Origin of the sequence: Sphingopyxis sp. J-6 (assembly GCF_046603995.1) — a bacterium.
In the GTDB taxonomy this organism is placed as follows: domain Bacteria; phylum Pseudomonadota; class Alphaproteobacteria; order Sphingomonadales; family Sphingomonadaceae; genus Sphingopyxis.
In genome coordinates, this window is record NZ_CP145810.1 from 4,184,036 (window position 1) to 4,294,143 (window position 110,108).

Here is a 110,108-nt window from a genome sequence, read left to right on the forward strand (position 1 = left end):
GCCTGTCGCGACATGCGGCTGATCCATCTGCCTCGGTCCTTCCCCGCTCTTTCCGCCCCGCTTTGCCATCGTGGCTTTTCCGCACCAGTGGCAAGCAAAAAACGCGCGATCGACATTCCAAGTTGAAACTTGGTTCATGTTTCATTATTGGCTGGCGCACGGCTTGGCAAGACCGGGCTCGATAAAAGCAAAGGGTGACGAGGGGTCACCCCGCACATGGGAGAGTTTTCATGCGTCCTTTCGCCCGCGGCCTGCGCAGCGCCATCCTCGCCACGAGCGCGCTTTCGATGCTCGCCTTTGCCCCGGCCGCCTTCGCGCAGGACGCCGCCGATGACGGCACGAATGCCTCCGGCGGCGGCGAAGAGATCGTCGTGACCGCCCGCCGCACCGAGGAACGGCTCGAAACCGTTCCCGTTTCGGTATCCGCCTTCTCCGAACGCGCGCTCGACCGCATCCAGGCGTCGGACACCACCGGGCTGCAGGGCGCCGTCCCCAACCTCAACGTCGTGCAGGGCCGCGGCTCGTCGAACGCGACCAACATCTATATCCGCGGCATCGGCCAGCCCGACGCGCTGCAGACCTTCGACCCCGCCGTCGGCGTTTATGTCGACGATGTCTATTACAGCCGCATTCGCGGCACCCAGCTCGACCTGCTCGACCTCGAACGCGTCGAGGTGCTGCGCGGGCCGCAGGGCACGCTCTACGGCAAGAACACCATCGGCGGCGCGCTGAAAGTCGTCACCCGCAAGCCCGGCCAGACCTTCCGTGGCGGCGTCTCCGCCGCTTACGGCTCCTACGACCAGTTCGAGATCAAGGCGTCGGCTTCGGGGCCCGTTTCGGACACGCTCGCGGCCGGCTTCGCGGTGATGCGGGCGAAGCGCGACGGCTATGTCGAGGATGCGGTGCTCGACCGCGATTATAACGACAAGGACACCGTCGCGGCGCGGGCCGCGCTGGCCTTTACCCCCAGCGCCGATTTCCGCCTCGACGTCTCGCTCGACTATACGCGCGACGACGCGTCGCTGACCGTCGGCCAGCCGCTCAATTCGCTGACCTATCTTATCGGCGGCGGTACCGCGCTTGCGCTGCCGACCAACCCCGATCCCAAGGATTATGACTTCACCGGCCGCACGACGCCCAGCCTGCCCAATTCGACCAAGCTGCGGCACTGGGGCACCAGCGCGGCCGCCGCATGGAACGTGACCGACGATCTCGAACTGAAGTCGATCACCGCTTATCGCCGGCTCGTCACCAAGGATTATGTCGATATCGACGCCACCGAGCTCGAAATGGGCGACGTGTTCGTCGGCGTGTGGCAGAAGCAATTCAGCCAGGAACTGCAGCTCAACTATACCGGCGAGCGGCTACAGGCGGTCGGCGGGCTCTATTATCTGAAAGAAGATATCGCGTCGCATCAGGAAGCCTATGCCGACGACCTGATCGGGCCGCTGCTCGGCAACCCGACCTTCCTGCGGACGATCGACGATACGCTGACGACAAAAAGCTACGCCGCCTATGCCAATGCCAGCTTCGCGGTCACCGATGCGCTGCGCATCTCGGCGGGGATCCGCTATACTGACGAGAAGAAGGATTACTGGCGCACGACCTCGACCTTCTCGACCAGCCCGTTGCTGACCAGCGTCGCGCCCTATGTGTTCGCGCGCAAGCAGAGCTGGGACGACTGGTCGCCGATGGCGTCGATCGACTATCGCTTCACCGACAATCTGATGTTCTATGCGCGCGCCGCCAAGGGCTTCAAATCGGGCGGCTTCAACGGCCGCGCGAACAGCGCCGCCGAATCGACCGCCTATGCGCCCGAAAAAGTCTGGTCGTACGAGGCCGGGTTCAAGGGATCGGTCGCCGATATCGCGCGCTTCAGCATCGCGGTGTTCCACAACGACTACAAGGATTTCCAGGCGCGCGTGTCGGGCATCGACACCGACCCGAACACCGGCCTGCCGGTGCCGGTGCTGAGCGTGCTCAACGCGGGCAAGCTGCAGATCCGCGGCGCCGAACTCGAACTCGCGCTCACCCCGGCGACCGGGCTGCTGCTCGACACGCAGATCGGCTATCTCGACGCCGAATATAAGGAATTCGACGACGCGCGCTTCCCCGACGGCAGCCGCGCTTTCCAGCGCCCCGCCTTCGCGCCGAAATGGACGATGCGCTTTGGCGCCCAATATGAGGCTGATCTCGGCGGGTCGGGTTTCCTGACGGTGGGCGGCCAGACGCGCTATCGCTCGACCACGGCGCTCGCGGTCGACAACACCTATATCGTCGGCACCGTCGGCACGACGACCGAGATCGAGGGGCTGTTCCAGCGCGGCTACTGGCTCCACGACGCCCGCATCGTCTGGGAAGACGAGGCGCGCAAGTTCAGCCTCGGCCTCTACGGCCAGAATCTGTCGGACAAGCGCTACAAGACCGACGGGCAGGACTTCTCCAGCATCGGCAGCATCAGAACCGTCTATTACGGCGCGCCGCGCACCTTCACCGTGCGCGCCGGCGTCAAATTCTGATCAGCCGGAAAAGGGAACGGAAAAAAGGGGGAAGGGGCGTCCGCTTGGGCGCCCCTTTTTATATGCCCAGCCGCGGCGCGCCGGTGGCCGCGACCATCCGCTCGCCGTCGATGACGATCGGGCTCGCGACGCCGTCGATCGACGCGCCTTCGGGACGGAAGCGCAGACCGCGCGCGACGACCTGCGGGTCGGCGAAGACCCCCGCCATGTCGTTGATCGGTCCCGACGGCACGCCTTCGGCCTCGAGCGCCAGCGACAGCGGCTGCGCGTCCCACGTGGCAATCTTTGCCGCGAGCAGCGGGATCAGCGCGGCGCGATTGGCGAGCCGTGCGGCATTGTTCGCAAAACGCGGATCGTCGCCCCATTCGGGCATACCGAGGATCGCGCAGAGCTTGCGATACTGGCTGTCGTTGCCGACCGCGATGACGAGCTGGCCGTCGGCGGTCGCAAACACCTGATAGGGCACGACATTGACATGGCCGTTGCCCATCCGTTTGGGCACCACGCCGCTCGCCAGATAATTGGCGGCCTGGTTCGCGAGTACCGCGACCTGGCTGTCGAGCAGCGCCATATCGACATGCGCGCCGCCACCGTCTTTGGCATCCGTGACGTCACGGCGTCGCAACGCGGCGAGGATCGCGACCGTCGCATACATGCCGGTGAAGATGTCGGCATAGGCGATACCCGCCTTTTGCGGCGCACCGTCGGGTTCGCCGGTCAGCGACATGAAGCCGCTCATCGCCTGGACGATATAGTCGTAACCGGCACGATGCGCATAAGGGCCGGTCTGTCCGAAGCCGGTGATCGAGCAGATAATCAGCCGCGGAAAATCGGCGCGCAGCCGCGCCGGGTCGAGGCCGTATTTGATGAGCCCGCCGACCTTGTAATTCTCGATCACGAGATCGGCATCGGCGAGCAGAGCGCGCACCTCGGCCTGCCCTTGCGCGCTGGCGATGTCGATCGCGACGCTCCGCTTGCCGCGATTGCAGCTATGATAATAGGCCGCGCCGAGCGCTTCGCCGTCCGGTCCGGTCACGAAGGGCGGGCCCCATTCGCGCGTATCGTCGCCGGCGCCCGGCCGCTCGACCTTGATCACCTCGGCGCCGAGGTCGGCGAGCAACTGCCCGCACCACGGCCCGGCGAGCACGCGCGCCAGTTCGACAACGCGGATGCCTTCAAGCGGTTTAGGCAAAGGCGGCGATGCCGGTGATCGCGCGGCCGAGAATCAGCGCATGGACGTCGTGGGTGCCCTCATAGGTATTCACCGTCTCGAGGTTCACCGCGTGGCGGATGACGTGATAATCGGCCGAAATGCCGTTGCCGCCGTGCATATCGCGCGCGACGCGCGCGATATCGAGCGCCTTGCCGCAATTGTTGCGCTTCAAGAGGCTGATCGCGTCGGGGACGAGCCGGCCGTCGTCGATCAAGCGGCCGACGCGCAGCGCCGCCTGCAGCCCGAGCGAGATTTCGGTGAGCATATTGGCCAGCTTGAGCTGGACGATCTGGTTCGCCGCGAGCGGTCGCCCGAACTGCTTGCGCTCAAGCGTGTAATTGCGCGCCGCTTCATAGCAGAATTCGGCGGCACCCATCGCGCCCCAGCCGATGCCGTAGCGCGCACGGTTGAGACAGCCGAAGGGACCCTTGAGACCCGAGACATGCGGCAACAGCGCGTCCTCGCCGACCTCGACCCCGTCCATCACGATCTCGCCGGTGATCGAGGCGCGCAGGCTCACCTTGCCCTCGATCTTCGGCGCCGACAGACCCTTCATGCCCTTTTCGAGGACGAAGCCGCGGATCGCACCGTCATGCGCTTCCGACTTCGCCCAGACGACGAAGACGTCGGCGATCGGCGAATTGGTGATCCACATCTTCGCGCCCTTGAGGCGATAGCCGCCTTCGATCTTCTCGGCGCGGGTGCGCATGCTGCCGGGGTCGCTGCCTGCGTCGGGCTCGGTCAGACCGAAGCAGCCGACGAGCTCGCCCGAGGTCAGCCCGGGCAGATATTTCCGCTTCTGTTCCTCGCTGCCATAGGCATTGATCGGGTGGATGACGAGCGAGCTCTGCACCGAGCAGGCCGAGCGATAGCCCGAATCGACGCGTTCGACTTCGCGGGCGATCAGGCCGTAGCTGACATAATTCAGCCCCGCGCCGCCATATTCGGGGTCGATCGTCGCGCCGAGCAGGCCGAGCGCGCCCATTTCGGACATGATCTCGCGGTCGAACCGCTCGTCGAGGAAGGCCGAGGTGACGCGCGGCAGCAATTCGCCTTCGGCATAGGCGCGCGCGGCGTCGCGGATCATCCGCTCCTCTTCGCTCAGCTGGTCGTCGAGCTGGAGCGGGTCGAACGGGTCGAGCGCCTCGATGCGCTGCGGATCAGCCAAGGCCATGGTCACGGGCTTTCTTCAGAAAGCGAGCCGCCCTGCCGGGCGACGCACTAGGGGGTTTCGGTCGGTGCCGGTTTGCGCCCGGCCATCGCGGCAGCCGGGCTGTCGCGCGGCTCCAATATCGCCGCGGTCTCGATGAGGTCAAGCGCGCGGCGCGCCTCGTGATAGCGGCGCGCGTCGATCAGCCATTCGCCCGCGGCCTCGGCCCCCGGCATCGCCTCGACCTCGGCGATCGCCTTGTCGACCTGCCCGGCCGCCAGATAGCGGCGCGCGCGATCGAGCCGTTCCGACGCGCGCGTCGATTGCGTTCCCGCCGGCCGCACGGTGAACAACTCGCTGATCTCGCGGCGGAACCCGGTCCACAGGCTGCCGTCGCCGTCGCTCCGTCCGACAAGCTGCGGCGCGAGTGTGTCGAGATCGCTGCGCAATTGTTCGAGCGTCACCGGCTCGCGCGAGGTGTCGATGATCGTCTTGACCGCATTGGGCTGATCGTCGCCGAAGCGCAGGCGGAGCTGCGCGTCGAGATAGCCCAGCGACAGACCGCGATCGAGCGCGCGGCGAACGGCAAAAGCGACGAGCAGCCCTTCGGCGCGCGACGCATTGCCCGACGCCGATTCGGCTTCGAGTGTGATCCGCGACAATCGCTGTTCGAGTTCGGCAACCCGCGCCGCCAGGGCATTCGCGCCATCGACCGGCGCCACCACCATCGCCGGCTGCCCGGCCGCCGCTTCGGCCTCGGCCTGCTCGGCAAGCCCCAACGCGCCGGCCACCGCCGGCGTGTCGATCACCTTGGTCAGCGGCGTTTTGCCCTTGCCGTCAGCGAGCAGGCGATTCATCGCCCAGCCGCCGCCGACCACACCGATCAGGAGCAGGATGAACGCGCCGATGGCGAGCGTGCGGAACGATAGCCTTCTCACCGGAGCCTCGCCGCCGATCGGCGAGGACGTGTCGATGCTGTCGATTGCCATGTGTCTCTTTCGAACGACCCTATTTGTCGCCCTTGTGGCACAAAGCATGCGCCTCTGCCAACATCGCGGCGTCATTGGGGCGCCCGGCAACGGCAATTTCTGCCCAACCGCCGCCCGCCGCCGCCGCCGCCTTCGCGCTGATCGCAACGAGTTTCAAATGCTTACGTGCCGCGCCGGCCAGATCGGCGATCCGCGCCGCGCCGCGCGCCGAATGGGCAAGCAGCACCGCCGGCGCCGCAATCAGTCCGGCCCATTCACGCGGCGGCGGCACCGGATCGACGGCATAGCAAGGGATCGCGACCAGCCGCGCGCCGCGCGCATCGAACGCCGAACGGTCGCGGCCGCACAGCCACAATATGGACCCGATGCCCTGCGACGCCATCGCGCCCAGCAAATGCTGCGCGTCGCTGTCGCCCGCCGCCGCGACCGTCAGCCCCGCGGCTTCCGCCGCCTGCGCGGTCGCGGCGCCGACGGCATGGACGGGCAACGCTGCAAGGCGGACGAGTTCGGGACCGGAAAGCCGCACCGCCTGCGCGCTCGTCACCAGCATGGCATCGAAATCCGCCGGGTCGGGCGCGGTCCAGGGCAACGCATGCGCCTCGAACAGCGGCATAGGCCGCGCATCGAGTCCCAGCGCCCGCGCCCGTTCCACCGTCGCCGCGCCGCCCGGATCGGGCCGCGTAACAAGCAGCGGCAGGCCCGCCGTCATGCCGCGAACAGGCTCCGCACCGCCTCGGGCGCTTCGCCGAGCAGGCGATGCGCCAGATCCACGGCGGCTGCGGCATCGCTCATCAGCGCATGTCCCGCGACATGCTCGGCGCCGTCTTCCGAATAAATCTCGGCATCGAGCCGCAGCGTGCCGTCGTCCCGCCAATGCGCGTGCGCCGCCACCGGCGAGCGGCAATCGCCGCCGAGCGCGGCGAGAAACGCCCGCTCGGCCGCAACCGCGGCGTGCGTCGCCGCATGGTCGACCGCCACAAGCAGCGCGCGGGTCGCGGCATCGTCGGCGCGGCATTCGATGCCGATCGCGCCCTGCGACGCCGCGGGCAGCAAGAGGTCGATCGGTATCACCTTGCCGACTTCGTACATCCTCAGCCGGTCGAGCCCCGCCGCCGCGAGCAAGGTCGCATCGACATCGCCCGCCGCCAGCTTGCCGAGCCGCGTCGCGACATTTCCGCGCAGCAGCGTCGTTTCAATATCCGGGCGCAGCCGCCGGACCTGCGCGGCACGGCGCGGGCTGCTCGTCCCCAGCCGCGCACCCTGCGGCAGTCCGGCGATCGCCGCCGCGTCGATTCCCTCACGCACGACCAGCCGGTCGCGCGGATCGGCACGTTCGAGCATCGCGACGAGGGCAAAGCGGGGATCGCGCAGCGTCTCGACATCCTTCAGCGAGTGCACCGCGATGTCGATTTCGCCCGCGTCGAGCGCGGCGTCGAGTTCGCGCGTCCACAGCGCTTTGCCCCCGACCTCGGCGAGCGCGCGGTCCTGAATCCGGTCGCCGGTCGCGGTCATCGGCACGATTTCGAGCGCCGCGAGGTCGAGGCCGTGCGCGGCGACCAGCGCGGCGGCGGCCATATTCGCCTGCGCCAGCGCGAGCGGCGAGGCGCGCGTGCCGATACGCAGCGGGCGGGCGGGGGTGGGAAGCGGGATCGAAGCCATATCCCCCGCTAGAGCATTTCCCGAAAAAGTGGGAACCGGTTTTTGGGCAGGAAATGCTCCGGAGGCTTCACTTGCCCTCGCGACAAAGGGGCGGGTAAAGGGACGCGCAACAATATGACCCTGATCCTCGGCCTCGAATCGAGCTGCGACGAAACCGCGGCAGCGCTCGTCGACAGCGACCGGCGCATCCTAGCGCATCGTGTCGCGGGGCAGGAAGCCGATCACGCGCCCTATGGCGGCGTCGTTCCCGAGATTGCGGCGCGCGCCCATGTCGACCGGCTCGCGCCGATCGTCGCCGGGGTGCTGGCGGACGCCGGCGTCACGCTCGCCGACATCGACGCGGTCGCCGCGACCGCGGGGCCGGGGCTGATCGGCGGGGTGATGGTCGGGCTCGTCACCGGCAAGGCGCTCGCGCACGCGGCGAACAAGCCGCTGATCGCGGTCAACCATCTCGAAGGTCATGCGCTGAGCCCGCGCCTCGCCGATCCGGCGCTCGAATTTCCCTATCTGCTCCTCCTCGTCTCGGGCGGCCATTGCCAACTCCTGCTCGTCAAAGGCGTCGGCGATTACCGCCGCCTCGCGACGACGATCGACGACGCGGCGGGCGAGGCGTTCGACAAGACCGCCAAGCTGCTCGGCCTCGGCTACCCCGGCGGCCCCGCGGTCGAGCGCGTCGCAAGGAATGGCAACCCGCACGCGGTGCCGCTGCCGCGTCCGCTCGTCGGCAGCGCCGAGCCGCATTTCTCCTTCGCCGGCCTCAAGAGCGCGGTCGCGCGCGCCTCCGCGAGCGGAATCCATAGCGTCCCCGACCTCGCCGCCTCCTTCCAGCAGGCGGTCGTCGATTGCCTTCTCGACCGCAGCCGCATCGCGCTGGCCGCCTGCCCCGAAGCGCGTGCCTTCGTCGTCGCCGGCGGCGTCGCCGCAAACGGGGCGATCCGCGATGCGCTGACCGATCTCGCCGCGCACTTCGGCAAGCCCTTCGTCGCGCCACCGCTCTGGCTTTGCACCGACAATGGCGCGATGATCGCCTGGGCCGGTGCCGAGCGTTTCGCCGCCGGGCTCACCGACGACCTCGGTGTCGCGGCGCGCCCGCGCTGGCCGCTCGATCCCGAAGCCGAAGCGGTGCGCGGAGCGGGAGTGAAAGCATGACGTCATATTCGAACTTCGGCGTGGTCGGCGGCGGTGCTTGGGGTACCGCACTCGCGCAACTGCTCGCCGCCGAAGGCGCGCCGGTCCGGCTCTGGGCGCGCGAGGCCGACGTCGTCGCAGCGATAAACGCCGATCATCGCAACCCGCCGTTCCTTCCCGATGCCGCGCTGTCGCCATCGCTGACCGCAACGGGCGACCTCGCCGACCTCGCCGCCTGCGACGCGCTGCTCGTCGTCGTGCCGGTGCCGTTCCTCCGCGCCGTGCTCGCCGAACTTCCCGCCAGCGACGCGCCGCTGATCCTCTGCAGCAAGGGGATGGAGGCGGGCAGCTTCGCCTTTCCGATCGACATGGCGCGCGAACTTGCGCCCGGCCGGCCGCACGCGGTGCTGTCGGGGCCGACCTTCGCGCATGAGGTCGCCGCAGGCCTGCCGACCGCGATCACGCTGGCGGCCGACGATGCTGCGCTCGCCGCCGGCATCTCGCAGGCGCTCGCCCGGCCGCACTTCCGCCCCTATGCCAGCACCGACGTAATCGGCGCCGAAATCGGCGGCGCGATCAAGAATATCCTCGCAATCGCCTGCGGCATTGTCGATGGCGCCGGGCTCGGGCTCAACGCGCGCGCGGCGCTGATCAGCCGCGGTTTCGCCGAAATGACGCGCTTCGGTCTGGTGCGCGGCGCGGCGGCCGAAACGCTCGCCGGGCTCGCCGGGCTCGGCGACCTCGTCCTTACCTGCACCTCGGCCAATTCGCGCAACTTCGCGCTCGGACAGGGGCTCGGTCGCGGCGAAGCCGCCGCGACCTTGATGGCCGACCGCCGCACCGTCGCGGAAGGCGCGTTCAGCGCCCCGGTCGTCGCGGCGGCCGCGCGTGCCGACGGCATTGAGATGCCGATCACCGACGCCGTCGCGCGGCTGGTCGCCGGCGAAACCCGCGTCGCCGAGGCCGTTCAGGCATTGCTCAGCCGCCCGCTGCGAACCGAGGGCCGGTGACTCCCTACATTCAATTGCCTGCCCTTCCCCGCCGCGCTAGAACGAGGCGCGGGACGCAGCAGAAGGGGCGCGAGGCTTGAGCCAGACGGACAGCGCAGCCGCGCCCGATTCGGCCGACACACCGCGCGACGCCGATACCGCCGCGCTCGCCAAGGGCGGGCGCACCAATTTGCTCGGTTTCATCATTCGCCTCGTCGCGCGCCTCCCCTTCCTCTACGTCGCGGGCCGCTGGTACGGACCCGAAGCGGTCGGCCGCTTCGCCTTCGCGGTGCTCGTCATCGAACTCGTCGCGCAGCTTGCGACGCTGGGGCTCAAGCGCGGCCTCGCCGAGCAGCTCAGCGCGCCCGGCGCCGATCACCGCATCGTCGTGTGGGATGGCATGTTCGTCGCCTTCCTCGCCTCGGCCGCCGGCTCGGCGCTGCTCTTCCTCCTGCCGCAACTGATGTTCCCGGCGGGCGACCTCGACGGCACCGACCGCTGGATGGCGCTGCTCGTTTTTGCGATCGCCGGCACCGATATCGCGCTCGCCGCCTGCGCCTACCGCTTCGATATCGGCGCAACGGTGCGCGCGCGCGCGATCGTCGAACCGTGGGTGATCAGCGCTGCCGCGGCGGGATTCTGGTTCGTGTCGGTCCGCGACGGGCTGATGCTGTCCTATGCCGCCGCGATGGTCGGCGCTTTCCTGACCGCGCTGATCCCGATGATCCGCCATTATGGCGGCCCCGGCGTCTGGCGCCCGCATCCGGCGCATCTGATCACAGTTGCGCGGCGCAACGCCCCGCTCGCCGCCGCCGATGCGATCGAATGGGGCACCCGCCGCCTCGACCTGTTCATCCTCGGCCAGTTCACCTCGCCGACGATCTACGGCATCTACTATATGGCGCAGCAGGTCGCCTCGCTGCCGCAGAAGCTGAAGACCAGCTTCGAACCGATCCTCGGCCCCGTCATCACGCGCAATCTCGCGGAAAATCGCCTTGCCGCCGTGGCGGCGCAGGTCAGCCAGGTCGGCTTCTGGATCATCGCCGCGCAGGCCGGCGTCGCGCTCGCGCTCGGCATTCCGGGCGAGGCGGTGATGGGCCTCGTCGGACCGCAATTCGTCAGCGGCACCGGCGCGCTCGCCTTCCTGCTCGCCGCCGAGGTTGTCGCCGCAACCGCGGTCGTCAGCGAAGCGGCGCTCGTCTATGTCGCCCGCCACCGCAACCTCGCGATCAGCCTCGCGACACTGGCGCTGCAGGCCGTCCTCAGCGTCGCCCTCATCCTGATCGCCCAATCGATGGGGTTGCACCCCATTTATTATGCCGTCGCGGTCGCCGCCGCGCTGATGCTCGCCCTCGGTTTCGCGTCGGTCGTCAAGGCGCGCCTGCTCGCGCATATCCTGAAGGCGCCGGTCAACAGCCTGCGCTGGGCGCTCGTCTGGGCGACGGCAGGGGCCGCCGTGCTCGGCTGGGGCGCAACCCAGCTCCCCGAATGGGCGGAGCTCTTGATCGGCGTGCCCTTCATCCTCGGCATCTATGCCTGGCTGATCTGGACCCGCGGCTTCGGCCCCGCCGACCGGGCGCTGTTCAAGAAGCACCCGGAAGCGGCAGAAACGCCGGCAAGCTGATTATTTCACCGCTTCCTGCGCCGCGTCGCCGACATTCTCGGCGGCATCGCCGACCTTTTGCGCCGCCTCGGTGATCGCGCCGCTCTGCGCCTTGTCGTTAGCGAGGAACTGGAAGGCAAAGAATCCCGCGATCACGATCGCCACAAGCAGGATCAGGCCAAGCCCCATCCCGCCGCCGCGCCGTGGCTCGCGATCGATGACGGTGGTGGTGTGCGTCGTCCCGTCGGGATCGCGCGTCGTGTGGATTTCATCGGCCATAAGAATTCTCCTATGCTGGATGGCGCATAGGACGCTTCAATGCCGGTGAAGGTTCCTATGCCAGCCGCGCCGCGACCTTCGCCTTGAGGTCGGTCTGCGCCCGCGGGCCGACCTGCGCGATGATCTCGCGCGCACAGACGGCGCCCATCGTCAGGCAATCCTTGAGCGAACGCCCTTCGGCAAGACCCGACAGGAAACCGGCCGCAAACAGGTCGCCCGCGCCTGTCGTGTCGACGACCGTTTCGATCGGTTCGGCCCCGACTGCGGTGCGTTCGCCGTCCTGCAGCGCGATTGCCCCGTCCGAGCCGCGCGTCACCACCAGCAGCGGCACCTGCGGCGCGATCTTGGCGACCGCAGCTTCGAAATCCTGGGTTTCGGCGAGCGCGCAGATCTCGACCTCGTTCGCGAACAGGATGTCGAACAGCCCTTCGGCGATCAGTTTCCGAAAATCGGCGCCGTGGCGGTCGATGATGAAGGCGTCCGAAAGCGTGAAGGCAACCTTGCGCCCCGCCCCGCGCGATACGTCGATCGCCCGCCGCATCGCCGCGCGCGACAGCTCGGGATCCCACAGATAGCCTTCGAGATAGAGGATTTCGGCATCGGCGATCCACTCCTCGTCGATCATCGCCTGTTCGAGCAGGTGGCTGGCGCCGAGGAAGGTGTTCATCGTCCGCTGGCCGTCGGGCGTCACGAGGATCAGGCAGCGCGCGGTCGGCGCGCCTTCCGTCAGCGGCGGCGTTTCATAGGCGACACCGAGCGCGCGGAGATCGTGCGTGAAGACATGGCCAAGCTGATCGTCGGCGACCTGCCCAATGAAGGCGCAGCGTTCGCCCAGCACCGCCATGCCCGCAAGCGTGTTCGCCGCGCTGCCGCCCGACACCTCGACCGCCGGTCCCATCGCCGCATAGAGGCGCTCGGCCTCTGCGGCGTCGATCAGCCGCATCGATCCCTTGGTCAGTCCCTCCGCCTCGATCAGGCTGTCGTCGGCGCGGGCGAGAACGTCGACGATCGCATTGCCGATGGCGACGACGTCGAAACGGGCGGTGGAGGCCATGAAATTTCCTGTCCGGGAGAGAAAAGCTGCGCGGGCCTTTACGGGTGGCGGCGTGGCAGCGCAAGCGTGCGCGCTTGACGCAGCGCCCGTCCGCGCGCCATTCACGCCCATGACCCGCGCCGTCCACGCCCTGCTTCTGGCGCTTCGCGACTTGCCGCAACCGCGCGTGCTCCGCATTCTCGCACTCAGCCTCGCGCTGACGCTGCTCATCTTCGCGGCCGCCGGTACGGGGCTTTTCATCGCCGCCCGCTGGGGACTAGCCCACTGGCAATGGCTCGGCGAGGACGGCGCCGACATGGCCGGGATAGCAATCATCCTGCTGCTCATTGCCGGAAGCTGGCTGCTGTTCCGCGCCGTCGCGATCGTCGTCGTCGGGCTGTTCGCCGACAGCATCGTCGCCGATGTCGAGGGGCGCCATTATCCCGCTGCGGCCGCAGAGGCCGTCGATGTCGGCTGGCGGCAGAATATCGCACTCGCGCTCGCCTCGCTCGTGCGGCTGATCGCCGGCAATCTGCTCGCGCTGCCGCTCTACATCCTCTTGCTCGTCACCGGCGTCGGGACCGTCCTGCTCGCGCTGGCCGTCAACGCGCTGCTCCTCGGCCGCGACCTCGAGGCGATGGTGCTGGCGCGCCATCCCGGCCGACCGCGCTTCGACCGCGGTGCGCGCTGGTCGCTCGGCCTGCTGTCCGCCGCAAGCTTCATGGTGCCCGTCGCCAATTTGTTTGCGCCGATATTGAGCGCCGCTATGGCCGTGCACATGCTGCACCTGCGGAACGGGGACCGACTGACATGATCCAAAGCCACCGCTTGGCCGCCATCGCCGGGCTCGCCCTGACTCTCGGTGCCTGTGCGGGCCCCGCTATTCCGCGGCCCTCGACGCCGCCCGCCGTCGTCGCGCCCCCGCCGACGGTGGTCAGGCCGGTGCAGAACAATGCGCTGATCGGCAACAGCGCCGATGCGATCGGCCGCATGTTCGGCAAGCCACGGCTCGACGTGACCGAAGGTGCCGGCCGCAAGCTGCAATTCGCCGGCACGGCGTGCGTCCTCGACATTTATTTCTACGCGGCGCGCGCCGGTGCCGACCCGGTCGCGACGCATGTCGATGCGCGGACGCCCGACGGGCGCAACGCCGAAGTGAACAGTTGCGCACAGGCGCTGCAACAGCGTTAGGATCGCGCCGCCGTCATGACGCCAGCTCGGCAAGCGCCCAGGCTGCGGCATCGGCAACCATCGGCGATTCGTCCGAAGTAAGCTGCTGCAGTATCCCGCGAAACCCCCGATCGCCGCTGTTGCCGGCAGCGATTGCGGCGTTGCGCACCATCCGGTTGCGACCGATTCGCTTGATCGGCGATCCCGCAAACACCTGCCGGAACCCCGCGTCGTCGAGCGCGAGCAGGTCGGCAAGCGCCGGTGCGACGAGCTCGGCGCGCGGCAGGAAAGCGCGGTGCGCATGCGCGGTTTCGGCGAATTTGTTCCACGGACAGGCGGCCAGGCAATCGTCGCAGCCATAGATGCGGTTGCCGATCCCGCGCCGCAGCTCCTCGGGGATCGGCCCGTCATGCTCGATCGTCAGATAGGAAACGCAGCGGCGGGCATCGAGTCGGTAGGGGGCGGGAAAGGCGTCGGTCGGGCACGCATCCTGACACGCCGAACAGCTCCCGCAGGTGTCGCGCCCGGGACTCGCCGACGCGAGGTCGAGCGTGGTGTAGATCGCGCCGAGGAACAGCCAGCTTCCATGGTCGCGGCTGACGAGGTTGGTATGCTTGCCCTGCCAGCCGAGGCCCGCCGCAGCCGACAGCGGTTTTTCCATCACCGGCGCGGTATCGACGAACACCTTGACCTCGGCGTCCTTCACCTCGGCGACGAGCCAGCGCGCGACGGCTTTCAGCGCCTTTTTGACGACGTCATGATAGTCGCCGCCCTGCGCATAGACCGAAATGCGCCCGCGGTCGGGCACGCCCTCCAGCGCCAGCGGATCATGCGCGGGGGCATAGCTCATGCCGAGCGCGATCACCGACCGGACCTCGGGCCATAGTCCGATCGGTGATCCGCGCTGCGCCGCGCGGCTTTCCATCCAGATCATGCCGCCGTGGCACCCGTCGGCGAGCCACTCGTTCAGCCGCGCCGCCGTCTGCGGCGCCGCATCGGCGCGCGCGATGCCGAAAGCGACGAAACCGTGCGCCCGCGCGACATCGGCGAGTCTTTGCTCCAGTGAAGGCAAGGCTTCCGCAACCATTGGCGCTCTATACGCGAGGCGCCTTGCCGTGCCATAGCTTGCAGGTGAGAAGATCGGGGACCCGGGTTTGAACGATTACAGCGTCGAGGCGGACGGCCTCACCAAATATTTCGGCAATTTCAAGGCGGTCGATCATGTCAGCCTCGCGGTGCCGACGGGCAGCATTTACGGCGTGCTCGGCCCCAATGGCGCGGGCAAGACGACCAGCCTCAGGATGACGCTCGGCATCATCGACCCCGACGAAGGGACGAGCCGTATCTTCGGCACGCACCGGCCGCAATCGGTGCGCCACCGCATCGGCTATCTTCCCGAAGAGCGCGGCCTCTATCCCGGCATGAAGGCGCGCGAGGCAATCGCCTTCATGGGCGCGCTGCGCGGGCTCGACTGGTCCGAGGGGCGCCGCCGCGCCGCCGCCTTCATGACCGAACTCGGGCTCGAGCGGGTGGTCGACGAAAAGATCCGCAAGATGTCGAAGGGTATGGCGCAGATGGTCCAGCTCATCGGATCGATCGTCCACGCGCCCGACCTGATCGTGCTCGACGAGCCTTTCTCGGGGCTCGACCCGGTCAACCAGGAACGGCTCGAAATGCTCGTGAAGCGCGAACGCGACCGCGGCGCGACGATCCTTTTTTCGACCCATGTCATGGCGCACGCCGAACGCCTCTGCGACCGGATCGCGATCATCGCGCGATCGCAGCGGCGTTTCGAGGGCACGGTCGACGAAGCCCGCGCGCTGCTGCCGATGCAGGTCCGCTACACGCCGCGCACCGACGGCGACGCGGCGGCCGCGCTGCTCCCCGCCGGCGCCGAGCGCAAGGGCGAGGCGTGGCATTTTGCGATCGAGGAGGCCGACGTCGAGCCGCTGCTGGCGCGGATCACCGCGAGCGGGCACGGCGTCGCGGGCCTGTCGATCGCGCGGCCCGGCCTGCACGACGCCTTTGTGCACATCGTCCGTCAGGTCGACGCCGGCTTCGACGCGACCCCCGAAAAAGACGCCATCGAGGAGGCGGCCGCATGAACGCCTTCCTCAAGAATATGTTCGTCATCGCGCGCCGCGATTTTCTGGCGATCGTCGCGACGCCGACCTTCCTCCTCTTCCTGCTTGCCCCGCTCTTCATGATCGGCATGGGGGCGGTGGGCGGCATCGGCGCCTCACAGCTCGCCGACAGCGCGCGCGGCAAGGGCCGCATCGTCGCGATCGTCGCCGCGGGCGATGTCGAGGATCTGCGCGCCGCCGACGACCGTCTGCGCGAAGCGTTGCCGCGCGGCGAACGGCCGGTGACGCTCGAGATCCGCGTTGCCGGCGCCACGCCGGCCGATCCTTTCGCGATCGCACAGGAGAAGGGCGCCGACACCTACGCCGTGCTGTCGGGGCCGCTGGGCAAGCCGCAGATCGTCGAGCGCGAGGCGGGGAGCAGCGCCGGGCGCTATCTTGCGCTGCTCGCAAGCGATGTGCTGCGCGACCGCGCCGCGGGGTCGGTCGCGCCCGCCGCGCCGCAATTCCAGAGCATCCGGAGCGGCGGCACGAGCATCGCGGCGCAGCAGTCGATGGGCTTTGCCGCGGTCTTCGTCATCTTCCTCATTACGCTGCTTCTCGCTGGCCAGACGGTCGGCTCGCTCGCCGAGGAAAAAGGCAACAAGGTCATCGAAATCCTCGCCGCCGCGGTGCCGCTCGAAAGCGTCTTCCTCGGCAAGCTGCTCGGCATGCTCGGCGTCGCGATCCTGTTCCTCAGCTTCTGGGGTGTCGTTGCCGTCGCCGGCGGGTTCGTCGCGACGGTGCAGATGGACCCCGCCGCGCTCGCCGCCGCCAGCAAGCCGGCCGCCGCCCTCGCCGCGGCGCCCGCGAGCGGCTGGGGCTTTTTCCTCGGCATCGGGGTCGCCTATTTCATCATGGCCTTCCTGCTCCTCGGCTCGGTCTTCCTCGGCGTCGGCGCGCAGGCGAGTACGGTGCGCGAAATCCAGATGCTCAGCCTCCCGATCACCATCTTCCAGGTCGGCATGTTCAGCCTGTCCGCTGCCGCGGCGAGCGCGCCGGGCACCGGCCTCGCGCATTTCGCCCAGATTTTTCCCTTCTCCTCGCCCTTCGCGATGGCGGCGCGCGCCGCGACCGACGGCGACAAGGCGATCCACCTGCTGGCGCTCGGCTGGCAGGCGATCTGGGTTGCGCTCGTCGTCTGGCTGTCGGTGCGCCTGTTCCGCGCCGGGGTATTGAGCAGCGGCGCGAGCTGGAAATTCTGGCGGCGGACGCGGCGTGCAGCGGCAACGACGATGCCGGACGCGCTCGATTGACAAAGCTGTAAATAGTGGCATTCTGAAACGGAATCGGCCGCGCCAGACGGCCTTTCGACAGAGGAGCGCCCCATGGCTACCGTCATCCGCGAAACCCCCGCCGACCTTCATCCCCTCGACCTGTCGCGCGCCGACCTGTGGCGCGAGGATCAATGGCAGGAACCGATGCGCCAGCTGCGCGCCGAATCGCCGATCTATTTTTGCGAGGATTCGAAATTCGGCCCCTATTGGTCGGTGACCACCTACAAGCCGATCCAGCATATCGAGGCGCTGCCCAAGATCTTCTCCTCGTCGTGGGAATATGGCGGCATCACCGTTGCCGGCGACGGCGTCGAACATCTGAAAGAGGGCGAAATCCCGATGCCGATGTTCATCGCGATGGACCCCCCGCAGCACACCGCGCAGCGCCGCACCGTCGCCCCCGCCTTCGGTCCTTCCGAAATCGAGCGCATGCGCGCCGACACCCAGGCACGCACCGCAGCGCTGATCGACACGCTGCCGGTCGGCGAGGCGTTCGACTGGGTCGAGCGGCTGTCGATCGAACTCACGACCGACATGCTTGCGATCCTGTTCGATTTCCCGTGGGAAAACCGTCATAATCTGACCCGCTGGTCCGACGCACTGGGCGACATCGAAAGCTTCAACACGCTCGAGGAACGCCAGCAGCGCCTCGCCACCGCCTTCGAAATGGGCGCCGCGTTCAAGGAATTATGGGATCACAAGGCGAAGAATCCCGGCAAGCACGACCTCATCTCGATCATGCTCCAGTCCGACGCGATGAATCACATGAGCCATGAGGAATTCATGGGCAATCTCATCCTGCTCATCGTCGGCGGCAACGACACGACGCGCAATTCGATGTCAGCCTATGCCTATGGCCTTCATTGCTTCCCCGAAGAGCGCGCGAAGCTCGAGGCGAACCACGACCCCGACCTCGCGGTCAACGCGATGCACGAGATCATCCGCTGGCAGACCCCGCTCGCGCATATGCGTCGCACCGCGCTCGAAGACACCGAATTGTTCGGCCACCAGATCAGGGCGCGCGACAAGATCGCGCTCTGGTACGCCTCGGCGAACCGCGACGAGAGCATCTTTCCCGACGGCGACCGGATCATCGTCGATCGCGAGAATGCCCGCCGCCACCTCGCCTTCGGTTACGGCATCCACCGCTGCGTCGGCGCGCGCGTCGCCGAATTGCAGCTCACCACCTTGATCTCCGAAATGCAGAAGCGCCGTCTGCGCGTGAATGTCCTGGCGGAGCCCGAGCGCGTCAACGCCAGCTTCGTCCATGGCTATCGCCACATGCAGGTCGAACTAGAGCGCTATTGACGGCGGTCACAGCCGGGCCCACCTCAGCCCGGTAACAGGGGGCATGAGGAGCCCTTCTATGATCGAACGCCGCTATCTGCTTTCCGGTCTCGCGCTTGGCGGTGCGCTCGTCGCCGCGCCTTTGCTGTTCGCCAAGCCCGGCAAACGCCCGCTCGCCGAACCCGGCTGGCGGCTTTCCGACGCTGAATGGCAAAAGCGCCTGTCGCCGCTGGCGTATCGCGTGCTGCGCGAGGCGGCGACCGAGCGCCCCTTCACCAGCCCGCTCGACAAGGAAAAGCGCAGCGGCACCTTTGTCTGCAGAGGCTGCGCACTGCCGCTCTATTCGAGCAAGACCAAGTTCGACAGCGGCACCGGCTGGCCGAGCTTCTGGGCGCCGCTGAAAGGCGGAATCGCCACGTCGACCGACCATGAGCTCGGCTATCCGCGCACCGAGGTGCATTGCAAACGCTGCGGCGGCCACCTCGGCCATGTCTTCAACGACGGGCCGAAACCGACCGGAAAGCGTTATTGCATGAACGGCGCAGCACTCGCTTTCCGCCCGGCCTGACGCGGCACATTGACGGGATAATATACGAAGCATATACGCTTCATATATTCACTCTCCTGAAGGGCTTGCGATGGGCATCGTGAAAATCGACGAAGCGTTGCACGAGGATGCACGCCGCGCCAGCACCGTGATGTGCCGCTCGATCAATGCGCAGGCCGAATATTGGATGAAGATCGGCATGCTGGCCGAGGCCCATCCGACGCTGTCGTTCAACCAGATCGTCGCGATGCAACTGGGCGCAGCGCAGGGCAGCTCAAGCGAACTCGCCGCCGCCTGACATGGTCAAGACGCCCGACGAGCTGGCGCTGATGCGCATATCGGGCAAGCTGCTCGCGTCGGTGTTCGAAATGCTCGACGGGATCGATCTCGCCGGCCGGTCGACGATGGAGGTCAACGACCTTGTCGAGGATTTCATCACCGTCGACCTCGCCGCGCGGCCCGCGAGCAAGGGTCAGTACGGCTTCAAATATGTCCTGAACTGCTCGATCAACCACGTCGTCTGCCACGGCGTGCCCGACGCACGCGCGATCATCCGCGGCGGCGACATCATCAACCTCGACATCACGCTCGAAAAAAACGGCTTCATCGCCGATTCGAGCAAGACCTATATCGTCGGCGATGTCCCGCCCGCGACGCGCCGGCTGGTCCGCGTCGCGCAGGAAGCAATGTGGCAGGGCATCGCGCAAGTACGCCCCGGCGCGCATCTGGGCGACATCGGCTTTGCCATCGAACGCCATGCGAAAAAGCACGGTTACTCGGTTGTCCGCGACTATTGCGGGCACGGCATCGGCCGCGAAATGCACGAAGAGCCGTCGGTGCTCAATTTTGGGCGCCGCGGAACCGGGCTGAAGCTGCGCGAAGGCATGGTCTTCACGATCGAACCGATGATCAACCAGGGCACGCGCAAGGTCTCGACCGAAAAGGACGGCTGGACGGTGGTGACGAACGACCGCAAGCTGTCGGCCCAGTTCGAACATACGGTCGCGGTGACCGGCGACGGCGTCGAGGTACTGACCCTGCGCAGCGGCGAAAAGGCGATGGCGGCGTAGGGACCCAAAGCGGATCTATCTAACATCGTCACCCCGGACTTGATCCGGGGCCTGCCTTGTCTTTGCATCTAAGCCTGGAAGAAAGGCGGGTCCCGGGTCAAGCCCGGGATGACGAGAATGGATGAAACAACGTCCGCTCCAACCCCGTCCCGACGCGCCGGACGCACAAATAAATAGGGCGGCCTCGTTATGAGTGCCGCCCCAGTTTGGGAGCCCGTCGGGGAGAGGGAGAGGACGGGCCGGAGATTGGTACGTCTGGCTTATATCGTTCAGCGCGACGCGACCTGGCTGTCGCCTTCGAGTTCGGCGACGCCGGCGATCTTCAGCGCGGCGCGGAACTGCTTGGCGGCGGCGCGTTCGTTGCCCGCTTCGCAAAGCTTCTTGCCGGTCGAGACGAAGCGCTTGGCGCTGGCCTTCTGGCCGGCGCTCGCGCCTTCGGCCGCGGTCGAAGCCTGCTCGGCGAGGCCGGTGCAGCGATAGTCACCCGACTGCGCATAAGCCGGCGAAGTCGAAGCGATCAGGCCACCGAAAGCAAGCGCCGAACCGGCGACGATCGCGAAAGCGGAGGGGAAGCGGCGGAAAGAGGAGAGCTGATAGGCCATGGGAGAGGTTCCTTTCGTTTCGTTGTGCAACCTTTTTAGCTGCGGTTGCGCAAATAGATAATCCTCTATAATCTGCAAGTGCCTTGAAGCAGGATTTAACAATCCCCCATGGGGCGCTCGACGGGATCGAAGCTTTCCTGCGTGTCGCGGAAAGGCGGAGCTTTTCCGCCGCAGCCGCCGATCTCGGCGTTTCCCCTTCGGCGATCAGCCAGACGATCAAGGCGCTGGAGGCGCGCGTCGGCGCACCATTGTTCATGCGCACGACGCGCAGCGTCGGCCTGACGCAGGCGGGCGAAATGTTCCTCGAACGCGCCGCCCCCGCCTATTCGGGCCTAGCCGACGCCTATGAAGCGGCGCGCAATCTCGGTAATCGCCCCGCCGGCCGGCTGCGCATCAACCTGATGCGCGGTGCGGTCCAGCCCTTGTTCGAGCCGATCATCGCGGGCTTTTGCGAATCCTACCCCGAGATCGAGCTCGAAATCTATGCCGAGGACGCGCTCGCCGATCTTAGCGCGGGCGGTTTCGACGCCGGGGTGCGCATGGGCGAATCGCTCGACGCCGACGTGATCGCGGTCCGCCTGACCGGGCCGTTCCGTTTCGTCGCCGTCGCAACCCCGGGCTATCTCGACAGGCACGGCCGCCCGGAGAGCCCCGACGAACTGCGCAACCACCGCTGCGTGCGCATGCGCATGGGGAGCGGCGCGTTGATGCCATGGACGTTCGAGAAGGGGAATCGCGAGATCGAGGTCGGGGTGACCGGGCCGGTGATCGTCAACGACTTCACCGCGATGATGGTCGCGGTGCGCGCCGGGGTCGCGATGGGGATGACTGCCGAGCCGGTGGTCAAGGCGATGATCGCCGCGGGCGAACTCGAACTCGTGCTCGGCGACCACGCCTGCTCGACCTCGGGCCTGTTCCTCTATTATCCCAGCCGCAAACAGGTGATGCCCAAATTGCGGGCGTTCATCGATTATGTGCGCGATTACCTGCCCGATGACGTTACGGGATAGCGCGGCAGGCCGCCTCGTTCCGACGTGGAAACAAATCCCTTTGCCGCCCGCAGAAAAATTGCGCTGGCGAATCCTCCAAAAAGGCGGCAGCGAGTTGTCAACTAAACGGGTTGGGATGACATCATGCTAGATTTTGCGGCCATCGACGTTTCCGCGCTGCTGCCCTTCATCCTTATCGGCTTTGCCGCCCAGCTCGTCGACGGCGCGCTCGGCATGGCCTTCGGCGTCATCTGCAACACGTTGCTCGTCGCGGTACTCGGCGTACCCCCGGCGGTCGCTTCGGCGCGCATCCATGTCGTCGAGGTGTTTACGACCGGCGTGTCGGGGATCAGCCATCTGCTCCATCGCAACATCGAATGGTCGCTGTTCTGGAAACTGCTCATTCCCGGGGTCATCGGCGGGGTGCTCGGCGCTTATGTCCTCACCTCGTTGCACGCCGATATCGTCAAGCCCTTCGTGCTCGCCTATCTGGTCGCGATCGGCATCTGGCTGCTCGTCCGCGGCCTGCTCTATCCGCCCAAGATCCAGAAGCCGACCGTCATCGCCCCGCTCGGCCTCGTCGGCGGCTTCCTCGACGCTGCCGGCGGCGGCGGCTGGGGACCGGTCGTCACCTCGAACCTGCTCGTCCAGGGCGCCGAACCGCGCAAGGTCGTCGGCACGGTCAACAGCGTCGAATTCTTCCTGACCCTCGCGGTCTCGGCGACCTTCATCTGGAACCTCGGTATCGCCGACATCGCCGGCGCGACGCTCGGCCTGTTGATCGGCGGCGTCCTCGCTGCACCGCTCGGCGCCTTCATGGCGAAGCGCTTCTCGGTCAAGCTGATGCTCACCCTCGTCGGCGTCGTGCTGACCGCGACCAGCGCCTTCGGCCTCTATCGCGCGCTGATGTGATGCGGGGTAACGGCGGCTGCCTTAACGGCCGCCCCCTGTCGCTTCCGGCGGCCCGCGCGCACTGGTCCCGCCGTCCGGCACTGCTTCACCCTGTGCCGTAGCCTCGCGCCGCACCGGCTTCAGCGTCAGCGTTCCCAGCCGCACCCGCGGGCCAGCCTTGCCCGGTACCGCGCTCAATGCAAAGCCGGGATCGAGCCGCAACGCCGCCGCCGATGCTTTCGCCAGCCGGACCGTATAGCGCCCGTAAGCGACGCTTTCGAAAAGAAAATATCCGTCGAACTCGGTGAGTGTCGTTGCGCGCACGCGCCCTTCGGCGTCGACAAGCTCCAGGCCCAGCCCCTCGATCGCATTGCCGCCGTCGCGCATCGCGACACCCTCGATCTCGCCCGCCGCGGTCATCGGCAAAGCGACGCGCGTCGCAACGCCGGGGCGCGGCGTGACGACGACACCGGGCAGCGCCGGCTGGACATAGGGATCGGGCAGGCTCCCGGCATCGATGCCGATCATCACCGGGCGAAACGGTTCGAGCCCGTCAATCGCCGCACGCCCGTCCTTGCCGGTCGCCGCATCGACAAAGGCGGTACCCGCGGTCAGCGGTACGTCGGCCAAGGCGGCTTCGCCCGGCTGGCGGATGCCGTCGCCATTGTCGTCCATCCACACATCGGCGATCACCTGACCGCGACCGCCGAGTTTCTCGCTCGACATCCGCCAGCCGCCACCGCTCGCTCTCGGCCCGAAGCTGAAGGCAAGCGACAGCGACGCCGCGACCGAGCCGTCGCTGGCCACTTCGCCAAATCCGGTAAGCTGCAACGCCTTGAAACGGCGCGTATAGCCGATCCCGGCGCGCGCGCGCTCGAGGCCGCGATCATAGCCCAGTTCGGCGCGCCATTCGGCATCGCCCTTCTCCGCCCATTCGGCGATCATCGTCATCCGCGAATCGGCGTTGGCGCCCGACAGCGCAAAGCGCGCCTCGCCACGCAGGCGGACGCGCCCGATGCGGGCATTGGCGAGCAGGCTGGCAGTCAGATTGTCGGGCGGGTCGGGCCCGACCGGCACCTTGGTCCGCGTCCAGTCGAGCTGGCCGGTAAAGGTCAGCGCCCGAAAGCTCGCCGATGCACGTGCCGACGCTTCGAGGCTCGAAATCCCCGAACGCCGGTCGGTCTTCGCGAGGTCGAAATGCAGCGGCAGCACGGTGCGCCCCAGCTTCACCGACTGGTCGACCGATATCTGATACAGGCCATTGATATTGTTGATGAAACGATCCGACACGAAACCGCCCCAACCGCGCATCGCGTCGGCGCGAACATAGGTTTCGCCGAACCCCGCCAGCCAGCTTGCCCGGACGGCGCTGCCACCATCGTCGGCATAGCTGCCCGCGACCTCGAGCAAGGTCGGGCCGATCGACCGGCGCAGCGCGACCTCGCCATAGTTGCGGCGGATGTTTTCGATCATCAGGCTGTGGAAATAACCGGCGACCGAGGTGCGCGTGTCGAGACCGCGCTCGATCCCCAGCGTGCCGCGCCAGCCACGCTGCCAGGTCTGTCGCCGGTTCCCGAATTCGATCAGATCGGCATTTTCCTGCGCGACGCCGGCCCAATACCAAGTCTCGCGCGGCGGGATCGAATCCATGCCCACCTGCACCTGCCGGATTTCACGCCTGACCTGCCCCTGCGGACCGTAGAGTACGATCTCGAAGCGGTTCGCGCCATATTGCAGCGGCACGTCGAGAAATTCGTAGCGGCCGTCGCCATCGGGGCTGGTGAAGGCCAGCAATTGCCCGTTGCGGTATAGTTCGGCGTCCCAGCCTGCCGGCAGATCGCCGCGAAAGCTCGTCTTGTCGAAACTGTCGGGGCGCTCGACCGGGCGGTTGGTCAGCACCGCGCCGCGTCCCGGCGCCGACTGCGCGACCAGCCCCGTCGACAGCAGGCTGACATCGCCGACAGCATAATGGGTGGCTTTGAGTGGCCCGAGCAATTGCCCCGCCGGATCGGTGCGATAAAGCCGCATCCGCAGGCTGTCGGGCACCCCCTGATCATCCGACGACAGCCGCGCGTCGAAGCTCTGCCCCAGCACCTCGCCTGCCGCGAAAATCTCGTATCGCGCCTGGACATGGTTGCCGCCGCGTTTGTCCGCGACGACGCCGGCCGACGCGACGACATCGACCGAGGGCGTCGCCCACATCTGATACGGCCGCGTCGCCTGCGGCAGGCTGGCAAGGTCGAAGCTGGCTTGGGGACGGATCCCGGCCGCGCGCGCGCGGCGTTCGGCGGCAAGCTGGAAGGGCAGTTTTTCCTTCGCGTCGATACGCAGCACCGCGTTCGACAGGTCGGCCACGATCGGCACGCCAAGCCATTTGCCAAGGCTGTCCAGATCGACGCACCAGCCCGCGGGCGTGTCGCGGATCGTCGTGGGGGCGAGCCTCATGCTCGCGCTGCCGACCCGTACCTCGCCCGTTTCGCGATCGATCGTCAGGCTGCGCCGCTCGTCGAACACCCAGCCGGTTGCGCGGCGCAACTTCTTGTCGACGCGCACCGCGAGGTCGAGCGCGAGCACCATGTCGGCGAGGTCGACGCACACCCCCTGCGGCGTCTGGTAGCCGCGCACCCCGTCGCCGAGCCGGTACTGCCCCGAACGGAGGTCGAACAGCCAGCTATCGTCCTCGTTCGGCGCCCAATTGTCAGCCCCGACCGCAACCGGCGCCTTGTCAAAGGCATGCGCGCCGGAAGGGACGAGCCCGACCAGCGCCAGCCCGGCGGCGAGCGCCGGAAAATATCGGGACAGGGCGGCGCGGATCATTGCTGCGCCCGCAATTCGGCCTTGCCCGGCCTATTTCACCACCCTGTCGGCCTGGTCGATCGTCCCGCCGCCGATCTCGCGGTCTTCGCTATAGCGGATATGCACCGGGCCCTTGAGTTTCGCCGCAAGTTCGGGGGGCACGCGCAGCGACACCTTGCGCGCGCCGACCTCGGGATAGACCGCGATGCCGCGCGCAAGCAGCAGCGGCTCGGGCAGCCCCGGCCGCGTCACCTCGATATCGCCATAGACCGAGCGGCTACCCGTCCGCGTCAGATCGAAATTGAATGCCGGGCCGTCGCTGCCTTCGCTGACCCACGCATCGCCGATCACCGCCTCGGCGCCGAGGTCACCGACGCGGACGATCACCGGGATCGTGATGCCATAAATAGGCGTCAGCGCGATCGATACCCCCTCCCCCGCCGGCTTTGCCGCACCGGTCGCCGGCGCGGCATCGGGCACCGCGCGAAACAGCATATGCGCGCGATATTCACCCGGCGGCGTGCCTTCGGGAACGCGCACCCCGACGCGGATCACCTGCGGCTGGTTGGGCAGCAGCGAAACGCGCCGCGGGCTGAAGGCGATCATCGCCAGCGCCGCCTTTTCGGAGTCGGTCGCGTCCTCCTCGGCGATCTCGTCGAGCCCGCCCGCTGCGGTCATCCGCTTGATCTCGAGGCTGATGCGATAGGTCGCCGCTTCGGCGCCGATATTGTTGAGCACGACTTCGGTTCCGCGCGACCCGTCGAGGACGAGGCGCGTCGGCGCGACGAGAAGGTCACCCGAAGCCGTAGCAGGAACAGAAAGCACGGCGCTGCACGCAGCCGCGAAAGACAGGCCGAAGCCTTTCAGAAAGCGCATCATTCACGATCCCCACAATCGTTGTCCGGCGCAGTCCCCACCGCACCGTTGGTTCGCTTCCTGCCTGCCTCAACATGGTTGATATTTCGCTAACCACGCTCCGCGTCGCCGACGTGGAGCGCACGAAAAGGGCCGCCGGACCGATATCCGGCGACCCCCATCGCGCGGCGAAGCAAGCTTCGCCTCCCTCTATTGTCAAATATTACTGATAATTGGCCGTGACGTCGAACGTCCCCGAATAATCACCTGATGCCTGGTTGGCTCCGACGCTCAGCGTGCCGCCAACCTGAAAGCTTCCGCCGACGGTGCCAGGACCGTTCGTCAGCGTGACCGACGTCGCCGAATAGCTGAGCGCGGCGGTCATCGAGCCGCCAAGCGAACCGTTGAGAGTGACGCTCGTATCGCCGCCCACAAGCACGACGGCATTGTTCGTGCCCTGGATATTGAAATTGGCGGCAGTCGTCGTACCGGTGCAGGTCAGACCCGCGCCGCAGGTCGCCGCGCCGGCAGTGGACACCGCAACGGTCGAAGCGGTCGCGCCGCTGATGATCGTCGCAAACTGCAGGTCGCTGGTGTTGGTGAGCGTGATCTGGCGCAGGATCTTGGCCTTCGCCGTACCCGTGGCCGTCGCCGCCTGCGCCGCCGAAGCGTTCATGGCGAGAGCAGCAATCGCGGCACCCAGAAGGGCGCGCTTCATTCCAAAGTTGCGCATATGATTTGGTCCCTTGAACTCGAAAAACCCACAATCGAATGGAAATCCCACCCCATTCACGGGCCTCTCTAACGGCGACCGGTTCAGCTTTTGCCAGCAAGCATGGTTAACAGCATGATAAGGATTGGTGTACCTTTTCGATGATATTACAATAAATTCAGATAGTTGCTTTACAGATACGCGCGCCGGTTTGCCTGTTGCCAATCGCCCGACGGCCCGCACTGGCACAAATCGGAGCGCCGGCGGGCGTTCGCGCAAACGTCAGATCGATTCGCCCGAAAGCCGCTGGCAGATCATGTCGAGCTGGTCGAGCGAGGCGAATTTGAGCGTCAGCGCGCCCTTGCCTTCCCCGGCATATTGGATCGCAACGCCAATGCCGAGCAGCTCGGACAGATGGCGTTCGACCGCGACGATATCGGGGTCGCGCCCGCCGGCGCCGTCGATGCTCTTATATTCGAGCGGCGCTTTGCGGCCGCCGCCCTTCTCCGCCCGCACCAGCGCCTCGACCGCGCGCACCGACAGGCCATCCTTGACGACTTTGCGTGCAATCTCCTCGGCGCCCGCCGCGCCGATCAGCGCGCGTGCATGCCCCATCGCCAGCGACCCGTCACCGACAAGATCCTGCACGCCCTGCGGCAGATCGAGCAGGCGCATCAGGTTGGCGACATGGCTGCGCGACTTTCCGACGAGCTTGGCCAGTGCTTCCTGGCTGTGCCCGAAATCCTCGATCAGGCGGCGATAGGCGGCCGCCTCTTCGATCGCATTGAGGTCCTGCCGCTGGATATTCTCGACCAGCGCAATCTCATAGGTCGCGGCATCGTCGAGATCGCGCACGAGCGCGGGAATTTGGTGCAGCCCGGCGCGCTGCGCCGCGCGCCAGCGCCGTTCGCCGGCGACGAGCTGATATCCCTGTCCATCGGGCGCCGCGCGCACGATGATCGGTTGCAGCAGTCCCCGCGCGCCGATCGAAGCGGCGAGTTCGGCGATCGCCGTTTCGTCGAAATGGCGCCGCGGCTGGCCGGGCAGCGGGCGAATCGATCCGACCGCGATATGCTGAACGGCGTCGCCAGCAGCGGGTGCCGGCTTGGCGGCACCCGGGCTCGCCAGCACCGGCGCCTCGACCGCAGCATCGCCGAACAAGGCGTTCAGCCCGCGCCCCAGTCCCGACGGCCGCTTGCGCACCGGTGCGGCACCCTTTTCAATTTCGTCATTATTATCAGTCATTTATGCCGCCTTGCGGATATTCGGCAGGCGGTCGATCAGCTCGCGGGCCAGCGCAATATAGGCGGCCGAGCCGGTGCAGCGATGATCGTAGATCAGGGCGGGAAGCCCGTGGCTCGGCGCCTCCGAAAGTCGGACGTTGCGCGGAATCACCGTTTCGAACACCACCGGGCCCAGGCATTCGCGTACATCGTCCGACACCTGATCGGTCAGCCGGTTGCGGCGATCGAACATCGTCAGCGCGACGCCGAGGATCGACAATTGCGGATTGAAGCGCCCATGGACACGCTCGACCGTGGTCAGCAACTGGCTCAATCCCTCGAGCGCGAAAAATTCGCATTGCAACGGCACGATCAGCGATTCGGCGGCGATCAGCGCATTGAGCGTCAGCATGCCGAGCGACGGCGGGCAATCGATCAGGCAAATGTCCCATTGCCCCGCCTCGGCGCTCGACAATGCCTGCTGCAGCCGGTGCAGGCGGTCGCCATATTCGATCAGCTCGATCTCGGCGCCCGACAAATCGACCGTCGCCGGGACGATATAGAGCCGCGGCACCGCAGTCGGAATCGCGCATTCGGCGAGCGTCGCGTCACCGCGCAGCAGTTCGTAACTCGAACAATCGCGCTGCGACTGCTTGATCCCGAGCCCGGTCGACGCATTGCCCTGCGGATCGAGGTCGATGATCAGCGTCCGCCAACCGGTTGCCGCCAGCGCGGTGGCGAGATTGATCGCGGTTGTCGTCTTGCCGACCCCGCCCTTCTGGTTCGCCACGGCAATGCGGATCATCGCTTTCCTCGCTGGTTTGCCGCGACATTTCCTTGCCCGACCAAAATCCGGCTTTCGGCGTCCGTGCGGCTTTGTTCCACGTGAAACAGACTCTGCCATGCTTGGGGCAACAACGCCAGTTCCTTAACCGCATTTCGCCCTTTTGGCAGCAACCAGCGCGTCGATTCGGTGGAAAAACGGGCGGACAAGTCGATCAGCCGGTCGAGCGGCGCGAACGCCCGCGCGCTTATCGTCGCTGCGGATCGCGTTTCGACCCGCTCTAGCGGCGCTTCGATAACCTCGACATGCCGGAGGTCAAGATCCACCGCAGCCGCACGCAGAAAATCGCACCGGCGCTTGCGCGATTCGACCAGCATCATCGGCCGCTCGCTCAGAATCGCGACCACCAGCCCCGGCAGCCCCGGCCCGCTACCGAGATCGATCCAGAGCCCCCCGCCTTCACGCTCATCGAGAGCGAGCAACTGCGCGCTGTCGGCAATATGGCGCACCCACAGCGTCGGTACCGTCGATGCAGCGATCAGATTCTGCAGGGCATTTTCGGCCACGAGCAAGTCTGCAAAGCGATCGAGCTGCGCCCATTGCGTCTCCGTCGGTGCGAAACACGCGTCGATCCAGGCGCGCGCGGCGTCTTCATTTTCCAGAAGCACCGTAGTTCCGGCGTCGCTCACGCGGCGCGCCGCCGGCTATGCACCATGATTGCGGTCAATGCCGCCGGGGTGACACCGTCGATACGCGACGCCTGGCCCAATGTTTCGGGGCGCGCCTTCGACAGACGCTCGACCATCTCGCGCGACAATCCGCCGATCGCGCCATAATCGATCGACGCGTCGAGCGTGATCGCTTCGTTCGCGGCGAGCGCGCGCAGCTCGGCATCCTGCCGCGCGATATAGGGGGCGTAATGCGCGTCCTCGGCGACCTCCGAAAGAATCGCCTCGCCGATCGACGCCAGTCCCGGCGCAAGCTGCGCGAGCGTCGCCATCGTCACCCCCGGGTAACGCAGCAGGTCGATCCGCTTGCGCGCGATTCCGTCACCGGGCAGTGCCAGCCCGATCGCGGCATAATCGGCCGTCGCGACGGGCGCGTCGAGCAGCGCTTCCGCGTCCGCGCGTGCCGCCGTGTGCGCCGCGAACAGCGCGGCGGTCGCGGGCCGTACCAATCCCAGTTCGATACCCTTCGGCGTCAATCGTGTCGCGGCGTTGTCGGCACGCAGCCGCAAGCGATATTCGGCACGCGCTGTCAGCATGCGATAGGGTTCGCTTACCCCCTGGAGGACCAGGTCATCGACCATCACGCCGATATAGGATTCGGAGCGGTCGAGAATCATCGGCGCGCGGCCCTGCACCGCAAGCGCGGCATTCGCGCCGGCGATCAGGCCCTGCGCCGCCGCTTCTTCATATCCGGTCGTGCCGTTGATCTGCCCCGCGCACCAGAGCCCCGGTACGGCACGCACCTGCAAGGTCCGGTCGAGCGCACGCGGGTCGATATGATCATATTCGACCGCATAGCCCGGCACGACCATCTCGACCGTTTCGAGCCCCTCCATCGTCCGCAGCATCGCAAGCTGGACGTCGGCGGGAAGCGAGGTCGAAATGCCGTTCGGATAGACCAGATGCGTGTCGAGCCCCTCGGGTTCGAGAAACACCTGATGACCGTCGCGATCGGCAAAGCGATGGATCTTGTCCTCGATCGATGGGCAGTAGCGCGGACCCGCTGCGCCGATCGCGCCGGTAAAAAGCGGCGAGCGGTCGAGATTGTCGGCAATGATGCGATGCGATTCGACATTCGTCCGGGTGATCGCACAGAAGATTTGCGGCACCGTCCGCTCGCTGTTCCACGTGGAACAGGTCCAGCCTGCCCCCTCGGCGCTGTCCGAAGGCTGTTCGGCGAGCCGCGCCCAGTCGATCGTCCGCGCGTCGAGCCGCGGCGGCGTCCCCGTCTTGAGCCGCGCCATCGGAAGATTTGCGCTGCGCAACTGTTCGGCGAGCCGATGGGCGCCGGCCTCGCCGATGCGGCCGCCTTCCATCCGCTCCTCGCCGCGGAACAGCCGCCCGCCAAGGAAGGTGCCGGTCGCGAGCACGACCGCCGGCGCGGCAAGCGCGGTCCCGTCGCCAAGGTCGAGACCTTCGACCCGCGCGCGGTCGGCCGAAAGGCGAAGCGCCGCCGCCTCGCCCGCAACTACGGTTATCCCATCCTCGGCAGCGAGCAGCCCTTGGATCGCCTCGCGATAAAGTTTACGGTCGGCCTGAATGCGCGGCCCCTGCACCGCCGCGCCCTTCGACGCGTTGAGCATCCGGTAATGGATCGCGGCGCTGTCGGCGGCACGCGCCATCCAGCCGTCGAGCGCATCGACCTCGCGCATCAGATGGCCCTTGCCGAGCCCGCCGATCGCCGGGTTGCACGACATGGTCCCGATCAGGGCGGGGTCGAAACTGACCAGCGCGACGCGCGCGCCAAGCCGCGCCGCGGCGGCGGCGGCCTCGGTTCCGGCGTGCCCACCGCCGACGACGATGACATCGAAAGTTGCGCGATCCTGCATGATTGCGGCGCCCTTACCGCAAAGCGCGACGCAAATCCACCGCGCTGCGACCGATGCGATGTTTCACGTGGAACATCATTTTCCGATGCAGAAACGGCCGAACAGCGCGTCGAGCATATCCTCGACGCCGGCCCGCCCGGTGATGCGGTCGAGCGCCGCGCCGGCGAGCCGCAGCCGTTCGGCGAGCAGGATCAGATCGCTCGCCTCGCGCGACCCCCGCACGATCGTCAGCCAGTCCCTTGCTTCGGCAAGCGCGACGCGCTGGCGCTCGCGCAGCGCGGCTTCGCCTTCGCGCGGCAGCAATGTGCGAGCGATATCGACGATCCGCCGGTGCAGGACGTCCATCCCCGCCCCCGTCGCCGCCGACAGCGCCAGGTCGCAGCGCGCCGCGGCGGCTTCGGCTTCGGCGTCACCCTGCCAGCGGTCGGCCTGCGCCGCGACGATCACCCGGCGCGGATGCGAAGGTGCCGCGTCGGGCGTGCCGAGCCACAGCAGGATATCCGCCCCTTCGACCGCCTGCTTCGCGCGATCGATCCCGATCGCCTCGATCGCATCGGCCCCTTCGGCGCGCAGCCCCGCCGTGTCCGAAAAGCGCATCGCGATGCCGTCGAGTGCCAGCGGGGTTTCGATCACGTCGCGCGTCGTTCCTTCGATGGGCGATACGATTGCCAGCTCGCGCTGCGCCAAAGCGTTGATCAGCGTCGATTTTCCCGCATTCGGCGGCCCCGCAATGACCACCGACAACCCCTCGGCAATCACCTCTGCCACCGGTCGCGCTAGCCACTGGCCAAGCTCCGCCGCCAACGCGCCCATCCCCGATATCAAACGCTCCGCGACAATGTCGCCAACTTCGACGTCATCCTCATCCGCGAAATTAAGTTCGGCCTCCGCCGGCGCCATCAATCCCAGCAATCGCTCCTGCCATTCGGCCACCGCGCGCGAAACATGACCGTTGACCATGGCGAGCGCCTGGATGCGCTGGCTTTCGGTCTCGGCCGCCAGCAGGTCGGCGAGCCCCTCGGCTTCGGCGAGGTCCATCCGGCCATTCAAGAAGGCCCGGCGGGTGAATTCGCCGGCTGCGGCGCGGCGCATACCGGGCATCGCCGCCAGCGCCGCTTCGACCGCCGCGACGACCGCGCGGCCGCCGTGGAGATGAAGTTCGGCCAGATCCTCGCCGGTCGCGGTCGCCGGGCCCGGAAACCACAGTAGCAGCGCGCGATCGAGCGCATGGCCATCGCCATCGCGAAGATCGGCCAGCACCGCACGCCGTGGTGCCGGCAGCCGCCCGGCGAGCCGCTTCAGTGCTGGCCCCGCACAAGTCCCGCTGATGCGTACGACCGCAATCGCCGCCGGCGGCACCCCGCTCGACAGCGCAAATATCGTATTTTTTTCAATGTCTTCGATCAGCTCTTGCGGCTCCGCGCCGGCTTGTCGGCGTCATCATCCTTGTCGGCGGACTTCCCGGCGCCGCCCATCAGCCCGCCACCGAACTGCCCGAGCAGCGACTGGACGAGCCCGAGACCGCTTTCGCCCATCGGGACCCAGCTCTTGACCATCGTCTGGACCATGTCCGGAGTGATCCCCTTCGCCATCAACTCCTTGACCCGGCTCAGATAAATATCGTGCAGCGGCTCGAGGTCGGGAAGGCCGACCAGCCGCCGCGCCTCTTCGGGGGTGCAATCGATCTCGATATTGAACTTCATCGCCTGTCTCCGCCCCGAAATGCCGGTTAGCCGCTTGAGCCATGCTCCGCGCGCCGCTAGCTTCGCGCTTTCACCGCCAAGAAGCAAGAGTCAGGAGAGCTCCCCATGTCAGACACGCCCGCGACGAACACCACCATCCCCGCGCTCGACGGTGAAGGCGATATTCCAGCCTATGTCGCGCGTCCCGATGCGGACAGCTCGCGTGCGATCATCGTCATTCCCGAGATTTTCGGCGTCAACGCCGGCATTCGCAAGAAATGCGACGACTGGGCGGCCGAAGGCTATCTGGCGATCGCGCCCGACATCTTCTGGCGCTTCGCCCCCGGGGTCGAGCTCAATCCCGATATCGAGGCCCAATTGCAGGAAGCCTTCGGCTATTTCGGCCAATATGATGCCGACGACGGCGTGAAGGATATCGAAGCGGCGATCCGCTGGCTTGACGGTCAGGGCGCGACGAAGGTCGGCTGCGTCGGTTTCTGCCTCGGCGGGCGGCTTGCCTATATGGCCGCGGCACGCACCGACGTGCAGGCCTCCGTCGGCTATTATGGCGTGATGATCGACCAGATGCTGAACGAGAGCCACGCGATCGCGCATCCGCTGATGCTCCACATCCCGACCGAAGACCATCTGGTCGATCACGACGCGCAGAAGCGGATTCACGCCGGGCTCGATCCGCATCCGAAGGTGACGATCCACGATTATCAGGGTCTCGACCACGGTTTTGCCGCGACGATGGGCAATCGTCGCAACGAAGCGGGAGCACAGCTCGCCGACGGTCGCACCCGCGCCTTTTTCGCCGAGAATCTCGCATGAGCGCGCATGCGGGTCTCGCCGCCTGGCATGACTATATGGCGGGCGGCGGCGACCCGCAGGCGCTCAAAGATCTGCTCGCCGAAGATGCGGTGTTCCACTCGCCCGTGGTCCACAGGCCGCAGGCCGGGCGCGACAAGGTGTTCGCTTATCTGCACGCGGCGAGCCATGTGCTCGGCGGCGAGAATTTCCGCTATCTCCGCGAAATCGTCGATGGCAATCAGGCGATGCTCGAATTCGCCAGCGAGCTCGACGGTATCCAGATCAACGGCGTCGATATCATCCTTTGGAACGACGAAGGAAAAATAAGCGATTTCAAGGTAATGGTTCGTCCGCTCAAGGCGATCAACAAGGTGTGGGAAAAGATGGCGGCGATGCTTGCGGCGCAGGCCGGCTAAAGCGATCCTGTGCTGCGCTGGGCCGCCTTTCCCGTCCTGATCGCGGCAGCGGCGTTCGCGGGCTGGTGGGGTCCGGCGCGCTGGACGCTGCTGCTGTGGATCCCGTTGCTGCTCGTCGCATTCTACGATGCGGTGCAGCGCCGGCATTCGCTGCGCCGCAACTTCCCCTTGATTGCGCGCATCCGCTGGCTGTTCGAGGCGCTCCGGCCGTTCCTCTACGCCTATGTCGTCGAAAGCCCGCTCGAGGGACGCCCGTTCGCGCGCAGCGAACGCGACCTCATTTATGCGCGCGCCAAAGGCGATCTCGATGCGCATCCCTTCGGCACCGAACTCGACGTCTATTCGGACGAATATGAGTGGATGAGCCACAGCATCGCCCCGGCGATGGAAAGCGACCGCACGCAGCGCGTGGCGGTTGGCGGATCGCAATGCACCCAGCCCTATGCGGCCGCCCTGCTCAACATTTCGGCGATGAGTTTCGGCTCGCTGGGTGCGAAAGCGATCGAGGCGCTCAACCTCGGCGCAAAACTCGGCGATTTCTATCACGATACGGGCGAAGGGGGGCTCAGCCCCTATCATCGCCTGCACGGCGGCGACATCGTCTGGGAGCTGGGGAGCGGCTATTTCGGCTGCCGCGACGATGCCGGGCACTTCGACCCGGTACGTTTCCAGGACGTCGCGCAGAGCGATCAGGTCCGGATGATCGAGATCAAGCTGAGCCAGGGCGCCAAGCCCGGCCACGGCGGCGTGCTGCCCGGACCCAAGGTCAGCGCCGAGATCGCCGCGACGCGCGGCGTCATCGAAGGCCATGACTGCATCTCGCCCGCCGCGCATTCGGCCTTTGCAACGCCGGTCGAACTGGTCGAATGGGCCGCGCGGCTGCGCGAACTGTCGGGCGGCAAACCTGTCGGCATCAAATTGTGCGTCGGCCAGCCGCACGAAATTTATGCCGTCATGAAGGCGATGATCGAAACCGGCATCCGGCTCGATTATATCGTCGTCGACGGGGCCGAAGGCGGGACGGGCGCGGCACCGGTCGAATTTTCCAACAGCCTCGGCATGCCCTTGCGCGAGGGGCTGATCTTCGTGCGCAACGCACTCGTCGGCTGCGGGCTCAAGGAAGAGGTGCGGCTCGCCGCGTCGGGCAAGGTCCATTCGGGTGCGGGCCTCGCGGTCAATTGCGCGCTCGGCGCCGACTGGTCGAACGCGGCGCGCGCCTTCATGTTCTCGCTCGGCTGCGTCCAGTCGCTGAAATGCCATACCGACGAATGCCCGACCGGGGTCGCAACGCAGGATCCGGGCCGCCAACGCGGGCTGGTGGTCGAGGACAAGGCGGCGCGCGTCCGCCGCTTCCAGGCCGCGACGGTGTCGGCGCTGTGGGATATTACCGCAGCGATGGGGCTCGACACGCCCTGGCAGATCCAGCCGCATCACCTCAGCGAACGGCTCAACTCGGCGCGATCGGATTCGATCGACCGCATCTATAATTTCTATCCGCGGGGTGTGCTGCTCGACGATCCCGATTCGGTGCGCAGCGCACGCTACTGGAAGATGGCGCGCGCCGGCAGCTTCCGGGCGGCGCTCTAGATCAGGCTGAGTTCGGCGAGCTCGCGGTAGAGTTCGGGGGGCAGGTCGGAAAGTCCATCGCCCGCATCGACCCCTTTTGGCGCATCGCTGTCGGCGAGATAGCGCCAGCCCTGATGCGCCCGTTTCGGCTGCGGATGGATCCGTTCGAGCTCGGCGACGCAGATGATATCGACCCGTCCATCGCTGCGGTCCTCGAAACGCAAGATCGCGACGCGCGCAACCAGCGTATGTTTGACGATGAAATGCAGCTTGCCGCCGATCAGCTCGTCGGCGCGCTTGGGTTTGAAGCGCGTCGTGAAACGGATCTCGCCATCTTGCGCATAATTGGCGATCCGCGCTTGCAACGCAGGATAATCGGCACAGCCGACAGAAACGCGGGTCATGTGAAGCCGGGACACGATTGTCACATGGGTAGCCGGCAAGAAAAAAACCAGCCCCTCGCGGAGCCGGCTCTTTCATTTCAGGCTGAAGACGATCAACCGAACAGCGTTCCGATCCCGACGCCGGGATCGACCCAGCCTTCGTAGATCATCTTGACCGCGACATAGACGATCACGGCAAGGCCGATGTAGGCGATCCAGCGGTAGCGCTCGATATATTTGGCGATGATGTTCGCCGCGACGCCCATCAGGGCGACGGCGACGATCAGGCCGACGATCATGATGCCGGGATGGTCGCGTGCCGCGCCAGCGACCGCGAGCACATTGTCGAGGCTCATGCTGACATCGGCGACGGCGACCGCCCAGGCGGCGGCAGCAAAGCTCTTGGCCGGCTTCAGGCCCGAATGTTCGTCGCCTTCGACCTCGGGCGAACCCGCCGAGTGGGCGCCCTCGCGCAGTTCGCGCCACATCTTCCACGCCACCCAGACGAGCAGCAGGCCGCCGACGAAGATCAACCCGACGATACCCATCAGCTGCTGGACGACCAGCGCGAACGCCACCCGCAGCACCAGCGCTGCGAGTACACCGATGACGATGACCTTGCGCCGCTGGTCGGCGGGCAGGCCCGCGGCAAGCGCACCGACAACGATCGCATTGTCGCCCGCCAGCACGATATCGATCATCAGCACCTGCAGAAAAGCCGACATCGCCGCCGGTGATCCGATATTGCTGAAATCATTGACGATATGCTGCCAGATTTCGGCAGGCGAACCGAAGCTCGGCGCGGCGGAAGCCGCTTGCGTCAAAAATTCCAATATCACAGCGGATCTCCGAAATAGCCGATCTCTGGCATAGGGTCATAAAAGTGATGCAGCAATGCCCGCCACTGCCGGTAGCGATCCGATTGCCGGAAGCCGTCACGATGATCTTCGACCGACCGCCACTTCACCAGAAGCAGATAAGCCTGCCCCGTTGCTGTCGGACGGCGAATTTCGAGTGAAATAAAGCCCGGCGACGCTTCGATCAGCGGCCGAGCATCGGCCATAGCCGCCTCGAACCCGGCTTCGCATCCGACACGCACCGGAAGCAAGGCATGTTCGAGGACGGCCATATTGGCCTATTGATTCATGCTGTCGAAGAAATCCTCGTTGGTCTTCGAATCCTTGATCTTGTCGAGCAGGAATTCCATCGCATCGACGGTGCCCATCTGCATGAGGATGCGGCGCAGCACCCACATCTTGCTGAGCTTGTCCTTCTCGACGAGCAGCTCTTCCTTGCGGGTGCCCGACTTGCCGACGTCGAGCGACGGGAAGATGCGCTTGTCGGCGACCTTGCGGTCGAGCACGATTTCCGAGTTACCCGTGCCCTTGAATTCTTCGAAGATGACCTCGTCCATGCGGCTGCCGGTGTCGATCAGCGCGGTAGCGATGATCGAGAGCGAGCCGCCCTCCTCGATGTTGCGTGCAGCGCCAAAGAAGCGCTTCGGGCGCTGGAGCGCGTTCGCATCGACACCGCCGGTCAGCACCTTGCCCGAGCTCGGGACAACAGTGTTGTAGGCGCGGCCGAGGCGCGTGATCGAGTCGAGCAGGATGACGACATCCTTCTTGTGCTCGACGAGGCGCTTGGCCTTTTCGATCACCATTTCGGCGACCTGGACGTGGCGCGTCGCGGGCTCGTCGAAGGTCGAGGAAACGACCTCGCCATTCACGCTGCGCTGCATGTCGGTGACTTCCTCGGGACGTTCGTCGACGAGGAGGACGATGAGATAGACTTCGGGATGATTGTCGGTGATCGCCTTGGCGATATTCTGCAGCAACACCGTCTTACCGGTGCGCGGCGGCGCAACGATCAGCGCGCGCTGGCCCTTGCCCTGCGGGCTGACGAGGTCGATGACGCGCGCCGACTTGTCCTTCACCGTCGGGTCGACGGTGTCGAGCGACAGCTTCTGGTTCGGATAGAGCGGCGTGAGGTTGTCGAAATTGACGCGGTGGCGGACCGCTTCGGGGTCGTCGAAATTGACCTTGATCAGCTTGGTCAGCGCGAAATAGCGTTCGCCGTCGCGCGGGGCGCGGATCTCGCCTTCGACCGTGTCGCCGGTGCGCAGGCCATATTTGCGGACCTGGTTCGGCGAGACATAAATGTCGTCGGGACCCGCGAGATAATTGGCGTCCGACGAGCGCAGGAAACCGAACGAGTCCGGGAGAACCTCGATCGTGCCCGATCCGATGATTTCCTCGCCCTCTTCGGCGAGTTCTTTCAGGATCGAGAACATCAGGTCCTGCTTGCGCAGCGTCGATGCGCCTTCGACGCCCAGTTCTTCCGCCATTTCGACGAGCTGTGCGGGCGCTTTGGTTTTGAGTTCTTTAAGATGCATTGGATGGATTCCGGGTAGAAAATCAGGGAGAAAATAAGACTATTCTTGTGCACCGCTGGGGTGCCTATCCGGCCGTGGGACGGCCGTTTGCGATAGCTTCGGCGCCGCAAAGCGCCGCCCGCGTGGAACGGGGTTGATCGGCCCCTATAACCGGGCCGGGTTCAAGTCAATCGGGCCGCGCCGGAAGGAGCAGCGATCAGGGGCGCACGACGACGAGGATGACGATGATCGCCGCGGCAACGCCGGGCACTTCGTTGAGCATCCTCAACTGCTTCTCGGTCAGCGGCCGCTCGCCCTTTTTCAATTTCTTGAAATAGCCGATCATCCAGCCGTGATAGCCCGACAAGGCGATCACGAGCAGCAATTTGGCGATGAACCAGCCCTCGCGCCAGTAATTGCCGTTGAAGGCGAGCAGCAGGCCGAGGATCCAGACGATCACCAGCGACGGGCCGAGGATGATCCGCCGCAGCCGGTCCTCGCGCTCGATCCACTTCTTGTCCTCGTCCGACCCGACCGGTGCCTGATGATGATAGACGAAGAAACGCGGCATCATGAACAGGCCGGCCATCAGGAAGATCACGAAAATGATATGCGCGGCTTTGATCCAAAGCATCGTCGCCCCCAGAAAGCCTGCCAGTTCCATAGATTATCCGCCGCGAACGCGTTTGATCAGATGCTCGACATGCGCGATCGGCGTGTCGGGCACGATACCATGGCCGAGATTGAAGATATGGGGACGATCGGGGAAGGCCGCAAGGATGCGGTCGATCGCGCTATCGAGCGCCGCGCCGCCGGCGACGAGCGCCAGCGGGTCGAGATTGCCCTGCACCGGCAGATGTGACGGCAGGGCGGCATCGGCCCAGGCCGGATCGACGGTTTCGTCGAGGCCCACCGCATCGACCCCGGTCTCGCGCGCATAGGCGGCGAGTTTCCCGCCGGCGCCCTTCGGAAAACCGATCACCGGCGTATCGGGATGCAGCGCCTTGAGGCGGCGGACGATCTCGGCATTGGGTGCGATCACCCATCGCTCATATTGCGCCGGCGACAGGCTGCCCGCCCAGCTGTCGAACAATTGCACCGCATCGACGCCATTCTCTATCTGTCCCGAAAGATAGGTGATCGACAAATCGACGATCGCATCGATGATCGCCTGAAACGCTTCGGGATCGCCGAACGCCATGCGGCGCGCCGCGGCCTGATCCTTCGACCCCTGCCCCGCCACCATATAGGTCGCGACCGTCCACGGGCTTCCTGCGAAGCCCAGGAAGGTCGTCTCGGGCGGCAAAGCCGCGGCGACGCGCGCGACGGTCGCATAGACGGGATCGAGCCGCTGGTGGGCGGCGTCGAGTGCCGTCAAGGCGCTATCGACGAGCGGCGGCGCGAGCCGCGGCCCCTCGCCGGCCTCGAACCACAAATTCTGGCCAAGCGCGTGCGGGATGACGAGAATGTCCGAAAAGAGGATCGAGCCGTCGAAGCCGAAACGCCGGATCGGCTGCAGCGTCACTTCGGCGGCCGCTTCGGGATCGTAACAGAGTTCGAGGAAACCGCCCTTGGTCTCGCGAAGAGCACGATATTCGGGGAGATAGCGTCCGGCCTGACGCATCAGCCACAGGGGTGGGCGTTCCTGCCGTGCCCCGCGCAGTGTTGCCAGCAAGCTCTTCGGTGACGCCTTCACGCGGCCCCTCTTTCTCTCTTCATATATATTTAAAGATAATTGTGGTGGTTTGTAGGTCGGCGGACATCGCGGCTTTAGGCGGGGGCGTCCCTTTTGCCAACAGCTTGACTCTGCCCTTCATGGGTAACGTTACGGAGTCGCCGACCGCTATCCTCCTAATTCACAGCCTGTGGATAAGAGTCGTGGCTTGTGGATAAGCGAAGGAGCGGAATCGACACGGCCGGGGATGAATCGCGGCTGCCCAATTCATCCCTGCGCTTATGCCGAAACTTATCCACAGGGGGATATTCGTCGTCGCAGACCCGATCCGGGATTGCCTTTTTCCGCGGATTCCCGCCATGGTGGCGCGATGGGCCGACTTCATCTGCACCTCATATCCGATTCCACGGGCGAGACGCTCGAAAATATCGCCAAGGCAGCGATCGCACAGTTCGACGATGTCGAGGTGGTGCGGCATTTCTGGCCGATGGTCCGCTCGGAATCGCATCTCGACCGGATCATGGCCGAAGTGCAGGCGAGCCCGGGGATGATCCTCTTCACGCTCGTCAACGGCGAGCTGCGGGTCAGCCTCGAACGCCGCGCCAGCGCGCTCAACCTGCCGACCGTCGCCGCGCTCGATGCGGTCACCGACGCCTTGTCGCGGATGCTCGGGCAGGAAGCGAAAGCGCGTCCCGGACGCCAGCATGCGCTCGACGCCGCCTATTTCGCGCGTGTCGAGGCGATCCAGTTTACTGTCGCGCACGACGACGGCATTGGCTGGGAGAATTGGGAACAGGCCGACATCGTCCTCGCCGGGGTCTCGCGCACCTCGAAGACGCCGACGAGCATCTATCTCGCCAACCGTGGATACAAGACCGCGAATATCCCGATCGTCCCCGAATCGCCGCCGCCGCAAGCGCTCTACCACCTCAAACGGCCGATGGTCGTCGGGCTCACCACCGGGCTCGACCGGCTGGTGCAGGTGCGCCGCAACCGGCTGCTCTCGCTCAATCAGGCGCCTGAGACGAGCTATGTCGACGACGAGCGCGTCAAGGCCGAGCTCGCTTATGCGCGCCGGATGTTCGCCGACAATGGCTGGCCGGTGATCGACGTGACGCGCCGCTCGATCGAGGAAACCGCGGCGGCGGTGATCAAACTGGTTGAAGACCGCGGCGCCGCATGACGCTGCTTCTCGCCTCGCAAAGCAGCGGCCGCGCCGCGATGCTCCGCGCCGCCGGGCTCGACTTCGAAACCACCGCGGCACATGTTGACGAGGAAGCGCTCACCGCGTCGTTGCTCGCGGCCGGCCAGACGCCGCGCAACATCGCCGACGCGCTCGCCGAGGCGAAGGCGGTCAAAATCTCGTCGCGCCTGCCCGGGGTGACCGTGATCGGGGCCGATTCGACGCTCGCGCTCGACGACGGGTCGATGCTGACCAAGCCCGAAAGCCCCGAAGACGCGGCCGGCCATCTCCGGCGCATGGCGGGTGCGCGCCACCGGCTGTTCAGCGCCGCCGTTGCCGCGCGCGACGGGGCGCCGGTGTGGCGCGCGATCGGCGAAGCGAAGCTGTGGATGCGCCCCTTGTCGGAGGCCTTCATCGCCGACTATGTCGCGCGCGAATGGGACAGCATCCGCTGGACCGTCGGATGCTATGAAATCGAGGGGGCGGGCGTGCAATTGTTCGATCGGGTCGAAGGCGACCCCTGGACCATCATCGGCATGCCGATGCTGCCTTTGCTGGCGTGGCTGCGCGCCACGGGATTGGCGCCATCATGAGCGGAATCGCTTATGCCGAAGTGATCGGCGATCCGATCGCGCACAGCAAATCGCCATTGATTCACGGTTTCTGGCTCGAGGCACTCGGCCTGTCCGGCGATTACCGGCGCGCGCATGTCAGGCCCGACGCGCTGGCGACCTTTATCGCCGAACGCCGCGACGATCCCGACTGGCGCGGCTGCAACGTCACCATCCCGCATAAGGTCGCGGTGATGGATCTGGTCGACGATCCCGGCGACATTCGCGGCACCATCGGCGCGATGAATACGGTCGTCCGGCAAAAGGACGGGACGCTGATCGGCACCAACACCGATGCGGCGGGTTTCTATGCGCCGCTCGCCGAACTCGACCTCGAAGGCGCGCCGGTCGCCGTCGTCGGCGCCGGCGGTGCGGCGCGCGCGGTCCTGTTCGCGCTCGCCCGCGCGAATGTCGGTCATGTCACGATCCTCAATCGCAGCCCTCTGAAAGCCATGGGGCTGCTCGCGACCTTCGGACTCAAGGGCGATGTCGTCGGCCTCGACGCCGCGCTGCCGCCGGTATCGCTGCTCGTCAATTCGAGCAGCCTCGGCATGACCGGACAGCCGCCGCTCGACCTCGACCTGTCGCCGCTCCCCGAGGAAGCGATCGTCTACGATCTCGTCTATTCGCCGCTGAAAACGGGGCTGCTGAAGGCGGCCGAAGCGCGCTCGCTCGATACGGTCGACGGGCTCGACATGCTGATCGGCCAGGCGGCGCTGGCGTTCGAGCTGTTCTTCGGCGCGCCGCCGCCCGAAGGCCGCGATGACGAGCTTCGCGCCTTGCTGGTTGCGGCATGACGCATCGTCCGCGCGCCGGTTCGCGGCTCCGCCGTCCTTTCATCCTCGGCCTGACCGGTTCGATCGGCATGGGCAAGTCGACCGCGGCGGCAATGTTCGAACGCGAAGGCGTGCCGGTGTTCGACGCCGATGCGGAGGTGCACCGGTTGCAGGGGCCCGGCGGCGATCTCGTCGCGGCGATCGAGGCGCGGTTTCCGGGCACCACCGGGCCGGGCGGCGTCGACCGGCAAAAGCTCGGCGGCCGGGTGCTCGGCAACACGCACGAACTCGCGGCGCTCGAGGCGATCGTCCATCCGGCGGTCGGCAAGGCGCAGCGGCGATTCCTGACAAAGCACCGCGCGCGCGACGTCGTCGTGCTCGATATCCCGCTCCTGTTCGAAAAGGGTGGCTGGCGCAGGGTCGGTGCGATCGCGGTGGTGTCGGCGCCGGCGTGGATGCAAAGAAAGCGCGTCATGCGCCGTCCGGGTATGACCGCGGCGAAGCTCAAGGCGATTCGCCGCCTGCAGGTTCCCGACCGCGTCAAACGGTCGCGCGCCGATTTCATCATAGAAACGGGCCGTCCCAAAAGCGAGACACACCGCCAGATTCGCTTCATCGCCTCTTGTTTCCGCGCCCGATAGGGTCCAGATTGAGGCTTCGATGCGAGAGATTATCTTCGATACCGAAACCACGGGGTTCGATCCCAAAACCGGGGACAGGCTGGTCGAAATCGGGTGCATCGAACTGGTCGACCGCCGCGAGACGGGCCAGAGCTTCCACGCCTATTTCAACCCCGAACGCGACATGCCCGCAGCCGCCGAAGCGGTGCACGGCCTGTCGATCCAGTTCCTGTCGGACAAGCCGCTGTTTGCGACGCGTGTCGACGAACTGCTCGAATTTCTCGGCGACGCGCCGCTGATCGCGCACAACGCCGTGTTCGACTTCGGTTTCGTCAACGCCGAACTGGCGCGCGCCGGCCGGCCGGCGCTCGACATGGCGCGCATGTGCTGCACGGTCCAGATGGCGCGCAAGCTGCATCCGGGAGCGAAACACAGCCTCGACGCGCTCTGTACGCGCTACGGCATCGATCGCAGCCACCGCGTCAAGCATGGCGCCTTGCTCGACGCCGAACTGCTCGCCCATCTGTACATCGAAATGACCGGCGGGCGGCAGATCGGGCTCGGGCTGGCCGCCTCGCCTGCCGCCGCCCCGGTCGCTGCGACTGCCGCCGCGGCCCCGCGCACCGGCGCGCGTCCGTTTCGCGAACCCCGCCCCCATATCGCATCGGCCGCCGAACTTGCGCGCCATGCCGAATTTGTCGCAGCGCTGAACCAGCCGCTGTGGCTCGATACGGTGTGATGACTTCTCCCTGATGTCATCGCGCCGGCCATAGAAGGAGAAGAAAAATGGAAATCCGCGTCTCTGGCCACCAGATCGAAACCGGCGAAGCGCTCCAGGCGCATGTGTCGGACCGGATGAACGCGATTGCCGACAAATATTTCTCGCGCGCGATCGGGGCGCACGCGACGTTCGGGAAAGGGCCGCATGACAGTTTCCAGTGCGATATCGTCGCGCATGTGATGCAGGGCCTCGTGCTCAAGGGCCACGGCCAGGCGCAGGACGCGCATGTCGCGTTCGAGGGCGCGGCCGAGCGCATCGAAAAGCAGCTCCGCCGCTATATGCGACGGTTGAAGGATCATAATGGCGCGGGCCACCCGTCGCCGACGATCGACGAGATCGAGGATAATGCAAGCTATATCGTCTTCGACGGCGGCGGCGAGGAAGACGATGCCGGCGACGCGCCGGCGATCATCGCCGAAACGCGCGTCGACATCCCGACCAGCAGCGTGTCCGATGCGGTGATGATGCTCGACCTGCGCGACACCAATGCGCTGCTCTTCGTCAACAGCAAGACGGGCTCGCACAACATGGTCTATCGCCGCCGCGACGGGACGATCGGATGGGTCGAACCGCAATAGGGCTGGATTTTCTCTGCCAACCGGCATAAGGGCCGCGCCCATCAACGCCCTATGCCGCTTTGGCTGGGTTCCGGCACGACCGATCCGCGATAGATTGCCCCAAGCTGAATCCGGGCGGCAATCCCGGCGGCAATATAGATTTGACCAGAGCGATGAACCTGTCTTCCCTTCTTTACCCCGCGACCGTGCGTGCGCATGTACAGCTCGATTCGAAAAAGGCGCTTTTCCCCTTTCTCGGCGATCTCGCGAGCCGCTCGCTCGGCCTCGACGCCGGCGAAGTCAGCGAAGCGCTCCTCGAACGCGAACGACTCGGCTCGACCGGCTTCGGCCGCGGCATTGCGCTGCCGCATGCCAAGATGGCCGATCTGTCGGGCGTCCGCGGCCTGTTCCTGCAGCTCGCGCGGCCGATCGATTTCCAGGCGGTCGACGGCTTGCCCGTCGACCTGCTGTTCGTGCTGTTGTCGCCGCTCGATGCCGGCGCCGACCATCTGAAGGCCCTTGCGGGCGTGTCGCGGATGCTGCGCAACGACAGCATCGCCGACCGGCTGCGCGGCGCGAAGAGCGACGAGGCGCTCTATGCGTTGCTCGCCGACGGCGAAACGCGTGACGCGGCGTAGATTGATCCACTGACGTGGATACGGCACCGGCCCGCTCCCCCACCCGGCCTCCCCTAGGATACTACGATAGGGAGGCCGGGTGGGGGAGCGGGCCGGTGCCGTATCGTTTCAGCGAAGCTGAAACAGAGCACAGACTCCCGTGACTCGCCTGACTAGCCGCTTTCTCGTCGACCTGCTCTTGCGGCGGACCGAAGCCGCCGGCGGCTTCGCCGCGATTCTCGCGCACGGCGACGAAACCTCGGGCGTCATCCTCATCCAGTGTGCCGATCGTGGACGCCCCGGGCTCTTGCTTGAGCGGCGTTTTTCGCCGGCCGGCTATGTCTGGGAAGCGGTCGGGCCAGCCGGTGACAGCGATGGTGAATTGCGCGAAAACTATCAAAACCGGCGGCGAAAGGCCGATCCCGATCTGTGGCTGATCGAACTGGATATCGCAGATGCGCCACAACTCGTCGCGGAGTGGGCTGCGTTAACTTGACTCTGTTGCGCCGCAACATAGGTGGCGCGCATTCGATAACGCGTAGGTCGTTCCGTGGGTTGCACTGCCTTTTGCATTGCCCCGGCAAAACGGTTCGGACACGCAGTCGGACGATGACCGACAGGCGATAGCCGGACAATAGTCCCCCGCCTGTGTTGAGAGGTTCGGTTCATCGGCCGCACTTTTGACGGACACTATGAGTCGCATCCTGAACGTAGCCAGCGTGGCTGCCGTCGGCATGACTGCCGCCACCATGCTGCTTCTGGCGGAACCCGGTTTCGCCAGCGACCTGGCCGCCGAGGCCAACCTCCCCGCGATCAGCCTGCCGGGCATCGATGTGCCGGCCACGGCCGAAACGGCGGATCTGTCGGCCGCAAGCGAAGAGCTGGCCGCACAAGACAGCGATCACGAGGACGATCAGACCGTTGCCGCGCAGAAGCCGGCGCCGGTAACCGCCGAATCGCTCGCCGCGCTCGTCGATGCGACGCCGCATCCCGCCACCATCGATCCCGAACTGCGCTGCCTCGCCGGCGCGGTCTATTTCGAATCGCGCGGCGAATCGCTCGTCGGCCAGCTCGCGGTGGCGCATGTCGTGATCAACCGCGCCAAATCCGGCCGCTTCCCCACCAGCCTGTGCGGCGTCGTCCATCAGAAAAGCCAGTTCAGCTTCGTGCGCGGCGGCAAGATGCCCGCCGTCCGCAATGCCGCGCAGTGGGACAATGCGGTCGCGATCGCCCAGATCGCCCGCGACGGCAGCTGGAAGAACAATGCGCCGGGTGCGCTCTTCTTCCACGCCCGCCATGTCTCGCCGGGTTGGCGCAAGACGCGCATCGCGCAGATCGACAACCATATCTTCTATCGCTGAGGCGATTCGCTCCTCCCTGCGGTAAAGCCGTGGGGAGGAAGCCCCGCATCCCGTTCATTGCCAGGCCATCTATTCGGGCGCATGATAGCGGGATGAAGCTTCATCTTTCCGCCGCCATGCTTTCGGCCATGGCGCTCACGCTTGGTGGCTGCGCGACGGCCGTGCCGCCGGTCGAAGTCACCCGTTTCCATTCGGCTGCCCCGACGGGCTGGGCGGCCGGGACGCGTTATGTCGTCGACGCCGCGCCGCTCGGCGATCCGGCGGCGATGGTCGGGGCAGCAGGGCCGTCGCTCGAATGGGACAGCTACCGCGCTGCGGTCGAGCGCCAGTTGCAGCTTCAGGGCTTTGTTCCCGCCGAAAATGGCGCGCGCGCGCCGCTCAAGGTCCGGATCGGTTTCGACCGCGCCGACCGCAACGCCGGAGTCGGCAAGCGCTCGCCGGTGTCGGTCGGTGTCGGCGGGTCGACCGGCAGTTACGGCTCGGGCGTCGGGCTCGGCATCGGGATCAACCTTGGCGGCGGCGGATCGAAGTGGATGCTCGACCTGCAACTCGCGGTGCGGATCGACGATGCCGCGACCGGGCAGGCCTTGTGGGAAGGCCGCGCGCTAACCGCGGTTTCGGCGAAGGCGCCGGCGGCGCAGCCGTCGCTCGCGGCGGCGAAATTGGCCGATGCGCTATTCAAAGGCTTCCCCGGCGAATCGGGACGCACTATCACGGTCAAATGACCATCACCATCAACGCCGCTTTCGACAGCGGCAACATCGTCGTCGATGCGATCGACGGGACGTCGGCCCGACTGTCGATCCGCAAGGACCGCGATTCGGATTTCTTCCAGTGGTTCCACTTCCGCGTCGGCTGCGCGGTCGGCGATGCGCTCGAGCTGGCGATCGCCGGTCTCGCCGATTCGGCCTATCCCGACGGCTGGCCGGGCTATGCCGCCTGCGCCAGCTATGATCGCGAAAACTGGTTCCGCCTCGATACCGCCTATGATGCGGACACGCTGACGATCCGTCACACCGCCGAAAGCCAGATACTCTGGATCGCCTATTTCGCGCCCTATTCAATGGAGCGTCACCACGACCTTGTGGCTTCGGTCGCCGAATGCGAGGGCGTCGCCTATCGTTGCCTCGGCACCAGCCTTGAGGGCCAGCCGATCGACTGTCTCGAACTCGGCACCGGTGACACGCAGGTCTGGCTCTATGCGCGCCAGCATCCGGGTGAGAGCATGGCCGAATGGTGGATGGAAGGCGCGCTCGAAAAGCTCACCGATCCCGCCGATCCGCAGGCGCGTTCGCTGCGGCAGAAATGCCGCTTCCACATCGTCCCGAACATGAATCCCGACGGCTCGCGCCGCGGGCATTTGCGCACCAACTATGCGGGCGTGAACCTCAACCGCGAATGGGATAATCCGACCGCCGAACGCAGTCCGGAGGTCTTGTGCGTGCGGAGCGCGATGGACGAAAGCGGCGTCGACTGGGCGATGGACGTCCATGGCGACGAAGCGATTCCCGCGGTCTTCCTCGCGGGGTTCGAGGGCATCCCGTCGCTGAAGCCCGGGCAGATGGAAAAATACAAGGCGTTCCAGACCGCGCTCGCGGCGAATACGCCCGATTTCCAGGTCGAGCTCGGCTATGTCGAATCGGCCCCCGGTCAGGCGAATCTCACCATGTCGACGACGCAGCTCGCCGAACGCTTCGGCGCGGTGACGATGACGCTCGAAATGCCCTTCAAGGACAATCGCGATCTGCCCGACCCGGTCGCCGGCTGGTCGCCCGAGCGCTCGAAGCTGCTCGCGCACGCCTGTCTCGCGACGCTGGACCAGATGCTATGAGCCCGGAAGCGGACGGGGCGTGGCGGATCGTCGAGGACGATCTGTCGGGCGCCCCGATCCGCGCACTGCTCGAACAGCATTTCGCCGGCATGCTCGCCAGTTCGCCGGCCGGGAGCTGTCACTTCCTCGATTTCGAGGGGCTGCGCGCCGGCGGCGTAACCTTCTGGTCGATTCACCGCGACGGCGAACTGGCCGGATGCGGCGCACTCAAGCAACTCGATGCCGGCCATGGCGAGATCAAGTCGATGCGCACCGCCGACGCCTTTTTGCGGCAGGGGGTCGCGGCACGGATGCTGGAACATGTCGTCGAAACGGCGCGGTCGCGAGGACTGGCACGTCTGAGCCTCGAAACCGGATCGGGTCCGGCGTTCGCGCCTGCGCTCGCGCTCTATGCGCGTCACGGCTTCGAAGAATGCGAACCCTTTGCCGACTATAAACCCGATCCGTTCAGCCGCTTCATGACGCGCGCGCTCTAGACAGCAAAACGGGGCCCGGAAGGGACTCCGGACCCCGTTCGAACGTCCCGCGGGACGTGGCGGCCGAAGGTGCGTTACGCAGCTTTCTTGCCGGGCTCGATCAGCGTGGCGGTGCCGCCGCCGATCGCGATCTTGTGCGGCTTCATCGCCTCGGGCACCTCGCGCACGAGGTCGATGGTGAGCAGTCCGTCGGCGAGGTCGGCGCTGCCGACGCGGACGAAATCGGCGAGCTGGAAGCGGCGCTCGAACGCGCGGGTCGCGATGCCGCTATAGAGCAGCTTGCGCTCCTCGCCTTCCGCGGCCGGCGCCTTGCGACCGCTGACGCTCAGAATGTTCTGCTGCGCGGTGATGTCGATTTCGTCGGCCTTGAAGCCAGCCACCGCGACGGTGATCCGGAAATGGTCGTCGGCGACCTTTTCGATATCGAACGGCGGATAATTTTCGGCGCCTGACCCACCGGTCTCGAGGAAATCGAACAGCCGATCGAAGCCGACGGTCGAACGGCGATAGGGGGTCCAGTCGAAGCTGTTACGCATGGTCTTTCTTCCTTTCAAAAAGCGAAGCCAGGGACCGCGGAGACGTGCCGCGATCGCCACCCGGCCCCGTTGCGGCAGCCGGATGCGATCAATCTGGTAGCCCCTGAAACCATTTCAAGAGGGGCGTTGGCCTTTGCGGAAAACCCGCGCTAAAGGGCGGCGACTCTCCTCCATCCGAAGGATCCGAAATGCCCCAGCTCATCCTCATCCGTCACGGCCAGTCGCAGTGGAATCTCGAAAACCGCTTCACCGGCTGGTGGGATGTCGACGTCACCGAAAAGGGTGCGGCCGAGGCATGGGCGGCGGGCGAGCTGATGAAGGAAAAGGGTATCGCGCCCGACCTCGCCTTCACCTCGGTCCAGACGCGCGCGATCAAGACGCTCAACCTGGCGCTCGAGGCGATGGGCCGCCTCTGGCTGCCGGTGACCAAGGACTGGCGCCTCAACGAACGCCATTACGGCGGCCTCACCGGGCTCGACAAGGCGGAGACGGCGGCGAAGCATGGCGACGAGCAGGTGAAGATCTGGCGCCGCAGCTTCGACATCCCGCCGCCGCCGCTCGATGCCGGCTCGCCCTATGAACTCGCCAGCGACCCGCGTTACGCCGGCATCGCGATCCCCTCGACCGAGAGCCTGAAAGACACGATCGCGCGCGTGCTGCCCTATTATGACGCGGCGATCGTGCCGCAGCTTGCGGCGGGCAAGACGGTGCTGATCTCGGCGCACGGCAACAGCCTGCGCGCGCTCGTCAAGCATCTGTCGGGGATTTCGGACGCCGACATCACCGGCCTCGAAATCCCGACCGGCCAGCCGATCGTCTACGACCTCGCCGACGATCTGAGCGCGAAGGAACGCTATTACCTCAGCGAGCGCTGAGCGTTTCTTCCACTTACGTGGAAGGCGGCGCCGGCCCGCTCCCCCGCCCAACCTCCCATAGGGTACTATGGTCGGGAGGTTAGGCGGGGGAGCGGGCCGGCGCCGCCTCGTTTCGGCATAGCCGAAACGAAAATCAAAGCGCCCCGCTCACGGTAAACTGGACCCCCTGCCCGAATTTGCGCCGGCGGTTTTCGACGAAGGCGACCGGCCCGTCGCGGCGATCGACGAATATCGTGCGGTCGAGGGCGTCGATCTGGTCGGCGAGGTTGCGGAACGATGCGCGGACCGTGAATCCGGCGACATTCTTGTGCTCGATATAGGCGGTCACGAAATGGTGGCGCCGATATTCGTCCTCGATCGAATCGAGCCGCAGGTTCGGGCTGTAGCGCTCGCGGAAATATCCGGCGCCCCATGCCAGGTCGGTGCCCGGGACATCGTGGCGCAGGCTGAGGTCGATCACATGCTCCTGCCCGAAGCTCTGGTCGCGCCACCGGCCGTTCAGCGGGTCGCGCACGCGGTTGCGACGCCAAGTGATATCGCTGTTGATCCGCGCGCCCTTCCACCCCAGCCGGTCGAGCAGCAGGGTCGCCTTCGAACTGACACGATAGAGGTGTGCGGGCGGCAAATTGCCGCGGCCTTCGGTCGTCGGCGACAGCGGAATCTGGTCGACGATATCCTCGGCATAGGCATAAGCGACGGCGAGCGAGGCGTTGCCCCACGCGCCCATGTCCTGCACGACCTCCAGCTCGGTACGGTTGAGGATCGGCGGTACGAGCCGGCCGTTGCCGCCATTGCCCTGCCCGTTTGCGACGTCGACCGAGCTCGCGAAATCGAAAAAATTGAGCTGGTCGACGCGGCGCTGGACGTGCCAGTTGACCGTTGTTTTCGGCGACAGTTTCCATGCGAGCGCGATCTTGCCTTTCGGCCGGACGAAGCGGCGCGTCAGGCCGTCGGGGCCGGACGAGGTGAGCTCGCTATATTCGGCACCGAGGTTGACCTGCGCGGTGAGGTTCGGCGCGAGCGAGCGCCCCCAGGTCAGCGAAGCCTCGCCGCGTTTTTCCTCGACCTTCGTTTTCTCGCCGCCGAAGATGACCGGCTGGAAGCTGCCATCGGGGCGGAGCGTCGCATATTCGGCGTCGACGTCGAGCGTGTTGTACGCGCCTTCGAGTGCGATCTGCCAGTCGGTGCCGCCCGCGGTGCGCCAGCCATATTCGCCGCGCAGGATCGCTTCGCCTTCGTCGGCGGTCTGCTTGAAACGTTCGCCGCTCCGCCCGCCGATTTCGCGATCGACGATGAAGGTATCGGCGAAGGGGCTATGTTCGAAACGATAGAGGGTGATCAGCTTGAGCCGGCCCTTGCCGAGGGCGAATTCATAATCGCCGCCTATGTCGAAATTATGCTCGTCCTCGCTGAACCGGAAATCCTCGTCGACCCGGCCGGCGCCGGGCTGGACCGACGTGCCGCGCACCGCATCGTCGAGAATCTGCAACTGGCCGCCGAGGTTGACATTCCACTTGTTGCCGTTGGCGGTGGTGCGGGCCAGCGCCGCCGACAGCCGCGGGCTGTCGAAATAGCTGTGCATATGTTCATCGCGCGTGAACAGCAGCGTGCCGTCGCCGTCGTAAACGCGTTCGGGGCCCCAGCCGCCCGCGCGCGTCGCTTCGTTCTTCAGGCTGAGCGTCAGGTCGGTGCCGCCGAGCTTGCCGCTGGTCGAAATTTCGCCATTGAACCAGTTGTCGCGGATGCGCGGCCGCAGTTCGGGTTGCCAGCGGACCGTCGTCTTGAAACCGCCCGCGCGTTTTCCCGCGACGAGGACGATATTGGCAACCTGCCCGCTGAGCCCCGGGACGCTCAGGCTCGCGCCGTCGACGATATCGATATAGGCGACGTCGCTGGCGGCGATGCGCGACAGCGCGGCGCGGGCGTCGGTCGTCTTGTTGGCGATCCGTTCACCGCCGATCAGCACATTCTCGGTCGCCGCGCCGAGCCCACGGTCGCCGCCGTTGGTCCCGGTGACGATCAGGAAGCCCGGTATCTTCTCGACCATGTCGAGCGCGGTGCGCGGAGCGAAGCGCCTGAAATCGTCGGGAGTATAACGCTGCGCGCGCCTGGCGTCGGTCGCGACGGCCGGTGCGGCGTTGCCCGTCGCTTCCTGCGCAGCCGCGGGGGCGAACGGCCACAAGGCCGCAATCGCAAACGATGTTCTCCCGATACCGGCCGGCATGCTTCCCCCCTCGTGACGGCTGCCGAAACAAGACAGCGCCGCAATCGCGAATAGTTCGCAATAAACCCCGGCACGCCCCAATGTCTACCAACGCGCCGCAGTCTTCGACGAGCGGGACGAGGGCATGGCGTTCGCCCGACGAACGTCGGTCCGGAATGGACGCGCCGCTTCCGGTCTTTTCTTGCATCGTGCGGAATTCCCGACATTATTGCCCCAGCAATGGGGGTTATCATGCGCATTCCGGGTTCGATACTGCTTGCCGCCGTGCTGACGCACGCGGCAGCGATGGCGGAGGACGGGCAAATTCAGCGCGGGCCCGCGCCGGGGTGGGTCGTTCCGTCGGAACTGATGCCGGTTCCCGACGATGCCGACGGGCTGGTTTTCGTGCGGCGCCAGGACGCGCTGATCCATCTCGATGGCGAGGGGCAGGCGCAATATCTTGGCTACCGGATGCGGCTTCTCCACCCGAATGCGTTACAGGCCGGCAATATATCGATCGCGTGGAATCCCGCCTCGGGCCCGCCGATCGTGCATCTGGTCAAGGTCCACCGCGCGGGCGAGACGATCGACGTGCTCGAAAAGGCCTCGTTTGAAATCCTCCGCCGCGAGGATCAGCTCGAAGCCGCGAAACTCGACGGCATCTTGACCGCGGTGCTCCGCGTTCCCGACCTGCGCGTCGGCGACGAGCTGGAGGTGGGGTTGACCACCCGCGTCAGCGATCCGACGCTCGGCCATAACGATGCGGGGCTGCTGTTTCTGGGGCCAAGCCCGGCGCCCGGCCGCTATCGTCTGGGCCTGAGCTGGGACAAGGGGCTGAAACCCGGGATCAGGATGACGCCCGACATGGCGGCGGCCGCGCGGACGAGTAACAGCGGCGTCGATTTTTCCTTCGACAATCCCCCGATGCTCACCCCGCCGAAGGATGCGCCGGCCCGCTATCAATGGCAACGGATCGTCGAGTTCACCGATTTTGCCGACTGGGCCGCGATATCGCGGCACTTCGCCCCGCTGTACACAAGGGCTGCGGCGATTCCCGACGGTTCGGTGCTGGTTGCCGAAGCCGGGCGTATCGCCGCGGCCCATCCGCGTCCGTTGGACCGCGCGGCCGCCGCGCTCAAGCTGGTCCAGCAGGATGTCCGCTATATCTACGTCGGGCTCGGCAACGGCAATCTCACCCCCGCCACCGCCGAGGAGACATGGCAGCGCCGCTACGGCGACTGCAAGGGCAAGACCGTGCTTTTGCTGGGTCTGCTCGCACGGCTCGGGATCGAAGCCGAAGCGGTGCTCGTCAACAACAGCGGCGCGGACGACGGCCTCGACGAGCGGCTGCCGAACGCGGGCATGTTCGATCATGTCCTCGTGCGGGCCCGTATCGATGGCAAGGTCTACTGGCTCGACGGCACGCTGCCGCCGGTCGTCCCGCCGGGGACCACCCCTGCCTTGCCCTATCGCTGGGTCCTGCCGTTGACCGCGCAAGGTGCGGCGATCCAGAATCTGCCATGGCGTCCCGCATCGAGGCCCGACGAAATCACGCTTTTCGAAATCGACGCGCGCGCGGGTTTCGACCAGCCGGCGCAAGTGACGAACACCATCATCGTTCGCGGGCTGACGGGGCTGCAGCAGCAGGTGCAGCTATCGGGCCTGACTGCGGGCCAGTTGCTCAACGCGATGCGCCAGCAACTCCTCGGTGACGCATGGCAGACGGTCGACGACGTCAAATGGCGCTATGACCAGAAGGCCGAAGCAAGCGTCATGACGATCCGCGGAACGTGGGAGGTCGACTGGGACGACGACGGGAACGGGGGCAAATCGCTGGCGCTGCCCGGCGGCGGTTTCAGCCCGCCCGAACGGCGCGTGCGGCCGGCGGACCAGAATCAGGATCTGCCCTATTATAACGCGCCCGACTATGATTGCCGGGTGACGACGCTGCGGCTGCCGTCGACGACCGGCGCGTCGGACTGGACGTTCAAGTCGGGATACGACACGCATATTTTCGGCAGAAATTATTACCGGGCGTTCGACGTTCGCGACGGGGCGATCCGGATGATCCGCGGACTGCGCGTCGAACGTCAGGAAATCGACGCGGTCAGCGCGCGGCGCGACAATGCCCGGATCGCCGGCTTCGACAACAGCATGGCGTGGGTCTTCTACAATCCGGAAGGCGGCGGCATGCCCGATCCCCACCGGAAGACGGTGCCCGCAACCTACGACATCGACTGGGCGGCCGACATCGTGCCTTGTGTTTCGGAGGCCGCTAAACCCTGACCGGGGGCGTCGGCGTCAGTCCCTCAGCAGCTCGTTGATACCGGTCTTGGCGCGCGTTTTGGCATCGACGCGCTTGACGATCACCGCGCAATAGAGCGACGGGCCGGGGCTGCCGTCGGGCAGCGGCTTGCCCGGCATCGCGCCGGGGACGACCACCGAATAGGCGGGCACTTCGCCGATGAAAATTTCGCCCGTCGCGCGGTCGACGATCTTGGTCGAGGCGCCGAGATAGACGCCCATCGACAGCACCGCGCCCTCGCGCACGATTACCCCTTCGGCAACCTCGGCGCGCGCACCGATGAAGGCGCCGTCCTCGATCACCACCGGGCCTGCCTGCAGCGGTTCGAGCACGCCGCCGATCCCTGCGCCGCCCGACAGATGGACGTTGGCGCCGATCTGCGCGCAGCTTCCGACCGTGGCCCAGGCGTCGACCATCGAACCTTCACCGACATAAGCGCCGATGTTGACGAAGCTCGGCATCAAGACCGCGCCCTTGCTGATAAAGGCGCCGCGGCGGACGATCGATCCGGGGACGGCGCGGAAACCGGCGTCGCGGAAACGGTTCTCGCCCCAGCCGGCGAATTTCGAGGGAACCTTGTCCCACCAGTGCCCGCCGCCTGCGCTGCCCTCGATCAGTTCCATGTCGTTGAGGCGGAAGGACAGCAGCACTGCCTTCTTCAGCCATTGATTGACCTGCCAGGTGCCGCCCGCGTCGCGTTCCGCCACGCGGAAGCTGCCGTCGTCGAGCCCGGCGAGCGCGGTTTCGACCGCATCGCGCACGGCGCCCTGGGTCGTCAGGCCCAGCGTGTCGCGGTCCTCCCAAGCGGCTTCGATCGTCGTCTGCAGGTCGGTGCTCATGAAATTCCCCAAGGTTGCGGCAAATTGTCGAGCCAGTCGGCAATGTCGGTCGCGTGGAAATCGACATGGTCTGGCAGGTGGTCGCGATGGCCGCTTTCGCTGCCATTGTCCAGCCACACGGTGGTCATCCCCAGCATCTTGGCCGGGGTCAGATTGCGCGCCATATCCTCGACGAACAGGCTGCTCGCCGGATCGACGCCGAGGTGCGCGATCATCGTTGCATAAGCGGCCGGATCGGGCTTGGGCGTATATTGCGTGATGCGGATGTCGCAGATGCCGTCGAACAGGTCGGCAATCCCGCGCGCCTCCAGCACGCGCGCCGCATAATCGGCATCGGCGTTGGTGAAGATCAGCTTGCGCCCCGGCAGGCGTTCGAGCCCGGCGCGAAGCCGCGCATCGGGCGCGATGCGGTCGAGGGCGATGTCATGGACATCGACGAGGAAATCTTCGGGGTCGATGCCGTGGTGGCGCATCAGCCCGGCCATCGTCGTGCCATGATCGTGGAAATATTGTTTCTGCACCCGCCGTGCCTCGACCGCGTCGACGTCCAGCAGGCGCATGATGAAGGCGCCCATGCGCTCGTCGATCAGGTCGAACAGCTTCGCCGATGGCGGGTAAAGCGTGTTGTCGAGATCGAAGATCCAGCTGTCGATATGGTCGATGCGCGGCGCCATGGCGCGGCGCTTACCGGCAGAGCGCGCCGCGGGCAAGGCGTGCGCTTTACGTCCCGGTAGCGATCGGCTTTAACCGCTGCACGACATGCACAGGGGGCGCCAGCCATGAAGCGACAGACTTTCCTTCCGTTCCTTCTCGCGGGGGTGGCACTCGCCCTGCCCGCCACCGCACAGACCACGCGAACGGTGATCCATGCCGGCCATCTGCTCGCCGAGCCGGGCCAGCCCGCAAAGGGCGCCGCGACGATCGTGGTCGAAGGCGGAAAGATCATATCGATCGCCGACGGACATCAGCCGGCCGAAGCGGGTGCGACGCTGATCGACCTCAGCGACAAATATGTCCTTCCCGGGCTGATCGACAGCCATGTGCATCTGACCAGCGACGCCGGCGGTATCGCCGGGCAGCTCGAGGATGTGACGCTCAGCCCCGCCGCGCAGGCCTTCAATGCCGAGGTCAACGGGATGAAGACGCTGCGTGCGGGTTTCACCACCGTCCGCAATCTCGGCGACGGCGACGGGGCGACACTGGCGCTCCGCGATGCGATCCTCGCCGGGAAGGTGCGTGGACCGCGGATCGTCGATGCCGGTGCTTCGATCTCGGGCAGCGCGGGCCATATGGACGGGTCGCTCGGCTATCGCGACGAGCTGCGTCCCTTCTTCGCCGGTGCCGGCAATACCTGTAACGGCGCTGACGATTGCCGCCGCGCGGTGCGATTGCAGATCGGACGCGGCGCCGACGTGATCAAATTCGCTTCGACCGGCGGGGTCAACAGCCGGATCGGCGCCGGGCTCGGCAAGCAGATGTTCGACGACGAGGCGCAGGCGATCGTCGATACCGCGCATATGTTCGGCAAGAAGGTCGCGGTCCACGCGCACGGCGCCGACGGCATCCGCCTCGCGCTTGCGGCCGGCGCCGATTCGATCGAGCATGGCACGATCCTCGACGAGGCGACGATCGCTGCCTGGGCGAAGTCGAAGGCCTATTATGTCCCGACGCTGTCGACCGTGAACGGTTACAAGGAACGCCTCGCCGCCAATCCGGGCGCCTATGAACCCGACGTGCTCGCGAAGATTCAGTGGCGTATCTCGATCACCGGCAAGAGCCTCGAGCAACTGGTACCCAAGGGCGTGCGCATTGCCTTCGGTACCGATGCCGGCGTGTCGAAGCACGGCCGCAATGGCGACGAATTCGAACTGATGGTCCAGCACGGCATGACCCCGCTCGAGGCCTTGAAGGCGGCGACGGTCAATGCCGCCGATCTGCTCGGCCTGTCGGACCAGATCGGCACCATCGCGCCGGGCAAGAGCGCCGACATCATCGCCGTCGCAAGCGACCCGGTCGCCGATGTGCGCGTGCTCAAGCAGGTCGATTTCGTGATGGCGCGCGGCGAGGTGGTCGACTGACGAATGATCCTGCGGTGGGGAGGTGGCAGCGCGAAGCGCTGACGGAGGGGCCTATGGAGCAACCGTCGCGGCCCCTCCACCACTCGCTACGCGAGCGGTCCCCCTCCCCACCTCCTTCGCGGCAGGGAGGATCGTCAGTCCGACAACGCGGCGCGTAACTGCTGCCATTGCGCGAGCTTCGCTGCGAAACCGATCGTGTTCGCAGCGCTGCTCGACGGCAGGTCAAGCAGCGCGATGCCGCCGAGCGGCGGCAATTGCTTCCGCCCGATCGCCGCGGCCTTGCCGCCGTTGAAGGCGATCATGCCGAGGTCGGGCAGGGTGGCGACCAGCGCTGCGAGGTCGTGCGGTTCGGCTTCGCGGATCAGCGAATCGCTGCTCGTCTGCCGTTCGGCGCTGCGGATGACGTCCCACAGACCGACCTTCGCCGCGCGGAGCGCGGCCAGCCGCTCTTCATAAGGCAGGCCGGCGAGCGGCCGGTCCACAACCTCACCGACCAGCCGCCAGAACTGGTTCGTCGGATGCGCATAATATTGCCGCTCGGCGAGCGACCGCGCGCCGGGCAGGCTGCCGAGGATCAGCAGCCTTGTGTCGGGATACACATGCGGTGCGAAGCTGGCGTGGCGAGTGGCGGGCATCGGCATCCGATAACCGGTCCGGTCCGGCGCAACAATATTGCCCGCCCCTTGACCGCGAAAGGAATCGGGTCTAGGGGCGCGCTCGACCGAAAAGGGCGGTTTGCCGTCCCTTTCAGTTACAACAGCGCTTGAACATTGCTGGCGCGGATGGAGCCTCCGGAAGATCATCACGATCCGCCGGGGTCTTTTGCTGTTATCAGGTCGGCCGTTTTCCGCCGTTTTTGGCGGATATCGGCCGGAGCTTCATCCACCGCAGTACAGTAACCGTTCGCTTTGATGGGCGGACATTTAAAGGTGAAGCATTCATGCCCACGATCAACCAGCTGGTCCGCAAGGGCCGGACTCCCCAGAAGGTGAAGTCCAAGGTCCCGGCGATGGACGCAAACCCGCAAAAGCGCGGCGTTTGCACCCGTGTCTATACGACGACCCCGAAAAAGCCGAACTCGGCGCTCCGCAAGGTTGCAAAGGTCCGCCTGACCAACCAGCGCGAAGTCATCACCTACATCCCCGGCGAAGGCCACAACCTCCAGGAACACAGCGTCGTGCTGATCCGCGGCGGTCGTGTCCGCGATCTTCCCGGTGTGCGTTACCACGTCCTGCGCGGCGTGCTCGATACGCAGGGCGTGAAGGACCGCAAGCAGAGCCGTTCGAAGTACGGCGCGAAGCGTCCGAAGTAAGGACCGCTTTTTCGGCTATTTGATCATCCCTGGCTGCCTTGGCGCCGGGATGCTGTTGTAAAAGGAATTACCTATGGCTCGTCGTCGTCGTCCCGAACGCCGCGAAATCCTGCCCGATCCCCGTTTCGGTGATGTGGTGCTGTCGAAGTTCATGAACAGTGTCATGCTCGACGGGAAGAAGTCCGTCGCCGAAAGCATCGTTTACGGTGCGCTCGAATCGGTCGAAGCCCGCGCCAAGAAGGAACCCATCGGCGTGTTCCACGAAGCGCTCGCGAACATCCGCCCGAACATCGAAGTCCGCAGCCGCCGCGTCGGCGGTGCGACCTATCAGGTTCCCGTCGAAGTCCGTCCGGACCGTGCGCAGGCGCTCGCGATCCGCTGGCTGATCACGGCGGCGCGCAACCGCAGCGAAACCACGATGGCCGCGCGTCTGTCGGGCGAACTGCTCGACGCGTCGAACAACCGCGGCAATGCGGTCAAGAAGCGCGAAGACACGCACCGCATGGCGGAAGCGAACCGCGCTTTCAGCCACTACCGCTGGTAAGCGCTCGCGGGACGGCCCGGTTCTCGCATCCGCGTCTCGCAATCGTAACAATCGTTCCTATATCGGGGGTGGCTCCAAAGGCCTCCCCCCAAATCCGAGGAAAAGACCATGGCACGCAGCCATCCGCTCGAACGCTATCGCAATTTCGGTATCATGGCGCACATCGACGCCGGCAAGACCACGACGACCGAGCGCATTCTCTATTACACCGGCAAGTCCTACAAGATCGGCGAAGTCCATGACGGCGCCGCGACGATGGACTGGATGGAGCAGGAACAGGAACGCGGCATCACGATCACGTCGGCCGCCACCACCTGTCTGTGGAAGGCGGAAGAGGGCAATGGTCCCGAGCATCGCCTGAACATCATCGACACCCCCGGCCACGTCGACTTCACGATTGAAGTCGAGCGCAGCTTGCGCGTCCTCGACGGCGCGGTTGCCGCGTTCGACGGCGTTGCCGGCGTCGAGCCGCAGTCGGAAACCGTGTGGCGTCAGGCCGACAAGTATCGCGTGCCGCGCATGTGCTTCATCAACAAGCTCGATCGCACCGGCGCGAACTTCTATTATTGCGTCCAGACGATCATCGATCGTCTCGGTGCGACGCCGGCTGTCCTCTATCTGCCCATCGGCGCGGAATCGGATTTCAAGGGCCTCGTCGACCTCGTCAACGAACGCGCGATCATCTGGAAGGACGAAAGCCTCGGCGCCGAATTCTTCTATGAAGAGATCCCTGCCGACCTCGTCGACAAGGCCGCCGAATATCGCGAAAAGCTCGTCGAACTCGCCGTCGAACAGGACGACGATGCGATGGAAGCCTATCTCGAAGGCAACCTGCCCGACGTCGCGACGCTGAAGGCGCTGATCCGCAAGGGCACGCTCGGTCAGGCGTTCGTGCCCGTGCTCTGCGGCTCGGCGTTCAAGAACAAGGGCGTCCAGACGCTGCTCGACGCGGTCGTCGACTATCTGCCCTCGCCGCTCGACATCGAAGACGTGCAGGGCGTGAACCCCGACACGAACGAACCCGATTCGCGCGCGACCGCCGACTCGGCGCCGCTGTCGATGCTCGCGTTCAAGATCATGAACGACCCGTTCGTCGGTTCGCTCACCTTCGCCCGCATCTATTCGGGCACCCTGACCAAGGGCAGCTATCTGAACTCGGTCAAGGACAAGAAGGAAAAGGTCGGCCGTATGCTCCTGATGCACGCCAACTCGCGTGAGGACATCGAGGAAGCGTTCGCGGGCGATATCGTTGCGCTCGCCGGGCTCAAGGAAACCACCACCGGGGACACGCTCTGCGCCACCAATGCGCCGATCATCCTCGAGCGGATGGAATTCCCCGAACCGGTCATCGAGCTGTCGGTGGAACCGAAGACCAAGGCCGACCAGGAAAAGATGGGCATCGCGCTCAATCGCCTCGCGGCCGAGGATCCCTCGTTCCGCGTCTCGACCGACCATGAATCGGGCCAGACGATCATCAAGGGCATGGGCGAGCTTCACCTCGACATCCTCGTCGATCGCATGAAGCGCGAGTTCAAGGTCGAAGCGAATGTCGGTGCGCCGCAGGTGGCGTACCGCGAATCGCTCGCGAAGCCGGTCGACGTCGACTATACCCACAAGAAGCAGTCGGGCGGCTCGGGCCAGTTCGGCCGCGTCAAGGTCAGCGTCGCCCCCGGCGAACGCGGCTCGGGCATCACCTTCCTCGACGAGATCAAGGGCGGCAACATTCCGCGCGAATATATCCCGTCGGTCGAAAAGGGCATGCGCGAGTCGGCCGAGAACGGTCACATGATTGGCTTCCCGATCATCGACTTCGAAATCAAGCTGACGGACGGCGCGTACCACGACGTCGACTCGTCGGCGCTGGCGTTCGAAATCGCGGGCCGTGCGGCGATGCGCGAAGTGGCGGCAAAGGCCGGCATCAAGCTGCTCGAACCGGTGATGAAGGTCGAAGTCGTCACCCCCGAGGAGTTCATGGGCGACGTGATCGGCGACCTCAACAGCCGCCGCGGCCAGATCCAGGGCACCGACAGCCGGGGCAATGCCCAGGTTGTCGAGGCGATCGTGCCGCTGGCGAACATGTTCGGTTACGTCAACCAGCTGCGCAGCTTCAGCCAGGGTCGCGCCAGCTACTCGATGCAATTCTCGCATTATGAAGAAGTGCCGACCAACGTCGCCGAAGAAGTGAAGGCCAAGATGGCCTGATAGGTGAAAGCCGCGCGGACTTGCGCCGCGCGGCAAGACCCTCTAAGGGCGGCGCCTGATTCAGCAGGCTCGTCCACGACTGATCAACGCAAACACTGAACAAGAAGGTTATACCATCATGGCCAAGGCTAAATTTGAGCGGACGAAGCCGCACTGCAACATCGGCACCATCGGTCACGTCGACCATGGCAAGACCTCGCTGACCGCAGCGATCACCAAGATTCTCGCCGAAAACGTTGCGGGCAACGCCGCCGTCGATTTCGCGAACATCGACAAGGCTCCCGAAGAGCGCGAGCGCGGCATCACCATTTCGACCGCCCACGTCGAATATGAAACCGAAGGCCGCCACTATGCGCACGTCGACTGCCCGGGTCACGCTGACTATGTGAAGAACATGATCACCGGTGCCGCCCAGATGGACGGCGCGATCCTCGTCGTGTCGGCCGCTGACGGCCCGATGCCGCAGACCAAGGAGCACATCCTGCTCGCGAAGCAGGTCGGCGTTCCGACCATGGTCGTGTTCCTCAACAAGGTCGACCAGCTCGACGATCCCGAACTGCTCGAGCTCGTCGAACTCGAAATCCGCGAAGAACTTTCGAAGCGCGACTTCGACGGCGACAATATTCCGATCATCGCCGGCTCGGCGCTCGCCGCGCTGGAAAGCCGCGACGACAACATCGGCAAGGACGCGATCCTGAAGCTGATGGCCGCCGTTGACGAGTGGATCCCGCAGCCGGAACGTCCGCTCGACAAGCCCTTCCTGATGCCGATCGAAGACGTGTTCTCGATCTCGGGCCGTGGTACGGTTGTCACCGGCCGCGTCGAAACCGGCATCGTCAAGGTTGGTGAAGAAGTCGAAATCGTTGGCATCAAGGACACCAAGAAGACCGTCGTCACCGGCGTCGAAATGTTCCGCAAGCTGCTCGACCAGGGCCAGGCCGGCGACAACATCGGTGCGCTGATCCGCGGCGTCGGCCGTGAAGAAGTCGAGCGTGGCCAGGTTCTGGCGAAGCCCGGCTCGATCACGCCGCACACCGAGTTCACCTCGGAAGTGTACGTCCTGTCGAAGGACGAAGGCGGCCGTCACACGCCGTTCTTCGCGAACTATCGTCCGCAGTTCTACTTCCGCACCACGGACGTCACCGGCGAGGTCATCCTCCCCGAGGGCACCGAGATGGTCATGCCGGGCGACAACGTCCAGCTGTCGGTCAAGCTGATCGCCCCGATCGCCATGGACCCGGGTCTGCGCTTCGCGATTCGCGAAGGCGGCCGCACGGTCGGCGCAGGGGTTGTCGCGACGATCACAAAGTAATATAGGGCCGCGAGCCGCGCGATTCGGACTGATTCGCGCGGCTCGTAGCTTAAAGGTTTTTGATGGCCGGACCGGCTTCCTGATGGGGGCCGGTACAGGCCATTTCGGCTCTTTCGCATCGTTAGACGGGATTCGACTGGAACAGTCATGGAAACGCAGAATATTCGCATTCGCCTGAAGGCCTTTGATCACCGCGTGCTCGATCAGGCCACCACCGACATTGCCGATACGGCCCGCCGTACCGGAGCGCTTATTCGCGGCCCGATCCCGCTTCCGACGCGTATTGAAAAATTCACCGTGAACCGCGGTCCGCATGTCGACAAAAAGTCGCGCGAGCAGTTCGAGGTGCGTACCCACAAGCGGCTGCTCGACATCGTGCAGCCCACCCCGCAGACGGTCGACGCGCTGATGAAGCTCGACCTCGCTGCCGGCGTGAACGTCGAAATCAAGCTGGCCTAGAGCCAGCATGCCCCGCGAGAGCGGGGCCTCTATCGGCAGGACGGTTCGCCGCCTGCATCACGATAGGGTGGATACCGCCGGACCGCCTCTTCGGAGGCATCATGGTCCGGGCTGCGTCCCCCGTCTCGCCGCTTCTCCTTCGGGATGGCGGCACCTCAGCCCGGACGGGGCGATGCATCGGAATTTCGGGCTGGGAGGGTTCCGTCGAGACGTGTCTCGATGGGTCCCGCAAGCCGTGCGGAATGGTCCGCCCGGCCTCTGTTGAGGAGTATGATCATGCGTACTGGCGTGATCGCGAAGAAAATGGGGATGACCCGCCTGTTTCAGGACGACGGCCGCCACGTGCCCGTCACCGTCCTGAGCCTCGAAGGCTGCCAGGTCGTCTCCGTGCGCGATAAAGAACGTGACGGCTATGTGGCCGTTCAGCTCGGTGCTGGCTCGGCCAAGGCGAAGAACGTCGCCAAGCCGCAGCGCGGTGCCTATGGCAAGGCCGAAGTCGAGCCCAAGGCGAAGCTCGTCGAATTCCGCGTCGCTGACGACGCGACGCTCGACGTCGGCGCCGAACTGTCGGCCGACCATTTCGTTGCCGGCCAGATCGTCGACATCCAGGGCGTGACCCAGGGTAAGGGCTTTGCCGGTGCGATGAAGCGCTGGGGTTTCGGCGGTATGCGCGCGACCCACGGTGTGTCGATCAGCCACCGTGCGCATGGTTCGACCGGTAACCGTCAGGATCCGGGCCGCGTCTTCAAGAACAAGAAGATGGCCGGCCACATGGGCGCGCGCAACCGCACCCAGCAGAATCTCGAAATCGTCCGCACCGACGTCGAGCGCGGCCTTCTCTTCGTCAAGGGCTCGGTCCCTGGCTCGAAGGGCGGCTGGCTGCTCGTTCGCGATGCGGTGAAGCTGCCGCGCCACCCCGAAGCCCCCTATCCGGCGGGCATCAAGAGCGCGGCCAACAGCAACGAAGCCCCGGCTGACGCGCCGGTCGAAACGCCGGTCGAAGAAACCGTCGTCGACACCGCGGCCACCGACGGCGCACAGGAGTCCTGATCATGAAGGTCAAGGTACAGACCCTCGATGGCAAGGCTGGCGCCGACATCGATCTTAACGACGACGTCTTCGGCGTCGACGCGCGCGCAGACATTCTGCATCGCGTCGTGGCCTGGCAGCTCGAAAAGCGCCGCGGTCCGGCTCGCGCCGCCCGCGAACGCAGCGATGTGTCGCGCACCGGCAAGAAGTTCGGTCGCCAGAAGGGCGGCGGTACGGCGCGTCACGGTGACCGTAAGGCGCCGATCTTCATCGGCGGTGGCAAGGCGCATGGTCCCCGGGCCCGCACCTTCGGTCACTCGCTGAACAAGAAGATCCGCACCCTCGGCCTGAAGATGGCGCTCAGCGACAAGGCGAAGGGCGGCAAGCTCGTCGTTCTCGACACGCTCGAGCTCAAGGACGCGAAGACCAAGGCGCTCGCCGGCAAGCTCGGCAAGATGGAACTCGGCAACCGCGCGCTCTTCATCGACGGTGACGCGGTGCACGCAAGCTTCGCCATGGCCTCGGCCAACCTCATCGGTGTCGACGCGCTGCCCGCCATCGGCGCCAACGTCTATGACATCATCCGTGCCGACACGCTGGTCCTGACCCGCGCGGCGGTCGAACAGCTGGAGGCCCGCTGCAATGGCTAAGGCAAAAACAGTCGACGCGCGTCACTATGACGTGATCCTCGCGCCGGTGATCACCGAAAAGTCGACGCTGCTCAGCGAAAACGACGCCGTGGTGTTCAAGGTCGCGAACGACGCGACCAAGCCCGCGATCAAGGCCGCCGTCGAGGCGCTGTTCGATGTCAAGGTGGTGAGCGTCAACACGCTCGTCACCAAGGGCAAGACCAAGCGCTGGAAGGGCAAGCCCTACACCCGCAGCGACGTGAAGAAGGCGATCGTTCGCCTGGCCGCAGGCCAGTCGATCGACGTCACGACCGGCGTCTGATTGTAGGAAGAGGCAGAGAAAATGGCACTTAAATCCTATAATCCGACCAGCCCCGCGCAGCGCGGCCTGATCCTCGTCGACAAATCGTCGCTGTGGAAGGGCAAGCCCGTCAAGGCGCTGACCGAAGGCAAGCGCAAGACAGGTGGCCGCAACAACAAGGGTCATGTGACCTCGCGCGGCATCGCCGGCGGCCACAAGCAGAAGTACCGCTTCATCGACTTCAAGCGTCGCAAGTGGGACATGCCGGCCACCGTCGAGCGTCTGGAATATGACCCCAACCGCACGGCGTTCATTGCCCTCGTCAAGTATGAAGACGGTGAGCAGACCTACATCCTCGCGCCGCAGCGTCTGGCCGTTGGCGACACCGTCGTCGCCGGCAAGAAGACCGACGTGAAGCCGGGCAATGCGATGGAATTGTCGCAGATGCCGGTCGGCACGATCGTCCACAACATCGAGATGAAGCCGGGCAAGGGCGGCCAGATCGCCCGTTCGGCCGGCACCTATGCACAGGTCGTCGGTCGTGACCGCGGTCTCGTCATCGTGCGTCTCGGTTCGGGCGAGCAGCGTTACATCCGCGGCGAGTGCATGGGCACGGTCGGTGCGGTGTCGAACCCCGACAACCAGAACACCAACCTGGGCAAGGCCGGCCGCAACCGCTGGCTCGGCAAGCGTCCGCTGACCCGCGGCGTCGCCAAGAACCCGGTCGACCATCCGCACGGCGGTGGTGAAGGCCGCACCTCGGGTGGCCGTCATCCGGTTACCCCGTGGGGCAAGCCGACCAAGGGTGCCCGCACGCGCCACAACAAGTCGACCGACAATATGATCATCCGGTCGCGTCACGCGAAGAAGAAGAGGTAAGCCATGGCTCGCTCGGTCTGGAAGGGTCCGTTCGTGGACCTCCATCTGCTCAAGAAAGCCGAAACGGCCCAGGACGGCGGCAGCTCTGCCCCGATCAAGACCTGGTCGCGCCGGTCCACCATCCTGCCGCAGTTCGTGGGGCTGACCTTCAACGTCTACAACGGCCGCAAGTTCGTGCCGGTGTCGGTCAATGAAGACATGGTCGGCATGAAGCTGGGTGAATTTGCGCCGACGCGCTTCTTCCCCGGCCACGCGGCCGACAAGAAGGGCAAACGCTAATGGGCAAGGAAAAGTCCCCCCGCCGCGTTGCGGATAACGAGGCTCTCTCGGTCGGCACGCAGATTCGCGGCTCGGCGCAGAAGCTGAACCTCGTTGCCGCGCTGATCCGCGGCCGCAAGGTCGAAGACGCGATGAACGTCCTCGCTTTCTCGAAGAAGGCGATGGCCGTCGACGTGCGCAAGGTTCTCGCCAGCGCCGTCGCCAATGCGGAAAACAACCACAACCTCGACGTTGACGCGCTGGTCGTCAAGGAAGCGAGCGTGGGCAAGTCGATCTCGATGAAGCGCTGGCACGCTCGCGGCCGCGGCAAGTCGACCCGGATCGTCAAGCCGTTCAGCCGCATCCGCATTGTCGTGCGCGAACAGGAAGAAGAGGCGTAAGATGGGCCAGAAGAGCAATCCGATCGGCCTGCGCCTGCAGGTCAACCGCACCTGGGACAGCCGCTGGTTCGCCGAAGGCCAGGACTATGGCCGCATGCTTGTTGAGGATCTGAAGATCCGCAAGTTCGTGTTCAAGCACCTGCCGCAGGCTGCGATCTCGAAGGTCGTCATCGAACGTCCGGCGAAGCTGTGCCGCGTGTCGATCTATGCCGCCCGTCCGGGCGTCATCATCGGCAAGAAGGGCGCCGACATCGAAAAGCTGCGCAAACAGCTCGGTGCGATGACCGGCAGCGACGTGTCGCTGAACATCGTCGAGATCCGCAAGCCTGAAGTCGACGCCAAGCTCGTCGGTCAGGGCATCGCCGACCAGCTCGAACGCCGCGTCGCGTTCCGCCGCGCCATGAAGCGCGCCGTCCAGTCGGCGATGCGCCTTGGTGCCGAGGGCATCCGCATCAACTGCGCCGGCCGTCTCGGCGGCGCGGAAATCGCGCGCACCGAATGGTACCGCGAAGGCCGGGTGCCGCTGCACACGCTGCGCGCCAATGTCGACTATGCCGAGGCCGAAGCCCACACCGCCTATGGCGTGTGCGGGATCAAGGTCTGGATCTTCAAGGGCGAAATCCTTGGTCACGACCCGATGGCGACCGACCGTCTGATGCTCGATGCGCAGACGACCGGTGTCCGTCCGGCCCGTGAAGATCGCCGCTAAGGACTGCTGAGATGCTGCAACCGAAAAAAACCAAGTTCCGCAAGGCCTTCAAGGGCCGCATCCATGGCAATGCCAAGGGCGGTACCAGCCTGAACTTCGGCTCCTACGGGCTGAAGGCGATGGAACCCGAGCGCATCACCGCGCGCCAGATCGAAGCGGCTCGCCGCGCGATCAGCCGTGCGATCAAGCGTCAGGGCCGCCTGTGGATTCGCGTTTTCCCCGACGTCCCCGTGTCGTCGAAGCCTGCCGAAGTGCGCATGGGTAAGGGCAAGGGTTCGCCGGAATTCTGGGCCGCGCGCGTGAAGCCGGGTCGCATCCTGTTCGAACTCGACGGCGTTCCGGGCCCCGTGGCCGCGCTGGCGTTCGAACGCGCCGCGATGAAGCTGCCGATCAAGACGAAGGTTATCGCCCGCCTCGGCGACACCTCGCATCTGGAGGGTTAAGGACATGGCCAAGACCGAAGATTTCAAGGCCAAGACCGACGACCAGCTCGCCGAACAGCTTGGCGAACTGAAGCGCGAGGCGTTCAACCTCCGCTTCCAGGCGGCCACCGGCCAGCTTGAAAAGGCCTCGCGCGTCAAGGAAGTGCGGCGCTCGATCGCCCGCATCAAGACGCAGCAGACCGAGCGTTCGCGCTCGGCCGCGAAGTAAGGAGACTATCGATGCCGAAGCGCATTCTGACCGGCACGGTGGTGTCCGACAAGGGCGACAAGACCGTCGTGGTGAAGGTCGAACGGAAGGTGAAGCACCCTCTGTACGGCAAGATCATCCGCCGCTCGAAAAAGTATCACGCCCACGATGAAGACAACGCCATCAAGGCTGGCGAAACCGTCCGCATCGAGGAAACGAAGCCGATTTCGAAGCTGAAGACCTGGAAGGTGCTCGACAAGGTCGACACCCACAGCAAGCCCAAGGGCGCCGCCCCGGCTGCTCCCGCCGCGGCCGAAGGCTAAAGAGTTTCACGGAACCGCCGGGGCATCCCGGTAGGCCAAGGAAGAAGGAAATGCATCGATGATCCAGATGCAGTCACAATTGGAAGTCGCCGACAACAGCGGCGCGAAGCGCGTCCAGTGCATCAAGGTGCTCGGCGGCTCGAAGCGTCGCACCGCCGGCGTCGGCGATGTCATCGTCGTGTCGATCAAGGAAGCCCAGCCGCGCGGCAAGGTGAAGAAGGGCGACGTGCATCGCGCCGTCATCGTCCGCACCGCGAAGGATGTGCGCCGTGCCGATGGTTCGGTGATCCGTTTCGACAGCAACGCCGCCGTGCTCGTCAACAAGAACGAGGAGCCGATCGGCACCCGTATCTTCGGCCCCGTCGTGCGCGAACTGCGCGGCAAGGGCTATATGAAGATCATCAGCCTGGCGCCGGAGGTGCTCTGACCATGGCGAACAAGATCAAGAAGGGTGACACGGTCGTCGTCCTGTCCGGCAAGGACAAGGGCAAGACCGGCGAAGTGACGCAGAGCCTGCCGAAGGACGGCAAGGTCGTCGTCGCTGGCGTCAATGTCATCACCCGCCACCGCAAGCCGAACCAGCAGAATCCGCAGGGCGGGCTCGAGCGCAAGGAAGCGCCGCTGTTCGCGAGCAAGGTCGCGCTGGCCGATCCCAAGACCGGCAAGCCGACGCGCGTTCGTTTTGAAACCAAGGACGGCAAGAAGGTCCGCGTGGCCGTGAAGTCCGGGGAGACGATCAATGGCTGACAATTACACCCCGCGCATGCGCAAGCGCTATGACGATGTGATCGTCAAGGCGATGACCGAGAAGTTCGGTTACAAGAATGCGATGGAAGTGCCGAAGATCGAGAAGATCACGCTCAACATGGGCGTGGGCGACGCGGTCCAGGACAAGAAGAAGGTCGAGATCGCTGCTTCGGAAATGGAGCTGATCGCGGGTCAGAAGCCCGTCGTGACCAAGGCGAAGAAGTCGATCGCGCAGTTCAAGCTGCGTGAAGGCATGCCGATCGGTTGCAAGGTCACCCTGCGCCGCGAACGCATGTACGAGTTCCTCGATCGCCTGATCACGATCGCCATGCCGCGCATTCGCGACTTTCGCGGCGTGTCGGCGACGAGCTTCGACGGCCGTGGCAACTATGCCATGGGCCTGAAAGAGCAGATCATCTTCCCCGAGATCAACTATGACCGCATCGACACGGTGCGCGGCATGGACGTGATCGTCACCACCACCGCTCGTACGGACGACGAAGCCCGCGAACTGCTCAAGCTGTTCGGCTTCCCCTTCCCGATCGAAGCGCAGGAAAAGGAAGCCGCCTGATCCTTCGGGACCAGGCAGGCTCTTTCAAGAAGGAAAGAGAACTTAAGTCATGGCGAAACTGAGTTCGATGAACAAGAACGAGCGTCGCAAGAAGCTGGTGAAGAAATATGCCGGCCGTTATGCGAAGCTGAAAGCGATTGCGGCGGACACGTCGCTCGACGATGGCGAGCGTCTGATCGCGCGCCTCAAGATGGCGGAAATCCCGCGCAATGGTAACCCGACCCGCATCCGCAACCGGTGCGAGCTGACGGGGCGCCCGCGCGCTTATTATCGCAAATTCCGGCTGTGCCGTATCCAGCTCCGCGATCTGGCCAACAAGGGCCTGATCCCCGGTGTTGTGAAGTCGAGCTGGTAAGGGACTGACAAGATGGCAATGACCGATCCCCTGGGTGATATGCTCACCCGCATCCGCAACGGCCAGCAGGCGAAGAAGGACAGCGTCCTGACGCCGGCTTCGACGCTGCGCGTCCGCGTTCTCGATGTTCTCCAGCGCGAAGGCTATATCCGCGGCTACAGCGAAGAAGCGCTGGGCGCGAAGGGCCAGCACAAGGGCATCCGCATCGAGCTCAAATATTTCGAAGGCCAGCCGGCGATTCGCCACGTGGCCCGCGTCTCGAAGCCGGGCCGCCGCGTCTATTCGGGTTCGAAAGAACTGCCGATCGTGCGCAATGGCCTTGGCATCACCATCGTGTCGACCCCGCGCGGCGTTCTCTCGGACGCCGAAGCTCGCGAGCATAATGTCGGCGGCGAAGTGCTGGCGGAGGTGTTCTGATGTCGCGCATTGGTAAAAAGGCAGTAGCGATCCCGGGCGGCGTCACCGCCGCGATCGACGGCGGCCAGCTGTCGGTCAAGGGTCCCAAGGGCACGCTTGCGATGCCGCTGTCCGACCTCATCAACTATGAAGTCGGCGAAGGCAGCATTTCGGTGCAGCCCGCGAACAGCACCCGCGAAGCGCGCGCTTTCTGGGGCATGCAGCGTACGCTGGTCCAGAACCTGATCACGGGCGTGACCGAAGGCTTCACCAAGGTCCTCGAAATCACCGGTGTCGGCTATCGCGCCAACTCGCAGGGCAAGACGCTCAAGCTGCAGCTCGGCTACAGCCACGATGTCGATTTCGCGGTGCCCGAAGGCATCGAGATCAAGACGCCGGACAACACGACGATCGAGATCAGCGGTATCGACAAGCAGAAAGTCGGCCAGGTCGCGGCGGAAATCCGTCGCTGGCGCAAGCCCGAACCCTATAAGGGCAAGGGCATCAAATATCGCGGCGAGTACATCTTCCGCAAAGAAGGCAAGAAGAAGTAAGCCATGGCACATCTCACCTCTTTCCAGAAGCGCCGTCAGCGCGTTCGTACCGCCCTCCGCCAGCGCGCCGCCGGCCGCCCGCGTTTGTCGGTGCACCGTTCGGGCCGTCACATCTATGCGCAGCTCATCGATGACGCCGCCGGCAAGACGCTGGCCGCTGCTTCGACGCTGGACAAGGATGTCCGCGGCAAGACCGGCGCCACCACCGCAGCCGCGGCCGATGTCGGCAAGCGGCTCGCCGACGCCGCCAAGAAGGCGGGCGTGACGCAGGTCGTGTTCGACCGCGGCGGCTTCCTGTTCCACGGGCGCATCAAGGCGCTGGCCGACGCGGCTCGCGAAGGCGGATTGGAGTTCTGATTATGGCAGACGAAGTACAGAACGTCGAAGGCGCTCCCGAAGCTGCCCCCACCGAAGGCCAGGCCCCGCGCCGCGGCCGTGGCGGCGGCCGCGATGGCGGCCGTGGCGGTCGTGAAGGTGGCCGTGGCCGCCGCGACGATCGTCGTCCGCGCGACGAAGAGGGTGGCGAAGAGCTGATCGAAAAGCTCGTCCACATCAACCGCGTCTCGAAGACCGTGAAGGGCGGCAAGCGCTTCGGTTTCGCTGCGCTCGTCGTCGTCGGCGACGGCAAGGGCCGCGCCGGTTTCGGCCATGGCAAGGCACGCGAAGTGCCCGAAGCCATTTCGAAGGCGACCGCTGCGGCGAAGAAGGCGATGATCCGCGTTCCGCTGCGCGATGGCCGCACGCTGCACCATGATGGCCGCGGCCATTTCGGTGCCGGCAATGTGACGCTGCGTTCGGCGCCCGCCGGTACCGGCATCATCGCCGGTGGTCCGATGCGCGCCGTGTTCGAGTCGCTGGGCGTTGCCGATGTGGTGACCAAGTCGGTCGGCACCTCGAACCCCTATAACATGATCCGCGCGACCTTCGAGGCGCTCGGCGAACAGACCAGCCCGAAGTCGGTCGCGCAGCGTCGCGGCAAGAAGGTTTCGGACCTGATCAAGCGTGGCGGTGTGTCCGACCGCGCAGCCGAGGCCGAAGCCGCGGCGGTGACGGAGTAAGACAATGGCCGACAAGAAGATCAAGATCCGCCAGATCGGTTCGCCGATCCGTCGTCCGAAGAGCCAGCGCGCCATCCTGACCGGCCTCGGCCTGGGCAAGATGCGCCGCGAGGTCGAACTGGTCGACACCCCGGAAGTGCGCGGTATGATCCGCAAGCTTCCCCACATGGTGGAAGTCGTCGAGGGCTGAAGCCGCGATGAAGCTCTATCGCCTGTTGACCGGTCCCGACGACAGCGCCTTCTGCGCGCGGGTCGAGGGACTGCTCAACCGGGGGTGGCAGCTTCACGGCAGCCCCTCGATCACCAGTGTCGATGGTCGCGGCTATGTCGCCCAGGCCATCGTGATGGAAAAGGCCGGGGACTATCCCGGCTTTCAGCCATCGAGTGAAATCGAACCGGACTGACATCAGTCCATAGCGCGACCACAGCGAAAGCGAGTGCAAAGACATGACGATCAAGCTTAACGAACTTCGTGACAACGCCGGTGCCCGCAAGGGCCGGATGCGTGTCGGACGCGGCATCGGCTCGGGCAAGGGCAAGACCGCCGGCCGCGGCCAGAAGGGTCAGAAGGCCCGCAGCGGCGTCGCGATCAACGGCTTCGAGGGCGGCCAGATGCCGCTCCACATGCGCATCCCGAAACGCGGCTTCAACAATATCTTCGGCAAGGACTTTGCCATCGTCAATCTGGGCATGATCCAGAAGCTGGTCGATGCGAAGAAGCTCGATGCCAAGGCCGTGATCGATCACGCTGCGCTCAAGGCGGCTGGCGTGGCACGCGGCGGCAAGGACGGCGTCCGCCTCCTCGCCAAGGGCGAATATAGCGCCAAGCTGAATTTCGCGGTTGCCGGCGCGTCGAAGGGCGCGATCGAGGCGGTCGAAAAGGCCGGCGGCAAGGTCGAGCTTCCTGAAGTCAAGGAAGCAGCGCCCGAAGGCAAGAAGGCCCAGCGTCGCGCCAAAGCCAAGGCCGAGTGAGATTTCGCGAGGGGCGGTTCGAAAGGGCCGCCCCTCGATACATATGACATGCCTATCTCCGTTCGTGTCGAGCGAAGTCGAGACACCCATCGGGGCAGCGCTTGGTCGAGGGGCATCTCGACTTCGCTCGATGCAAACGGATACCGGACTCGGTAGTGTGGCGTCGGCTCATCGCTAAATAGGCCTTTCCCCTTGCGCTTCGGGCCCTCCGAACGCACATAGGCGCCGGGTCGCGGGGGGCGCGGTCCGGAATATCCGAGGAAAATACCCATGGCCTCTCGCGCCGACCAGCTTGCATCCAATCTGAACTTTTCGAAGTTCGGCCAGGCGACCGAACTCAAGCGGCGAATCTGGTTCACGATCGGCGCGCTGATCGTTTTCCGTTTCCTGTCGTTCGTGCCGCTGCCGGGCGTCGATCCGGTCGCGCTGTCGCGGCTTTACGATCAGGCGGCGTCGGGCGGCATCCTCGACATCTTCAACACCTTCTCGGGCGGCAGCCTCGAGCGCATGAGCATCATCGCGCTTGGTGTCATGCCCTATATTACGGCGTCGATCGTCGTCCAGCTCGCCTCGGCGCTATCGCCGAGCCTCGCCGCCCTCAAGAAAGAGGGTGAGAGCGGGCGCAAGAAGCTCAATCAATATACGCGCTACGGTACCGTCGCGCTGACCGCGATCCAGGGCTATTTCATCGCCGTCGGCCTCGAAAACCTCGGCCAGAGCCAGGGTATCGCCGCGGTCGTCGATCCCGGCATGATGTTCCGCATCGGCGCCGTCATCTCGATCGTCGGCGGCACCTTGTTCCTGATGTGGCTCGGCGAACAGATCACCAGCCGCGGGATCGGCAACGGCGTATCGCTGATCATCATGGCGGGCATTCTTGCCCAGCTGCCGCGCAGCTTCGCGCAGATGTTCACGCAGGTCCGCGAAGGCTCGATGGGCGGCGGTACGATCGTCGCCGTCATTGGCGGGGCGATCGCCATCATCGCCTTCATCAGCTTCATGGAACGCGCGCAGCGCCGCGTCCTCGTCCAGTATCCGAAGCGCGCGACGCAGCGCGGGGTGATGCAGGCCGACCGCAGCCACCTGCCGCTCAAGGTCAACACCGCGGGCGTCATCCCGCCGATCTTCGCCTCGTCGCTGCTGCTGATGCCGCTCACCGTCACCCAGATGATGGGCAATAATGTGAAGGGCGATACCGCCTGGGGCGATTTCCTGATCACCCTCAACCAGTATCTCGCGCACGGCCAGCCGCTCTATATGGCGCTCTATGCCGCGGGCATCATCTTCTTCTGCTTCTTCTACGTCGCGGTCGTCTTCAACCCCGAAGAAACCGCCGACAATCTGAAGCGCCAGAACGGCTTCATCCCAGGCATCCGCCCGGGCAAGAACACCGCCGCCTATCTTGACCATGTGCTGACCCGCATCACCGTGATCGGTGCGGCCTATCTCGCGGCGATCTGTCTGGTCCCCGAATATTTCATCGCCGGATCGGGCCTGCCGTTCCAGCTCGGCGGCACCAGCCTGCTGATCATCGTCAACGTGACGATCGACACGATCAGCCAGATCCAGAGCCACATGCTCGCGCATCAATATGGCGACCTCATCAAGAAGGCCAAATTGAAGGGCGGCGTTGCGCGGCGCTGATCGCCTCGCTACGGCATCCTGCGACAGGGCAACAACAGGGGCTTCCATGACGCTCAACATCATTTTGCTGGGTCCGCCGGGGGCGGGCAAGGGTACGCAGGCATCGCGCCTCGAGGACGAGCACGGCATGGTCCAGCTCTCGACCGGCGACATGCTGCGCGCCGCAGTCAAGGCGGGCACGCCGATCGGCCTGCAGGCCAAGGCGGTGATGGATGCGGGCGAGCTCGTCTCGGACGAAATCGTCTCGGGCCTGATCGGCGAGCGGCTCGACGAACTGGGCAGCGACACGTCGGTGATCTTCGACGGCTATCCGCGCACCGCGGCGCAGGCCGAATCGCTCGACGAAATCCTGAGCGCGCGCGGCCGCAAGCTCGATCATGTCATCGAGCTTCGGGTCGAAGAAGACGCGCTCGTCGACCGCATCACCGGACGCTTCTCGTGCGCCAAATGCGGCGAAGGGTATCACGACCGTTATAAGCTGCCGAAGGTCGCCGATACCTGCGATGCGTGCGGCAGTCACGAATTCAAGCGCCGTCCCGACGACAATGAGGAAACGGTGCGCACCCGCATGGCCGAATATCGCGCCAAGACCGCGCCGATCCTGCCGATCTACGAAGCGCGCGGCATCGTGACGCATGTCGACGGCATGGCGCCGATCGACGAGGTCAATAACGCGATCGAAACGATCCTCGCAACCGCCGGCTAAGCGGGATCCTCTGGCCACTGTCCCGGCCGCCCGCTATGCTGGCGGCAAAGGGGGCAGGGGCATGCGTTTCAAAATCCATATAGTCGCCGCGCTCTCGCTCGCGGCTTTTGCTGCGGTGCCCGCGGGCGCCAAGGTGATCGACCAGAGCGAGTTCGGTTTTACCGTTGCACACACCGCGCAGGTTGCGGCAACGCCCGCTGACGTGTGGAAGATGCTCCGTACCCCCGACAAATGGTGGTCGAAGGAGCATAGCTGGTCGGGTGACGCGGCCAATTTCTGGCTCGACTCGCAGGCCGGTGGTTGTTTCTGCGAGAAGCTGCCCGATACGGGGTCGGGTTTAGGCAGCGTCCAGCACGCACGGATTATCTTCGCCAAGCCGAACCAGATGCTGCGCCTGTCGGGCGCGTTCGGCCCGCTGCAGGGTGAGGCGCTGAACGGCACGCTGACGGTGCAGATCAAGCAAACGCCGACCGGATCGGCGATCCGCTTCGACTATGTCGTCGGCGGCTATATGCGCTTCAAGGTCGGCGACATCGCGCCCGCGGTCGACGGCGTGATCGGCGAACAGCTTGCGGGGCTCGCGAAAGCGCTCGGCGGCGCGCTGCCGCCATCGCGCGACGAAAAGGCCGCGGCCGACGCCGACAAGCAAAAGCCTGGGACCGATGCCAACGAGGCTCCGGCCGACGAAGGGCCCGGCCTCGACGATGTCGCGGCCGATCTGGCGAAAGACGACGAGGTGGTGGCCCCCCGCTAGCCGCCGGTCAGGACGCGGGTTTGCCGCGCAGCTTGGCGAGTGCCGCGAACGGCCCCGCCGCCTCTTCGCTCAGCACGCCCTTCTCGGCGAGGATGCGGTCGGCATCGGGGTGGCGCGGAAAGGGATCGAGCCCGAGCGAAAATGTTTGCACGGCGGCCTCGCCCAGATCGATCCGGTCGCCTTCGAGCGGCAATATGTCGCAATCCGCGTCGCTGATCTCGATTTCCTCTTCGGTCGCCGGCGCATCGACGTCGCGCAGGAATTTCAGGTCGAAACTTTCGGTCAGGCTCGCCGGCACCGGCAGATCGGTCGCGGCGCAGCGCTGGACGAGTTCGGCGCGCACGTCTCCGCGCGCCGCGATGCCGCCGGCGACGGCACGCACCTCGGCGGTCACGGCGAAGGAGGTGAGTTCAACGAGATCGAGCCGTTTCGCAATCCGTTCGCGGGCTTCGGCGTCGGCTTCGATCGCAATCGTCTTGCCGTGCGCTGCATCGGCGAGCGTGACGATGTGCGAAAATTCGGGATCGGCGTTCAAGCGGAGCCCCCGGGCAGGCGGTCGGCGACGATCAGTTCGGCAACGGGTGCCGCGGCCAGCGCTGCACGCTGCGCAGCAACCTGCGCCGCGACATAGGCCAGCCGGTCTTCGCCCGGCGCGTCGCCGCGCCACAGGTTGCGGACCAGCGCGGCACGCAGCTCGTCCGACCCGTCGGCTGCCTTATAGGCGCCGAGGCGGCCGCCGAGCGCGCCGACCATCCGTCCGATCTGCTTGCCGACGACCATGTCGCCGAAACCGATCTGGCGCATCTGTCCGTCCATGTCCGATACGAAGAGTTCGGTGAGTTCGACGCCGGCGCGAACGGCAGCGGGATCCTCATCGATACGGTGGAGGACGAGGGCGAGGATCAGGCTGACCATGTCGAAACGGCCGTCCAGCGTATCGGGAACGCCGCCCGCTTCATACCAGTGCGGTTGGCGCGCGGTGGCGACGACGGCGTTCCAGAGCGGGCGGCGCGCCTCGCGCGGGTCGGGATCGGATTTGAACAGTTTGCGGAGCGAGATCATAGGAATTCGCTTAGGCTTATTCAACGCGGCCGAAAAGGGGGGCTGGTCAGCTTCTGGCAAGCTTTGGCGCGGCACAAGCGGCTTGTGCGCGGCGTCTGCTTGCGGTTAAGAGGCGCGAGAGCATGCGCGGCCGCTGCGAAAGACAGGCGGGCCGGCGCAACGGAGATTGTCGAATGCCGAATTTCATGCCCAAGCTTCCTGCCTCGCGCGCGCGCCTGCTTGCCGTCGGACTGATGGTCGCGCTGACCACGAGCGGATGTACGCAGATGAAGGGGCGGCAGGGCTATGTCGTCGATCCGGTGCTGACGCAGGCGATTACGCCCGGCGTCGACAATCGCGAGTCGGTCGAAAAGACGCTCGGACGTCCGACCTTCGTCGGCCAGTTCAGCAACAATGAATATTATTATGTGTCGCGCGAAACGCGGCAGCTCGCCTTCGCCAATCCGCGCCCGATCGCACAGCAGGTGCTGCGCGTCCGCTTTGACCCCGCCGGCAACGTCGCGGCGGTCGACAAGACCGGGCTTGAACTGGTGAGCAAGCTCAATCCCGAAGGCGACAAGACCCCGACGCTGGGCCGCCATCGCAGCTTCTTCGAGGATATCTTCGGCAATATCGGTGCGGTTGGCGCGCCGGGCGCCGGGGCGCCTCCGGGACAATAAGTTATCGCTTCAGCTTTGCTGAAGCGCGCGGCACCGGCCCCCTCCCCCGCCCGGCCTCCCAATCCAGTTTATTCTGTGGGAGGCCGGGCGGGGGAGCGGGCCGGTGCCGCTTCCGGCGTCAGCCGGAAGATCAAAGCTCTATTGCGCGATCCCGCCCGCCGCGAGCACTGCGAGTGTGACCAGATCGGATGCGGTCGACGCCATCGTTGCGACCTGTACCGGTTTTTCCATCCCGACGAGCATCGGTCCGATCACCGCGCCGCCGCCGAGTTCGCGGAGGAGCTTCGCCGAAAGATTGGCCGATTGCAGCCCCGGCATCACCAGCACGTTGGCCGGGCCCGACAGGCGGCAGAAGGGATAGTTCTTCATCACCTTCTCGTTCAGCGCGACGTCGGGCGCCATTTCGCCTTCATATTCGAAGCCCGGGTTCCGCTGGTCGAGGATCGAGACCGCATCGCGGATATTGTCGAGCCATTCGCCCGGCGGGTTGCCGAAGGTCGAATAGGAGAGGAAGGCGACGCGCGGCTCGTGGCCCATCCGCCGCGCAACCTGCGCGGTACGTTCGGCGATATCGGCGAGCATGACGGCCGACGGCCGTTCGTTCACCGTCGTGTCGGCCATGAAGATGGTGTGATGCTGGTCGACAAGGACGTGGATGCCGAAGGGCGTCTTGCCCTCGGCATGGTCGATCACCCGCCGCACTTCGCGCATCGTCTGCGAATAGGTTCGCGTCGTGCCGGTGATCATCGCATCGGCAAGGCCGAGCTTGAGCAGCAATGAGCCGAAGATGTTGCGGTCGCGGTTGACCATGCGTTCGGCATCGCGGCGGAGATAACCGCGCCGCTGCAACCGTTCGTAGAGCATGTCGACCATCTGCGGCACATGCGGCGAATTGACGCTGTTGTGCACCTCGAACGACTCGGCGTCGGCGACGCCCATCGCGCGCAATTTGTCGTGCAGCCCTTCGCGCCCGACAAGCACCGGAATTCCGTAACCGCCGTCGCGGAACTGGATCGCGGCGCGCAGCACGACTTCCTCTTCGCCCTCGGCAAAAACGACGCGCTTCGGATTGGCGCGCGCGGCTTCATAGGCGAGCGTGAGCACCGATGTCGTCGGGTTGAGCCGGGCGCGGAGGCGGGTGCGATATTCGTCGAGATCCGCGATCGGCCGCTGCGCGACGCCGGTCTGCATCGCCGCTTCGGCGACCGCGGCGGGAACGATTTCCATCAAACGCGGGTCGAAGGGCGAGGGGATGATATATTCGGGGCCAAAGCTCGATGCGCGCCCGCCATAGGCCGCGGCGACTTCCTCGGGCACCTGCTGGCGCGCGAGGTCGGCGATCGCATAGGCAGCAGCGATCTTCATTTCCTCGTTGATCGCGGTGGCGTGGACGTCGAGCGCGCCGCGGAAGATAAAGGGGAAGCACAGCACGTTGTTGACCTGGTTCGGATAGTCCGAACGCCCGGTCGCGATGATCGCGTCGGGCCGCGCCGCGCGCGCGTCGGGCGGCGAGATTTCGGGGTCGGGGTTCGCCATCGCGAAGATGATCGGCGCCGGCGCCATGTCCTTGACCATTTCGGGCTTGAGCGCGCCCGCGGCCGACAGGCCGAGGAAGACGTCGGCCCCTTTCAGGGCCTCGGTCAGGTCGCGCGCTTCGGTCGGCACCGCGTGCGCCGACTTCCACTGGTCCATGCCTTCGGTCCGACCCTGGTAGATGGTGCCCTTGCGGTCGCACATGATGACATTTTCGTGCCGCACGCCCATCGCCTTGATTAGCGCGGTGCAGGCGATCGCGGCCGCGCCGGCGCCATTGACGACGATCTTGACCGTAGCCAGATCGCGCCCGGTCAGGTGGCAGGCGTTGATGAGCCCGGCGGCGGTGATGATCGCGGTGCCGTGTTGATCGTCATGGAACACCGGGATGTTCATCTTTTCCTTGAGCGCCTGCTCGATGATGAAGCAGTTCGGCGCGGCGATATCTTCGAGGTTGATGCCGCCGAAGCTCGGTTCGAGAAGCGCGACCGCGTCGATGAAAGCCTGCGGATCTTCGGTATCGACCTCGAGGTCGATCGAATCGACGTCGGCGAAGCGCTTGAACAGCACGGCCTTGCCTTCCATCACCGGTTTCGAGGCGAGCGCGCCGAGGTTGCCGAGACCGAGGATTGCGGTACCGTTCGAGATCACCGCGACCAGGTTGCCCTTGATCGTATAGTCATAGGCCTTGGCGGGATCGGCGGCGATCGCGTTGACCGGGACAGCGACACCGGGCGAATAGGCAAGGCTGAGGTCGCGCTGTGTCGCCATCGGCTTCGACGCGACGATCTCGATTTTCCCGGGCCGGCCATATTCGTGGTAGAGCAGGGCCTCGCGGTCGGAAAACTGCACCTTGCTGCCACTATCCATCGTCTATCCTCTCCTCTGATCCACAAGCCGCGCGCCCGTTTCCTTCCTAGACCCGGTTCCGGCATTGCCGAAACCATAATCCATACCGGTCCACTCGCTATGGCTTACCCCCAGGAACATTAATCCCCTAGCGTCACCCGGGCCAATTGTAACCGCGAATGTTGCAGGCGCATGCCTTGCCATGTCGCCCCCAATCACTAAGCAGGACGAATGCCCGCGACCGCCCCGAAACCCGCCAACAGTAACGCCGCACCTGCTGCCCATCCAGCCGCGACGCCGATGATGGCGCAATATTGGTCGCTGAAGGACAAGGCCGGCGACTGCCTGCTCTTCTATCGCATGGGCGATTTCTTCGAGCTGTTCTTCGACGATGCCAAGGCAGCGGCGGCGACGCTCGACATCGCGCTGACGTCGCGCGGCGAACATGGCGGCGAACCCGTGCCGATGTGCGGCGTGCCCGTCCATGCCGCCGAATCCTACCTCGCGCGGCTGATCCGCGCCGGTCACCGCGTCGCGATCGCCGAACAGGTCGAAAGCCCCGCTGAGGCCAAGGCGCGCGGCGGGTCGAAAGCGCTGGTGGCGCGGGCGATCGTCCGGTTCGTCACCGCCGGCACGCTGACCGAAGAGGCATTGCTCGAAGGGCGCAGTGCCAATCGCCTCGCCGCACTCGCCGAGGTCGGCAGCGAAGGCGAGGTCGCGATCGCCGCCGCCGATATCTCGACCGGGCGTTTCGAGGTCGTCGCGGTGCGCCGCGAGGCGGTCGATGCCGAACTCGCGCGGCTGGCGCCATCCGAACTGCTGGTGAGCGAGGCGGCGGAGGCGCCGGTCGCGGGCGCGCGGCAGATCGTGCGGCGACCGGTGGGCGAATTTGCCAGCACCGCCGGGCAGAAACGGCTCGAAGCCTTGTTCGGCGTCCAGACGCTCGATGGTTTCGGCAGCTTTTCGCGCGGTGAAATTGCCGCGATGGGAGCGATTGCCGCCTATCTCGATCATGTCGGCACCGGTTCGGCGGTCTTTCTCCAGCCGCCGCTGAGCGTGTCGGCGTCGGACCGCATGGCGATCGACGCCGCGACGCGCGAAAGCCTCGAACTTGTCCGCACCATGGCGGGCGCCCGCGACGGCAGTCTGCTCGCGACGATCGACCGCACCGTGACCGCGGCAGGGGCGCGGCTGCTCGCCGACGACCTCGCGAGTCCGCTCACCGACAAGGGTGCGATCCTCGACCGGCTCGATCTGGTCGACAGCCTCGCGCGCGATGCGCTCTGGCGCGGCGAACTGCGCGCGACCTTGCGGGCACTCCCCGATGCCGGGCGCGCCCTCGGCCGCCTCGTCGCGGGGCGCGGCGGCCCGCGTGATCTCGCGCAGCTTCGCGATGCGCTCGGCGGGGCGCGGCTGCTGCGCGAACATCTTGCGCGCCGCGCCGACCTGCCGCCCTTGCTCGCGCGGCTGCTGCCGGGGCTCGACGGCCATGGCGCGCTCGTCGACGAGCTCACGCGCGCGCTGATCGAGACGCCGCCGGTCGACGCCGCGCAGGGCGGCTATATCGCCGAGGGTTACGATCATGCCCTCGATGCGCTGCGCGAAACGGCGCGCGATGGGCGCAAGGCGATCGCGGTGCTCGAAGCGGGCTATCGCGACCGCACCGGCATCGCATCGCTCAAGATCCGCCACAATGGCGTACTGGGCTATCATGTCGAAGTGCCGGCGAAGCATGCCGATGCGCTGATGGCGCCCGAATCGGGCTTCACCCATCGCCAGACGCTCGCGGGGGTCGTCCGCTTCAATTCGGCGGATCTTCATGAAGCCGCGAGCCGGGTGACGCAAGCGGGCGTCCACGCGCTAGCCGCCGAGGCGGCGCATCTCGAAACGCTGACCGAACAGGCGACGGAGCGGCGCGAAGCGATCGCCGCATCGTGCGATGTGCTGGCGCGGATCGACGTCGCCGCGGCGCTTGCCGACCATGCGATGAGCCACAACTGGTGCCGCCCCGACCTTGCCGACGAGCCTTGCCTCGACGTGACCGGCGGCCGCCATCCGGTGGTCGAGGCGGCGCTCGCGAAGTCGGGCGAGCGTTTCGTGCCCAACGACGTCTCGCTGTCCGAAGCCGACCGGCTCTGGCTCGTCACCGGTCCCAATATGGGCGGTAAATCGACCTTCCTGCGCCAGAATGCGCTGATCGTCGTGCTCGCGCAGGCGGGGGGTTTCGTCCCCGCTGCGACCGCGAAGCTCGGCTTGGTCGACCGGCTGTTCAGCCGCGTCGGGGCGAGCGACAATCTGGCGCGCGGGCGCTCGACCTTCATGGTCGAAATGGTCGAGACCGCCGCGATCCTCGCGCAGGCGACCCCGCAAAGCTTCGTCATCCTCGACGAGGTCGGGCGCGGGACTTCGACCTACGACGGCCTCGCGCTCGCTTGGTCGGTGGTTGAGGCGGTGCACGAGGTCAACAAGTGCCGCTGCCTGTTCGCGACCCATTATCACGAGCTGACGCGGCTCGCCGAAACGCTGAACGCGCTGTCGCTCCATCATGTCCGCGCGCGCGAATGGCAAGGCGATCTGGTGCTCCTCCACGAGGTTGCCGAAGGCCCCGCCGACCGCAGCTATGGCCTTGCCGTCGCGCGGCTCGCCGGGGTGCCGGCGGGGGTGGTCAAGCGCGCCGAGGCGGTGCTTGCGAAGCTTGAGGCGGGGCGCGAGGCGACCGGCGGGCTCGCCGCCGGGCTCGACGACCTGCCGCTGTTCGCCGCGACGCTCGCCGCCGCGCCGGTGGCGACCACGGATGCGCTGCGCGAGGCGCTCGGCGCGATCGATCCCGACGCGCTCGCGCCCCGCGAAGCGCTCGACGCGCTTTACACGCTCAAGCGTCTGCTGGCAGACGAGGCGTGAGCGACCTGTTCGACAATCTCGACCAGCGCCGCGCGATCATCGACCGGCGCGAGCTTGCCGGCCGGCTCGACGCGATTGCGGCCGAAAACAGCGATCCCGGCGTGCGCCGCCGCGCGATGGTCGCGCTGCTCAAGGACGCACTCGACAAGGGGCGGAGCGAAATCGAACACCGGCTGCTCGCCCATCCTTCGTCGGGGCGGCTTGCGGCGAGCGCCACGGCCTTCCTGATCGACCAGATCGTCCGGCTCAGCCACGACTTCACCGTCGGCCACCTCTATCCGGCGGGCAACCGTTCGGCGGGCGAGCGGATCACGCTGATTGCGGTCGGCGGCTACGGGCGCGGTGAAATGGCGCCGCACAGCGACATCGACATCGGCTTCCTGACCCCGTTCAAGCAGACGAGTTGGACCGAGCAGGTGATCGAGGCGCAGCTTTACACGCTCTGGGATCTCGGCCTGAAGGTCGGCCATTCGAGCCGCTCGATCGACGAGATGGTGCGCGCCGCAAAGGACGATCTGACCATCCGCACCGCGCTATTGGAAGGGCGCTTCATCTGGGGCGACCGTGATCTCTACGATCAGGCCTCGGCGCGCTTCGATGCCGAGGTGGTGGCCGGCAATGCACGCGCCTTCGTCGCCGACAAGCTTGCCGAGCGCGACGAGCGGCACAAGCGGATGGGCGATTCGCGTTACGTCGTCGAGCCCAATGTGAAGGAAGGGAAGGGGGGGCTGCGCGACCTCCACACCCTGTTCTGGATCGGCAAGTTCATCCACCGTGTGCGCACCGTCCCCGAGCTCGTTGACGCCGGCCTGCTTTCGGCGCGCGAACTCCGCCAGTTCGCGCGCGCCGAGAATTTCCTGCTCGCGGTACGTTGCCACCTCCACGTCCTCGCCGGGCGCGCCGAGGACCGGCTGACCTTCGATTTCCAGCCCGAGATCGCGCGCCGGATGCAGTTCGCCGATCGTCCGGGCAAGAGCGCGGTCGAGCGCTTCATGCAGCTCTATTTCCTGCACGCCAAAAGCGTCGGCGACGTCACCGGCACCTTTCTCGCGCATCTCGACGACCAGCTTGCGGCGCGCGGACGGCGTTTCCTGCCGACGATCCGGCGGCGGCCGGGCAAGCTCAACGGCTTCGTCCTCGACCGCGGCCGGCTTGCCTTGCCATCGGACGATTTCTTCCAGCAGGATCCGGTGCGGCTCGTCGAGATCTTCGCGCTCGCCGACAAGCACGGGCTCGAAATCCATCCGCAGGCGATGCGGCAGGCGCGCCACGATGCCAAGCTGATCGAAACGCAGGGTGTTCGCCGCAACCCCCGCGCCAATGAATTATTCCTCGACGTGCTGACCAGCCCGCGGGATCCCGAAACGGTGCTGCGCTGGATGAACGAGGCGGGGGTGTTCGGCCGCTTCGTTCCCGATTTCGGCCGCGTCGTCGCGCAGATGCAGTTCGACATGTATCATCATTATACGGTCGACGAGCATACGATCCGCGCCATCGGCCTTCTCTCGGACATTGAGCAGGACCGGCTGAAGGACGACCATCCGCTGTCGACCGCGATCATGGGACAACTGCAGTCGCGGCGCGTCATCTATTGCGCGGTGCTGCTGCACGACATCGCCAAGGGGCGCGGCGGCGATCATAGCGTGCTTGGGGCCGAACTCGCGCTCAGGGTCTGCCCGCGGCTGGGCCTCACCCCGGCGGAGACCGAAACCGTGTCGTGGCTGGTCCGCTATCATCTCCTGATGTCGGCGACCGCCTTCAAACGCGACCTTGCCGATTTCAAGACGATCCTCGATTTCGCGGGGCAGGTGCAGTCGCCCGAGCGGCTCCGCCTGCTGCTTGTGCTCACGGTGGTCGATATCCGCGCCGTCGGCCCCGGCGTCTGGAACAGCTGGAAACGCCAGTTGCTCACCGAGCTGTTCGACGCCGCCGAGGAAGTGCTGCGCCTCGGGCACAAGCAGAAGGGCCGCGAATCGCGGATCGCGGGCAAGAAGGAAGCCGTCGCCGCGCTGCTCCGCCTCGACGACAAGGGTTTCGCCAAGCTCGCGCGGCGCTTGCCCGAAAGCTACTGGATCGCCGAATCGGTCGAGGTCATCGCGGCGAACCTGATCCATATCCAGCAAGCCGGGAATGCCCCGCTGCATATCGCCGCGGTGCCCGACGACGATCGCGGCGCGACGCTAGTGATGGTGCTTGCCGCCGACCATCCGGGGCTTTTCTATCGTATCGCCGGGGGCATCCACCTGGCCGGCGGCAATATCATCGACGCCCGCATCCACACGACACGCGACGGACTGGCGCTCGACAATTTTCTTGTCCAGGATCCGCTGGGACGGCCTTTTGCCGAGGCCGAGCAGATCGTCCGGCTGACCCGGGCGATCGAGGATGCGCTCGCCAACCGCCACCGGCTGCTGCCCAAGCTCGAAGCGCGGGCGTTGCCGCGGACGCGTGCCGAGGCGTTCCGTGTTGTTCCCAATGTCTTCGTCGACAATAAGGCGTCGAACCGGTTTACGGTGATCGAGGTCAATGCGCAGGACCGGCCGGCGCTGCTCAACCAGCTTGCCTATGCGCTGTTCCAGTCGAAGGTTACGGTGCATTCGGCGCATGTCGCGACCTATGGCGAGCGCGCGGTCGACACCTTCTATGTCACCGACCTGATCGGCGACAAGATCGACGGCGCGGCGCGGGTCAAATCGCTCGAAAAGCGCCTGCTCGAAGCCGCGACAAGCCAGAGCGAGGACGCGGTCGCGGCCTAAAGCGATAGTTTTTCTGGTCAATCAGGCCAGTTTTTCTGCGCGTTGACCTTCCCCAGCGAGAGATTTAGCCACGCTGGCGATAGAAAATCGAGGAGGGTCTTATGCCGGATTTCTCACGCCGCCAGCTTGTCGGCAGCGCCTTGGCCGCGACGGTCGCAGCGCCCTTGATCAGCCGCCCGGTCCGCGCCGAAAGCGCCGCCTATCCGCCGCGCACCTATCCGAAGCGCGTCGTCGATCTGGTGAACGAGGCGCTGGTGATCGACATGTTGCACCCGATCCTGATCGACGAGGGTCCGGCGCCGATGACCGACAAGCTCGCCGAGGAATATCGGACGAGCGGCGTCAACGCGATCCTGCAGGGGGTCGGCATCCGCGATCCCGAGGCGCGCGATCAGGTGCTGTCCTATTATGCGCTGTGGGGCCATTATGTGCAGGTCAACAGCCATGTCTTCACCGGCGTCGACAAGATGGCCGACATCCTCCGCGCCAAGCGCGACGGCAAGGTCGCGGTGATCATGGGGATGCAGAACGCCGACCATTTCCAGAAGGTCGAGGATGTCGAATTTTTCTACAAGCTCGGCCAGCGCGTCTCGCAGCTTACCTATAACTGGCAGAACCGCCTCGGCTCGGGCTCGACCGAGCGCGTCGACGGCGGCATCACCGACTATGGCGTGGCGATCATCGAGGCGATGAACAAGGTCGGTATGCTGATCGACGTGTCGCACAGCGGCGACAAGACGACGCTCGACGCGATCGAGCTGTCGCCGAAACCGATCGCGATCACCCACAGCAATTGCCGGGCGCTCAACAACCATCCGCGGCTCAAGACCGACGAGGCGATCAAGGCGCTCGCCGCCAAGGGCGGCGTGTTCGGCATCGCGGGGGTGCGCAACTTCGTGACCGCGCAGGAACCGACGACCCTGCCCAATATCGTCGATCATATCGACCATGCGGTAAAGCTGGTCGGGATCGAGCATGTCGGGATCGGCAGCGACCTCGACAATCACGGCTATGACGACATGCCGCCCGAGTTGCAGAAGGCGATGAAGGGCATGCTGAAGTCGAGCTACGCCTGGCGCGACAAGATCGATACCGACGGCTTCGACCATCCGCGCCGCATCTATGACCTGACCGAGGAACTGATGCGCCGCCGCTATTCGAACGACAATATCAAGGCGATCCTCGGCGGCAATTTCCAGCGCCTGCTGACCGCCACCTGGGGCGGGTAGGGGCAAACAGCGCTACATTATCGTCATCCCGGCCTTCGCCGGGATGACGAACAGGATCGCGCGAGGGGCTTTGCCTACCCTCGCAGCACCGCCCCCAGTTTTGCCGCAGCCGCGACCACCTTGTCGGCAATCGCCTTCAACTCCGCGTCGGCAAAGCTTTTTTCCACCGGCTGCAATTCGACCTCGACCGCAAGGCTGACCTGGCCTTCGGGCACGCCCTGACCGGCAAAGCGGTCGAACAGCCGCGCCTCGACGATGTTCGCCTTGTCGGCGGCGCGGATCGCACGCACCAGATCGGCAGCGGCCAGCGTCGCGGGGGCGAGGAAGGCGAAGTCGCGGCGCACCGATTGCAGGGCGGGCGGCGTGAAGGCCGCGCGGGCGGGTCCGCTCGCGCGCTTCGCGGGGATTGCATCGAGGAAAATCTGCACCGCCATCACCGGCCCGTCGACGTCGAAACCGCGGGTCAGCGCCGGGTGGAGCGCGCCGAATTCGGCGAGCACAGCCTTGGGCCCGAGGCGCAGCGTCGCCGACTGGCCCGGATGCCAGATTTGCCCGGCCGCGACGGGCTCCATCACCTGCAGCCGGTCGGCGGGGGCGCCGGCGGCTTCGAGCAGCGCCAGCGCCGCCGCCTTGGCGTCGAACGCGTCGAAGGGTGCGGGCTTGCCCGCCTGCCAGCCGCGCGCGCTCCTGTCGCCCGCCATCAGCACGGCGAGCGTCGGACGTTCGGCGTCGGCAAGATAACGGCGGCCGATCTCGAACAGCCGGATGCTGTCCGCGCCGCGATGCTGGTTGCGCTGTGCCGCGGCGAGCAGGCCGGGGAGCAGCGACGGGCGCATGACCTTCAAATCCTCGCTGATCGGGTTGGCGAGCGTCCAGGTGCCGCCGCCGAAGGGCGCGGCGTCGCGTTCGCTGACGAACGACCAGGTGACCGCTTCGTGGAAGCCTGACGAGGCCGCGGCGCGGCGCAGGCGGCGTTCGAGCAGCTGGTCGGCGGTCGCGGTCGGCTTCGCAACCCCGTCGCTGCGCGGCAGCGGGGTCGACGGGATCGCGTCGAAGCCGTGGATGCGCGTGACTTCCTCGACCACGTCGGCGGCGCCGTCCATATCGCGGCGCCAGCTCGGCACCGCGACCTGCCAATGCGTGCCCTGTTCGATGATACCGAAGCCAAGCGCGGCGAGAATGTCGCGCTGGCGCTCGGCATCGATGGCGATGCCGCCCAGCGTTTCAGCGCGGGCCGGATCATAATCGATATGGTGCGTCCCGACCGGCGGCGTGCCGGCGCGGGTGATCGCCGAAGGCGTGCCGCCGCAAATCGCGAGGACATGGCCGGTGACGATCGCCGTCGCATCGTCGAGGAAGGCGGGATCGACGCCGCGTTCGAAGCGGCTCCGCGCGTCGCTGGTCAGGCCGAGCGCCTGCCCGGTGAGCGCGATGCGCTCGGGCGTAAAATAAGCGATTTCGATCAGGACGTCGGTCGTCGTCTCGCTGCACCCGCTATGTTCGCCGCCCATGATGCCCGCGATGTCGTGGACGCCGCTGTCGTCGGCGATCACCGTCATCGTGTCCGCGAGCACATAATCCTTGCCGTTGAGCGCGGTGACCGTCTCGCCATCCTTTGCGCGCCGTGCGACGAGCGCGCCATCGAGCTTGGCACGGTCATAGATATGGCTCGGGCGGCCGAGGTCGAACATCACATAGTTGCTGATGTCGACGAGCGCCGAGATCGAACGCTGGCCGATCGCTTCCAGCCGGCGGCGCATCCATTCGGGGGCCGTGCCGTTGGTGACGCCGCCGATCGTGCGGCCGTAGAAGGCGGGACAGCCCTCGGGATCGTCGGTCCGGATTTCGGTCGCCGGCGCGCCTTCGCCGGCGATCGTCGGGACGTCGAGCGGCTTTAATGTGCCGAGCCCGGCGGCGGCGAGGTCGCGGGCGATGCCGCGTACGCCCATACAGTCCTGCCGGTTCGGGGTGATCGAGATGTCGATCACCGGATCGCCAGCGCCCGAATAGTCGGCGAAAGCGGTGCCGACGGGTGCGTCGGCGGGCAATTCGATGATGCCGTCATGATCGTCGCCGAGTTCGAGCTCGCGCGTTGAACACATCATGCCGTTCGATTCGACGCCGCGCACCGCCGCGACCTTCAGCTCCATGCCGTTCGCCGGCACGACCGCGCCCGGCAGCCCGAGCACGCCGACGAGGCCGGCGCGCGCGTTCGGGGCGCCGCAGACGACGGTGAGCGGGGCGCCCCCATTCACCTCTGGGCCGCTGTCGACGGTCAGCACCTGCAGCTTGTCGGCCTGCGGATGCTTCTCGGCGGTGAGCACCTTGGCGACGCGGAAGCCCGCGAGCTTTTCGGCCGGATTTTCGACGCCTTCGACCTCGTGGCCGATACGGTTGAGGGTCGCGACGACGTCCTCGACGGCGAAATCGCCGTCGAGATGTTCGCGGAGCCAGTCGAGGGTGATCTTCATGCCGAAATCCCCCCGCTCAGCGTCGGGACCGACAGCGCGCCGAACCCGTAATGCGCCAGCCAGCGGAGATCGCCGTCGAAGAAGGCGCGGAGGTCGTCCATGCCATATTTGAGCATCGCCAGCCGGTCGATGCCGGCGCCGAAAGCAAAGCCCTGCCATTCGTCGGGATCGAGCCCGCAATTGGCGATGACGCGGCGATTTACCATGCCGCTGCCGAGCAGTTCCATCCACGCATGGCCTTCGTCGTCGCCGTTGCCGCCGACGATGCGGCGGCCCTTTTCCTGTTTATAGCCGACGTCGACCTCCGCCGAGGGTTCGGTGAAGGGGAAATAGGAGGGGCGCAGGCGCAGGACGATGTCGTCGCGCTCGAAATATGCCTTGAGGAAGGTTTCGAGCGTCCATTTGAGGTGGCCCATATGGATGCCGCGATCGATCACCAGCCCTTCGACCTGATGGAACATCGGCGTGTGCGTCGCGTCGCTGTCGCTGCGATAGACGCGGCCCGGCGCGATGATGCGGATCGGCGGCTCCTGCGCCATCATCGTGCGGATCTGCACCGGCGAGGTGTGGGTGCGCAGCAGCATCGCGCGGCCCTCGGCATCGTTCATCTGCGCCGGGAAATAGAAAGTGTCGTGCATCGCGCGCGCCGGATGCGTTTCGGGGATGTTGAGCGCGGTGAAGTTGCGCCAGTCGTCCTCGATTTCGGGGCCGGTCGCGACCGCGAAGCCCATGTCGGCGAAGATTTCGGCGAGCTCGTCCATCACCTGGCTCACCGGATGGACGCTGCCGAGCGGCCTTGCGTCGGCGGGCAGCGTCATGTCGAGCCGTTCGGCCGCGAGCTTCGTTTCGAGCGCCGCGCCTTCGAGCGCTGCCTTGCGCGTCGCCAGCGCCGCGGTCACCGCCTCGCGCAGGCCGTGGATCGCGGGACCCTGCGCCTGACGTTCCTCGGGGCTCATCCCGCCGAGCGTCTTCAAGAGCGCGGTGATGCTGCCGGCTTTCCCGAGCGCGCCGACGCGCAGCGCCTCGATCGCGTCGAGGTCGGCGGCGGCCGCTATGTCGGCCACGAGCCGGGCCTGCATCGCCTGAAGTTCGCTCATCGTCGTTCGTCCTGCTCCGGCGCGCCTGTGGCTGCCGGCCTGTCTGTTTCGTTATTGCCGGATACGGCGGCTGCCCGCGCGCGCCCGCCCGCCGCTTGCACCGAAGACGCGGCGCCGGTCAAGCCTCCAAGCTGGCCTGAGGGCTAGTCCGCCGGCTTGTGCAGCCCCTGCACGGCTGCTCCCGCCGCCGCGGCGCGCGCGAAAGCAGCGGCACCGAGGATCGGTTTGGGGCGTGCCGCATAGGCCCGCGGGCTCATCCCCATGAAACGGCGGAAGTCGCGGGTGAATTGCGCCTGATCATAATATTGGTGGTCGAGGGTATCGATCCACGCCATCGACGGGTCGAGCATGAAGCGCCCCAGCGACCGCAGGAAGCGCTGGCGTCGCAACAGCAATTTGGGAGGGAAGCCGAAGGCGCGATGGCTGAGGCGCTCGACCGTCCGTTCGGAGAGCGCGAGCTTCGCCGCGAGATCGGCGACGCTGGCCAGATCGTCGTCGACGAGCGCGCGATGCGCCGCGACGATCGCGGGGTCGTCGCGCGGCGCTCCCGCGAGCAGGCCGACCAGATGGCCATCGATCAGCGCGGCGGCGGCATCGACATCGTTGATGCGCGGCAACGCGTCGGTCAGCGGCGCGAAGGCGGCGAAAGCAGGGTGCGCCGCGCCGTCGCAAAACCGGTCGGCAAGTTCGGCGGCCGGGAGCGCGAAATATTTCGCCCAGCCGGCGGGCAGGATACCGACCCCCCACGCGCGCATGTTGCCTGCCGCGAAATAGCTCGCCTTGCTCGTCGGGCCTGTCGCGACGAAGGGCGGGGCGGGCACTGCCGGGGCGCCACCGACCCCGGCGAGCGGCGCCTCGCCATCGATGAAGCGCATGTTCGCCCATTCGGGATGCAGATAATCCTCGACCCGTGTTCCGGCGGGAAGGGTGATCTCGGTCAGATATATGGTGCTGACATAGGGCTTCAGCGCTTCGGACAGCGGGAAGAAACGCGTCACGATCCGCGCGCCGGCGTCCTCTCCCGGATTCTGGATCGCGTCCTTCATGACGTCCATGCTTGCGGCGCCTCGCGCAAAAAAACAATAACCTAAGGCACCTTCGTGTCGGGTTCTTACAATTCTTGTCATGATTGCGACGGCATATGTCACCCCATCGGCGCGCTGCCCCGTGTAGAGCGTCAGGGAAACTTCCGCCGGCCGCAAGCTTTCTGCGACCCACGGCAACCGGTTCGGAGGGAGGGGGGCGATGTTCGCATCGTCGGAACGGCGCGAGGGCCTGGCCTTCGCGCCGTTCCTGTTTTTCGCTCCCGCTGGCGTTCGGCTCGCCGCGTCCGTTGCACGGACCGGCAGCATGCTATTTGGTGCGGCCCCGTCCGATGCGGCACGGGTGGCTTGCTGTTCGACAGGAGCCTCTCATGTCCAAGCTTTCCGGCTTGCCCGCCGCGCTGTTCCTTGGCTGTGCAGCCGTGTCTGCCGTCCCTGCCGTACAGGCGCAGGCCCCGGCTGCTTCGTGGACCGCCGGTACCAAAGTTTACGACCAGAATGGCGAAGAGGTTGGCCAGATTGTCAAAGTGGTCGGCGACAGGATCGCGGTCGGGATCGGCGCCAGCGGCCTCGTGGTACCGAAGGACGCTTTCGTGACGACCCCGAAAGGTCCGGCGCTGAAGGCGTCAAAAGACAAAATTGTCGCGGTGCTGAAGCAGGCCGAGGCCGACGCCGCGGCGGTCGACGGGGCGTTGAAGCCAGGGGCGGAGGTTCGCAGCGCCGATGGAGCCGCCGTGCTTGCTACGGTCAAGTCGATCGCGCCGCAAGGGGCAGTGCTGGCCACCAAGGACGGCAATATCACGATGCCGCGCGCCGCATTTTTCCTGTCGAAGAAAGGCTTGGCGGTGAAGGTGAACGAGAAGCAGTTCGTCGACGGGGTCAGGGCGGCACGCGCAGGGAAGCAGGGCGGATGAGACGCCTCGCGCGGGACCGTCAACGAAAAAGGGCGGCCCCGCAGGACCGCCCTTGTTTCTTTGTTTCGGCTGGAAAGCGTCAGGCTGCCTTGGGCAGCGCCGCCTTCGCCTGGGCGATGATCGCGGTGAACACGCCGCCTTCGTTCATCGCGAGGTCGGCCATGACCTTCCGGTCGAGTTCGATCCCGGCGAGCTTCACGCCGTGCATGAACTGCGAATAGGTCAGGCCCTCGGCGCGGACCGCGGCGTTGATGCGCTGGATCCAGAGCGCGCGGAAGCTCCGCTTCTTTACCTTGCGGTCGCGGTAAGCATATTGGCCGGCCTTTTCGACCGCCTGCTTGGCGACGCGGATGGTGTTCTTGCGACGGCCATAATAGCCCTTCGCCTGGTCCAGGATCCGCTTGTGCTTGGCGTGCGTGGTAACGCCGCGTTTGATGCGTGACATGGTCTAGCGCTCCTTACTTCAGGCCGTAGGGCGCCCAGAGGCGCACATGGGCCGCGTCCGAATCGCTGAGCACGCTGGTGCCGCGGTTGGTGCGGATATATTTCGAGTTATGCGAAATCAGGCGGTGGCGCTTGCCGGCGACGCCGTGCTTCACCTTGCCCGAGGCGGTGAATTTGAAGCGTTTCTTCACACCGCTCTTGGTCTTCATCTTGGGCATTTTGGTCTCCTTTTGAAGTCCGTTTGCGTATCGGCCTGGCAGCCCTTTCAGCCAGCCGGTACAATCGGAAGCGGCGCGCCTAGACGGATTCGCCCGGAATTGCAAGCGCCGGAGGCTTAAAAGCTCGCCCCGTCGACCTTCTGGATATTCAGCGCGTCGAGATCGGCGGCGGGGACGCAGCGCAGGTTGACCGCCGCCATCTTCGCGCCGTCGGGGCCGGTGCCGACCGAAAAGCTCTGGCAGCCGCAGGTGGCGCAGAATTGATGGTCGATGTTGTGCTTGTTGAACTTGTACGACGCGAGGCTGTCGGCGCCGCTGTCGAGCCGGAAATGGTCGATCGGAACGAAGGTCAAAAGAAAACCCTTGCGGCGGCAGTGCGAGCAGTTGCAGCTCATCGCCTCGCCCGGAATGTCGCCCTCGACCGTGTAGCTCACCGCGCCGCAGTGACAGCTTCCCTCATAAGCCATGGCGTCGTCCTTCCTTGCGATCAGTGGTTGCAGGCGAGTCCTTCGATAACGTCCTCGAGCCGCGCGGGATCCCCGAGCGCGATGACATGGCCCGCACTGTCGGCATTCAGCGGATCGCCGTTCCAGTCGCACATCGTTCCGCCCGCCCCCTCGACGACCGGCACCAGCGCGGCGAAATCATGAAGTTTCAGCCCCGCCTCGACGACCATGTCGATATGGCCGCTGGCGAGCAGCCCGTAATTATAGCAGTCGCCGCCGAAGACCATGCGCTTGTGCGAGGTCTTCGCGGCGAGCGCCATGAAATGCTCGCCGTCGTGATCGCTGAAATATTGCGGCCCGGTGGTCGCGAGCACCGCCTCGCCGAGCGTCCTGCAGCTCCGCGTGCGGACCGGCCGGCCGTTGAACAAAGTCGGCTGCCCGACGGCGCCGACCCAGCGTTCGCCGGCGATCGGCTGGTCGATGATGCCGAGCACCGGCCAGCCGTCCTGGAGCAGCGCGATCAGCGTGCCGAAGATCGGGCGCCCGGCCATGAAGCTGACGGTGCCGTCGATCGGGTCGAGCACCCATTGGCGGCTCGCCTCGGTGCGCTCGGCGCCATATTCCTCGCCGATGATGCCGTCGCGCGGCGCTTCGGCGTCGAGCAGGCGGCGCATCGCGGCTTCGGCGGCGCGGTCGGCCTCGGTCACCGGCGAGGCGTCGGCCTTGGCTTCGTGGGCCCAGGCCGAGCGGAACAGCGGACGGATCGCGGCGCCCGCCGCATCGGCGAGGCGATGGGCGAGGGCGATGTCGGATTCGAGGGTCATGCGATCAGTCGAACAGCGACGAGACGCTCGATTCGTCGGCGATGCGCTTGATCGCCTCACCGAGCAGGGGCGCGACGGTCAGCGCGCGCACCTTGTTGCTGTCGTTGACCGCGTCGGTCGGCTGGATCGAATCGGTGATGACGAGTTCGGTCAGCTCGCTGGCATCGACGCGCGCCACCGCGCCCCCAGACAGGACGCCATGGGTGCAATAGGCAACGACGCCCTCGGCGCCCGCCGCCTTCAGGGCCGCGGCGGCGTTGCACAGCGTGCCCGCCGAATCGACGATATCGTCGATCAGGATGCAGAAGCGGCCCGACACGTCGCCGATGATGTTCATCACCTCGGATTCGCCGGCGCGTTCGCGGCGCTTGTCGACGATCGCGAGCGGGGCGTTGTCGAGGCGCTTGGCCAGCGCGCGGGCGCGCACCACGCCGCCGACGTCGGGCGACACGACCATCAGATTCTTGTCGCCGAAGCGCGCCTGGATGTCGGCGCTCATCACCGGCGCGGCATAAAGATTGTCGGTCGGGATGTCGAAGAAGCCCTGAATCTGCCCGGCGTGGAGATCGATCGCGAGGACGCGGTCGGCGCCCGAAGTGGTGATCAGATTGGCGACGAGCTTGGCCGAGATCGGGGTGCGCGGACCGGGTTTGCGGTCCTGACGGGCATAGCCGAAATAGGGGATGACCGCGGTGATGCGCTTCGCCGAGGCGCGGCGCAGCGCGTCGGTGAGGATCAAGAGCTCCATCAGATTGTCGTTCGCGGGGAAGTTCGTCGGCTGGACGATGAAGACGTCCTGACCGCGGACATTTTCGTGAATTTCGACGAAGACTTCCTCGTCGGCGAAGCGGCGCACGCTGGTGTCAGTGAGCGGCAGTTCGAGATAGTCCGCGATCGCGCGGGCCAGCGGCAGGTTGCTGTTGCCGGAGATGAGTTTCATGGGGTGCGAAGCCCTTTCGCGCGGGGTGGGATTGCGGGCCCCCTTAGCCAGCGGGCGCGGATAGGGGAAGGCCAATCTTCAGCCTGATTGTCCGTCCGTCACGCCGGTCGTTGCAATCGCCGCCCACGGGCGTATGGCTCGCGCCATGACTGCTGCCGATACGCTCACCATCGTTCTGGCCCAAATGACGCAGGCGGTCGGCGATCTTGCCGCCAATGCCGACGCGATGCGCAGCGTCCGGGCGCGGCACGGGCAAGCCGACCTGATCCTCTATCCCGAGCTGCAACTGATCGGTTATCCGCCCGAGGATCTGGTGCTCAAACCCGCGCTCGCCGAGCGCGCGGCAAAGCTGCTCGCCGAACTCGCCGCCGAGACCGCCGATGGCGGTCCGGCGATGCTCGTCGGGTCGGTAGAACGGGAGGGCGATGCCCTTTACAATATCGTCGCGCTGCTCGACGGCGGAAAGATCGTCGCGACGCGGCGCAAGCACGAACTCCCCAATTACGGCACCTTCGACGAAAAGCGCGTCTTCGCTCCGGGGCCGCTGCCTGACGTCGTCGAATGGCGCGGCGTCAGGCTGGGGCTGCCGATCTGCGAGGACGGCTGGCTGCCGACGGTGTGCAAGCATCTGGCCGATCAAGGGGCCGAACTTCTGATCTCGGTCAACGGCAGCCCATACGAGATCGACAAGGACGACCGCCGCCTGACACAGGTGTTCCGCAGCCGCGTCGACGAGACGAACCTGCCGCTGATTTTCCTCAACCGCATCGGCGGGCAGGACGAGCTGGTGTTCGACGGCTGCTCGTTCGTCCTCAACGACGACGGTCAGGCGGCGCATCGGTTGATCGACTGGGACGCCGAAGAGCGGGTCACGCGCTGGACGAACGGGGGCGATGGACGCTGGGTGTGCGACCCCGGCACGATCGTCGAATGGGAGGCGCATCCCGCCGATATCTATAGCGCGATGATCGTCAGCCTGCGCGACTATGTCGAACGCAACCGCTTTCCCGGCGTCGTGCTCGGCCTGTCGGGCGGGATCGATTCGGCGATCTGCGCAGCGATTGCCGCCGATGCGCTCGGCCCCGACAAGGTCTGGTGCGTGATGCTGCCCAGCCGCTTTACCAGTCGGGAAAGCCTCGACGACGCGGCCGGCTGCGCCGCGATGATCGGCTGCAAGCTCGATACGATCCCGATCGTTCCCGCGGTCGAGGCGTTCGACGCGATGCTCGCGGGCAGCTTTGCCGACCGCGACGTCGATATCACCGAGGAAAATGTCCAGTCGCGCATCCGCGGCGTCACGTTGATGGCACTCAGCAACAAATTCGGTCCGATGCTGCTGACGACCGGCAACAAGAGCGAGATGAGCGTCGGTTACGCGACCATCTATGGCGACATGGCGGGCGGCTATAATCCGCTCAAGGACGCGTACAAGATGACCGTCTTCGCGCTCGCCGAATGGCGCAACGCGAATATCCCGCGCCTGTCGCGCAACCCCGTGACGCCGGTGATGCCGGCGAACATCGTCACCAAGCCGCCGAGCGCCGAGCTGCGCCCCGACCAGAAGGACGAGGACAGCCTGCCGCCTTATGCCGATCTCGACCGCATGCTCCACATGCTCGTCGAGGAGGAAGCGAGCGTCGACGATGTGGTGGCGAAATATGGTTTCGACCGCGACGCGGTGGTGCGGATCGAGCGCTTGCTGATGCTCGCCGAATATAAGCGTCGACAGGCGCCGCCAGGGGTCAAGCTGTCGACGCGCAATTTCGGACGCGACCGGCGCTATCCGATCACGCACGGGTTCCGGACGGGGTAGAAGGAGAAGGCGATGCGATTGCCGGGGCCGAAAGCGCCGCCCGAACGCGCCGGGTCGTTTCTCGAGCTGCTGCGGATCACCGTCGCGATCCTGATCCTCATCCACGGCGTCTACCGGCTTGCCGCCGGCCTCGTCGCGCCGTTCGGGGCGTGGCTCGACAGCCTCGGCTTTCCCTTCGGCTATGGCTGGGCGCTGGCGGTGACGCTGTACGAACTCGCTGGCCCCGCGCTGATGCTGGCGCGGCGCTGGACCAGCTTCGCCGCGCTCGGCCATGCCGCGATCCTGACGCTCGGCATGATCCTCGTCCACTGGCCTGCGGGCTGGTTCGTCGTCGGCGGCGGACGCAACGGGATGGAATATAGCGTGTTGCTGATCGTCGCGCTGCTCGGCATCGCCTGGGCCTATTGGCCGGTGCGGCAGGGCCGGACCGGATAGTTATCGCCATGCCGCCCTTCCTGCGGCTATAGGCGCGCGCCATGACCGTCACGACCCGCTTCGCCCCCTCGCCGACCGGCAGCCTGCATGTCGGCAACGTCCGCACCGCGCTCCACAACTGGCTGTGGGCGCGGAAACATGGCGGCCGCTTCCTGCTGCGCATCGACGACACCGACCTCGGGCGGTCGAAAGAGGAATATGTCGAGGGCATCCGCGCCGACCTGGGCTGGCTGGGGCTCGACGTCGATGGCGAGGAAAGGCAATCGGCGCGCTTCGATCTGTACGAGGCCGAATTTGCGAAGCTGCAGGCGGCGGGGCGTGTCTATGCCTGTTACGAGACGCCCGAGGAACTCGACATCCGCCGCAAGATATTGCTGTCGCGCGGGCTGCCGCCGGTTTACGAACGCAAGCCCGACGGGGCGCCGGTTCCCGACGGCATCGCACCGCACTGGCGCTTCCGGCTCGATCATGACGCTCCGATCGAATGGACCGATATGGTTCGTGGGCCGCAGCATTTCGATCCAAAGACCATGTCCGATCCCGTCGTCCGCCGCGCCGACGGCAGCTGGCTTTATCTGTTGCCGAGCGTGATCGACGATATCGCGATGGGGATCAGCCATGTGGTGCGCGGCGAGGATCATGTGTCGAACACCGCGGCGCAGATCCAGATGTTCGACGCTCTCGGCGCGACACCGCCCGCTTTCACGCACGAGGCGCTGCTCGTCGGCACCGAAGGCAAATTGTCGAAGCGGCTCGGTTCGCTCGGCATGGCGAGCCTGCGCGAGGAGGGCATCGAGCCGATCGCGCTCGTCGCGCTGCTCGCGCGACTGGGGACGAGCGATCCGGTCGAGCCGGTGACCGATGTCGCCCCGCTGGTCGAGGGCATCGATTTCGCACGCTTCGGCCGCGCTCCCGCGCGTTTCGACGAGGCCGAGCTGGCACTGCTCAATCAGAAGATATTGCACCACACCGGCCATGCGGCGGTCGCCGACCGCTTGCCCGCCGCGATCACGCCCGCGCGCTGGGAAGCGATCCGGCCGAATCTGGCGACGGTCGCCGAAGCGGGCGAGTGGGTCGCGGTGTTCGACGGGCCCTTTACGCCCCCGGCCGCGGAGGCGGCCGACCGGCCAGTGCTCGCCGCGGCGGCCGAGGCGGCGCCTGGCATCGACTGGGGCGCCGACCCTTGGCACGCGCTGACCGGCGCGGTGAAGGAAGCCACCGGCGCCAAGGGCCGCGCGTTGTTCCTGCCGCTGCGCCGCGCGCTGACCGGGCGCGATCATGGTCCCGATATGGGCGAACTGCTGCCGTTGATCGACAAGGATCAGGCGGTGGCGCGGCTTTCCGCCGGCTAGGAAGGCGCGGCGAAACGGCGAGCGGGTTTGCCGATCTCCTCGCTTGACAATATTAGTGACGTTATATTATCTCATTGCCATGGCCTGGCCGATAGTGGCGGTCGATACGCCGCGGGGCCGGGTCTTTTAGGCAAGGAGAGATGCCATGACCCTGATTCCGCTGCTTTCGGCGCTGGCTTCGGCGCCGCTTGAGGACACCGCGCCCGCGGGCGCCGCCGCGCTCCTGCCCCGCGAAAGCTATGGGGCCGGCAACCGCCATCGCCCCGTCGCGGCGCTGCTGGCCGTCGGCCTGCCCGCCGCGCTGGTCGTCGCAGTCGCGCTGTCGCCGATGATCATCAAGGAACCGCCGCGCACGGCGGACAAGCCCTGGACGACCATTTTCCTGCCGAAGCCCGACAAGCCCGAGCCGCCGAAGCCCAGAGCCGAGCCGCAGACGCCGCCGAGGACTTCGCAGCCGACCGAAACGGTCGACCCCCTCGTCGATACGACGCCGATCCGCGATGTCTTCGTCGATAAGGGACCGGTCGTGATCGATCCGCGGCCCTTGCCGCCGGGCCCTCCCGTTTCGGTCGATCCCCCGGCCCCGCCGAAGCTGGTGCTCGCACAGCTCGACTCGCGCTATGCGGGATCGTTCCAGCCCGAATATCCGGCGCGCGAGCAGCGTGGCGGGATCGAGGGCGCGGTGACGGTGCGGGTGCTGATCGGCACCGACGGGCGCGTGAAGGCGGTCGAACAGGTGAGCGGCGGCAATCCCGCCTTCTTCGAAGCGACGAAGCGGCGCGCGCTGGCCAAATGGCGGTTCAAACCCGCGACGCGCGGCGGGGTCGCCGAGGAAAGCTGGAAGGAAATGACCGTGCGCTTCGAGATCAGGAACGGCTGACCCCGTCTTCGAGACCCCTCCCGGGCGGGCGGCCGGGTGCCGTCCGCCCGCTCCTTTTGCTTGACAGGAGCGCCGAATCCGGTCAGAGGCGCGCGGATATCGGGGGCGGCGCCTGCGCGCGGCCCTCTATGTTTTTTCAGAGCAGCAGCCGGGGCCCGCGTCCCGCCGCATCGTCCGCCCCGGCGGCAGGTGCGAAGATTTTTCGAGGAACAGGGCCATGGCCAAGCCGACGACCGTCAAGATCAAGCTGGTGAGCACCGCCGACACGGGCTTTTTCTATGTGACGAAAAAGAACCCCCGCACGATGACCGAAAAAATGTCGGTGCGGAAGTACGACCCGCGTGCGCGCAAGCACGTCGAGTTCAAGGAAGCCAAGATCAAGTGACGTATCGACCCGTTCAGCAACGCTGAACGGTTTGGCGATGCGTCATCCCCGCGAAGGCGGGGATCCAGAAGGGCGGCGATTGCGCCGCCCTTTTTCGTGCGTGGCGAATGAGGGAGTCGGGTGGGAAGCGGACGTTACCTCCCCCGCTTTCGTCATCCCGGACTTGATCCGGGATCCATAGCTGCGCCGTCGTCATGGATCCCGGATCAAATCCGGGATGACGAATGAAAAAGGCCCGACTTTGGCCGCGCCCCACCTTTCAACTCAGCAACGGCTCCAGCGCCTCCCATTCGCGCTCGACGGCGCGGCGGCCGGCGTCGATCGCGGCGCGGATTTTCGCCGGATCGAATTCGAGCGTTTCGGAAAATTCCGCCTCGGGCTCGATGATCCGGATCGGGGCAAAGCGGTAGCGCGATATCTGGACGTCGAGCGGGCGGAGGATGCGCGCCGCCTGCGCGCCGCCGATGCCTTCGGACTGGAGCGCGCGAAGCTGCGCCTCGCGCGCCGCGATCAGATCGTTGATCAGCGCCGCGCCGGCGAGGTCGTTCGCCGATACCTCCGATTGCAGGATGTCGACCGCGCGCAGGCCGATCTTGATCAGATTCTTGTAGGTGCGAACGAGCCCCGGCTGCGGCGCGGGCGAGGCGCGGACCGCGATGACGCCGCGCGGGTTCATCTCGAGCGCGGCGCTGAGCGGCGTCACGTCGCGTACCCCGCCGTCGACCCATTGTTCCTCGGTGCCGTCGCTGGCGCGCGTCTTCAGCGGATCGAAGAAGAGCGGCATCGCGCAGCTCGCATAGACCCAGTTGTGGATGCCGGGCACGCTTTCGTCGATGCTGCGATAGGTGCCGGTCCCGAGGTTGACGACGCCGAGCAGCAGCTTGCGACCGGCGGCGCGCAATTTTTCCTCGTCGGCAAAATCCTTGAGCAGGCGTTTCAGCGGCGCGGCGTCGTAGATCGCATTCTCGCCGAGGATGCCGCCGACGACACCGAGCGGGCGCTCCTTGTAGATCGAGGCATTGCCGCGAAGCCCGAGCCAGGTGTCGAGCAGGCGCGGCACATCGTCCTGTGCGACCCCCAGCGCCTGAATCGCGCCGGTCGAGACGCCGGCGACGATGTCGATACGAACGCCGCGGTTGACGACGAGTTCGTGGACGACGCCGACCTGGAACGCGCCCTTGGCGCCGCCGCCGCTGAGCACGATTGCGAGACCGCCTGCCATGTCCGCTCTCCTTCGATGACGGATGCAGTCTACAGGATTTCGGGTGGAGAGTCTGTTCCGGCGAACGACGTCGGATTCAGGCGAAGGCCCCCACGCTTTCGATGAACTTGATCACCGAAATCGGCTTCGAGACATAGGCCTCGGCGCCCGCGGCGCGGATCTGGTCCTCGTCGCCCTTGCCGGCATAGGCGGTGACCGCCATGATCGGGACGGCACGCAGCGTCAGATCGGCCTTCATCTGGCCGATCAGTTCGAGCCCGCTGACATGCGGCAACTGGATATCCATGACGATGAGGTCGGGCGAAATCTCGCGCGCCTTCGCCAGCGCGTCGCGGCCGTCGCGCACGGGGTGGGCGCTGTAGCCATGGGCGTTCAGAAGATCGCAGAAGAGGCGGAGGTTGAGCTCATTATCTTCGACGACCAGGATGGTCTTGCCCATGATTATTCGCTTCCCCACCTTGCGTCCGCGGACCGTTTAGGCGAATCGGGCCGCGGAAACAATCGCCTCGCCGAGTCAAGGATATAGGGTCAGAACCCTCCCATAGCGCGATCGAGGTTTGAAGCGATTTTGTTCAGGGCAAGGAAGCGAGGCGCCGGAATATGTCGATATTACAAGGCTCGCTGACGCAGCCATGGACAAAATCGGTCAAATCCCGAAGGGACGTCGAAATGGCTTCGATCTCGTCTCCGCGCGGCCTTGCAGATGGAACCGCCATCGGCGGCGGCCGCGCGAAGCCGATATCTTCGCCATTTCGACGCCTCGAACGCGCTATGGGAGGGTTCTGACCCTTGGTGCGCGAAGCCGATGAAGCACTGGCGCTGCAGGTGCTGGGCTGGATCTTGACCGACGAACCGCGCGCCGAACGGCTGCTCGGCATGACGGGGCTTACCCCTGCGGTGCTCCGCGAATCGCTCGGGCAACGGGCGACGCTGGCGGCGATCCTCGGCTTTCTGACGGCGCACGAGCGCGACCTTGTCGCCTGCGCCGGCGCGCTCGATACCGAACCCGAAGCGCTGGCCGCCGCCGCGCGCCGCCTGGAAGGCGATGAAAGGACAATGGCATGACCCGCCCGCTGGTGATCACCGACTGCGACGAGGTGTTGATGCACATGGTCGTGCCCTTCGCCGAATGGGTCGACGCCGAACATGGCGTGCTGTTCCGGATGGAGGATGCGAGTTTCGCCGGAGCGCTGAAGCGCAAGGAGTGCGGCACGCCGCTGGAGGCGGCCGAGGTGTGGCCGCTGCTCGACGGGTTTTTCCGCGCCGAGATGGGCCGCCAGCACCCGATCCCCGGTGCCCTCGCCGCGATGGCCGCGATCGCCGAGCAGGCCGATATCGTCGTGCTGACCAACGTCGGCCCCGAGCATCAGCAGGGACGGGTCGACCAGCTCGCAGCGCACGGCTTTCATGCGCCGGTGATCGGCAGCCGCGGCGGCAAGGGCGAGCCCGTGCGCCGGTTGATCGAAGAATATCGCCCGTCGGTTGCGGTGTTCATCGACGACCTTGCCGGACATCATCATTCGGTCGCGATCGAGGCGCCCGGCGTGTGGCGGCTGCATCTGGTCGGCGAACCCGCGATTGCCGGCAAGATCGCGCCGGCGAAACATGCGCATGCGCGAATCGACGATTGGAACGCGGCGCGTGACTGGATATTGGCGCGCCTTGCCGAAAACATCCCCGCCCCGGCCCCCGAACCGGTTTAAGAAGGACAGACCCATGGATATCGCCGCCAAGCTCGCCGAACTCGGCCTCGAACTTCCCAAGCCCGCGGCGCCGGTCGCCGCCTATGTGCCCGCCGTCGAGCTGGGCGGGTTGCTCCACATCAGCGGGCAATTGCCGTTCCGCGACGGACAGGTCGTCACCGGCCGGCTCGGGACCGACATGGACGAGGCGACGGGTTATGACGCCGCGCGCCGCTGCGCGCTGATGCTCGTCGCGCAGATCGGCCGCGCGGTCGATGGCGACTGGTCGCGGGTCGAAAAAATCGTGAAGCTGGGCGTCTATGTGAACAGCGACCCCGCCTTCACCGCGCAGCCGAAGGTCGCGAACGGTGCGTCGGAACTGATGGAATCGCTGTTCGGCGAAGCCGGCCGCCATGCGCGCAGCGCGGTCGGCGTCGCGGTGCTTCCGCTCGGCGCCGCGGTCGAGGTCGACGCGATCGTCGCGGTGAAGTCCGCTTAAGGACGCCGGTGGCCGAAGCCGACCCGCCCGCCCGGACGATCTCGCTCGGCAGCGGCGTCGCCGCGCTCGACGCGGCGGCGTGGGACGCGCTGGCGGGTGACGGCAACCCCTTCGTCGGGCATGATTTCCTGTCGCTGCTCGAAGAATCGGGCAGTGTAGGGCCGGGCACCGGCTGGCAGGCGGCGCCGCTGCTCGTCGAGGACGAGGCGGGGGCGCTGGTCGCCGCAGCGCCCGCCTATCTCAAGTCGCACAGCCAGGGCGAATATGTCTTCGATCAGGGCTGGGCCGACGCCTGGGCGCGCGCCGGCGGCGATTATTATCCGAAGCTGCAGATCGCGGCGCCGTTCACGCCGGTGCCGGGGCCGCGGCTGCTGGCGCGCGACGATAGCGATGCGACGCTGTTGATCCGCGCTGCCGAGGCGGTGGTGCGGCAGAACGGCCTGTCGTCGGCGCACGCCACTTTCGTGGCGCCCGAGCAGATGCCGCTGTTCGAGGCGGCGGGCTGGCTGGTCCGCCGCGACATCCAGTTTCATTTCGCCAACGCGGGCTATGCGAGCTTCGACGATTTTCTCGCGACGCTGACCTCGGCGAAGCGCAAGCAGCTCCGCAAGGAACGCGCCCGCGCCATCGAGGGCCTGCGGATCGAGGAACTGAGCGGCGACGCGCTCCGCCCCGAACATTGGGACGCGATGTGGCAATTTTATCAGGACACCGGCGCGCGCAAATGGGGGCATCCCTACCTCACGCGCGAAGCGTTCGACCTGATGGGCGCGCGCATGGCCGACCGGATCGTCCTCGTCCTCGCCTATGACGATGCCAGATCCGTGGCAGGGGCGATGCATTTCATCGGCGCCGATACGCTGTACGGCCGCTACTGGGGGTGCCTTGTCGACATCCCCTATCTGCATTTCGAGCTATGCTATTACCGCGCGATCGACATGGCGATCGCGCGCGGCCTCAGCCGGGTCGAGGCGGGGGCGCAGGGCGGGCACAAGCTGGCACGCGGTTACGGGCCGGTCGCGACCTGGTCGGCGCATTTTATCGCCGACCCGGGATTTCGCCGCGCGGTCGCGGATTTCCTCGAACAGGAACGCCGCGCCGAAGAAACGGAGATGGAATGGCTCGAAGGGCATATGCCCTTCAGGCGGACGGATTAGGCCGCGAAGCGGCGGGCGGCGGGACGGCGGGCCGTCTCGTCGAGCCAGGCGCGCGCCTGGCGCTGCGCTTCGGCGATTTCGTCGCGGCTCATTTCGTCGGACAGGTCGGCGCGGCATTGCTGGCCTTCCTTATTGCCGCCGAGCGCCGCGAGATTGAACCATTTATGCGCCTGGATGAGGTCGACATCGACCCCGCCGGTGCCAGTCGAGAAAGCGATTCCGAGATCGAAATAGGCATTGGCGTCGCCGCGCGCCGCGTCGAGCAACCGGCTTTCGATCAGATACTGGGCAGACTTCAGACTGTTTGCCATGATAACCCCCTTTGCCTCCACCCCACATGGAGACCTCGGGGTCCAACCTTGCGGCTTATGGTCAACAAAGCGTTAACGATGGCGCGACTTTTTCGGGGATAAAGTCCGGAAGTGGCAGAAAAGCGAGGATTTTTCCGTTAACCGCCGACCGGGTAATTGTCGATCAGCCGCGTTTTGCCGATCCGCGCCGCGGCGAGGAGCCGGGCGGGCTCGCGAAATGTCGTGAGCCGTTCGAGGCTGGCGGCGTCGGCGAGTGCGACATAATCGACGCTGTCGAAGCCGCCCGCGACGATTGCGGTCTCGGCCGCGGCGAGGCTCGCGGCAACATCGGCGCCGCCGGCGATCGCCTTGGCTGCGGCCTTCAGCGCGTCGGGAAACACGGTCGCCGCCGCGCGCTGTTCTTTCGACAGATAGGCGTTGCGCGACGACAGCGCGAGCCCGTCGGGATCGCGCGCGATCGGCGCGCCCAATATGTCGAGCGCGAAATCGAGGTCGCGCGCCATGCGGCGGATGATCGCGAGCTGCTGCCAATCCTTTTCGCCGAAGATCGCGACGTCGGGCCGCACCTGATTGAACAATTTGGCGACGACGGTCGCGACGCCGTCGAAATGGCCGGGGCGCGCGGCGCCGCAATAATCGGCACCGAGTTCGGCGACCTCGATATGCGTGCTGTGCCCGGCAGGGTACATGGTGCCGACGTCGGGGGCCCAGAGGAGGCCGACCCCCTCCTCGACCAGCAGCGCGGCATCGCGCGCCTCGTCGCGCGGGTAGGCGGCATAATCCTCGTTCGGCCCGAACTGCGTCGGATTGACGAAGATCGACACGACGACATGGTCGGCGACGCGACGCGCCATGCGGACCAGTGACAGATGCCCCGCATGCAGCGCGCCCATCGTCGGCACCAGCGCGACGCTCTTTCTGCCCTGCTTCAGTGCCGTAACGGCACGATGAAGCGTGGCGATATCACGGATGATTTGCACCCTTGCCCGCCCTCCGATATTGGCGGCGCTGAACACGCCACCCCGTGCGGCTCCCATGCGCCGCCAACAGGAAAATCGCAACGCCCATGACGACCCAAGCGTCGCCCCCCGCCCCGCATCGCATCATCTTTGCCAATGAAAAGGGCGGCACCGGCAAGTCGACCTGCGCCGTGCATTTCGCGGTCGCGCTGGCGAGTCAGGGCTGGCGGGTTGCCGGGCTCGACCTCGATCCGCGCCAGCGCACCTTTCACCGCTATCTGGAGAATCGCGAACAGACCGCGAAGCGCCGCGGCATCGACCTGCCGACCCCTCGCTTCGAGGTGTTCGAGGGCACGACGCTCGACGAACTCGACGCGCAGGTCGCACGGCTTTCGGAAGGCGCCGATTATGTCATCGCCGACACGCCCGGCCGCGACGACGTCTTTGCGCGCCATCTCGCGACCAGCGCCGATACGCTGGTGACGCCGATCAACGACAGCTTCATCGATTTCGACCTGATCGGTCAGGTCGATCCCGAAAGTTTTCAGGTCGTGCGTCCCAGCTTCTATTCCGAGCTGATCTGGGACACGCGCAAGGCGCGCGCGAAGACCGACGGGCGGACGATCGACTGGATCATCCTGCGCAACCGCCTCCAGCATGTCGACGCGCACAATATGCGCCGCGTCGGCGAGGCGCTGACCCAATTGTCGCGCCGCGTCGGCTTCCGCGTCATCCCGGGGCTCGGCGAGCGCGTCATCTATCGCGAGCTGTTCCCCGCCGGGCTGACGCTGCTCGACAAGGCGCATCTCGGCGGCATGGGGATCGGCCATGTCGTCGCGCGGCAGGAGCTGCGCGAGGCGATGGGCGGCTTGAACCTTCCGGCGCGCGAGCGCCTGCATCCCGACGGCGACCTGTTCGCCGCCGCCTGATTTTTAGGAGCATCGTCGCATGGCCCATATCTTCCACCCGACGATGCTCCGCGAATATGACATCCGCGGCGTCGTCGGCGACACGCTGTCCGACAACGACGCCTATGCGATCGGGCGCAGCTTCGCGACGCTGGTCGCGCGCGCGGGCGGCACGCGGGTCGCAGTCGGATACGACGGGCGGCTGTCGTCGCCGATGCTCGCCGATGCGCTGATCGACGGGATAAACGCCGCGGGGATCGACGCGCTGAACGTCGGGCTCGGGCCGACGCCGATGCTCTATTATGCGGCGTCAACCGAAGAGGTGGATGGCGGTATACAGATAACCGGCAGCCATAATCCCCCCGACTATAACGGCTTCAAGATGGTGTTTCAGGGGCGTCCGTTCTTCGGCGCCGACATCCAGAAAATCGGTACGATGGCCGCCGCCGGCGACTGGGAGTCCGGCGAGGGCACGTCGCAAGGCATCGACATCATCGACGCCTATGTCGACCGGCTGGTCGAGGGGCTCGCCGGCGGCGCCTTCCGCATCGGCTGGGACGCCGGCAACGGCGCCGCGGGTACCGTCATCGAAAAGCTCACCGCGCGCCTGCCGGGCGAGCATCATCTTCTGTTTACCGACATCGACGGCCATTTTCCGAACCACCATCCCGATCCCACCGAGGAGAAGAATCTGGCCGACCTGCGCAAGCTGGTCGCCGAGAAGAGCCTCGATTTCGGCGTCGCTTTCGATGGAGACGGCGATCGCATCGGCGCGATCGACGGCGAGGGCCGCGTGATCTGGGGCGACCAGCTCCTGCAAATCTATGCCGCGGCGGTGCTGCGCGAGATACCCGGCGCGACGGTGATCGCCGATGTGAAAGCCAGTCAGGCGCTGTTCGACCGCATCGCCAGCTTGGGCGGCACGCCGCTGATGTGGAAGACCGGGCACAGCCTGATCAAGGCGAAGATGAAGGAAACCGGCAGCCCGCTGGCGGGCGAGATGAGCGGGCATATCTTCTTCGCCGACCGCTATTACGGCTATGACGATGCACCTTATGCAGCGGTGCGGCTGATCGAGGCGGCGACCAAGCTCGGGAAGAGCGTCACCGAATTGCGCGGCGAAATGGCGCCGATGGTCAACACGCCCGAGCTACGCTTTCAGGTCGACGAGGCGCGCAAATTCGCCATTGTGGACGAAGTTCTCGCCCGGCTTGTGGCCGCGGGAGCCAAGGTCGACCGCACCGACGGCGCGCGCGTGCTGACCGACGACGGCTGGTGGCTGCTCCGCGCGTCGAACACGCAGGACGTGCTCGTCGCGCGTGCCGAGGCAAAGGACGATGCGGCGCTGGCGCGACTGCTCGCGGCGATCGACGACCAGCTTGCGCAGTCGGGGATCGCGCGCGGGCCGCAAGCCGGGCACTGAATCCTTCGTGCCCGCGGGACGGGCAATTCGTCCCTGCAAAAATCTTGCCAGATTGACCTTGGCGGCGTCGCTGGGGTAACGCCCGCTCGAGGGTAGCCATGGAAACCACCAGCCTATGACCGACGAATCCGCTGCGACGACGCTCTCCGAAGGCGATCATGGCGTTGCCGAGCACACCGCGCACGTCCGCGAGGATGCTGCGGCGGGCAACGGGCTCGCGGTCATCTCGATCGCCAAAAGCTACGACAAGCGCGTCGTTCTGTCCGACGTATCGCTGTCGGTCGGCAAGGGCGAGGTCGTCGGCCTGCTCGGCCCGAACGGCGCGGGCAAGACGACCTGCTTCTATTCGATCATGGGGCTGGTGAAGCCCGATGCCGGGCGCATCATGCTCGACGGCGCCGACATCACCGCGCTGCCGATGTACCGCCGCGCGATCCTCGGGCTCGGTTATCTGCCGCAGGAAACCTCGATCTTTCGCGGCATGACGGTCGAACAGAATATCGCCGCGGTGCTCGAACTCAGCGAGCCCGACAAGGTGTCGCGCGAGCGGCGGCTCGAGGAACTGCTCGACGAATTCGGGCTGACGCGGCTGCGCGATTCGGCGGCGATGGCGCTGTCGGGCGGCGAACGGCGCCGCGCCGAAATCGCCCGCGCGCTGGCCGCCAATCCGTCGATCATGCTGCTCGACGAACCCTTCGCGGGCATCGACCCCCTGTCGATCAGCGACATCCGCGACCTCGTCGCCGATCTGAAGACGCGCGGCATCGGGGTGCTGATCACCGACCATAATGTCCGCGAGACGCTCGACCTCGTCGACCGCGCCTGCATCATTTACGACGGCAAGGTGCTGCTTGCCGGCTCGCCCGAAGAGCTCGTCGCCGACCCCGAGGTCCGCCGCCTCTACCTCGGCGAGGGCTTCTCGCTGTGACATTCCGGGTTCATTCCCGTGCAGAT

123 protein-coding genes (1 of these 123 cut by a window edge) are annotated in these 110,108 nt (G+C 66.0%); 78 read left to right on the forward strand and 45 right to left on the reverse strand.

What is annotated here, in order from left to right:
• Positions 1–27 carry the 5' end (the start) of a TetR/AcrR family transcriptional regulator gene (locus V6U71_RS19810; RefSeq protein ID WP_411340037.1) on the reverse strand. 615 nt of this gene lie to the left of the window's left edge, so only the first 27 of its 642 coding nucleotides appear in the window; the start codon lies at positions 25–27; its stop codon lies beyond the left edge, outside the window.
• A 203-nt stretch (positions 28–230) separates the two neighbouring features.
• Between V6U71_RS19810 and V6U71_RS19815 the strand changes: the two genes are divergently transcribed.
• Positions 231–2,519 (forward strand): TonB-dependent receptor, encoded by a 2,289-nt coding sequence (locus V6U71_RS19815; protein WP_411340038.1) that lies wholly within the window; start codon positions 231–233, stop codon positions 2,517–2,519.
• Positions 2,520–2,577: 58 nt separating this feature from the next.
• Here the strand turns inward: V6U71_RS19815 and V6U71_RS19820 are convergent, their stop codons facing one another.
• The 5 genes from V6U71_RS19820 to hemC are packed head-to-tail and all read right to left on the reverse strand — an operon-like array spanning position 2,578 to position 7,530.
• Positions 2,578–3,711, reverse strand: coding sequence for a CaiB/BaiF CoA transferase family protein (locus V6U71_RS19820; RefSeq protein ID WP_411340039.1), 1,134 nt, complete (start codon positions 3,709–3,711; stop codon positions 2,578–2,580).
• Positions 3,704–4,906, reverse strand: coding sequence for an acyl-CoA dehydrogenase (locus V6U71_RS19825; protein WP_411340040.1), 1,203 nt, complete (start codon positions 4,904–4,906; stop codon positions 3,704–3,706). The genes V6U71_RS19820 and V6U71_RS19825 overlap by 8 nt, the downstream gene beginning before the upstream one ends.
• 47 nt (positions 4,907–4,953) lie before the next feature.
• Positions 4,954–5,871 (reverse strand): mitofilin family membrane protein, encoded by a 918-nt coding sequence (locus V6U71_RS19830; RefSeq protein ID WP_411340041.1) that lies wholly within the window; start codon positions 5,869–5,871, stop codon positions 4,954–4,956.
• A 19-nt stretch (positions 5,872–5,890) separates the two neighbouring features.
• Positions 5,891–6,580, reverse strand: a complete 690-nt coding sequence (locus V6U71_RS19835) for a uroporphyrinogen-III synthase (protein ID WP_411340042.1) — start codon at positions 6,578–6,580, stop codon at positions 5,891–5,893.
• Positions 6,577–7,530 carry a hydroxymethylbilane synthase gene (hemC, locus tag V6U71_RS19840; protein ID WP_411340043.1) on the reverse strand — a complete coding sequence of 318 codons (954 nt, stop codon included), beginning with the start codon at positions 7,528–7,530 and terminating at the stop codon, positions 6,577–6,579. Before hemC ends, V6U71_RS19835 begins: the two co-directional genes overlap by 4 nt.
• A 114-nt stretch (positions 7,531–7,644) precedes the next feature.
• On the opposite strand from hemC, the gene tsaD reads away from it, so the two are divergent.
• The 3 genes from tsaD (at position 7,645) to V6U71_RS19855 (ending at position 11,271) form a co-directional block, all read left to right on the forward strand.
• On the forward strand, positions 7,645–8,679 hold the full coding sequence (tsaD, locus tag V6U71_RS19845; protein ID WP_411340044.1) for a tRNA (adenosine(37)-N6)-threonylcarbamoyltransferase complex transferase subunit TsaD: 1,035 nt from the start codon (positions 7,645–7,647) through the stop codon (positions 8,677–8,679).
• Positions 8,676–9,668, forward strand: a complete 993-nt coding sequence (locus V6U71_RS19850; RefSeq protein WP_411340045.1) for an NAD(P)H-dependent glycerol-3-phosphate dehydrogenase — start codon at positions 8,676–8,678, stop codon at positions 9,666–9,668. The genes tsaD and V6U71_RS19850 overlap by 4 nt, the downstream gene beginning before the upstream one ends.
• Positions 9,669–9,744: 76 nt before the next feature.
• A complete protein-coding gene (locus V6U71_RS19855; protein WP_411340046.1) occupies positions 9,745–11,271 on the forward strand; it encodes a lipopolysaccharide biosynthesis protein in 1,527 nt (508 codons plus the stop codon).
• On the opposite strand, the gene V6U71_RS19860 is transcribed toward V6U71_RS19855, so the two are convergent.
• Both V6U71_RS19860 and V6U71_RS19865 read right to left on the reverse strand, forming a co-directional pair.
• On the reverse strand, positions 11,272–11,529 hold the full coding sequence (locus V6U71_RS19860) for a hypothetical protein (protein WP_411340047.1): 258 nt from the start codon (positions 11,527–11,529) through the stop codon (positions 11,272–11,274).
• 55 nt (positions 11,530–11,584) lie between these two features.
• Entirely contained in the window at positions 11,585–12,583 is a 999-nt protein-coding gene (locus tag V6U71_RS19865; RefSeq protein ID WP_411340048.1) for an adenosine kinase, read from the reverse strand.
• A 109-nt stretch (positions 12,584–12,692) separates the two neighbouring features.
• Between V6U71_RS19865 and V6U71_RS19870 the strand changes: the two genes are divergently transcribed.
• Together V6U71_RS19870 and V6U71_RS19875 are read left to right on the forward strand one after the other, a co-directional pair.
• Positions 12,693–13,376 carry an EI24 domain-containing protein gene (locus tag V6U71_RS19870; protein ID WP_411340049.1) on the forward strand — a complete coding sequence of 228 codons (684 nt, stop codon included), beginning with the start codon at positions 12,693–12,695 and terminating at the stop codon, positions 13,374–13,376.
• Positions 13,373–13,753, forward strand: a complete 381-nt coding sequence (locus tag V6U71_RS19875) for a hypothetical protein (protein ID WP_411340050.1) — start codon at positions 13,373–13,375, stop codon at positions 13,751–13,753. Before V6U71_RS19870 ends, V6U71_RS19875 begins: the two co-directional genes overlap by 4 nt.
• A 13-nt stretch (positions 13,754–13,766) precedes the next feature.
• Here the strand turns inward: V6U71_RS19875 and queG are convergent, their stop codons facing one another.
• The gene (gene queG, locus V6U71_RS19880; protein WP_411340051.1) at positions 13,767–14,819 is read right to left on the reverse strand and encodes a tRNA epoxyqueuosine(34) reductase QueG; all 1,053 of its coding nucleotides are present in this window, start codon (positions 14,817–14,819) and stop codon (positions 13,767–13,769) included.
• Positions 14,820–14,886: 67 nt separating this feature from the next.
• On the opposite strand from queG, the gene V6U71_RS19885 reads away from it, so the two are divergent.
• The 6 genes from V6U71_RS19885 to map all read left to right on the forward strand — a co-directional run bounded on the left by V6U71_RS19885 (position 14,887) and on the right by map (position 20,033).
• On the forward strand, positions 14,887–15,837 hold the full coding sequence (locus V6U71_RS19885) for an ABC transporter ATP-binding protein (protein WP_411340052.1): 951 nt from the start codon (positions 14,887–14,889) through the stop codon (positions 15,835–15,837).
• Complete coding sequence (locus V6U71_RS19890; protein ID WP_411340053.1) at positions 15,834–17,108, forward strand: ABC transporter permease; 1,275 nt, start codon at positions 15,834–15,836, stop codon at positions 17,106–17,108. The genes V6U71_RS19885 and V6U71_RS19890 overlap by 4 nt, the downstream gene beginning before the upstream one ends.
• Positions 17,109–17,180: 72 nt before the next feature.
• Positions 17,181–18,437 carry a cytochrome P450 gene (locus tag V6U71_RS19895; RefSeq protein WP_411340054.1) on the forward strand — a complete coding sequence of 419 codons (1,257 nt, stop codon included), beginning with the start codon at positions 17,181–17,183 and terminating at the stop codon, positions 18,435–18,437.
• A gap of 58 nt (positions 18,438–18,495) precedes the next feature.
• On the forward strand, positions 18,496–18,984 hold the full coding sequence (gene msrB, locus V6U71_RS19900; protein ID WP_411340056.1) for a peptide-methionine (R)-S-oxide reductase MsrB: 489 nt from the start codon (positions 18,496–18,498) through the stop codon (positions 18,982–18,984).
• Between the two features lie 70 nt (positions 18,985–19,054).
• Positions 19,055–19,261, forward strand: coding sequence for a ParD-like family protein (locus tag V6U71_RS19905; RefSeq protein WP_411340057.1), 207 nt, complete (start codon positions 19,055–19,057; stop codon positions 19,259–19,261).
• Position 19,262: 1 nt separating this feature from the next.
• Entirely contained in the window at positions 19,263–20,033 is a 771-nt protein-coding gene (map, locus tag V6U71_RS19910) for a type I methionyl aminopeptidase (RefSeq protein WP_411340058.1), read from the forward strand.
• A gap of 269 nt (positions 20,034–20,302) precedes the next feature.
• On the opposite strand, the gene V6U71_RS19915 is transcribed toward map, so the two are convergent.
• Complete coding sequence (locus V6U71_RS19915) at positions 20,303–20,635, reverse strand: hypothetical protein (protein ID WP_411340059.1); 333 nt, start codon at positions 20,633–20,635, stop codon at positions 20,303–20,305.
• A gap of 83 nt (positions 20,636–20,718) precedes the next feature.
• Between V6U71_RS19915 and V6U71_RS19920 the strand changes: the two genes are divergently transcribed.
• Together V6U71_RS19920 and V6U71_RS19925 are read left to right on the forward strand one after the other, a co-directional pair.
• On the forward strand, positions 20,719–21,645 hold the full coding sequence (locus tag V6U71_RS19920; protein ID WP_411340060.1) for a LysR family transcriptional regulator: 927 nt from the start codon (positions 20,719–20,721) through the stop codon (positions 21,643–21,645).
• A 123-nt stretch (positions 21,646–21,768) separates the two neighbouring features.
• Positions 21,769–22,536, forward strand: coding sequence for a sulfite exporter TauE/SafE family protein (locus V6U71_RS19925; protein WP_054589653.1), 768 nt, complete (start codon positions 21,769–21,771; stop codon positions 22,534–22,536).
• A 21-nt stretch (positions 22,537–22,557) separates the two neighbouring features.
• On the opposite strand, the gene V6U71_RS19930 is transcribed toward V6U71_RS19925, so the two are convergent.
• The 9 genes from V6U71_RS19930 to V6U71_RS19970 form a co-directional block, all read right to left on the reverse strand.
• Positions 22,558–25,332 (reverse strand): MSCRAMM family protein, encoded by a 2,775-nt coding sequence (locus V6U71_RS19930; protein WP_411340062.1) that lies wholly within the window; start codon positions 25,330–25,332, stop codon positions 22,558–22,560.
• A gap of 30 nt (positions 25,333–25,362) precedes the next feature.
• Positions 25,363–26,187: a molecular chaperone gene (locus V6U71_RS19935; RefSeq protein WP_411340063.1), complete on the reverse strand. Its 825-nt coding sequence runs from the start codon at positions 26,185–26,187 to the stop codon at positions 25,363–25,365.
• A gap of 202 nt (positions 26,188–26,389) precedes the next feature.
• Entirely contained in the window at positions 26,390–26,884 is a 495-nt protein-coding gene (locus V6U71_RS19940; protein ID WP_411340064.1) for a DUF4402 domain-containing protein, read from the reverse strand.
• Positions 26,885–27,160: 276 nt separating this feature from the next.
• The gene (locus V6U71_RS19945) at positions 27,161–28,123 is read right to left on the reverse strand and encodes a ParB/RepB/Spo0J family partition protein (protein ID WP_411340065.1); all 963 of its coding nucleotides are present in this window, start codon (positions 28,121–28,123) and stop codon (positions 27,161–27,163) included.
• Positions 28,124–28,906: a ParA family protein gene (locus V6U71_RS19950; RefSeq protein WP_054732082.1), complete on the reverse strand. Its 783-nt coding sequence runs from the start codon at positions 28,904–28,906 to the stop codon at positions 28,124–28,126. It abuts the gene before it with no gap.
• Complete coding sequence (gene rsmG / locus V6U71_RS19955; protein ID WP_411340066.1) at positions 28,903–29,574, reverse strand: 16S rRNA (guanine(527)-N(7))-methyltransferase RsmG; 672 nt, start codon at positions 29,572–29,574, stop codon at positions 28,903–28,905. Before rsmG ends, V6U71_RS19950 begins: the two co-directional genes overlap by 4 nt.
• Entirely contained in the window at positions 29,571–31,442 is a 1,872-nt protein-coding gene (gene mnmG, locus V6U71_RS19960; protein ID WP_411340067.1) for a tRNA uridine-5-carboxymethylaminomethyl(34) synthesis enzyme MnmG, read from the reverse strand. The genes rsmG and mnmG overlap by 4 nt, the downstream gene beginning before the upstream one ends.
• A 75-nt stretch (positions 31,443–31,517) precedes the next feature.
• Positions 31,518–32,801 (reverse strand): tRNA uridine-5-carboxymethylaminomethyl(34) synthesis GTPase MnmE, encoded by a 1,284-nt coding sequence (gene mnmE / locus V6U71_RS19965; RefSeq protein ID WP_411340068.1) that lies wholly within the window; start codon positions 32,799–32,801, stop codon positions 31,518–31,520.
• A 44-nt stretch (positions 32,802–32,845) separates the two neighbouring features.
• On the reverse strand, positions 32,846–33,145 hold the full coding sequence (locus V6U71_RS19970; RefSeq protein ID WP_054589661.1) for a DUF6489 family protein: 300 nt from the start codon (positions 33,143–33,145) through the stop codon (positions 32,846–32,848).
• A gap of 105 nt (positions 33,146–33,250) precedes the next feature.
• On the opposite strand from V6U71_RS19970, the gene V6U71_RS19975 reads away from it, so the two are divergent.
• The 3 genes from V6U71_RS19975 to V6U71_RS19985 are packed head-to-tail and all read left to right on the forward strand — an operon-like array spanning position 33,251 to position 35,940.
• Positions 33,251–33,958, forward strand: a complete 708-nt coding sequence (locus V6U71_RS19975; RefSeq protein ID WP_411340069.1) for a dienelactone hydrolase family protein — start codon at positions 33,251–33,253, stop codon at positions 33,956–33,958.
• Positions 33,955–34,353, forward strand: a complete 399-nt coding sequence (locus V6U71_RS19980; protein ID WP_411340070.1) for a nuclear transport factor 2 family protein — start codon at positions 33,955–33,957, stop codon at positions 34,351–34,353. Before V6U71_RS19975 ends, V6U71_RS19980 begins: the two co-directional genes overlap by 4 nt.
• Positions 34,354–34,362: 9 nt before the next feature.
• Positions 34,363–35,940 (forward strand): FMN-binding glutamate synthase family protein, encoded by a 1,578-nt coding sequence (locus V6U71_RS19985; RefSeq protein ID WP_411340071.1) that lies wholly within the window; start codon positions 34,363–34,365, stop codon positions 35,938–35,940.
• Here V6U71_RS19985 and V6U71_RS19990 read toward each other — a convergent pair.
• The 6 genes from V6U71_RS19990 to hemE form a co-directional block, all read right to left on the reverse strand.
• A complete protein-coding gene (locus tag V6U71_RS19990; RefSeq protein WP_411340072.1) occupies positions 35,937–36,323 on the reverse strand; it encodes a DUF1489 family protein in 387 nt (128 codons plus the stop codon). The two genes, V6U71_RS19985 and V6U71_RS19990, sit on opposite strands and share 4 nt — an antisense overlap.
• Positions 36,324–36,415: 92 nt before the next feature.
• Entirely contained in the window at positions 36,416–37,141 is a 726-nt protein-coding gene (locus tag V6U71_RS19995) for a TerC family protein (protein ID WP_411340073.1), read from the reverse strand.
• Positions 37,138–37,431, reverse strand: coding sequence for an antibiotic biosynthesis monooxygenase family protein (locus V6U71_RS20000; RefSeq protein WP_411340074.1), 294 nt, complete (start codon positions 37,429–37,431; stop codon positions 37,138–37,140). The genes V6U71_RS19995 and V6U71_RS20000 overlap by 4 nt, the downstream gene beginning before the upstream one ends.
• 6 nt (positions 37,432–37,437) lie before the next feature.
• On the reverse strand, positions 37,438–38,694 hold the full coding sequence (gene rho, locus V6U71_RS20005; RefSeq protein ID WP_037557490.1) for a transcription termination factor Rho: 1,257 nt from the start codon (positions 38,692–38,694) through the stop codon (positions 37,438–37,440).
• 196 nt (positions 38,695–38,890) lie between these two features.
• Entirely contained in the window at positions 38,891–39,307 is a 417-nt protein-coding gene (locus V6U71_RS20010) for a CopD family protein (protein WP_411340075.1), read from the reverse strand.
• Positions 39,308–39,340: 33 nt separating this feature from the next.
• Positions 39,341–40,369 (reverse strand): uroporphyrinogen decarboxylase, encoded by a 1,029-nt coding sequence (gene hemE, locus V6U71_RS20015; protein ID WP_411340076.1) that lies wholly within the window; start codon positions 40,367–40,369, stop codon positions 39,341–39,343.
• A 349-nt stretch (positions 40,370–40,718) separates the two neighbouring features.
• On the opposite strand from hemE, the gene V6U71_RS20020 reads away from it, so the two are divergent.
• The 12 genes from V6U71_RS20020 (at position 40,719) to V6U71_RS20075 (ending at position 49,161) form a co-directional block, all read left to right on the forward strand.
• Positions 40,719–41,531, forward strand: coding sequence for a pyruvate, water dikinase regulatory protein (locus tag V6U71_RS20020; protein ID WP_054589669.1), 813 nt, complete (start codon positions 40,719–40,721; stop codon positions 41,529–41,531).
• The gene (locus V6U71_RS20025; protein ID WP_411340077.1) at positions 41,528–42,124 is read left to right on the forward strand and encodes a Maf family protein; all 597 of its coding nucleotides are present in this window, start codon (positions 41,528–41,530) and stop codon (positions 42,122–42,124) included. Before V6U71_RS20020 ends, V6U71_RS20025 begins: the two co-directional genes overlap by 4 nt.
• Entirely contained in the window at positions 42,121–42,939 is an 819-nt protein-coding gene (gene aroE / locus V6U71_RS20030) for a shikimate dehydrogenase (RefSeq protein WP_411340078.1), read from the forward strand. Before V6U71_RS20025 ends, aroE begins: the two co-directional genes overlap by 4 nt.
• Complete coding sequence (gene coaE, locus V6U71_RS20035) at positions 42,936–43,559, forward strand: dephospho-CoA kinase (RefSeq protein ID WP_411340079.1); 624 nt, start codon at positions 42,936–42,938, stop codon at positions 43,557–43,559. The genes aroE and coaE overlap by 4 nt, the downstream gene beginning before the upstream one ends.
• 19 nt (positions 43,560–43,578) lie before the next feature.
• A complete protein-coding gene (gene dnaQ, locus V6U71_RS20040) occupies positions 43,579–44,277 on the forward strand; it encodes a DNA polymerase III subunit epsilon (protein WP_411340080.1) in 699 nt (232 codons plus the stop codon).
• Positions 44,278–44,324: 47 nt separating this feature from the next.
• Entirely contained in the window at positions 44,325–44,897 is a 573-nt protein-coding gene (gene hpf / locus V6U71_RS20045) for a ribosome hibernation-promoting factor, HPF/YfiA family (RefSeq protein ID WP_054589672.1), read from the forward strand.
• A 152-nt stretch (positions 44,898–45,049) separates the two neighbouring features.
• Complete coding sequence (locus V6U71_RS20050) at positions 45,050–45,514, forward strand: PTS sugar transporter subunit IIA (RefSeq protein WP_054589673.1); 465 nt, start codon at positions 45,050–45,052, stop codon at positions 45,512–45,514.
• Positions 45,515–45,692: 178 nt separating this feature from the next.
• The gene (locus V6U71_RS20055) at positions 45,693–45,989 is read left to right on the forward strand and encodes a DUF1491 family protein (protein WP_411340081.1); all 297 of its coding nucleotides are present in this window, start codon (positions 45,693–45,695) and stop codon (positions 45,987–45,989) included.
• Between the two features lie 196 nt (positions 45,990–46,185).
• Positions 46,186–46,854 carry a cell wall hydrolase gene (locus tag V6U71_RS20060; RefSeq protein ID WP_411340082.1) on the forward strand — a complete coding sequence of 223 codons (669 nt, stop codon included), beginning with the start codon at positions 46,186–46,188 and terminating at the stop codon, positions 46,852–46,854.
• Between the two features lie 92 nt (positions 46,855–46,946).
• Positions 46,947–47,579, forward strand: coding sequence for a DUF4136 domain-containing protein (locus V6U71_RS20065; protein WP_411340083.1), 633 nt, complete (start codon positions 46,947–46,949; stop codon positions 47,577–47,579).
• Positions 47,576–48,685, forward strand: coding sequence for a M14 family metallopeptidase (locus V6U71_RS20070; RefSeq protein ID WP_411340084.1), 1,110 nt, complete (start codon positions 47,576–47,578; stop codon positions 48,683–48,685). Before V6U71_RS20065 ends, V6U71_RS20070 begins: the two co-directional genes overlap by 4 nt.
• Entirely contained in the window at positions 48,682–49,161 is a 480-nt protein-coding gene (locus V6U71_RS20075; RefSeq protein WP_411340085.1) for a GNAT family N-acetyltransferase, read from the forward strand. The genes V6U71_RS20070 and V6U71_RS20075 overlap by 4 nt, the downstream gene beginning before the upstream one ends.
• A 74-nt stretch (positions 49,162–49,235) precedes the next feature.
• Here the strand turns inward: V6U71_RS20075 and V6U71_RS20080 are convergent, their stop codons facing one another.
• Entirely contained in the window at positions 49,236–49,697 is a 462-nt protein-coding gene (locus V6U71_RS20080) for an Hsp20 family protein (protein WP_411340086.1), read from the reverse strand.
• 188 nt (positions 49,698–49,885) lie between these two features.
• Between V6U71_RS20080 and gpmA the strand changes: the two genes are divergently transcribed.
• A complete protein-coding gene (gene gpmA / locus V6U71_RS20085; protein WP_411340087.1) occupies positions 49,886–50,572 on the forward strand; it encodes a 2,3-diphosphoglycerate-dependent phosphoglycerate mutase in 687 nt (228 codons plus the stop codon).
• A 133-nt stretch (positions 50,573–50,705) separates the two neighbouring features.
• On the opposite strand, the gene V6U71_RS20090 is transcribed toward gpmA, so the two are convergent.
• Positions 50,706–52,796 carry a TonB-dependent receptor gene (locus tag V6U71_RS20090; RefSeq protein ID WP_411340088.1) on the reverse strand — a complete coding sequence of 697 codons (2,091 nt, stop codon included), beginning with the start codon at positions 52,794–52,796 and terminating at the stop codon, positions 50,706–50,708.
• 231 nt (positions 52,797–53,027) lie between these two features.
• On the opposite strand from V6U71_RS20090, the gene V6U71_RS20095 reads away from it, so the two are divergent.
• Positions 53,028–55,061: a DUF3857 domain-containing protein gene (locus tag V6U71_RS20095; RefSeq protein WP_411340089.1), complete on the forward strand. Its 2,034-nt coding sequence runs from the start codon at positions 53,028–53,030 to the stop codon at positions 55,059–55,061.
• A 15-nt stretch (positions 55,062–55,076) separates the two neighbouring features.
• On the opposite strand, the gene dapD is transcribed toward V6U71_RS20095, so the two are convergent.
• Positions 55,077–55,919, reverse strand: a complete 843-nt coding sequence (dapD, locus tag V6U71_RS20100; RefSeq protein WP_411340090.1) for a 2,3,4,5-tetrahydropyridine-2,6-dicarboxylate N-succinyltransferase — start codon at positions 55,917–55,919, stop codon at positions 55,077–55,079.
• Complete coding sequence (locus V6U71_RS20105; protein WP_411340091.1) at positions 55,916–56,593, reverse strand: pyrimidine 5'-nucleotidase; 678 nt, start codon at positions 56,591–56,593, stop codon at positions 55,916–55,918. Before V6U71_RS20105 ends, dapD begins: the two co-directional genes overlap by 4 nt.
• A 105-nt stretch (positions 56,594–56,698) precedes the next feature.
• Between V6U71_RS20105 and V6U71_RS20110 the strand changes: the two genes are divergently transcribed.
• The gene (locus V6U71_RS20110) at positions 56,699–57,997 is read left to right on the forward strand and encodes a metal-dependent hydrolase family protein (RefSeq protein WP_411340092.1); all 1,299 of its coding nucleotides are present in this window, start codon (positions 56,699–56,701) and stop codon (positions 57,995–57,997) included.
• Between the two features lie 134 nt (positions 57,998–58,131).
• Here V6U71_RS20110 and V6U71_RS20115 read toward each other — a convergent pair whose 3' ends face one another.
• Positions 58,132–58,632 (reverse strand): DNA-deoxyinosine glycosylase, encoded by a 501-nt coding sequence (locus V6U71_RS20115; protein ID WP_411340093.1) that lies wholly within the window; start codon positions 58,630–58,632, stop codon positions 58,132–58,134.
• 305 nt (positions 58,633–58,937) lie between these two features.
• Between V6U71_RS20115 and rpsL the strand changes: the two genes are divergently transcribed.
• The 29 genes from rpsL (at position 58,938) to V6U71_RS20260 (ending at position 76,742) form a co-directional block, all read left to right on the forward strand.
• Entirely contained in the window at positions 58,938–59,309 is a 372-nt protein-coding gene (rpsL, locus tag V6U71_RS20120; RefSeq protein WP_037515637.1) for a 30S ribosomal protein S12, read from the forward strand.
• A 73-nt stretch (positions 59,310–59,382) separates the two neighbouring features.
• Positions 59,383–59,853 (forward strand): 30S ribosomal protein S7, encoded by a 471-nt coding sequence (rpsG, locus tag V6U71_RS20125; protein WP_037556359.1) that lies wholly within the window; start codon positions 59,383–59,385, stop codon positions 59,851–59,853.
• Positions 59,854–59,961: 108 nt separating this feature from the next.
• Entirely contained in the window at positions 59,962–62,055 is a 2,094-nt protein-coding gene (gene fusA, locus V6U71_RS20130; protein ID WP_411340094.1) for an elongation factor G, read from the forward strand.
• 118 nt (positions 62,056–62,173) lie between these two features.
• Positions 62,174–63,367 (forward strand): elongation factor Tu, encoded by a 1,194-nt coding sequence (gene tuf / locus V6U71_RS20135; protein ID WP_058806670.1) that lies wholly within the window; start codon positions 62,174–62,176, stop codon positions 63,365–63,367.
• A gap of 147 nt (positions 63,368–63,514) precedes the next feature.
• Positions 63,515–63,826, forward strand: a complete 312-nt coding sequence (gene rpsJ / locus V6U71_RS20140) for a 30S ribosomal protein S10 (protein WP_003042199.1) — start codon at positions 63,515–63,517, stop codon at positions 63,824–63,826.
• A gap of 276 nt (positions 63,827–64,102) precedes the next feature.
• Entirely contained in the window at positions 64,103–64,876 is a 774-nt protein-coding gene (gene rplC, locus V6U71_RS20145; protein WP_054590453.1) for a 50S ribosomal protein L3, read from the forward strand.
• A 2-nt stretch (positions 64,877–64,878) separates the two neighbouring features.
• Positions 64,879–65,505, forward strand: coding sequence for a 50S ribosomal protein L4 (rplD, locus tag V6U71_RS20150; RefSeq protein ID WP_411340095.1), 627 nt, complete (start codon positions 64,879–64,881; stop codon positions 65,503–65,505).
• On the forward strand, positions 65,498–65,806 hold the full coding sequence (locus tag V6U71_RS20155) for a 50S ribosomal protein L23 (protein ID WP_054589688.1): 309 nt from the start codon (positions 65,498–65,500) through the stop codon (positions 65,804–65,806). The genes rplD and V6U71_RS20155 overlap by 8 nt, the downstream gene beginning before the upstream one ends.
• Positions 65,807–65,827: 21 nt before the next feature.
• Positions 65,828–66,664 (forward strand): 50S ribosomal protein L2, encoded by an 837-nt coding sequence (gene rplB / locus V6U71_RS20160; RefSeq protein WP_054589689.1) that lies wholly within the window; start codon positions 65,828–65,830, stop codon positions 66,662–66,664.
• 3 nt (positions 66,665–66,667) lie between these two features.
• Complete coding sequence (rpsS, locus tag V6U71_RS20165; protein WP_037556370.1) at positions 66,668–66,943, forward strand: 30S ribosomal protein S19; 276 nt, start codon at positions 66,668–66,670, stop codon at positions 66,941–66,943.
• A complete protein-coding gene (gene rplV / locus V6U71_RS20170) occupies positions 66,943–67,323 on the forward strand; it encodes a 50S ribosomal protein L22 (RefSeq protein WP_054589690.1) in 381 nt (126 codons plus the stop codon). Before rpsS ends, rplV begins: the two co-directional genes overlap by 1 nt.
• A 1-nt stretch (position 67,324) precedes the next feature.
• Entirely contained in the window at positions 67,325–68,032 is a 708-nt protein-coding gene (gene rpsC / locus V6U71_RS20175) for a 30S ribosomal protein S3 (protein WP_054589691.1), read from the forward strand.
• 11 nt (positions 68,033–68,043) lie between these two features.
• Positions 68,044–68,475 carry a 50S ribosomal protein L16 gene (gene rplP, locus V6U71_RS20180; protein WP_054589692.1) on the forward strand — a complete coding sequence of 144 codons (432 nt, stop codon included), beginning with the start codon at positions 68,044–68,046 and terminating at the stop codon, positions 68,473–68,475.
• A gap of 4 nt (positions 68,476–68,479) precedes the next feature.
• Positions 68,480–68,683 (forward strand): 50S ribosomal protein L29, encoded by a 204-nt coding sequence (gene rpmC, locus V6U71_RS20185; RefSeq protein WP_054589693.1) that lies wholly within the window; start codon positions 68,480–68,482, stop codon positions 68,681–68,683.
• 11 nt (positions 68,684–68,694) lie between these two features.
• Complete coding sequence (gene rpsQ / locus V6U71_RS20190; protein WP_037556374.1) at positions 68,695–68,985, forward strand: 30S ribosomal protein S17; 291 nt, start codon at positions 68,695–68,697, stop codon at positions 68,983–68,985.
• Positions 68,986–69,043: 58 nt separating this feature from the next.
• Positions 69,044–69,412 (forward strand): 50S ribosomal protein L14, encoded by a 369-nt coding sequence (rplN, locus tag V6U71_RS20195; protein WP_053555865.1) that lies wholly within the window; start codon positions 69,044–69,046, stop codon positions 69,410–69,412.
• A 2-nt stretch (positions 69,413–69,414) separates the two neighbouring features.
• Positions 69,415–69,732, forward strand: coding sequence for a 50S ribosomal protein L24 (gene rplX, locus V6U71_RS20200; RefSeq protein ID WP_054589694.1), 318 nt, complete (start codon positions 69,415–69,417; stop codon positions 69,730–69,732).
• A complete protein-coding gene (rplE, locus tag V6U71_RS20205; RefSeq protein ID WP_054589695.1) occupies positions 69,725–70,303 on the forward strand; it encodes a 50S ribosomal protein L5 in 579 nt (192 codons plus the stop codon). Before rplX ends, rplE begins: the two co-directional genes overlap by 8 nt.
• Before the next feature lie 49 nt (positions 70,304–70,352).
• Positions 70,353–70,658, forward strand: coding sequence for a 30S ribosomal protein S14 (rpsN, locus tag V6U71_RS20210; protein WP_054589696.1), 306 nt, complete (start codon positions 70,353–70,355; stop codon positions 70,656–70,658).
• Between the two features lie 12 nt (positions 70,659–70,670).
• Positions 70,671–71,075 carry a 30S ribosomal protein S8 gene (gene rpsH, locus V6U71_RS20215; RefSeq protein ID WP_054589697.1) on the forward strand — a complete coding sequence of 135 codons (405 nt, stop codon included), beginning with the start codon at positions 70,671–70,673 and terminating at the stop codon, positions 71,073–71,075.
• Positions 71,075–71,608, forward strand: a complete 534-nt coding sequence (rplF, locus tag V6U71_RS20220) for a 50S ribosomal protein L6 (protein ID WP_054589698.1) — start codon at positions 71,075–71,077, stop codon at positions 71,606–71,608. Before rpsH ends, rplF begins: the two co-directional genes overlap by 1 nt.
• A gap of 3 nt (positions 71,609–71,611) precedes the next feature.
• Positions 71,612–71,965: a 50S ribosomal protein L18 gene (gene rplR, locus V6U71_RS20225; protein WP_054589699.1), complete on the forward strand. Its 354-nt coding sequence runs from the start codon at positions 71,612–71,614 to the stop codon at positions 71,963–71,965.
• A 2-nt stretch (positions 71,966–71,967) separates the two neighbouring features.
• Positions 71,968–72,666 carry a 30S ribosomal protein S5 gene (gene rpsE, locus V6U71_RS20230; protein ID WP_411340096.1) on the forward strand — a complete coding sequence of 233 codons (699 nt, stop codon included), beginning with the start codon at positions 71,968–71,970 and terminating at the stop codon, positions 72,664–72,666.
• A gap of 4 nt (positions 72,667–72,670) precedes the next feature.
• Positions 72,671–72,856 (forward strand): 50S ribosomal protein L30, encoded by a 186-nt coding sequence (gene rpmD / locus V6U71_RS20235; protein WP_054589700.1) that lies wholly within the window; start codon positions 72,671–72,673, stop codon positions 72,854–72,856.
• Positions 72,857–72,863: 7 nt separating this feature from the next.
• Positions 72,864–73,070, forward strand: coding sequence for a DUF1737 domain-containing protein (locus tag V6U71_RS20240; protein ID WP_054589701.1), 207 nt, complete (start codon positions 72,864–72,866; stop codon positions 73,068–73,070).
• Positions 73,071–73,113: 43 nt separating this feature from the next.
• On the forward strand, positions 73,114–73,638 hold the full coding sequence (gene rplO / locus V6U71_RS20245) for a 50S ribosomal protein L15 (protein ID WP_084758564.1): 525 nt from the start codon (positions 73,114–73,116) through the stop codon (positions 73,636–73,638).
• A gap of 270 nt (positions 73,639–73,908) precedes the next feature.
• Positions 73,909–75,282 carry a preprotein translocase subunit SecY gene (secY, locus tag V6U71_RS20250; RefSeq protein ID WP_054589702.1) on the forward strand — a complete coding sequence of 458 codons (1,374 nt, stop codon included), beginning with the start codon at positions 73,909–73,911 and terminating at the stop codon, positions 75,280–75,282.
• Positions 75,283–75,328: 46 nt separating this feature from the next.
• Positions 75,329–75,988: an adenylate kinase gene (locus V6U71_RS20255; protein ID WP_411340097.1), complete on the forward strand. Its 660-nt coding sequence runs from the start codon at positions 75,329–75,331 to the stop codon at positions 75,986–75,988.
• Between the two features lie 61 nt (positions 75,989–76,049).
• Entirely contained in the window at positions 76,050–76,742 is a 693-nt protein-coding gene (locus V6U71_RS20260; RefSeq protein WP_411340098.1) for a hypothetical protein, read from the forward strand.
• Between the two features lie 7 nt (positions 76,743–76,749).
• Here V6U71_RS20260 and V6U71_RS20265 read toward each other — a convergent pair whose 3' ends face one another.
• Both V6U71_RS20265 and V6U71_RS20270 read right to left on the reverse strand, forming a co-directional pair.
• On the reverse strand, positions 76,750–77,277 hold the full coding sequence (locus tag V6U71_RS20265; RefSeq protein ID WP_411340099.1) for a YceD family protein: 528 nt from the start codon (positions 77,275–77,277) through the stop codon (positions 76,750–76,752).
• Positions 77,274–77,804 carry a ubiquinol-cytochrome C chaperone family protein gene (locus tag V6U71_RS20270; protein WP_411340100.1) on the reverse strand — a complete coding sequence of 177 codons (531 nt, stop codon included), beginning with the start codon at positions 77,802–77,804 and terminating at the stop codon, positions 77,274–77,276. The genes V6U71_RS20265 and V6U71_RS20270 overlap by 4 nt, the downstream gene beginning before the upstream one ends.
• 185 nt (positions 77,805–77,989) lie before the next feature.
• Here V6U71_RS20270 and V6U71_RS20275 point away from each other — a divergent pair, with 185 nt between their 5' ends.
• Positions 77,990–78,463, forward strand: a complete 474-nt coding sequence (locus V6U71_RS20275) for an outer membrane protein assembly factor BamE (RefSeq protein ID WP_411340101.1) — start codon at positions 77,990–77,992, stop codon at positions 78,461–78,463.
• 138 nt (positions 78,464–78,601) lie between these two features.
• Here the strand turns inward: V6U71_RS20275 and V6U71_RS20280 are convergent, their stop codons facing one another.
• Positions 78,602–80,866 carry an NADP-dependent malic enzyme gene (locus V6U71_RS20280; protein ID WP_411340102.1) on the reverse strand — a complete coding sequence of 755 codons (2,265 nt, stop codon included), beginning with the start codon at positions 80,864–80,866 and terminating at the stop codon, positions 78,602–78,604.
• 279 nt (positions 80,867–81,145) lie between these two features.
• Between V6U71_RS20280 and mutS the strand changes: the two genes are divergently transcribed.
• The 3 genes from mutS (at position 81,146) to V6U71_RS20295 (ending at position 87,731) form a co-directional block, all read left to right on the forward strand.
• A complete protein-coding gene (gene mutS / locus V6U71_RS20285; protein ID WP_411342381.1) occupies positions 81,146–83,746 on the forward strand; it encodes a DNA mismatch repair protein MutS in 2,601 nt (866 codons plus the stop codon).
• The gene (locus V6U71_RS20290; RefSeq protein WP_411340103.1) at positions 83,743–86,502 is read left to right on the forward strand and encodes a [protein-PII] uridylyltransferase; all 2,760 of its coding nucleotides are present in this window, start codon (positions 83,743–83,745) and stop codon (positions 86,500–86,502) included. Before mutS ends, V6U71_RS20290 begins: the two co-directional genes overlap by 4 nt.
• A gap of 101 nt (positions 86,503–86,603) precedes the next feature.
• Positions 86,604–87,731 carry a dipeptidase gene (locus V6U71_RS20295; protein ID WP_411340104.1) on the forward strand — a complete coding sequence of 376 codons (1,128 nt, stop codon included), beginning with the start codon at positions 86,604–86,606 and terminating at the stop codon, positions 87,729–87,731.
• 74 nt (positions 87,732–87,805) lie between these two features.
• Here V6U71_RS20295 and pheT read toward each other — a convergent pair whose 3' ends face one another.
• The 3 genes from pheT to V6U71_RS20310 all read right to left on the reverse strand — a co-directional run bounded on the left by pheT (position 87,806) and on the right by V6U71_RS20310 (position 92,354).
• The gene (gene pheT, locus V6U71_RS20300) at positions 87,806–90,202 is read right to left on the reverse strand and encodes a phenylalanine--tRNA ligase subunit beta (RefSeq protein WP_411340105.1); all 2,397 of its coding nucleotides are present in this window, start codon (positions 90,200–90,202) and stop codon (positions 87,806–87,808) included.
• On the reverse strand, positions 90,199–91,299 hold the full coding sequence (gene pheS / locus V6U71_RS20305) for a phenylalanine--tRNA ligase subunit alpha (protein ID WP_411340106.1): 1,101 nt from the start codon (positions 91,297–91,299) through the stop codon (positions 90,199–90,201). Before pheS ends, pheT begins: the two co-directional genes overlap by 4 nt.
• 143 nt (positions 91,300–91,442) lie before the next feature.
• Complete coding sequence (locus V6U71_RS20310) at positions 91,443–92,354, reverse strand: helix-turn-helix domain-containing protein (protein ID WP_411340107.1); 912 nt, start codon at positions 92,352–92,354, stop codon at positions 91,443–91,445.
• Positions 92,355–92,713: 359 nt separating this feature from the next.
• Between V6U71_RS20310 and V6U71_RS20315 the strand changes: the two genes are divergently transcribed.
• The gene (locus V6U71_RS20315) at positions 92,714–93,256 is read left to right on the forward strand and encodes a hypothetical protein (RefSeq protein ID WP_411340108.1); all 543 of its coding nucleotides are present in this window, start codon (positions 92,714–92,716) and stop codon (positions 93,254–93,256) included.
• A gap of 79 nt (positions 93,257–93,335) precedes the next feature.
• Here V6U71_RS20315 and rplT read toward each other — a convergent pair whose 3' ends face one another.
• The 5 genes from rplT to V6U71_RS20340 all read right to left on the reverse strand — a co-directional run bounded on the left by rplT (position 93,336) and on the right by V6U71_RS20340 (position 96,128).
• Positions 93,336–93,701, reverse strand: a complete 366-nt coding sequence (gene rplT, locus V6U71_RS20320; RefSeq protein ID WP_054589714.1) for a 50S ribosomal protein L20 — start codon at positions 93,699–93,701, stop codon at positions 93,336–93,338.
• 13 nt (positions 93,702–93,714) lie between these two features.
• A complete protein-coding gene (rpmI, locus tag V6U71_RS20325; RefSeq protein WP_037555449.1) occupies positions 93,715–93,918 on the reverse strand; it encodes a 50S ribosomal protein L35 in 204 nt (67 codons plus the stop codon).
• Positions 93,919–94,034: 116 nt separating this feature from the next.
• The gene (locus tag V6U71_RS20330) at positions 94,035–94,385 is read right to left on the reverse strand and encodes a GFA family protein (RefSeq protein ID WP_411340109.1); all 351 of its coding nucleotides are present in this window, start codon (positions 94,383–94,385) and stop codon (positions 94,035–94,037) included.
• Between the two features lie 20 nt (positions 94,386–94,405).
• Positions 94,406–95,188, reverse strand: a complete 783-nt coding sequence (hisN, locus tag V6U71_RS20335) for a histidinol-phosphatase (protein ID WP_054732155.1) — start codon at positions 95,186–95,188, stop codon at positions 94,406–94,408.
• Between the two features lie 4 nt (positions 95,189–95,192).
• Positions 95,193–96,128, reverse strand: coding sequence for a ribose-phosphate pyrophosphokinase (locus tag V6U71_RS20340; RefSeq protein WP_054589717.1), 936 nt, complete (start codon positions 96,126–96,128; stop codon positions 95,193–95,195).
• A gap of 145 nt (positions 96,129–96,273) precedes the next feature.
• On the opposite strand from V6U71_RS20340, the gene V6U71_RS20345 reads away from it, so the two are divergent.
• The 5 genes from V6U71_RS20345 (at position 96,274) to rpmG (ending at position 100,993) form a co-directional block, all read left to right on the forward strand.
• A complete protein-coding gene (locus V6U71_RS20345) occupies positions 96,274–97,941 on the forward strand; it encodes an NAD+ synthase (protein WP_411340110.1) in 1,668 nt (555 codons plus the stop codon).
• Between the two features lie 12 nt (positions 97,942–97,953).
• Positions 97,954–98,376 carry a DoxX family protein gene (locus V6U71_RS20350; protein WP_411340111.1) on the forward strand — a complete coding sequence of 141 codons (423 nt, stop codon included), beginning with the start codon at positions 97,954–97,956 and terminating at the stop codon, positions 98,374–98,376.
• A 41-nt stretch (positions 98,377–98,417) separates the two neighbouring features.
• Positions 98,418–99,728, forward strand: a complete 1,311-nt coding sequence (locus V6U71_RS20355) for a glutamate--tRNA ligase (RefSeq protein WP_411340112.1) — start codon at positions 98,418–98,420, stop codon at positions 99,726–99,728.
• 145 nt (positions 99,729–99,873) lie between these two features.
• Positions 99,874–100,608 carry an energy transducer TonB gene (locus V6U71_RS20360; protein WP_411340113.1) on the forward strand — a complete coding sequence of 245 codons (735 nt, stop codon included), beginning with the start codon at positions 99,874–99,876 and terminating at the stop codon, positions 100,606–100,608.
• Positions 100,609–100,825: 217 nt separating this feature from the next.
• Entirely contained in the window at positions 100,826–100,993 is a 168-nt protein-coding gene (gene rpmG / locus V6U71_RS20365; RefSeq protein ID WP_003042331.1) for a 50S ribosomal protein L33, read from the forward strand.
• Positions 100,994–101,252: 259 nt separating this feature from the next.
• Here the strand turns inward: rpmG and V6U71_RS20370 are convergent, their stop codons facing one another.
• The gene (locus V6U71_RS20370) at positions 101,253–102,215 is read right to left on the reverse strand and encodes a patatin-like phospholipase family protein (protein ID WP_411340114.1); all 963 of its coding nucleotides are present in this window, start codon (positions 102,213–102,215) and stop codon (positions 101,253–101,255) included.
• Between the two features lie 76 nt (positions 102,216–102,291).
• Positions 102,292–102,654 carry a response regulator gene (locus V6U71_RS20375; protein ID WP_411340115.1) on the reverse strand — a complete coding sequence of 121 codons (363 nt, stop codon included), beginning with the start codon at positions 102,652–102,654 and terminating at the stop codon, positions 102,292–102,294.
• 353 nt (positions 102,655–103,007) lie between these two features.
• Between V6U71_RS20375 and V6U71_RS20380 the strand changes: the two genes are divergently transcribed.
• From V6U71_RS20380 to V6U71_RS20395, 4 genes are read left to right on the forward strand one after another with little or no spacing between them, the layout of a single operon-like run.
• A complete protein-coding gene (locus V6U71_RS20380; RefSeq protein WP_411340116.1) occupies positions 103,008–103,280 on the forward strand; it encodes a DUF3572 family protein in 273 nt (90 codons plus the stop codon).
• Entirely contained in the window at positions 103,277–103,918 is a 642-nt protein-coding gene (locus V6U71_RS20385; protein ID WP_411340117.1) for an HAD family hydrolase, read from the forward strand. The genes V6U71_RS20380 and V6U71_RS20385 overlap by 4 nt, the downstream gene beginning before the upstream one ends.
• A gap of 13 nt (positions 103,919–103,931) precedes the next feature.
• Positions 103,932–104,396, forward strand: a complete 465-nt coding sequence (locus V6U71_RS20390; RefSeq protein ID WP_054589724.1) for a RidA family protein — start codon at positions 103,932–103,934, stop codon at positions 104,394–104,396.
• Between the two features lie 8 nt (positions 104,397–104,404).
• The gene (locus tag V6U71_RS20395; RefSeq protein ID WP_411340118.1) at positions 104,405–105,553 is read left to right on the forward strand and encodes a GNAT family N-acetyltransferase; all 1,149 of its coding nucleotides are present in this window, start codon (positions 104,405–104,407) and stop codon (positions 105,551–105,553) included.
• Here the strand turns inward: V6U71_RS20395 and V6U71_RS20400 are convergent.
• Both V6U71_RS20400 and panC read right to left on the reverse strand, forming a co-directional pair.
• Positions 105,550–105,864, reverse strand: a complete 315-nt coding sequence (locus V6U71_RS20400; protein ID WP_054589726.1) for a sel1 repeat family protein — start codon at positions 105,862–105,864, stop codon at positions 105,550–105,552. The two genes, V6U71_RS20395 and V6U71_RS20400, sit on opposite strands and share 4 nt — an antisense overlap.
• 137 nt (positions 105,865–106,001) lie before the next feature.
• Positions 106,002–106,844: a pantoate--beta-alanine ligase gene (gene panC / locus V6U71_RS20405; RefSeq protein WP_411340119.1), complete on the reverse strand. Its 843-nt coding sequence runs from the start codon at positions 106,842–106,844 to the stop codon at positions 106,002–106,004.
• A gap of 86 nt (positions 106,845–106,930) precedes the next feature.
• On the opposite strand from panC, the gene V6U71_RS20410 reads away from it, so the two are divergent.
• The 3 genes from V6U71_RS20410 (at position 106,931) to lptB (ending at position 110,082) form a co-directional block, all read left to right on the forward strand.
• Positions 106,931–107,752 carry a division plane positioning ATPase MipZ gene (locus tag V6U71_RS20410; protein WP_411340120.1) on the forward strand — a complete coding sequence of 274 codons (822 nt, stop codon included), beginning with the start codon at positions 106,931–106,933 and terminating at the stop codon, positions 107,750–107,752.
• Positions 107,753–107,771: 19 nt separating this feature from the next.
• On the forward strand, positions 107,772–109,154 hold the full coding sequence (gene pgmG, locus V6U71_RS20415) for a phosphoglucomutase/phosphomannomutase PgmG (protein WP_411340121.1): 1,383 nt from the start codon (positions 107,772–107,774) through the stop codon (positions 109,152–109,154).
• A 115-nt stretch (positions 109,155–109,269) separates the two neighbouring features.
• Positions 109,270–110,082, forward strand: a complete 813-nt coding sequence (gene lptB / locus V6U71_RS20420; protein ID WP_411340122.1) for an LPS export ABC transporter ATP-binding protein — start codon at positions 109,270–109,272, stop codon at positions 110,080–110,082.
• Positions 110,083–110,108 lie beyond the last annotated feature (26 nt).

Coding starts and splice junctions, on each gene's coding strand:
- V6U71_RS19815 (WP_411340038.1), top strand. CDS start 231: ATGCGTCCTTTCGCCCGCGGCCTGCGCAGCGCCATCCTCGCCACGAGC.
- V6U71_RS19825 (WP_411340040.1), bottom strand. CDS start 4,906: ATGGCCTTGGCTGATCCGCAGCGCATCGAGGCGCTCGACCCGTTCGAC.
- V6U71_RS19830 (WP_411340041.1), bottom strand. CDS start 5,871: ATGGCAATCGACAGCATCGACACGTCCTCGCCGATCGGCGGCGAGGCT.
- V6U71_RS19835 (WP_411340042.1), bottom strand. CDS start 6,580: ATGACGGCGGGCCTGCCGCTGCTTGTTACGCGGCCCGATCCGGGCGGC.
- hemC (WP_411340043.1), bottom strand. CDS start 7,530: ATGGCTTCGATCCCGCTTCCCACCCCCGCCCGCCCGCTGCGTATCGGC.
- tsaD (WP_411340044.1), top strand. CDS start 7,645: ATGACCCTGATCCTCGGCCTCGAATCGAGCTGCGACGAAACCGCGGCA.
- V6U71_RS19850 (WP_411340045.1), top strand. CDS start 8,676: ATGACGTCATATTCGAACTTCGGCGTGGTCGGCGGCGGTGCTTGGGGT.
- V6U71_RS19860 (WP_411340047.1), bottom strand. CDS start 11,529: ATGGCCGATGAAATCCACACGACGCGCGATCCCGACGGGACGACGCAC.
- V6U71_RS19865 (WP_411340048.1), bottom strand. CDS start 12,583: ATGGCCTCCACCGCCCGTTTCGACGTCGTCGCCATCGGCAATGCGATC.
- V6U71_RS19870 (WP_411340049.1), top strand. CDS start 12,693: ATGACCCGCGCCGTCCACGCCCTGCTTCTGGCGCTTCGCGACTTGCCG.
- V6U71_RS19875 (WP_411340050.1), top strand. CDS start 13,373: ATGATCCAAAGCCACCGCTTGGCCGCCATCGCCGGGCTCGCCCTGACT.
- queG (WP_411340051.1), bottom strand. CDS start 14,819: ATGGTTGCGGAAGCCTTGCCTTCACTGGAGCAAAGACTCGCCGATGTC.
- V6U71_RS19890 (WP_411340053.1), top strand. CDS start 15,834: ATGAACGCCTTCCTCAAGAATATGTTCGTCATCGCGCGCCGCGATTTT.
- V6U71_RS19895 (WP_411340054.1), top strand. CDS start 17,181: ATGGCTACCGTCATCCGCGAAACCCCCGCCGACCTTCATCCCCTCGAC.
- msrB (WP_411340056.1), top strand. CDS start 18,496: ATGATCGAACGCCGCTATCTGCTTTCCGGTCTCGCGCTTGGCGGTGCG.
- V6U71_RS19905 (WP_411340057.1), top strand. CDS start 19,055: ATGGGCATCGTGAAAATCGACGAAGCGTTGCACGAGGATGCACGCCGC.
- map (WP_411340058.1), top strand. CDS start 19,263: ATGGTCAAGACGCCCGACGAGCTGGCGCTGATGCGCATATCGGGCAAG.
- V6U71_RS19915 (WP_411340059.1), bottom strand. CDS start 20,635: ATGGCCTATCAGCTCTCCTCTTTCCGCCGCTTCCCCTCCGCTTTCGCG.
- V6U71_RS19925 (WP_054589653.1), top strand. CDS start 21,769: ATGCTAGATTTTGCGGCCATCGACGTTTCCGCGCTGCTGCCCTTCATC.
- V6U71_RS19930 (WP_411340062.1), bottom strand. CDS start 25,332: ATGATCCGCGCCGCCCTGTCCCGATATTTTCCGGCGCTCGCCGCCGGG.
- V6U71_RS19935 (WP_411340063.1), bottom strand. CDS start 26,187: ATGCGCTTTCTGAAAGGCTTCGGCCTGTCTTTCGCGGCTGCGTGCAGC.
- V6U71_RS19940 (WP_411340064.1), bottom strand. CDS start 26,884: ATGAAGCGCGCCCTTCTGGGTGCCGCGATTGCTGCTCTCGCCATGAAC.
- V6U71_RS19945 (WP_411340065.1), bottom strand. CDS start 28,123: ATGACTGATAATAATGACGAAATTGAAAAGGGTGCCGCACCGGTGCGC.
- V6U71_RS19950 (WP_054732082.1), bottom strand. CDS start 28,906: ATGATCCGCATTGCCGTGGCGAACCAGAAGGGCGGGGTCGGCAAGACG.
- mnmG (WP_411340067.1), bottom strand. CDS start 31,442: ATGCAGGATCGCGCAACTTTCGATGTCATCGTCGTCGGCGGTGGGCAC.
- V6U71_RS19970 (WP_054589661.1), bottom strand. CDS start 33,145: ATGAAGTTCAATATCGAGATCGATTGCACCCCCGAAGAGGCGCGGCGG.
- V6U71_RS19975 (WP_411340069.1), top strand. CDS start 33,251: ATGTCAGACACGCCCGCGACGAACACCACCATCCCCGCGCTCGACGGT.
- V6U71_RS19980 (WP_411340070.1), top strand. CDS start 33,955: ATGAGCGCGCATGCGGGTCTCGCCGCCTGGCATGACTATATGGCGGGC.
- V6U71_RS19990 (WP_411340072.1), bottom strand. CDS start 36,323: ATGACCCGCGTTTCTGTCGGCTGTGCCGATTATCCTGCGTTGCAAGCG.
- V6U71_RS20000 (WP_411340074.1), bottom strand. CDS start 37,431: ATGGCCGTCCTCGAACATGCCTTGCTTCCGGTGCGTGTCGGATGCGAA.
- rho (WP_037557490.1), bottom strand. CDS start 38,694: ATGCATCTTAAAGAACTCAAAACCAAAGCGCCCGCACAGCTCGTCGAA.
- V6U71_RS20010 (WP_411340075.1), bottom strand. CDS start 39,307: ATGCTTTGGATCAAAGCCGCGCATATCATTTTCGTGATCTTCCTGATG.
- V6U71_RS20020 (WP_054589669.1), top strand. CDS start 40,719: ATGGGCCGACTTCATCTGCACCTCATATCCGATTCCACGGGCGAGACG.
- V6U71_RS20025 (WP_411340077.1), top strand. CDS start 41,528: ATGACGCTGCTTCTCGCCTCGCAAAGCAGCGGCCGCGCCGCGATGCTC.
- aroE (WP_411340078.1), top strand. CDS start 42,121: ATGAGCGGAATCGCTTATGCCGAAGTGATCGGCGATCCGATCGCGCAC.
- coaE (WP_411340079.1), top strand. CDS start 42,936: ATGACGCATCGTCCGCGCGCCGGTTCGCGGCTCCGCCGTCCTTTCATC.
- dnaQ (WP_411340080.1), top strand. CDS start 43,579: ATGCGAGAGATTATCTTCGATACCGAAACCACGGGGTTCGATCCCAAA.
- hpf (WP_054589672.1), top strand. CDS start 44,325: ATGGAAATCCGCGTCTCTGGCCACCAGATCGAAACCGGCGAAGCGCTC.
- V6U71_RS20050 (WP_054589673.1), top strand. CDS start 45,050: ATGAACCTGTCTTCCCTTCTTTACCCCGCGACCGTGCGTGCGCATGTA.
- V6U71_RS20060 (WP_411340082.1), top strand. CDS start 46,186: ATGAGTCGCATCCTGAACGTAGCCAGCGTGGCTGCCGTCGGCATGACT.
- V6U71_RS20065 (WP_411340083.1), top strand. CDS start 46,947: ATGAAGCTTCATCTTTCCGCCGCCATGCTTTCGGCCATGGCGCTCACG.
- V6U71_RS20070 (WP_411340084.1), top strand. CDS start 47,576: ATGACCATCACCATCAACGCCGCTTTCGACAGCGGCAACATCGTCGTC.
- V6U71_RS20075 (WP_411340085.1), top strand. CDS start 48,682: ATGAGCCCGGAAGCGGACGGGGCGTGGCGGATCGTCGAGGACGATCTG.
- V6U71_RS20080 (WP_411340086.1), bottom strand. CDS start 49,697: ATGCGTAACAGCTTCGACTGGACCCCCTATCGCCGTTCGACCGTCGGC.
- gpmA (WP_411340087.1), top strand. CDS start 49,886: ATGCCCCAGCTCATCCTCATCCGTCACGGCCAGTCGCAGTGGAATCTC.
- V6U71_RS20090 (WP_411340088.1), bottom strand. CDS start 52,796: ATGCCGGCCGGTATCGGGAGAACATCGTTTGCGATTGCGGCCTTGTGG.
- V6U71_RS20095 (WP_411340089.1), top strand. CDS start 53,028: ATGCGCATTCCGGGTTCGATACTGCTTGCCGCCGTGCTGACGCACGCG.
- dapD (WP_411340090.1), bottom strand. CDS start 55,919: ATGAGCACCGACCTGCAGACGACGATCGAAGCCGCTTGGGAGGACCGC.
- V6U71_RS20105 (WP_411340091.1), bottom strand. CDS start 56,593: ATGGCGCCGCGCATCGACCATATCGACAGCTGGATCTTCGATCTCGAC.
- V6U71_RS20110 (WP_411340092.1), top strand. CDS start 56,699: ATGAAGCGACAGACTTTCCTTCCGTTCCTTCTCGCGGGGGTGGCACTC.
- V6U71_RS20115 (WP_411340093.1), bottom strand. CDS start 58,632: ATGCCCGCCACTCGCCACGCCAGCTTCGCACCGCATGTGTATCCCGAC.
- rpsL (WP_037515637.1), top strand. CDS start 58,938: ATGCCCACGATCAACCAGCTGGTCCGCAAGGGCCGGACTCCCCAGAAG.
- rpsG (WP_037556359.1), top strand. CDS start 59,383: ATGGCTCGTCGTCGTCGTCCCGAACGCCGCGAAATCCTGCCCGATCCC.
- fusA (WP_411340094.1), top strand. CDS start 59,962: ATGGCACGCAGCCATCCGCTCGAACGCTATCGCAATTTCGGTATCATG.
- tuf (WP_058806670.1), top strand. CDS start 62,174: ATGGCCAAGGCTAAATTTGAGCGGACGAAGCCGCACTGCAACATCGGC.
- rpsJ (WP_003042199.1), top strand. CDS start 63,515: ATGGAAACGCAGAATATTCGCATTCGCCTGAAGGCCTTTGATCACCGC.
- rplC (WP_054590453.1), top strand. CDS start 64,103: ATGCGTACTGGCGTGATCGCGAAGAAAATGGGGATGACCCGCCTGTTT.
- rplD (WP_411340095.1), top strand. CDS start 64,879: ATGAAGGTCAAGGTACAGACCCTCGATGGCAAGGCTGGCGCCGACATC.
- V6U71_RS20155 (WP_054589688.1), top strand. CDS start 65,498: ATGGCTAAGGCAAAAACAGTCGACGCGCGTCACTATGACGTGATCCTC.
- rplB (WP_054589689.1), top strand. CDS start 65,828: ATGGCACTTAAATCCTATAATCCGACCAGCCCCGCGCAGCGCGGCCTG.
- rpsS (WP_037556370.1), top strand. CDS start 66,668: ATGGCTCGCTCGGTCTGGAAGGGTCCGTTCGTGGACCTCCATCTGCTC.
- rplV (WP_054589690.1), top strand. CDS start 66,943: ATGGGCAAGGAAAAGTCCCCCCGCCGCGTTGCGGATAACGAGGCTCTC.
- rpsC (WP_054589691.1), top strand. CDS start 67,325: ATGGGCCAGAAGAGCAATCCGATCGGCCTGCGCCTGCAGGTCAACCGC.
- rplP (WP_054589692.1), top strand. CDS start 68,044: ATGCTGCAACCGAAAAAAACCAAGTTCCGCAAGGCCTTCAAGGGCCGC.
- rpmC (WP_054589693.1), top strand. CDS start 68,480: ATGGCCAAGACCGAAGATTTCAAGGCCAAGACCGACGACCAGCTCGCC.
- rpsQ (WP_037556374.1), top strand. CDS start 68,695: ATGCCGAAGCGCATTCTGACCGGCACGGTGGTGTCCGACAAGGGCGAC.
- rplN (WP_053555865.1), top strand. CDS start 69,044: ATGATCCAGATGCAGTCACAATTGGAAGTCGCCGACAACAGCGGCGCG.
- rplX (WP_054589694.1), top strand. CDS start 69,415: ATGGCGAACAAGATCAAGAAGGGTGACACGGTCGTCGTCCTGTCCGGC.
- rplE (WP_054589695.1), top strand. CDS start 69,725: ATGGCTGACAATTACACCCCGCGCATGCGCAAGCGCTATGACGATGTG.
- rpsN (WP_054589696.1), top strand. CDS start 70,353: ATGGCGAAACTGAGTTCGATGAACAAGAACGAGCGTCGCAAGAAGCTG.
- rpsH (WP_054589697.1), top strand. CDS start 70,671: ATGGCAATGACCGATCCCCTGGGTGATATGCTCACCCGCATCCGCAAC.
- rplF (WP_054589698.1), top strand. CDS start 71,075: ATGTCGCGCATTGGTAAAAAGGCAGTAGCGATCCCGGGCGGCGTCACC.
- rplR (WP_054589699.1), top strand. CDS start 71,612: ATGGCACATCTCACCTCTTTCCAGAAGCGCCGTCAGCGCGTTCGTACC.
- rpsE (WP_411340096.1), top strand. CDS start 71,968: ATGGCAGACGAAGTACAGAACGTCGAAGGCGCTCCCGAAGCTGCCCCC.
- rpmD (WP_054589700.1), top strand. CDS start 72,671: ATGGCCGACAAGAAGATCAAGATCCGCCAGATCGGTTCGCCGATCCGT.
- V6U71_RS20240 (WP_054589701.1), top strand. CDS start 72,864: ATGAAGCTCTATCGCCTGTTGACCGGTCCCGACGACAGCGCCTTCTGC.
- rplO (WP_084758564.1), top strand. CDS start 73,114: ATGACGATCAAGCTTAACGAACTTCGTGACAACGCCGGTGCCCGCAAG.
- secY (WP_054589702.1), top strand. CDS start 73,909: ATGGCCTCTCGCGCCGACCAGCTTGCATCCAATCTGAACTTTTCGAAG.
- V6U71_RS20255 (WP_411340097.1), top strand. CDS start 75,329: ATGACGCTCAACATCATTTTGCTGGGTCCGCCGGGGGCGGGCAAGGGT.
- V6U71_RS20260 (WP_411340098.1), top strand. CDS start 76,050: ATGCGTTTCAAAATCCATATAGTCGCCGCGCTCTCGCTCGCGGCTTTT.
- V6U71_RS20270 (WP_411340100.1), bottom strand. CDS start 77,804: ATGATCTCGCTCCGCAAACTGTTCAAATCCGATCCCGACCCGCGCGAG.
- V6U71_RS20275 (WP_411340101.1), top strand. CDS start 77,990: ATGCCCAAGCTTCCTGCCTCGCGCGCGCGCCTGCTTGCCGTCGGACTG.
- V6U71_RS20280 (WP_411340102.1), bottom strand. CDS start 80,866: ATGGATAGTGGCAGCAAGGTGCAGTTTTCCGACCGCGAGGCCCTGCTC.
- mutS (WP_411342381.1), top strand. CDS start 81,146: ATGATGGCGCAATATTGGTCGCTGAAGGACAAGGCCGGCGACTGCCTG.
- V6U71_RS20295 (WP_411340104.1), top strand. CDS start 86,604: ATGCCGGATTTCTCACGCCGCCAGCTTGTCGGCAGCGCCTTGGCCGCG.
- pheT (WP_411340105.1), bottom strand. CDS start 90,202: ATGAAGATCACCCTCGACTGGCTCCGCGAACATCTCGACGGCGATTTC.
- pheS (WP_411340106.1), bottom strand. CDS start 91,299: ATGAGCGAACTTCAGGCGATGCAGGCCCGGCTCGTGGCCGACATAGCG.
- V6U71_RS20310 (WP_411340107.1), bottom strand. CDS start 92,354: ATGGACGTCATGAAGGACGCGATCCAGAATCCGGGAGAGGACGCCGGC.
- V6U71_RS20315 (WP_411340108.1), top strand. CDS start 92,714: ATGTCCAAGCTTTCCGGCTTGCCCGCCGCGCTGTTCCTTGGCTGTGCA.
- rplT (WP_054589714.1), bottom strand. CDS start 93,701: ATGTCACGCATCAAACGCGGCGTTACCACGCACGCCAAGCACAAGCGG.
- rpmI (WP_037555449.1), bottom strand. CDS start 93,918: ATGCCCAAGATGAAGACCAAGAGCGGTGTGAAGAAACGCTTCAAATTC.
- V6U71_RS20330 (WP_411340109.1), bottom strand. CDS start 94,385: ATGGCTTATGAGGGAAGCTGTCACTGCGGCGCGGTGAGCTACACGGTC.
- hisN (WP_054732155.1), bottom strand. CDS start 95,188: ATGACCCTCGAATCCGACATCGCCCTCGCCCATCGCCTCGCCGATGCG.
- V6U71_RS20340 (WP_054589717.1), bottom strand. CDS start 96,128: ATGAAACTCATCTCCGGCAACAGCAACCTGCCGCTGGCCCGCGCGATC.
- V6U71_RS20345 (WP_411340110.1), top strand. CDS start 96,274: ATGACTGCTGCCGATACGCTCACCATCGTTCTGGCCCAAATGACGCAG.
- V6U71_RS20350 (WP_411340111.1), top strand. CDS start 97,954: ATGCGATTGCCGGGGCCGAAAGCGCCGCCCGAACGCGCCGGGTCGTTT.
- V6U71_RS20355 (WP_411340112.1), top strand. CDS start 98,418: ATGACCGTCACGACCCGCTTCGCCCCCTCGCCGACCGGCAGCCTGCAT.
- V6U71_RS20360 (WP_411340113.1), top strand. CDS start 99,874: ATGACCCTGATTCCGCTGCTTTCGGCGCTGGCTTCGGCGCCGCTTGAG.
- rpmG (WP_003042331.1), top strand. CDS start 100,826: ATGGCCAAGCCGACGACCGTCAAGATCAAGCTGGTGAGCACCGCCGAC.
- V6U71_RS20370 (WP_411340114.1), bottom strand. CDS start 102,215: ATGGCAGGCGGTCTCGCAATCGTGCTCAGCGGCGGCGGCGCCAAGGGC.
- V6U71_RS20375 (WP_411340115.1), bottom strand. CDS start 102,654: ATGGGCAAGACCATCCTGGTCGTCGAAGATAATGAGCTCAACCTCCGC.
- V6U71_RS20385 (WP_411340117.1), top strand. CDS start 103,277: ATGACCCGCCCGCTGGTGATCACCGACTGCGACGAGGTGTTGATGCAC.
- V6U71_RS20390 (WP_054589724.1), top strand. CDS start 103,932: ATGGATATCGCCGCCAAGCTCGCCGAACTCGGCCTCGAACTTCCCAAG.
- V6U71_RS20400 (WP_054589726.1), bottom strand. CDS start 105,864: ATGGCAAACAGTCTGAAGTCTGCCCAGTATCTGATCGAAAGCCGGTTG.
- V6U71_RS20410 (WP_411340120.1), top strand. CDS start 106,931: ATGACGACCCAAGCGTCGCCCCCCGCCCCGCATCGCATCATCTTTGCC.
- pgmG (WP_411340121.1), top strand. CDS start 107,772: ATGGCCCATATCTTCCACCCGACGATGCTCCGCGAATATGACATCCGC.
- lptB (WP_411340122.1), top strand. CDS start 109,270: ATGACCGACGAATCCGCTGCGACGACGCTCTCCGAAGGCGATCATGGC.